The 96319-nt window shown below is 54.2% G+C and carries 83 protein-coding genes and 1 riboswitch (1 of these 84 only partly in view); of the genes, 44 read left to right on the forward strand and 39 right to left on the reverse strand.

Annotation, left to right across the window (positions count from 1 at the left end; all coding sequences use genetic code 11):
• Together L2731_RS11585 and L2731_RS11590 are read right to left on the reverse strand one after the other, a co-directional pair.
• On the reverse strand, positions 1-814 hold the 5' portion of the coding sequence (locus tag L2731_RS11585; protein WP_249253248.1) for an ABC transporter ATP-binding protein. 179 nt of this gene lie to the left of the window's left edge; the window shows 814 of its 993 coding nt (coding positions 1-814); the start codon lies at positions 812-814; its stop codon lies beyond the left edge, outside the window.
• Positions 814-1767 carry an HlyD family secretion protein gene (locus tag L2731_RS11590; protein ID WP_249253249.1) on the reverse strand — a complete coding sequence of 318 codons (954 nt, stop codon included), beginning with the start codon at positions 1765-1767 and terminating at the stop codon, positions 814-816. The genes L2731_RS11585 and L2731_RS11590 overlap by 1 nt, the downstream gene beginning before the upstream one ends.
• Positions 1768-2752: 985 nt before the next feature.
• On the opposite strand from L2731_RS11590, the gene L2731_RS11595 reads away from it, so the two are divergent.
• The 5 genes from L2731_RS11595 (at position 2753) to L2731_RS11615 (ending at position 8168) form a co-directional block, all read left to right on the forward strand.
• A complete protein-coding gene (locus L2731_RS11595; RefSeq protein WP_041510842.1) occupies positions 2753-3658 on the forward strand; it encodes a hypothetical protein in 906 nt (301 codons plus the stop codon).
• 62 nt (positions 3659-3720) lie between these two features.
• The gene (locus L2731_RS11600; protein WP_239852827.1) at positions 3721-4902 is read left to right on the forward strand and encodes a DUF5692 family protein; all 1182 of its coding nucleotides are present in this window, start codon (positions 3721-3723) and stop codon (positions 4900-4902) included.
• Positions 4903-4976: 74 nt separating this feature from the next.
• Positions 4977-5837, forward strand: a complete 861-nt coding sequence (locus L2731_RS11605; protein WP_041510843.1) for a hypothetical protein — start codon at positions 4977-4979, stop codon at positions 5835-5837.
• A gap of 129 nt (positions 5838-5966) precedes the next feature.
• On the forward strand, positions 5967-6530 hold the full coding sequence (locus L2731_RS11610; protein ID WP_239852825.1) for a chalcone isomerase family protein: 564 nt from the start codon (positions 5967-5969) through the stop codon (positions 6528-6530).
• 180 nt (positions 6531-6710) lie between these two features.
• Complete coding sequence (locus L2731_RS11615) at positions 6711-8168, forward strand: methyl-accepting chemotaxis protein (RefSeq protein ID WP_249253251.1); 1458 nt, start codon at positions 6711-6713, stop codon at positions 8166-8168.
• Positions 8169-8207: 39 nt separating this feature from the next.
• Here the strand turns inward: L2731_RS11615 and L2731_RS11620 are convergent, their stop codons facing one another.
• From L2731_RS11620 to L2731_RS11635, 4 genes are all read right to left on the reverse strand, one after another.
• Positions 8208-8381, reverse strand: coding sequence for a hypothetical protein (locus tag L2731_RS11620; protein WP_011864234.1), 174 nt, complete (start codon positions 8379-8381; stop codon positions 8208-8210).
• Between the two features lie 328 nt (positions 8382-8709).
• Positions 8710-9402: a TorF family putative porin gene (locus tag L2731_RS11625; protein ID WP_239852815.1), complete on the reverse strand. Its 693-nt coding sequence runs from the start codon at positions 9400-9402 to the stop codon at positions 8710-8712.
• 239 nt (positions 9403-9641) lie between these two features.
• Positions 9642-9914, reverse strand: a complete 273-nt coding sequence (locus L2731_RS11630; protein WP_011864236.1) for an HU family DNA-binding protein — start codon at positions 9912-9914, stop codon at positions 9642-9644.
• Between the two features lie 251 nt (positions 9915-10165).
• Positions 10166-10576, reverse strand: coding sequence for a hypothetical protein (locus L2731_RS11635; RefSeq protein WP_249253253.1), 411 nt, complete (start codon positions 10574-10576; stop codon positions 10166-10168).
• Positions 10577-10720: 144 nt separating this feature from the next.
• Between L2731_RS11635 and L2731_RS11640 the strand changes: the two genes are divergently transcribed.
• Positions 10721-11230: a DUF4240 domain-containing protein gene (locus L2731_RS11640; RefSeq protein ID WP_249253255.1), complete on the forward strand. Its 510-nt coding sequence runs from the start codon at positions 10721-10723 to the stop codon at positions 11228-11230.
• A gap of 21 nt (positions 11231-11251) precedes the next feature.
• On the opposite strand, the gene L2731_RS11645 is transcribed toward L2731_RS11640, so the two are convergent.
• On the reverse strand, positions 11252-11551 hold the full coding sequence (locus tag L2731_RS11645) for a hypothetical protein (protein ID WP_239852812.1): 300 nt from the start codon (positions 11549-11551) through the stop codon (positions 11252-11254).
• Positions 11552-11749: 198 nt separating this feature from the next.
• Positions 11750-12058 carry a hypothetical protein gene (locus L2731_RS11650; RefSeq protein WP_041510850.1) on the reverse strand — a complete coding sequence of 103 codons (309 nt, stop codon included), beginning with the start codon at positions 12056-12058 and terminating at the stop codon, positions 11750-11752.
• Between the two features lie 248 nt (positions 12059-12306).
• Here L2731_RS11650 and L2731_RS11655 point away from each other — a divergent pair, with 248 nt between their 5' ends.
• Positions 12307-12828 carry a DUF3016 domain-containing protein gene (locus L2731_RS11655; RefSeq protein WP_249253256.1) on the forward strand — a complete coding sequence of 174 codons (522 nt, stop codon included), beginning with the start codon at positions 12307-12309 and terminating at the stop codon, positions 12826-12828.
• A gap of 2 nt (positions 12829-12830) precedes the next feature.
• Here L2731_RS11655 and L2731_RS11660 read toward each other — a convergent pair whose 3' ends face one another.
• Both L2731_RS11660 and L2731_RS11665 read right to left on the reverse strand, forming a co-directional pair.
• On the reverse strand, positions 12831-14603 hold the full coding sequence (locus L2731_RS11660) for a bifunctional diguanylate cyclase/phosphodiesterase (protein WP_249253257.1): 1773 nt from the start codon (positions 14601-14603) through the stop codon (positions 12831-12833).
• Between the two features lie 101 nt (positions 14604-14704).
• Positions 14705-15016, reverse strand: coding sequence for a hypothetical protein (locus L2731_RS11665; protein ID WP_041510853.1), 312 nt, complete (start codon positions 15014-15016; stop codon positions 14705-14707).
• A gap of 48 nt (positions 15017-15064) precedes the next feature.
• Here L2731_RS11665 and L2731_RS11670 point away from each other — a divergent pair, with 48 nt between their 5' ends.
• Positions 15065-15949, forward strand: coding sequence for a TraB/GumN family protein (locus tag L2731_RS11670; protein ID WP_249253258.1), 885 nt, complete (start codon positions 15065-15067; stop codon positions 15947-15949).
• A 126-nt stretch (positions 15950-16075) separates the two neighbouring features.
• Entirely contained in the window at positions 16076-16708 is a 633-nt protein-coding gene (locus L2731_RS11675) for a chemoreceptor glutamine deamidase CheD (RefSeq protein ID WP_249253259.1), read from the forward strand.
• 8 nt (positions 16709-16716) lie between these two features.
• Here L2731_RS11675 and L2731_RS11680 read toward each other — a convergent pair whose 3' ends face one another.
• Positions 16717-17499, reverse strand: coding sequence for a methyltransferase (locus tag L2731_RS11680; RefSeq protein WP_249253260.1), 783 nt, complete (start codon positions 17497-17499; stop codon positions 16717-16719).
• 202 nt (positions 17500-17701) lie between these two features.
• Between L2731_RS11680 and L2731_RS11685 the strand changes: the two genes are divergently transcribed.
• Positions 17702-18541 (forward strand): MaoC/PaaZ C-terminal domain-containing protein, encoded by an 840-nt coding sequence (locus L2731_RS11685; RefSeq protein WP_152619170.1) that lies wholly within the window; start codon positions 17702-17704, stop codon positions 18539-18541.
• A 143-nt stretch (positions 18542-18684) separates the two neighbouring features.
• Here L2731_RS11685 and L2731_RS11690 read toward each other — a convergent pair whose 3' ends face one another.
• Positions 18685-19575, reverse strand: a complete 891-nt coding sequence (locus tag L2731_RS11690; protein WP_249253261.1) for an aldo/keto reductase — start codon at positions 19573-19575, stop codon at positions 18685-18687.
• Between the two features lie 173 nt (positions 19576-19748).
• Between L2731_RS11690 and L2731_RS11695 the strand changes: the two genes are divergently transcribed.
• Positions 19749-21443, forward strand: a complete 1695-nt coding sequence (locus tag L2731_RS11695; protein ID WP_249253262.1) for a formate--tetrahydrofolate ligase — start codon at positions 19749-19751, stop codon at positions 21441-21443.
• A 69-nt stretch (positions 21444-21512) separates the two neighbouring features.
• Here L2731_RS11695 and L2731_RS11700 read toward each other — a convergent pair whose 3' ends face one another.
• The gene (locus L2731_RS11700) at positions 21513-23135 is read right to left on the reverse strand and encodes a mechanosensitive ion channel family protein (protein ID WP_249253263.1); all 1623 of its coding nucleotides are present in this window, start codon (positions 23133-23135) and stop codon (positions 21513-21515) included.
• A 123-nt stretch (positions 23136-23258) separates the two neighbouring features.
• Between L2731_RS11700 and L2731_RS11705 the strand changes: the two genes are divergently transcribed.
• Positions 23259-23594 (forward strand): hypothetical protein, encoded by a 336-nt coding sequence (locus L2731_RS11705; RefSeq protein ID WP_249253264.1) that lies wholly within the window; start codon positions 23259-23261, stop codon positions 23592-23594.
• A 67-nt stretch (positions 23595-23661) separates the two neighbouring features.
• Here L2731_RS11705 and L2731_RS19560 read toward each other — a convergent pair whose 3' ends face one another.
• Positions 23662-23787, reverse strand: coding sequence for a hypothetical protein (locus tag L2731_RS19560; protein WP_268747965.1), 126 nt, complete (start codon positions 23785-23787; stop codon positions 23662-23664).
• A 261-nt stretch (positions 23788-24048) separates the two neighbouring features.
• Between L2731_RS19560 and L2731_RS11710 the strand changes: the two genes are divergently transcribed.
• From L2731_RS11710 to rraB, 6 genes are all read left to right on the forward strand, one after another.
• On the forward strand, positions 24049-24342 hold the full coding sequence (locus L2731_RS11710) for an ABC-type zinc uptake system zinc chaperone (RefSeq protein WP_283165066.1): 294 nt from the start codon (positions 24049-24051) through the stop codon (positions 24340-24342).
• A 78-nt stretch (positions 24343-24420) separates the two neighbouring features.
• The gene (locus tag L2731_RS11715) at positions 24421-25620 is read left to right on the forward strand and encodes a hypothetical protein (protein WP_249253268.1); all 1200 of its coding nucleotides are present in this window, start codon (positions 24421-24423) and stop codon (positions 25618-25620) included.
• Entirely contained in the window at positions 25604-26515 is a 912-nt protein-coding gene (locus L2731_RS11720) for a metal ABC transporter solute-binding protein, Zn/Mn family (protein ID WP_249253269.1), read from the forward strand. Before L2731_RS11715 ends, L2731_RS11720 begins: the two co-directional genes overlap by 17 nt.
• 57 nt (positions 26516-26572) lie before the next feature.
• On the forward strand, positions 26573-27364 hold the full coding sequence (locus L2731_RS11725) for a metal ABC transporter permease (protein WP_249253270.1): 792 nt from the start codon (positions 26573-26575) through the stop codon (positions 27362-27364).
• Between the two features lie 235 nt (positions 27365-27599).
• The gene (locus L2731_RS11730; RefSeq protein WP_041510864.1) at positions 27600-28334 is read left to right on the forward strand and encodes a 1-acylglycerol-3-phosphate O-acyltransferase; all 735 of its coding nucleotides are present in this window, start codon (positions 27600-27602) and stop codon (positions 28332-28334) included.
• Positions 28335-28358: 24 nt separating this feature from the next.
• Positions 28359-28766 carry a ribonuclease E inhibitor RraB gene (gene rraB / locus L2731_RS11735; protein WP_239852793.1) on the forward strand — a complete coding sequence of 136 codons (408 nt, stop codon included), beginning with the start codon at positions 28359-28361 and terminating at the stop codon, positions 28764-28766.
• A 132-nt stretch (positions 28767-28898) separates the two neighbouring features.
• Here rraB and L2731_RS11740 read toward each other — a convergent pair whose 3' ends face one another.
• Together L2731_RS11740 and L2731_RS11745 are read right to left on the reverse strand one after the other, a co-directional pair.
• Positions 28899-29870, reverse strand: a complete 972-nt coding sequence (locus L2731_RS11740) for a GGDEF domain-containing protein (protein WP_239852791.1) — start codon at positions 29868-29870, stop codon at positions 28899-28901.
• A 13-nt stretch (positions 29871-29883) separates the two neighbouring features.
• Positions 29884-30879, reverse strand: coding sequence for a response regulator (locus L2731_RS11745; protein WP_239852789.1), 996 nt, complete (start codon positions 30877-30879; stop codon positions 29884-29886).
• Positions 30880-31284: 405 nt separating this feature from the next.
• On the opposite strand from L2731_RS11745, the gene L2731_RS11750 reads away from it, so the two are divergent.
• Entirely contained in the window at positions 31285-32094 is an 810-nt protein-coding gene (locus L2731_RS11750; protein ID WP_249253271.1) for a crotonase/enoyl-CoA hydratase family protein, read from the forward strand.
• Positions 32095-32217: 123 nt separating this feature from the next.
• Positions 32218-32715, forward strand: coding sequence for a YqhA family protein (locus tag L2731_RS11755; protein WP_041510868.1), 498 nt, complete (start codon positions 32218-32220; stop codon positions 32713-32715).
• 11 nt (positions 32716-32726) lie between these two features.
• Here the strand turns inward: L2731_RS11755 and L2731_RS11760 are convergent, their stop codons facing one another.
• Complete coding sequence (locus tag L2731_RS11760) at positions 32727-33581, reverse strand: DUF3530 family protein (RefSeq protein ID WP_249253272.1); 855 nt, start codon at positions 33579-33581, stop codon at positions 32727-32729.
• A 140-nt stretch (positions 33582-33721) separates the two neighbouring features.
• On the reverse strand, positions 33722-36628 hold the full coding sequence (gene rapA, locus L2731_RS11765) for an RNA polymerase-associated protein RapA (protein ID WP_249253273.1): 2907 nt from the start codon (positions 36626-36628) through the stop codon (positions 33722-33724).
• A gap of 363 nt (positions 36629-36991) precedes the next feature.
• Between rapA and L2731_RS11770 the strand changes: the two genes are divergently transcribed.
• The 3 genes from L2731_RS11770 to L2731_RS11780 all read left to right on the forward strand — a co-directional run bounded on the left by L2731_RS11770 (position 36992) and on the right by L2731_RS11780 (position 44933).
• Entirely contained in the window at positions 36992-38386 is a 1395-nt protein-coding gene (locus L2731_RS11770; RefSeq protein WP_239852782.1) for a PhoH family protein, read from the forward strand.
• 232 nt (positions 38387-38618) lie between these two features.
• Positions 38619-42311 carry a response regulator gene (locus tag L2731_RS11775; protein ID WP_249253274.1) on the forward strand — a complete coding sequence of 1231 codons (3693 nt, stop codon included), beginning with the start codon at positions 38619-38621 and terminating at the stop codon, positions 42309-42311.
• A gap of 222 nt (positions 42312-42533) precedes the next feature.
• Positions 42534-44933 carry a zinc-dependent metalloprotease gene (locus L2731_RS11780; RefSeq protein ID WP_249253275.1) on the forward strand — a complete coding sequence of 800 codons (2400 nt, stop codon included), beginning with the start codon at positions 42534-42536 and terminating at the stop codon, positions 44931-44933.
• A 71-nt stretch (positions 44934-45004) separates the two neighbouring features.
• Here L2731_RS11780 and L2731_RS11785 read toward each other — a convergent pair whose 3' ends face one another.
• The gene (locus L2731_RS11785) at positions 45005-45544 is read right to left on the reverse strand and encodes a hypothetical protein (protein WP_249253276.1); all 540 of its coding nucleotides are present in this window, start codon (positions 45542-45544) and stop codon (positions 45005-45007) included.
• Between the two features lie 254 nt (positions 45545-45798).
• Here L2731_RS11785 and L2731_RS11790 point away from each other — a divergent pair, with 254 nt between their 5' ends.
• Positions 45799-46107 (forward strand): hypothetical protein, encoded by a 309-nt coding sequence (locus L2731_RS11790; RefSeq protein WP_346429479.1) that lies wholly within the window; start codon positions 45799-45801, stop codon positions 46105-46107.
• A gap of 81 nt (positions 46108-46188) precedes the next feature.
• Here the strand turns inward: L2731_RS11790 and L2731_RS11795 are convergent, their stop codons facing one another.
• From L2731_RS11795 to L2731_RS11815, 5 genes are all read right to left on the reverse strand, one after another.
• The gene (locus tag L2731_RS11795; RefSeq protein ID WP_249253278.1) at positions 46189-46554 is read right to left on the reverse strand and encodes a hypothetical protein; all 366 of its coding nucleotides are present in this window, start codon (positions 46552-46554) and stop codon (positions 46189-46191) included.
• Between the two features lie 78 nt (positions 46555-46632).
• On the reverse strand, positions 46633-46965 hold the full coding sequence (locus L2731_RS11800; protein WP_249253280.1) for a hypothetical protein: 333 nt from the start codon (positions 46963-46965) through the stop codon (positions 46633-46635).
• Between the two features lie 93 nt (positions 46966-47058).
• On the reverse strand, positions 47059-47469 hold the full coding sequence (locus L2731_RS11805; RefSeq protein ID WP_249253282.1) for a c-type cytochrome domain-containing protein: 411 nt from the start codon (positions 47467-47469) through the stop codon (positions 47059-47061).
• A 205-nt stretch (positions 47470-47674) separates the two neighbouring features.
• Complete coding sequence (locus L2731_RS11810; protein ID WP_249253284.1) at positions 47675-50749, reverse strand: efflux RND transporter permease subunit; 3075 nt, start codon at positions 50747-50749, stop codon at positions 47675-47677.
• 3 nt (positions 50750-50752) lie between these two features.
• Entirely contained in the window at positions 50753-51835 is a 1083-nt protein-coding gene (locus tag L2731_RS11815) for an efflux RND transporter periplasmic adaptor subunit (RefSeq protein ID WP_249253285.1), read from the reverse strand.
• A 189-nt stretch (positions 51836-52024) separates the two neighbouring features.
• Between L2731_RS11815 and L2731_RS11820 the strand changes: the two genes are divergently transcribed.
• Positions 52025-52969: a LysR family transcriptional regulator gene (locus tag L2731_RS11820; protein ID WP_041510880.1), complete on the forward strand. Its 945-nt coding sequence runs from the start codon at positions 52025-52027 to the stop codon at positions 52967-52969.
• Between the two features lie 161 nt (positions 52970-53130).
• Here the strand turns inward: L2731_RS11820 and L2731_RS11825 are convergent, their stop codons facing one another.
• Positions 53131-54498: an MATE family efflux transporter gene (locus L2731_RS11825; RefSeq protein WP_249253286.1), complete on the reverse strand. Its 1368-nt coding sequence runs from the start codon at positions 54496-54498 to the stop codon at positions 53131-53133.
• Positions 54499-54724: 226 nt separating this feature from the next.
• On the opposite strand from L2731_RS11825, the gene L2731_RS11830 reads away from it, so the two are divergent.
• The 4 genes from L2731_RS11830 (at position 54725) to L2731_RS11845 (ending at position 59536) form a co-directional block, all read left to right on the forward strand.
• The gene (locus L2731_RS11830; protein ID WP_033539005.1) at positions 54725-55015 is read left to right on the forward strand and encodes a co-chaperone GroES; all 291 of its coding nucleotides are present in this window, start codon (positions 54725-54727) and stop codon (positions 55013-55015) included.
• Between the two features lie 48 nt (positions 55016-55063).
• On the forward strand, positions 55064-56713 hold the full coding sequence (gene groL / locus L2731_RS11835) for a chaperonin GroEL (protein WP_239884689.1): 1650 nt from the start codon (positions 55064-55066) through the stop codon (positions 56711-56713).
• 1420 nt (positions 56714-58133) lie between these two features.
• Complete coding sequence (locus L2731_RS11840) at positions 58134-59321, forward strand: reverse transcriptase family protein (RefSeq protein WP_249253287.1); 1188 nt, start codon at positions 58134-58136, stop codon at positions 59319-59321.
• Entirely contained in the window at positions 59321-59536 is a 216-nt protein-coding gene (locus L2731_RS11845; RefSeq protein WP_249253288.1) for a cold shock domain-containing protein, read from the forward strand. The genes L2731_RS11840 and L2731_RS11845 overlap by 1 nt, the downstream gene beginning before the upstream one ends.
• Before the next feature lie 161 nt (positions 59537-59697).
• Here the strand turns inward: L2731_RS11845 and L2731_RS11850 are convergent, their stop codons facing one another.
• The gene (locus tag L2731_RS11850; RefSeq protein ID WP_249253289.1) at positions 59698-60495 is read right to left on the reverse strand and encodes an NYN domain-containing protein; all 798 of its coding nucleotides are present in this window, start codon (positions 60493-60495) and stop codon (positions 59698-59700) included.
• Between the two features lie 954 nt (positions 60496-61449).
• Between L2731_RS11850 and L2731_RS11855 the strand changes: the two genes are divergently transcribed.
• The 3 genes from L2731_RS11855 (at position 61450) to L2731_RS11865 (ending at position 63491) form a co-directional block, all read left to right on the forward strand.
• On the forward strand, positions 61450-61686 hold the full coding sequence (locus L2731_RS11855; protein WP_249253290.1) for a helix-turn-helix domain-containing protein: 237 nt from the start codon (positions 61450-61452) through the stop codon (positions 61684-61686).
• 2 nt (positions 61687-61688) lie between these two features.
• Positions 61689-62990, forward strand: a complete 1302-nt coding sequence (locus L2731_RS11860) for a HipA domain-containing protein (RefSeq protein WP_249253292.1) — start codon at positions 61689-61691, stop codon at positions 62988-62990.
• Between the two features lie 96 nt (positions 62991-63086).
• Positions 63087-63491, forward strand: a complete 405-nt coding sequence (locus L2731_RS11865) for a hypothetical protein (protein WP_249253294.1) — start codon at positions 63087-63089, stop codon at positions 63489-63491.
• Positions 63492-63500: 9 nt separating this feature from the next.
• On the opposite strand, the gene L2731_RS11870 is transcribed toward L2731_RS11865, so the two are convergent.
• Positions 63501-64157, reverse strand: coding sequence for a Qnr family pentapeptide repeat protein (locus L2731_RS11870; protein WP_249253295.1), 657 nt, complete (start codon positions 64155-64157; stop codon positions 63501-63503).
• A 416-nt stretch (positions 64158-64573) separates the two neighbouring features.
• Between L2731_RS11870 and L2731_RS11875 the strand changes: the two genes are divergently transcribed.
• Both L2731_RS11875 and L2731_RS11880 read left to right on the forward strand, forming a co-directional pair.
• Positions 64574-65740: a BamA/TamA family outer membrane protein gene (locus tag L2731_RS11875; RefSeq protein WP_249253296.1), complete on the forward strand. Its 1167-nt coding sequence runs from the start codon at positions 64574-64576 to the stop codon at positions 65738-65740.
• A 2-nt stretch (positions 65741-65742) separates the two neighbouring features.
• On the forward strand, positions 65743-66531 hold the full coding sequence (locus tag L2731_RS11880; protein WP_249253324.1) for a hypothetical protein: 789 nt from the start codon (positions 65743-65745) through the stop codon (positions 66529-66531).
• A gap of 48 nt (positions 66532-66579) precedes the next feature.
• On the opposite strand, the gene L2731_RS11885 is transcribed toward L2731_RS11880, so the two are convergent.
• The 5 genes from L2731_RS11885 to L2731_RS11905 form a co-directional block, all read right to left on the reverse strand.
• Positions 66580-67851, reverse strand: a complete 1272-nt coding sequence (locus L2731_RS11885; RefSeq protein ID WP_249253297.1) for a hypothetical protein — start codon at positions 67849-67851, stop codon at positions 66580-66582.
• Positions 67852-67885: 34 nt separating this feature from the next.
• Positions 67886-68503, reverse strand: a complete 618-nt coding sequence (locus tag L2731_RS11890; protein WP_249253298.1) for an excalibur calcium-binding domain-containing protein — start codon at positions 68501-68503, stop codon at positions 67886-67888.
• Positions 68504-68610: 107 nt separating this feature from the next.
• Positions 68611-69612, reverse strand: coding sequence for a permease (locus tag L2731_RS11895; RefSeq protein ID WP_249253299.1), 1002 nt, complete (start codon positions 69610-69612; stop codon positions 68611-68613).
• Between the two features lie 27 nt (positions 69613-69639).
• Positions 69640-69888: a thioredoxin family protein gene (locus L2731_RS11900; protein ID WP_249253300.1), complete on the reverse strand. Its 249-nt coding sequence runs from the start codon at positions 69886-69888 to the stop codon at positions 69640-69642.
• A 66-nt stretch (positions 69889-69954) separates the two neighbouring features.
• A complete protein-coding gene (locus tag L2731_RS11905) occupies positions 69955-70299 on the reverse strand; it encodes an ArsR/SmtB family transcription factor (protein ID WP_249253301.1) in 345 nt (114 codons plus the stop codon).
• Between the two features lie 279 nt (positions 70300-70578).
• Between L2731_RS11905 and L2731_RS11910 the strand changes: the two genes are divergently transcribed.
• Both L2731_RS11910 and L2731_RS11915 read left to right on the forward strand, forming a co-directional pair.
• The gene (locus L2731_RS11910) at positions 70579-70986 is read left to right on the forward strand and encodes a hypothetical protein (RefSeq protein ID WP_249253302.1); all 408 of its coding nucleotides are present in this window, start codon (positions 70579-70581) and stop codon (positions 70984-70986) included.
• A gap of 111 nt (positions 70987-71097) precedes the next feature.
• Complete coding sequence (locus L2731_RS11915) at positions 71098-73125, forward strand: S9 family peptidase (protein ID WP_249253303.1); 2028 nt, start codon at positions 71098-71100, stop codon at positions 73123-73125.
• Positions 73126-73272: 147 nt separating this feature from the next.
• Here the strand turns inward: L2731_RS11915 and L2731_RS11920 are convergent, their stop codons facing one another.
• Together L2731_RS11920 and L2731_RS11925 are read right to left on the reverse strand one after the other, a co-directional pair.
• Positions 73273-73527 (reverse strand): DUF2999 family protein, encoded by a 255-nt coding sequence (locus tag L2731_RS11920; protein ID WP_239852723.1) that lies wholly within the window; start codon positions 73525-73527, stop codon positions 73273-73275.
• Between the two features lie 145 nt (positions 73528-73672).
• On the reverse strand, positions 73673-74131 hold the full coding sequence (locus tag L2731_RS11925; RefSeq protein WP_249253305.1) for a hypothetical protein: 459 nt from the start codon (positions 74129-74131) through the stop codon (positions 73673-73675).
• Between the two features lie 396 nt (positions 74132-74527).
• Between L2731_RS11925 and L2731_RS11930 the strand changes: the two genes are divergently transcribed.
• Complete coding sequence (locus L2731_RS11930; protein WP_249253325.1) at positions 74528-75154, forward strand: arginine N-succinyltransferase; 627 nt, start codon at positions 74528-74530, stop codon at positions 75152-75154.
• A gap of 346 nt (positions 75155-75500) precedes the next feature.
• Here the strand turns inward: L2731_RS11930 and L2731_RS11935 are convergent, their stop codons facing one another.
• Positions 75501-76874, reverse strand: a complete 1374-nt coding sequence (locus tag L2731_RS11935; protein ID WP_249253306.1) for an alanine/glycine:cation symporter family protein — start codon at positions 76872-76874, stop codon at positions 75501-75503.
• Between the two features lie 156 nt (positions 76875-77030).
• A riboswitch (glycine riboswitch) is annotated at positions 77031-77151 on the reverse strand.
• A gap of 499 nt (positions 77152-77650) precedes the next feature.
• On the opposite strand from L2731_RS11935, the gene dauA reads away from it, so the two are divergent.
• The 4 genes from dauA to L2731_RS11955 all read left to right on the forward strand — a co-directional run bounded on the left by dauA (position 77651) and on the right by L2731_RS11955 (position 81537).
• Entirely contained in the window at positions 77651-79348 is a 1698-nt protein-coding gene (gene dauA / locus L2731_RS11940; RefSeq protein ID WP_249253307.1) for a C4-dicarboxylic acid transporter DauA, read from the forward strand.
• A gap of 107 nt (positions 79349-79455) precedes the next feature.
• On the forward strand, positions 79456-80472 hold the full coding sequence (locus L2731_RS11945; RefSeq protein WP_249253308.1) for a DUF2846 domain-containing protein: 1017 nt from the start codon (positions 79456-79458) through the stop codon (positions 80470-80472).
• A 244-nt stretch (positions 80473-80716) separates the two neighbouring features.
• Positions 80717-81013, forward strand: a complete 297-nt coding sequence (locus L2731_RS11950) for a DUF134 domain-containing protein (protein ID WP_041510917.1) — start codon at positions 80717-80719, stop codon at positions 81011-81013.
• Positions 81010-81537: a NifB/NifX family molybdenum-iron cluster-binding protein gene (locus tag L2731_RS11955; RefSeq protein WP_249253309.1), complete on the forward strand. Its 528-nt coding sequence runs from the start codon at positions 81010-81012 to the stop codon at positions 81535-81537. The genes L2731_RS11950 and L2731_RS11955 overlap by 4 nt, the downstream gene beginning before the upstream one ends.
• Before the next feature lie 5 nt (positions 81538-81542).
• Here L2731_RS11955 and L2731_RS11960 read toward each other — a convergent pair whose 3' ends face one another.
• Positions 81543-81875 carry a thioredoxin family protein gene (locus L2731_RS11960; RefSeq protein ID WP_249253310.1) on the reverse strand — a complete coding sequence of 111 codons (333 nt, stop codon included), beginning with the start codon at positions 81873-81875 and terminating at the stop codon, positions 81543-81545.
• Positions 81876-82084: 209 nt separating this feature from the next.
• Between L2731_RS11960 and L2731_RS11965 the strand changes: the two genes are divergently transcribed.
• Positions 82085-83296 (forward strand): NnrS family protein, encoded by a 1212-nt coding sequence (locus L2731_RS11965; protein ID WP_249253311.1) that lies wholly within the window; start codon positions 82085-82087, stop codon positions 83294-83296.
• 38 nt (positions 83297-83334) lie between these two features.
• Entirely contained in the window at positions 83335-84726 is a 1392-nt protein-coding gene (locus L2731_RS11970; protein ID WP_415837004.1) for an ammonia-forming cytochrome c nitrite reductase subunit c552, read from the forward strand.
• Positions 84727-84864: 138 nt separating this feature from the next.
• Here the strand turns inward: L2731_RS11970 and L2731_RS11975 are convergent, their stop codons facing one another.
• Positions 84865-85782: a LysR family transcriptional regulator gene (locus tag L2731_RS11975; RefSeq protein WP_249253312.1), complete on the reverse strand. Its 918-nt coding sequence runs from the start codon at positions 85780-85782 to the stop codon at positions 84865-84867.
• Between the two features lie 126 nt (positions 85783-85908).
• Here L2731_RS11975 and L2731_RS11980 point away from each other — a divergent pair, with 126 nt between their 5' ends.
• Positions 85909-87000 carry an alkene reductase gene (locus L2731_RS11980; RefSeq protein WP_239852708.1) on the forward strand — a complete coding sequence of 364 codons (1092 nt, stop codon included), beginning with the start codon at positions 85909-85911 and terminating at the stop codon, positions 86998-87000.
• A gap of 73 nt (positions 87001-87073) precedes the next feature.
• Here the strand turns inward: L2731_RS11980 and L2731_RS11985 are convergent, their stop codons facing one another.
• On the reverse strand, positions 87074-88231 hold the full coding sequence (locus tag L2731_RS11985; protein WP_249253314.1) for a putative sulfate/molybdate transporter: 1158 nt from the start codon (positions 88229-88231) through the stop codon (positions 87074-87076).
• Between the two features lie 551 nt (positions 88232-88782).
• The coding region (locus tag L2731_RS11990; RefSeq protein WP_283165067.1) for a VCBS domain-containing protein at positions 88783-96319 on the reverse strand (7537 nt) is incomplete at its 5' end.

Raw genomic sequence — 96319 nt, forward strand, 5'->3', positions numbered from 1 at the left:
TCTGCTTGTCTACCAAGACCCGCAGGCGGTCGCCGAGCTGGGCAGTGGAGGGGATCTCGCCGAACTGGCTCAGGTGTGACTTTAGCTGGCGTAGCCTGTGGCCGGCTATCTCTATGACATGCAGCGGCATCGCCTCGAGTAGCGCCTGAGGATTGCCCTTGGCGCGAATGTGGCCGCTTTCCATGATCGCCAGCTGGTGGCAGCGCTGCGCCTCATCCATGTAATGGGTGGTGACCAGTATGCTGGTGCCGCGCTCGGAGAGATCGAATAGCTGTTCCCAGAAGTCGCGTCGGTTCTGGGGATCCACCGCCGAGGTGGGTTCGTCGAGAAACAGCAGTTCTGGTTCGTTGATACAGGCGCAGGCCAGCCCCAGGCGCTGCTTCTGCCCGCCGCTGAGGGTGCCCGCTAGCTGTTGGCGCTGGGCGTCGAGATGATAGGTATCGATCAGCTCATCTATCTTGCGTTTGCTCTCCCTGGCACCCAGGCCATAGATGTCGGCGATAAATTGCAGGTTCTCCCTGACGCTCAGGTCTTCGTAGAGGGAGAATTTCTGGGTCATGTAACCGATGCGTCGCCTGAGTGCCTCGGCCTGCTGGGGGATGGCCATGCCGAGCACGGAGATCTCGCCTCGGGTAGGGGTCAGAAGGCCGGTGAGCATGCGTATTGTGGTGGACTTGCCGCAGCCATTGGGGCCGAGAAAGCCGTAGATGTGGCCCTTCTGCACCTGTAGATCCAGCTCGGCCACCGCAAAGAGATCGCCAAACTGCTTATCGACGCCGCGGGCATCTATGGCCAGATCCGCATTTGGCTGCATCAGGGTAGCTCCACCTGGGCGGGGATCCCCGTGGGCAGGCGCTGGGCCGAGTCGTCGAGATCGAACTCCGCCAGATAGACGAGGCGAGACCTGTCCTGCTGATTCAAGGCGTAATAGGGAGTGAAGGCCGGCTCCTTGCTTAGCCAGCGCAGTGTGCCGCTGAAGGGCTGCTCCTGACCGTCGACATGGACTTTTAGCTGCATTCCTATGGTGAGTTTGGCCATAGCTGGGGCGGGAATATAGACCCGGGCATAGGCGGCCTGGTCGGCCTGAATCGCCACCACCACGGCGTTGGCGGGCACTCGCTCCCCCAGGTTAAAGGGCAGGCTGTCGAGGCGGCCGCTGCGGGTCGCCGTGATGCTGAGGTCATCCAGCAGTTGCCGCGCCAGATCCAGCTCGGCCGCGGCGGCATCCAGGGCGGCCTGGGCCTGCTGAATATCTTCCTGGCGCACGCCGACAATCAGCTTGCTCAGGGCCTCATTGGCGGCGTTGTGTTCGGCGATGGTCTGATCCCGGCTGGCAACGGCCTGATCCAGCTCCTGCTGGCTCACCAGGTTCTGTCGCTTGAGCTTGTCGATGCGCCTGTAGGTCTTCTCCGCCTGTACCATGGCGGCGGTGGCACGCTCCAGATTGGCCTGGGCGCTGGCGATATCTTCGGGGCGCTCACCATTGGTGAGTCTGAGCAGATAGGCCTGGGCCTTCTGCCACTGAGCCTCGGCGCTGGCGACGCGGGCGGTTTGTTTGCGGGTGTCGAACTGTAGCAGCAACTCGCCTTCGTTGACCTGGCTGCCCTCGCGTTTGGGCAGTGCCGTGATGATCTCTGAGGTGGTGGCGCGCAGCAGTACCCGGTCGCGCTCTAAGGTGCCCAGGGCCTGGGGAGGTTCGGCGCCCTGACAGCCGCTAAGTAGCAGGAGCAGCGGGGCGAGAAGGCGTAAGGATTTACTCAGCGTCATGATGACCTCTTGCAGATAAACTGCCCGGAAGAATTATGACTATCAATAAGTTATGTACTGAATTTAATCTTACACCAACTTAACCAGTGGAGAAGGGGAATCTTAACAAGCCCTCGGCTCGACCTGATAAGTCACTTTAAGACGGAACAAGATTAAGCCTGAACCAGATTAAGGCCTGTGTTGCACAGCAAAGAGCGTCCTAATAGGGCGCGTTTTTTGTGTTTGAGATGGATGATTCTTGGATTGAGTTGCTAGGCTTGCTGGCGCTAAGTGGTGAGTGGCTTCGACCTATGGCGCTAGGCTGTTTTTCTTTGTTTCGAACAATTTTTGGAGGAGAGATGACAACAATTGAAGGGCGATAACATCGCTATCCAGGTTGCGATTAGGCTTGGTGGCGAGCCTTTTCTTACGCATTTAAGTGGTTTGGGTCCTTGGTTAGGCGTCGTTTGGTGCAAGGCTGTCACTTATCGGTTTGTTAACATCTCAGTGTCTTGGCGGGTGGTATTAAGGCGTTTCTTTTGGTTTCTCCTCTAGGTTGACCGCATTTCGCCTAGAGAGTGTAAAAGTAATGTGAGCGCCGCACTTTCTTGTGAGAGGTTGGCGCAATTAGCGTGTATCTTATTGTTTTTTAACTTGCCACCCCTGGTAACCAGCTGATTTTTGGTTGTTTTTGTTTTGTTTGCGTGTTGCCTCATTGCTATCTGTTTTGAGTTTTCCCCTTTCTCGCTTCTTAATGCGGGTGTTCGTTTGCGTTTGCCTGTTATCCATTAATTAAATCTTATCGACTTTGTTACCAGGATCACATCTCGTTGCAAAATGTTCACATTTACCCCCCTGAACTTGACCGCAATGTGAGGCCGCTCTCATTAAGTGCGAAAAAGAAAAATTAGAGTAAAGACTCTAATTTAGAGTAATTACTCTATAAGTTGTTCAGGTTAGCGTCGATGTAAACGTCAACCTGAATCAAGTTAACTCAGGAGGCGTTATGGACATACCTGTCTGGCAATATGTTGTTTCGATGAGCGGATACATAGTGTTCTTGCTCGTGTTGGTGGAGGGCATGCGCCGTACACCTCGATTAACGGCAGCCTTTTGGCTGTTGTCATTACTGACCGCGCCCTTATGGGCGGATAACCTCGACGGATGGTTCCGTTGGGCGAAAACCGTGAGTGTACTGATCCCTACCGCTATCGTGGTAGGCGGCGCTCGCATCGCTTATCTCTACTATGACAATCCAAATAGGGTGCTGGCGTTCTTCAGGGGCGACTGGGTGCTCAAGGTGTTGTACGCCGTGTTGTTCCTCAACATTGCCGAGGCAACGGCTAAAGACTTTGTGACCGCCAATTACTTCAATGCTATCTGTGGTGTGATTCTGTGTATCACCATTCCGTTCCCTCGTTACAAGAACGGCCAGCGCATGTATTGGGTGATAGGTCGAGACAAGCCCAATGATCTCTTGTTTTATTCGACTGCGGCGTGGAACTTCCTCTACACCACATGGAACCTGGCCTTCGTGTTTGGTGAGAACCCAGGCTACTTCGCCAGCTCCTTCTGTATCTTAATGGCGGCAGAGCTGTACCCCATCATCAAGGGACGACCCGAGCTCTACATCATCGCTCGTGTGTACACCTTAGCCTTCCACATTCTGGTTCGCGCCAATGCCGACATCTTCACGCCTGTGATGGATTCGACCAGCTGGGCCAACGACACAGTGCTCTGGGTGTGGGGCGCGATCAACCTGTGTCTGCACGTTCCATTTGCCATCTGGTACTTCAATAAGCAACGCACTAGCCCAACAGGCGAGCCGCCTACGGGGGACAACGAGCCGCCGATGCTTAATGAGTACTACAAAGATACGCCGGAAAAACAGCAACAACTAACCACGGCTTAAGACCTTAGGGCGCCGCTAGGTGGCGCCCCTCATCTAAGCATCACGATTGAGAGAGTGAAATTATGAAACTCAGGGTGAAACAGATATTTAGCACTATGTTTGCCATGTTACTGATGCTATGCAGCTCAGTTAGCTACGCAGACGACGCCTTAGATGCGACATCGCATCTGGACAATATTCAGGGGCAGGTTTGGCAGGGAACGCGAGACGGTAAGCCGGGGGAAGGCAGCCTGTTTTATCGCCTCGAATTTGGCAGCGATGATACGGTTCAGGTCATCAAGCAGTCGGGTGGCTTTAACCATAGCGAGATTCAGCACTGGGCATTGTCGGGTCATGACCTGACTATCGCCAGTCAGCCAGGCGCCTTGATCACCGACTTCGATGGCGCAAAGATCAGCTTCGTCGAAGCCGAGACCATGCGTTTTAGCCTGGATGGCGATGGCTTTAACATCCACAAGTGGTATCAAAACCGCGCCTTCGGACACGTGCTTTTGGTGCTGATTGGCTTGATGCTGCTCAACGAGCTATGTCGTCGCTTCAAGTACAGCAACTACCTGCTGTGGTTTATTCTGCCCATCGTATTGATTCCATTGTGGTCCAGCTATGGTGTGACCTATTGGTTCAAGTGGGTCAAGCTCTATTCTGTGGTGGGCGCCGCCGCGCTATTTACCTTGATCCGCTTTACCAAGATAGGGGATATGAAGTGGGCCAAGTTTGGCGCGGCCGCCTTCCTCGCCATCAACATTTCAGAAGCCGTTATGCAGGATTTTAGTATGGGTAACCTCGCTAATATCCTCAACGCCATTGGCGGCGTGTTGTCCATCATCACGCTGGCGGGCTGGGCGCAGATCTTTGCCGACAAGTCTAAGCAGCAAGACATGATTTGGCCCGCGATGACCACCTTCTGGATCATTGCCTATGACGTTTGGAACATCGTCTTCGTTTACCTCAACTTCCCGGGTTCTGCGACGGCGCAGATGATGGTGCTGATCGCCGCGACACTGCCCGCGCTGTTCATCAAGAAGGGTACCTGGTTGCAGGCGCGTGCGTTCACGCTGGCCGGCTCCTTCATGTATTACTTCAGCTGCCCATTCATGTACGAAAGCAACGTGGTGCCAATGCCACGTAACGATGAGCTCATGCTTGCCGCCGGGCTGGCAAGTTTCGTGATTAACAGTGCATATGCCTATGTCTTCTTTACTGGCAAGTGGAAGCGCCGTCAGGCACTGGCTGCGGCAAGTTAACCGCCGTAATGCGACAAGTGATTAAAACCGATTTTTTATAACAAATAGATCAAATGATGACGATGGAGTCAATTATGAAAAAGCATCTTTTAAGTGTTGCGGTTGTAGCGTCAATGACTTGTGGTTTCAGCGCGATGGCGGCAGATGATGCCGATATCGATATGTCTAACCCAACGGATGTGTATACCTCTTTGGGGGCTTCCTATGGTAGTGAAGGTGCAAATTTTAAGGCGCAGTTGATGCTGTCTGAAAAGACGGCCACCTCGGGACAAAAAACAGGGGTGATCTTCGAGGCGAAAAACATCTTCAATGAGGGAGACAAGACGCCGCAGTTCACAGGCATGGTGGCTCACCCTGATTACGGCATGATCCCAACCTTTAACGACGAGACCAGCAAGCGTTCATATCGTATGCGCTACGGCACCATTAACACAACCAATGGCACCGGCTGGTCGATCGATGCCATCCTGGCGGACCATCCCTTCTACGGCAACATGGCGGTGATTCAGGCGGGTCCCGTGATGACGATTCCAGTGACAGACAGCTTCTACATCTGGCCGATTCTCTATGCCGGCGCCGTGGTAGTTGAAGATAACATGTCGCAGATCTTGCCGCCTGATATGGCCGCTAGTACCGCGGTATCGAGCAGCGGCATCGATGTGCCGTCACTCATTCTGACCGGCATGGTTTACGCTCGCTATGCCTTTAACGATCACTGGTGGACCCTGGTGAGCGCCTCTTATACCGATGAGATTCAGGGTAAGGGCTGGAGCGATGACATCATGGATGGTGGGTTACAAATGGCCAGTTTCAATGGTGAAATTTCGGTGGCCTACCAGATGAATAAGCGTCAAAACATTCGTGTGAACTTTAAGACGGACAATAGTGACAGCACGGATGACAGCTACTGGATCGAGTACAACCACGCATTCTAGCTGGTGCCCTTTGCGCTAGCGTTTTGCTCCCCAGTTCGGCGTTAGTGCCTTTTTATTATGTCGTGTGCGGAAGGCTCGCTATGAGTGGCCTAGCCTCCCGCCACGGCCTGGAATTCGATGGAGTCACAAATGAAAAAACAGAGTTTATTATTGGCGAGTGTGCTGTTGTTGAGTACCTCTGCTGTGTCGGCAGTCGAGGTGGCGGGGGTTGATGTTGCCGACACCATGACCTCTCAGGAGCAGGTGCTGCAACTTAATGGTGCAGGTGTTCGCAGTAAGTTCTTCATGGATCTCTATGTGGGATCCCTCTATACGGTTGGTCCTACCGATCAGGCCGCCAATGTAGTCGATGGCGAACAAATTTCCGCGATTCGGCTCAACATCACCTCGGGCATGATCACCTCAGAGAAGATGACCGAGGCGATGCATGATGGCTTCGACCGCGCGACCGATGGAGACACCAGCGCCATTGCCGATAGCATCAACTCCTTTATTGCGACCTTTGCCGAGCCGATCAAGGAGGGCGATCAATTTACCTTAGTGAGCGTACCGGGTACTGGGATTGTCAGCTATAAAAATGGTCAGCAGCTGTCGGTCACCAGTGGCGAAGATTTCCGTAAGGCCGTGCTCGCGATTTGGTTGGGTGACAATCCAACGGATAAAGGGCTAAAGAAAGAGATGCTTAAAGGGTAAGTTTTAAGTCGGCCTGTTGCGGTCAGCATTTGATGTGCCATCAGACTTGCCTCTATCAAATGAGCCAGTGTCGATGAGCCACTCCTGTTCACCCGGTGGTTGCAATGCAACGTCATGCTGATTAGCGACAGGCTGGCTTAACTCGAGCCTGAGTTCTAACGTGGCAGGAGAGCAAAGCCTATGACCCCTCTCGCTATCTGGCGCAAGTTGTTTTTCCCAAAGCGCCATGGCTGGAATGATGATCAAGTTCGTTTGGTCGATACCCTGTTGTTCTTCACGCTGCTTTGCCTGTTTACAGGGCTATATAGCCTGATGAAATGGGCCCAGCAGCCCCATACCCTGTTGATGATCACCTCGATGATCTTAATCTCCGTCGAGGTGATCGCCGCCGCGACGATTCGCTTTCTGCGGCAGATAAACCTGGCGTTAAACCTGGGCTTCTTTGGCATGGTGTTGCATGCCCTCAACGTTATCTACCAGGGAGGTGGCATACTCACCTCCAGCCAGAGCCTCTGGGTTGCTGTGTTGATTATCGCCTTCTATCTCACCGCCAATTTAGTCATGGCGACCCTTTGGAGTCTGGTCGTTATCGCCCTGTCGGCCGTGATGGTGCAGCAGGGATTGCAGCAGCAGATAGTGGTGACCATAGCTTTGTCTGAAGCCGGGGAGGCCATAGAGGCCTGGAGTGGCATGATACTCCCGCTTGTGGTCATAGTCGTCGCGCAGGGTTATAGCTGCGCGGCCCGGTTTAAGGCCAATCAGGCGCAGGCCGAAGCACAGCAAAATATGCAGTCGAGCGCCGCCAAGGCGCAGGCGGGCGAGCAGCGCCTCGGACAGGTGCTGACTCAGGCGAGTGAGGATGCCTCGGCCCTGTCTGGCGTCGCCACCGCGCTGGACACCCAGGCGTTGACACTTCATCGGCAGGTGACTCAGCTTAATGTGAACTGCGAATCTCAGGCCAGTGCGGCCGAGCAGATGAGTCAGCAGGTGTCGCAGATGACCCAAGACATGCGCCAATCTGAACAGTTTATGGAGGAGCTAAAGGGGCGCTGCCAATCTATCGATCGCCGGGCGGCCAATAGCGCCCAATCCTTAGAGGCGTCCACCAACGCGATTGCGGCGATACTGAAAAGCAACCAGGAGATAGTCTCGGTCGCCGATCTCATTACCTCAGTGGCGGAGCAAACGAATCTACTGGCGCTAAACGCGGCAATTGAGGCGGCCAGGGCCGGCGAGTATGGACGAGGCTTTGCCGTGGTGGCGGAACAAGTCAGGGAGCTGTCGGCTAAGAGTAACCGCTCTGCGATAGAGATACGCCAGCTGCTCGGCAACAGCCGTGACGAGGTGATTCAAGGGCAAAGAGTGATAGAGCAGAGTGCGGAGGAGCTGACGCAGATCATCGACCAGATTGCCAGTGTGGTCCACGACGTTAATCAACTGGCGGGGTTAATGACCCAGCAAGGAGAGGCGCTCACCCAGCTAAACTGTGCCAGCAGCGAGGTGGCTAGCAGTGTGGTGGGCACTAACCAAGTATCCGAATCGGTTGCTATTGAGGGCGAGCAGTTGGCCAAGCGGGTTGAGCAGCTGCAGGCGTTAGCCAATAGCCTGACTAAGGTTGTTCACTGCCAGGCGGGTTAGCATCTAAGGGTAGGGATGGCCTACCCTAATCGCTAACTTTCAGTAGAAATCGCCCCCCATGGCGCGTTTGAGGGCCGCCTCTTCGAGTAACTCTTCCAGGCGACGTTTGACTTCGCGTCTGTGTTGCAGCTCACAGGCGGCCTTAGGGTTTTTGGGTGCTGTGATCGCTTCGATTTCAGCATCGTTCGGAATAACATCGAGTAACTGAGCCATAGTGAAATCCTCGTCAAATAAAGTGCTTGAGCACTCATTTGGTGCTGCTTAGCACTGAGCCGCTTTAACATAAAGTTAACTGAGTCAAAGCGTTAGCTAGTTTAGCGTCCTAAGGCCTGGGCACATTAGCGAGCGCTAATGAGAAAAATAGCAGGGGATTTTCAATTTTTGTTTGATCGAGTTAACACATTTGTATTTGTCGATTTTCTCGACAAAAGCGGAGGGTGTTGGTGAGTGCTTGGATATTAATTAATTGTTTTTAAATGGAATAATTACAGAATAATAGTGAGTTGCCAGCTAAATTAGTGGCAACTCATTTAAATTTAGATCACAAATCGAAACTATAGCTGTAGCCTACCACCACTTTCGGATCGTCACCGTCGAGGTCGGTATCGCTGACCAAGAAGGAGATGGTACCAAAGTCGGTCTCCTTATCCAGAGAGAGGGAGTAGTCGGCATAGTTGTCGGTATCGAACCAGGCGTTGACCACATCGCCGCTGGAGTAGCCATAGTGCGCCGAGAATGACAGGGTTTCCGATAGCGGGAAGCTGACACCTGCGTTGATGTAGCTGAGATCTTTCTCATCGAAAGGATCGGCTGCCACATCGCTATCGGCATTGACTACCTGTGAGTAGGCGAGGCTAAACCACTTCCAGCTCAGGGCCAGGGTGACTTCACCGAAGTCTATGCTCGAATCGCTGTCGGGATAGGCGTAGTAGAGATAGCTGATGTCATAGCCAAAATCTTCCCCCACGCTGCCCGCATAGCCGCCGTAGAAGTCGATCTCGTAGCTGGTGTCGTCACCGAAATCCACATTAGAAGCCCATGTGCCTAAGTAAAGGCCGCTTTCGTGTTCGAAGTCTATGCCGCCTTGAACCGCGGGTGCGTCTCCTGTCTGTGTGGCACCGCGCCACAAGTAGTTGGAGGTCGCACCAATGTTGCCCGTGACGCTAGCGCTGGTAGGTAAGGCCACTATCAAGGTGCCCGCGAGTAGGCTTAGGGTTCGCAATGCTTGTTTCATACTCATTCCTTCTTATTGGTCTATGGGAGCGGCCTTGCCTGTTGTTATGAGTATTGTCAGGCCGCGTACAAGCTATAGCGAAGAGTGTGCCAAATATTTATTGGTTATTTTTCAATTGGTTATTTTATTTGTGTCAGAGGTAGGCTAGCGATTGATTAAAAATGAGGCAGAGGGTGCACTAGGAAGGTGCATAAAAAAACCTCCATGGCGGAGGTTTTTTCGACGGATTAAATACCGATTTAGTTTACGCTGTCTTTTAGCGTCTTACCGGCTTTAAACTTAGGTACTACAGCCGCTGGGATCTGAATTTCTTTGCCCGTCTGTGGGTTGCGGCCTGTACGTGCTGCACGGCTAGTGGTCTCGAAAGAACCAAAACCTACAATAGAGATTTTTTCGCCGTTCTTCATCGCTTCCGCTACCGTTTCTTCGAAAGACTTTAAGGCGCGAGCAGCTTCAGCTTTAGTGAGTTCAGCGCTTTCCGCTATTTTTGCAACAAGTTCAGTTTTATTCATTTGGATAGTCTCTTCTTTCCGTAGATTTAGTAATACCAATTACATTAGATACTTGCAATTGCTGGACTTAACATGCCACAAGCATCCCTATAATGAAAGCGGTTTTATGCGCCCAAAGGGTGCTTTCAGTCAAATTCAGTAAAAATTTACCTTAGTGGCAGCAAAAAGTGGCCGATATTTCCCACTCTTGGCTTGAAAGGCTCACCAGACAAGGCTTGGGCCTTATTTGGCTCATTTACCAGGGGGATTATTTAAGCCTCGCGCTTATCGCTTGTTTGCGCCGCTTGTGGCAGATACTGTTTCATGCTCTTAGAGAAGGCCATATACCACTGAAAACTCAAGAGTATGGTGACCACCAGGGCGATAGCCCAGATAGGCAGCTCCTGACCACGCACCACCACCTTAACGTCTTCAGGGGTGATCTGATAGGCGATCACCGCCGTGGCTCCAAGCGCCGTGAACCCCAGGGTTTGTATGCCAATATAGATCTTCAGCACCAGGCTAGCCCAGTTGGTGCGTGCGATCAGCCCGAACAGCACAGGGATCACACCCAGGGTAAAGAGATCGAGTGTCTGGCTGTCTAACGCGCGCCAGCCGGCGAAAATGGCGATAACGATATAGAGGGCGATCAGTAGCAGTATGCTGGGAGTCGGTCGGTTCATCTTGGCTCTTGGGTGAATGATTTGCCCCGCAGTGTAGAAAAATGGTGCAAGTTAGTCCAATGCTTTGCCTAATTTGCCTGTCTATGCTGCTCAGCGTTGCCGGTTAAGGTAAGATGTGGCGGACTTAGATAGCGTGAGAACCCCATGACAGAGAGTGAATTTTGGCAGTTAGTGACCCGCAGCGAACCACAGCAGGATCAGGAAAGCCTGGCGGTCGAGCTTAAGGCCAAGCTGACCGAGTTGAGTAACGAGGAGCTGGCGGCCTTCGATAAGCTGTTTTCCCAGCAGATGCGGAGGGCCTATCTTTGGTCGCTCTGGGGGGCGGCTTATATCGTCACGGGCTGCGACAGCGAGTATGGTTTTGCCGAGTTTCGTGCTTTCTTAATCTCGCTGGGCCAGGAGTGGTTCGAGCGGATACTGCTGGAGCCAGATGCATTGGCGCAGCTGCCAGCCTGGCCTGAGAAGGACGGCTATGCCTATCCCTTCGTGGAAGATTACGATCTGCTTGCCGGGCAGATCTATGAGGATCGTACCGGCGAGGAGTTGCCCTTTGTGCCTTCTGGCCAGGCGACACCTCAGGGTAAGAAGTTTTCGCACAAGAAAAAACAGCTGAAGGCGACTTACCCCCAGCTGTTTCAGTTGTTTCCCTTTTAGCGGCGTCTCGGCGAGTCAGGTTTAGTAGCAGACCTGGCTGTCGTTGTCGAACTGCAGCTCATGTTCGGCGCAGGCGTCTTCCATAAAGGCTTCCTCGGCCTTGTCAAGCTGGTTGTCCAGGTCTGCCTGGAAGCTGTCGAGCCTCTGGTTGTCGCTCGCTTCTTGCTGCTTATCCAGAATCTGGAAGTGTTTTGCTACCGCGGCGCGTTCGCTGTCGGTCAGCTCATTGGCGTTAACGCCCGAGATAAAGGCGAAACCAAGAATTAGCGAGGCCAATAGGGCGAATTTCCCTGAGAATCTTGTGCGGGTGAGTTGGCTCATTGTCATAGCTCCTGTCAGTATCTTAAGTTCGATTCTTTGCCGCTAACCGGGCCATGCTATTGCGCTTTGTTGTGCGCCTGCAGACTGCCCCTGCGGTTTAATTGATACCTATGTTAATGACAATTGCTTGAACAGGAGCTGAATAAAAAACGAACAGGTGGAGTCGGTCAGTGGATCTCTGAAGAAAAGGGAGCCGACTTACTCCTGATTCTTCATGGTCTCGCACTGAAAGCCCTGACGGCTGTTGTCGAAGCGGCACCTTAGTCCACACTCCCACAAGACATCGCCAAGCGCCTTAGCCTGTTCGGTGGCGAAGGTCTTACAGCTTTCATAGTCCTCGAAGTCATCGGTTTTCTTGTAGCGGCCCGAGTTGTAACCGTGGGCATAGACGAAGGCCGACCAGGTCTCTGGCGTTTGCTGGGTCTCTTCTGCGGTGATCCAATAGAGGGCGCCTGCCAGTAGAGAGAAGATAATGACGACGAATAGCAGAGCGGATCGATTTTGCATGATTTACCTTAGTAGACTTGCCGAGTCTGAGAGTCTACCCCAGGGGTGCAGCAAATTGATACAAAGGCTGCCAAAAACTGTGGGCTCGGGAGAAAAGGGTTAATCGTGATTGTCCAATAGGTAAAAAGGCGGCGAAAAGGTTCGCCAGTGTTTTACATTAAGCCTATATTCAGGTTAGCTTTTGTACACTCAGTGTTGTAACAAGACTCAATAGGTGTCCCAAGCTTGGGCGATTAAGGAGGCTAAATATGAAGTTTCAATCTCTACTCCTGGTGGGGGCGCTGGTGTCGCTGAACCTTGCCGCCGAAGAAGCCAAAGAGAACCCGGTCACCGAGGCCGGAGTGGTGAAGATCTCTTGGCAGGATGTGGACAACTATCGTGACGTGAAGGTGGTAGGCGATATTCAATCTCGCTACGAGCTGCGTGTGTTCGAGACCCTGACGAAGAATCTCAACAAGGCGGCCGAGAAGACGCTTAAGCCCAACCAGAAACTGGAGCTGGTGGTGACAGATGTGGATCTGGCCGGCGACGTGCGCCCTACTTTCGGTGCGACGCCAAACGATATCCGAGTAGTCAAAGATATCTATCCGCCGCGCATGACCTTTAGTTATCAGGTGCTCGAAGGTGAACAGGTGGTGATTGCCGGCGACGAGAAACTCAGAGACATGAGTTTCATGCACACCACGGGTACCATGAATGACAAGCCGCTGAGATATGAGTCTAAGATGCTCAGCGATTGGTTGAAGAAGACGGTGGAGCCCAAGCTTTAAGGTTAAGCTAACTTAAGCGGCCGATACATAGCAATTGCCCCATCATTGGGCGCGGGCGTAAACAGGCTAAAGCCATTCAATGCGGCTTTAGCCTGTTTTTTTGCCGCCGCGCTATAGGCCGACAGCTCCTGCTCGTCGCAGTAACGCGTCACCTCTGGCGGTAGCAAGCCAACACATAGGCTGATCAGGGGATGAGTCACCCTCTGTCCCTGTCTGTCTTCGGCCATTACACTCTGGGCCAGCCAGTCGTCGGGACTGTAGAAGGCCTCCCTGGCTTGGTTGAAGCTGAGGAGCAGGCGACGACACTCATCGACGATCGCCTGGCTAGTGCCGATCACCACAAAATCATCGCCGCCCACATGACGGACAAAGTGGTCGGCGCCCAGTTGCTGCTGTAAACGCTGCGCCAGGGATTGGATCACCTCATCACCCCGGCAGAAGCCGTAGAGATCGTTATAAGGCTTGAAGTGGCACAGATCGAAGTAGGCCAGGTAGAAGGCCCGGCCTTGCTGGCGCAGGCGTTGCAGCTCCTCCTGGATGGGGATGTTACCGGGAAGACCGCTCAGTGGATTGGCGTGGCGGGCCATCTTGATCCGCTGCTCAGTGATCTGTTGCAGTAGATCTTTGGTGTGGCCTATCCCCAGCAGTTGCTGGCCGCGCATCACCAAGAAATGTTGCGCCACTGTGCCATGTTCGGCGGTCAGGCATTGACTCACCTTGGAGATCGGCATGCAGGCGGGTACTTTCAGCACCTTGTCGTTCATTACCTCAGCCACAGGGCTGTTCTCGTGTAGGGCGCGGCCATAGGGCGTGCTAAACAGCTCCATCAACTGCGCCCTGTCGACCACGCCCAGTGGCAGCTGCTTGGCATCGACGATGGCGACTACCTGCAGATGAGGCGAGCGGGCGAAGCGGGCGCTAAGCGCCTTTAGCTTGGTCTGTGGGGAGACACATATGGTACGGGTGGACAGGCTTTCGGCCGATTCGGCGTAGCGGGTCTGCCGCTGCCGGGTTTCCTGGGGCGCCATCGCCGCCAGGGTCTGCGTCGGTTGTGTCTGGGGTCGCCCCAAAAGGTAGCCCTGGCAATAGACGATCCCCAATTGGGTCAGCAGGGCCAACTCGGCCTGTGTCTCTATGCCTTCGGCAATCACCTTACAACTCAGGCTCTGACAGAGATCTATGATGGAGCGGACAAATTCCTGCTTCACCGGCGATTGGTCAATCTGGTGGATGAAGTGGCGGTCGATTTTGACATAGTCTGGCGCCAGTTCTGACCAGAGCCTCAATCCCGAATAGCCTGTACCCAGATCGTCGATGGCGGTCAGGAAGCCCTGGCTGCGGTAGTGGTTGAGGCACTCCTTGAGCAGATCGATATCATCGGCGGGGTATTGCTCCGACAGCTCTATCACTATCTGATCCGGCGACAGCCCAAGCTCCTGCACCAAACTTAAGGTGAGTCCCTTGGCGTGGCTGGGTTCCAACAGGGCCTTTGGCGAGATGTTGATAAACAGCTTGCCCGGCAGTTCGCGGGCGTCAAACTGCCTGATGGAGTGACGACGGCAGATCTCTTCCAGTTGCGACAGGCGCCCCTCATGGGCAGCGGTCTGAAACAGGGGCACAGGAGAGAAGAGGGCGCTATGCTCTGGGCCTCGACTCAGGGCCTCGAAGCCGTGCAGCTTATTGCTTGCGATGTTGAAGATGGGCTGAAACAGCACATGGATCTTCTCATGCTCGATGATCTTATCCAGTTCACTGCTCAGGTCGATTGCTGTCATCTAGGTCCGCCTCCTACGAAAAGTAGGGCGATTCTAGGACCAGGCCATGACAGCAATATGACACTAAAGTATGAGGTTACCCGCTCATTCAGTTGCTTTAGTTACTTGGCCTGGCTTTTAAACGCCTGCAGGGTCTGCAGCAGCACCCCGAGTTTACGCACGAAAGTTTCAAGCGCCGGCGCCAGGCCATCGCCTTGGCTAGGCAGCTTAGTCATGTCGTCGGCCAGCTCCTGTACATAGGGGCCGAAGCGGTTGCTGCGTGCGCTAAAGCCTTCTTCTTGGGTGAAGATGGTGGTGAACTTGCCGTGGCCGGCCTTCTTTAACTCATCCAGTTTGGCATCGGCATCGATTGCCTGGCGATAGGCCAACTGCAAGTTCTCTTTAAGTTGCTCAATGAGGTGACTATGTGGCATAACTGCCTCGTGTTGAAAAATTTAGCCGAATTATAAGGGGCAAGCCTGATGGCAACAAGTCGACCGCGTTTATTCACCATAGGGATTTTATTACTGACAGGGATCATGTCACTCGGCGCGATGGCCGCGAGCGACGACAAACCGCCCTTCTATAAGCTCAGTTATCAAGGCAAACAGACCTATCTGTTGGGATCCATTCACATCGGTCAGGCCGATTTTTATCCCATGGCGGAGCAGATAGAAACGGCCTTTGCCAAGTCGGGAGCACTTGCGGTCGAGGCCGATACCAGCAAGGCAGATATCATGGGATTGATCCGCAAATATGGCCTGACTCAGATGGCGGCAGATGCCAAGACCCAGGCCCGCCTGGCTGATTATTGCCGTAGCCGCAGCGAGATCTGCACCCCAATGCAAGCCTATGCGCCCTGGATGCAGGCGATGCAGTTTAGCGTGATGCGTTTTGCATCCCTGGGCTACCGGGCGCAGTGGGGCGTAGACCAGGTGCTGCAGAGCAAGAATGGTGAGCGTCCCGTGATCGAGCTGGAGAGTACCGAGTTTCAGTTTGAGCTGATGGCCTCGTTCAGTCCTAAGCTTCAGTGGGAGATGGTGCTCGAGGCGATCGATGCCCCTGACGAGGAGATGGAGCTGCTGGTAAGGGCCTGGCGCAGCGGCGATGAGGCCGCCCTAGATGACTTGATGCAGGGGCAGATGCTGCATGATGGTGATAAGGAGCTTATCGACAAGATGCTCTGGCAGCGCAACGAGCAGATGACTGCCAAGATCCGCGCCTTGATGATGCAGCAAGACGGTCCGTCGCCGCTGTTTGTGGTGGTGGGGGCCGGCCATGTGGTGGGCGACAAGGGGATACCCGCCAAGTTTGCCGCCATTGAAGGGGCCAAGGTTCAAAATTGCTGGCAGACGGCCTGCAACTGATTCCTTTTTAGAACTCGGCGCCAAGCTGAAGGGCATCAATGTCTGTCGTTTAGCTATACTGTTAGGCAGGATAAATATTGGCCAAAATATCGATGGGCGTAAAGTCCATCGATGCAGGGAGGCAAGATGCAGGCTGAGGCGCCCCTTTTCCCCGTTCGACCCGAGTTTGAGGCTATCCCCCGTCAGTGGGATACCCGCCACGACGCCGTGGTGGCCCGTGTCGACCCAGGTAACTTCTATGTCACCGCCCATGATGAGCTGATCTTCACCCGCCTGGGATCTTGTGTCGCGGCCTGCATCTGGGATCCTCTGTTGGGGATAGGCGGTCTCAATCATTTCCTGCTGCCCGAGCGGCAACTCCATGAAGATTGGCACCAGCTAACCAGTTATACCTGCCGCTATGGTAACTGGGCCATGGAGCAGCTGATCAACAGCATATTGAACCTGGGTGGCATGCGCAGTCGTCTCAAGGCCAAGGTGTTTGGCGGTGCTCAGATGACCACATCCAGCGTGCTGAACGTGGGCGAGTCCAACATCAGCTTCGTGAACAACTACCTCAAGACCGAGGGGATTGAGATAGTGAGTGAAGATCTCGGTGGCCCCTGGCCGCGAAAGGTGTTGTTTCATCCCAATAGCGGCAAGGTCAAGCTGATGCGTCTGTCGCCGGAGCGGATCACTAAGATGATGAGCGAAGAGCAGCGCTACCTGAAACAGATAGTCACCGCTCAGGGCGAGAGCCAGGTGGAGCTGTTCGACTAGTGAGCTAGCTATCTTTGCCAACGGATGATGAAGTGGACGTATCGCCCCAGGCCTATGTAGGCGGGGTGAGTCGAGTATTGCAGCTCCATCTCAAGCAGTTGGCTGAAATCGGCATTGGGGGGCTGGTGGGTCTTGAGATAATCGTGGATCACTCTAACGCCCGACTCCGATACCAGCTCCATCTGCCAATCTGTCACCCAGGCGCGCACATCCTCTATATACAGGGGATAACTAGGGGTTAGCCCCACCTTCTTCTTCACCTTAAAATCCGCCGCCACATAGTCGAAGTTGCCGGAGATCAGGCTGTGAAAGCGCATCGCCTCCTTGTTGTAAAACATGAGGGAGAACAGGCCCTGTGGTTTTAACAGCTGGGTGAGATCGGCCAGCGTCTGCCTGGCATCGCTGAGCCACTCGGCGACCGCGTGGCAGAGGATGAGGTCGAACTGGCAAAGTTCGTCCCGGGTCAGAGATTGGATCGGTGCGTGCAGCAGTGTGATATCCAGTTTCTCGCCGCTGCTCTCCTCATAGGCTGCAATCTGCGCCTTGCCTAGGGCCAACATCTCGCTGGAGATATCGCACAGGGTGACGCTGTGGCCCATCTTCGCCAGCTTCTGGCTGAAGAAGCCGAAGCCGCCGCCGGCATCCAAAATACGCAGAGGCCCCTCGGGCAGCTGAGTCAGGGCCTGGGAGAGATCTCGCCATAGTACGGCGGCGCGAACCTCGCCCTTAGGGGTACCGTAGATGTTTTTGGCAAATTTACCGGCTAATGCATCGAAGTTTTTGTCTTGCACTGAGTGACGCCCATGGGAAAAGCTGACTGAAATTAGGAGGGCTATTTTGCCATAGGCACGGGCGGCGCGCATTAAACAGACTTAAGGTTTAGGTAAAAAGCGTGAATTTGGGGTATACTCGCGGGCTTGCAATTTTTAGGCTGAGTAAAGTGTGAAGGGTTTGGATAGCGTGAATAAAGAAATTTGTGTTGAACTTAAGGCGATGCCGTCGCTGTTATCGCTTTATCGCAAGATCTTTTTTGGCCGAAAGCCAGGCTGGGATGAGCAGCCGTTGCCCCATGTTAAGGTGACCTGTCCACAGGTGACCGTGCGCGCAGATAAGGTCGCCCAATATGCCAAGGTGTGTGGCTTCGAGTTCGATGGCCAGCAGCTGCCCCTGACCTATCTCTATGTCATGGTGTTTCGTCTGCATGCCAGCATCTTTACCTTAGATGCAATTACCTTCCCCTTGCTGGGGATGATCCACCTCAAGAACAGCATTACCCGTTATCGCACCACGGGTGTCGATGAACGTTACGATCTCGAGTGTGAGTTGACCAGCAGCCAGATGACGGACTCTGGGCTGGAATTTGAGCTGGTGTCCCGCGCCTTCGTCGGCGGCGAGCTGGTGTGGGAGTCGCTATCGACCTATCTCTATCGTATCGAGGGCAGCGGTAAGCGCGCCCGTCCACCTAAGGCGACCCCAATGAGCTGGTCTAATCCGGTAAGCTGGGAGCTGAGTGAAGATCTCGGCCGTCGCTATGCCAAGGCGTCGGGCGACTATAATCTGATCCACCTACATCCTGTGCTGTCCAAGCGTTTCGGTTTCGACCGCGTGTTGGCCCACGGCATGTGGTCTAAGGCGAGAAGTGTCGCCCAGCTGATGCCAGAGATCGGCGACAAGCCTTGTACCATAGAGGTGGCCTTTAAGTTACCCCTCTTGATGCCGGCTCAGGTGAGCTTCGATTTCGACACCGAGAGCGCCGAAGGCCTGATGTTTGAACTGCGTGACGTCAAGGGACGCAGACCTCATCTGACGGGACAGGTGAAGTTTCACGACTAAGTGTCAGGACCAAGTTTTACGACTAAGGTTTTGCTTAAGTCTCAAACCTGAGCCGTGAGCCTTGAGATAGAAATGACAAAGCCAGCGGATTGCTGGCTTTTTTGTTGCTGTCTTATTCCTGTGTTAAGGAGTAGAGCTTTCTGCTAGGGCACGCTGTGGCCGGTGGCGGCCTGCCAGATGCTAAACCACTCCTGTCTGTCCAGTGTGATCTCGCTGGAAGCCACGGCGGCGCTGATGCGCGCCGGATTGCCGCTGCCTATGATAGGTTTTGGCTGGCTGGGGAGGGCCAGCACCCAGGCATAGATGATCTGGCTGATATCGTCCGTGCCATGGTTGGCGGCTATCTTGGTTAACGTCTGGCGAAGTCGCTTGGCCGGCTCACTCTGGCTGTGGAAGATCTCACCGCCCCCGAGACAAGACCAGGCCATGGGAGGACAGCGATACTGCTGCGCCTGATCTAGGCTGCCATCGCTTAGGGTATGCATGGCCAAGGGCGAGATCTCCAGCTGGTTGGTCACCAGCGGGCGATCCAGCCGGGACTGCAACAGGTCGAACTGAGCCGGGGTGAAGTTAGAGACGCCAAAGTGGCGCACCTTGCCGGTCTGATAGAGCTGTTCGAAGGCCTGGGCGACCTCGTCGGCATTCATCAGGGGGTCGGGCCTGTGGATGAGCAGCAGATCTATCTCATCCACCTGCAGCGCCTTAAGCGAGTTGTCGACGCTGGTGAGGATATGTTGGTAGCCGGTGTCATAGTGGTTGACGTAGCGCTCAGGCGTGGAGCCAAAGGCGGGCTTGATGCCGCACTTGGTGACTATCTGCATCTGTTGTCGAAGCGAGGGCTCGAGGGCCAGGGCGCGGCCAAATAAAGTCTCGCAGCTGTACTCGCCGTAGATGTCGGCATGATCCATACAGGTCACGCCTAGGCTGAGATAGTGCTGGATTAACGCCAGGGTCTGCTGTGGTGTCTGTTGCCAACTATCGAGGCGCCAGAAGCCGGCAATAAAGGGGGAGAATGTAAAGCTTTGCTGACTCATGGGCCGCTCCGTTTGGATTAATTTTTTCCATTAATAATCATTTTATTGATTTAGATTCATAAATCCTTAATTAATGCCTTCACCGACAATGAATAGGTTTGTTGTGACCATTTTTTGCTCTATATTCGCACCAGCTCGCTTTTTTTCATGCTTATTTATTGTAGGAGCGCTATATGCTGACTGACATCGAAATTTCACGCCAAGCCAGCTTACAACCCATAGAAAGCATAGCTACTGCTTTCGGGATCTTGCCCCACGAATTAAGCCCTTACGGCAGAACCAAGGCCAAGGTCGATCTGGCTATCACCAACCGAATTAAAGATAACAAACATGGTAAGTTAGTGATAGTCACGGCAGTCACGCCGACCCCCTTTGGCGAAGGCAAGACAGTGACCAGTATCGGCCTGACCCAGGGCTTACAGGCGATCGGCAAGAAGAGCTGCGCCTGTATCCGCCAGCCCAGCATGGGGCCTGTGTTTGGCATCAAGGGCGGCGCCGCAGGTGGTGGTCTGGCCCAGGTGGTGCCCATGGAAGATCTTAACCTGCATCTGACCGGCGACATACACGCGGTGACCAGTGCCCATAACCTGGCGGCAGCGGCCATCGATGCCCGTCTCTATCACGAACAACGCCTGGGCAGTGATGCCTTTCGCGAACAATCCGGGCTAGCGCCCCTAGATATCGATCCCGACAAGATTCTGTGGCGCCGGGTAGTGGATCAGAATGAGCGCAGCCTGCGCACCATAACGGTCGGCCTTGGCGAGGTTAACGGCCCAGTGCATCAGGGCGGTTTCGACATCAGCGCCGCCTCCGAGTTGATGGCGATTCTGGCGCTGAGCCGGGATCTTAAGGACCTGCGTGCCCGCATCGGTCGTATCGTGCTGGCGCAGAACAAACAGGGCGACTACATCAGCGCCGAAGATCTTGGTGTGGCCGGCGCCATGACGGCCATCATGAGTCAGGCCATCTCGCCGACCCTGATGCAGACCTTAAGTGGTGCCCCTTGTCTGATCCATGCCGGCCCCTTCGCCAATATCGCCCATGGTAACTCGTCGATCATCGCCGACGATATCGCCCTCAGACTGGCAGATATCGTGGTGACCGAGGGGGGCTTCGGCTCCGACATGGGCTTCGAGAAATTCTGTAATATCAAGACCCGTCAGTCAGGCAATGCGCCCGATGCGGCGGTATTGGTGGTGACGGTCAAGGCGCTCAAGTCCCATGATCCCCAGGCGGGAAGCGAGATGGACAAGCTCGCCGCCGGCTATGCCAACTTAAGCTGGCACATCAACAATGTGGCCAAGTATGGCCTGCCGCTGGTGGTGTCGATTAACCGTTTCGCCGAGGATACCCAGGAGGAGCTGGACTGGCTCAAGGCCCGCGTGCTGCAAGAGGGTGTGTTTGCCTGTGAGGTCTGCGAAGCCTTCTCTCAGGGCGCCGAGGGCGCCGCGGCACTCGCCGAGGCCGTGGTGCGCGCCACAGAGCAGCCGAGCCAGTTCCGTTATCTCTATGAGACCAAGCAGTCCATCGAGGCCAAGTTGCTGACAATCGCCGAGGCGGGTTATGGCGCCAGCGGTATCAGCCTATCCGACAAGGCCAAGACCCAGCTGGCCCAGCTGCAACGTCATGGATTCGATAAGCTGGCGCTCTGTATCGCCAAGACGCCCATGTCGGTCAGCCATGATCCTAAGCTCAAGGGGGCACCGCAGGGATTTGAGTTACCCATCGCCGAGCTGAAACTCAATGCCGGAGCCGGCTTTATCACGGCGCTGGTGGGTAAGGTGATGACAATGCCGGGGCTGGGAATACGCCCAGGCTACCTTAATATCGATATCGATGAGCAGGGGGAGATCACCGGACTGGCCTAAGGCAAGTGGGTTATCGGCCCTAGTGAGATAAAAAAACGCCTGCAGTTGCAGGCGTTTTTATGTGAGCGACTATTTTTCTGTCTGATAGATATGCACGTCGCGCTGTGGGAAAGGAATGGAGATCTGTTCCTGATCGAAGCGCATCTTCACCGCACGGGTGATGTCCCAGTACACATCCCAGTAATCTTCCGGCTTCACCCAAGGGCGCACCACGAAATCCACCGAAGACTCGCCCAGCAGATGCAGCTTCACCGTCGGCTCGGGTTGCTTGAGCACCTTTGGATGCTCTTCGACTATGCCGCGTAGCACCTGTTCGGCGTGTTCTATGTTGTCGCCATAGCCAATGCCGAAGGTCATGTCGACGCGGCGTTGATGTTCTACCGTGATGTTGTTGATGGTATCACCCCAGATCTTGTTGTTGGGGATGATCAGGCGCTGGTTATCCAGAGTCTTGATGGTGGTGGAGACCAGGCTCATCTGGCTCACCTTGCCGGTGACGCCCGCGGCGTTGATCAGGTCGCCCACATCATAGGGGCGATAGATAAGGATCATCATGCCCGAGGCGAAGTTGGACAGGGTATCTTGCAGGGCGAAGCCTATGATGACACCCGCGACCCCAAAGCCTGCCAGTAGTGGTCCAAGCTCGAAGCCCAGCTGTGACAGGGCGATCATCAGACCCAATGCAAATACCGTCTTACCCGACAGGGAGATGAAGAAGTCTTGCAGCAGCTTGCTGAATTTCAGCTTAGAGTTACTGACCATCTTCTTGACGATGCGCTGCACCGCCTTGCCGGCCAGGTGGGCTAAAAAGAGGATCAGCAGGAAGACAAACAGCTTGAACAACAGCCCTGGACCGTTATCCAGCAACTGATTCTTAGCCTTGTTCCACCACTCATCCAGCAGGTTGCTGGCCACGTCGACGTTGAGTACATCCTGGGTGATATCCCCTGAGATGCTAAACAGGGTCTGTTTTAGCACTGTGGTGTCCTGGCTCAGGGCGTCTAGTAGCTCGATCGCCACCGACAGGCTGGCGCTGGTGAGGCTGAGTCGCTCGTTGAGATTGGTGACCAGAGCGGTCTGCTCAGCAGTGACATCCTTACCCGCCTTAGCCGCCTCGTCGACGGCTAACTTGAGCTTGTCCTGGGTAAAGTGTACCAGGCTATTGAGCATGTCTGAGCGCTTGAGTAGCTGAGTCGTGAGTTGGGTCTTGATGGCCTGAGTGTCTTCGCCTAGCTCATTTAGCCAGGTGAGGGTCTCGTATTTAGCGCCGAGGATCTCGTCGCGCTGACGATCCCGCATAGCCAGCTTATACATGACACCCGTGTCATTATCGCTGCCAAGTTGTTGTTTGAATTGGTCGATATCGGCGGCGTAGTAGTCGGCCACCTTGTCGATGAAGGCCAGATGCTTCTGCAGTAGCGGCAGAAGTGCAGCCTTATCCAGCGGTTGCTGCTTCATCAGCACCTTGAACTTGTCATGGACCTGATTGGCGTGTTCCTTGATGCGATACTCGATGAACTGCTTCATTTCACCATTGGCATTGCCAAGTTTAGCGATGTCTAAATCTATGGTCTGTTGCAGTTGAGTCAGTTCGGTCAGGGGCAGAGGTGTCTGGAGGGCTTCATCGGCGGTGGCGGGAAGATGGGCTAGCGCCATCATAGTCACCAGCGCCAGGGCTAAGGTGCGTAACATATTATCCGTCCTGTGTTAGCTAATCGCTGGATCATAATCTGTTCCATCTGCGCTGTAAATTCACAACGCGCGGCGGTTCAATCTGGTAGACTAGCACTCTTTGTCGTTATTTGAGAGTTTGTTGTGCTTTGTCCTCACTGTAGTCATTCCTTTCGCGCCGCTCAGGTCGATGCCCAACGGGGCAAGGGGCTGGATGCGCAGATCCAATGCCCCCATTGCGAGGCCTGGCTAGGGCGAAGTGCCATCTTGATGCGATTGAAAATACTCGGCTTCTATCTAGGCCTGGTGATGCTGGTCCTGGGCTATTTCTTGCCTGACTGGCGTAACCTGACTACGCCTGTGGCGATATTTGCCGTGATGATATTGCTGGTGAGTCATATGATGGATCACCTCAAGGTGATTCAAGCGCCGCCGAGGCAAGAGGTGGATGACAGCGAGCAGCGACAGAAGTATCGCTGAGATGAGCTGGCTGGTGAAAGCCAGCTAAGAAGATGCCGGGTTTTATCTTGGCTTAGCGCTCGCCATCTTAATCTATGACTTGAACCTGGGCCTCGAGCGCCGCTTCGACGTAATAGATCCCGCCCAGGATGGCGACGATAAAGATCGTGGTCCAGAACAGCATTTTGAAATTTTCGCGAAAAAATTCCTTCATAGAGAGCATTTCCTTTAACCTTGAATGGGAAGAGTCGGTAGCCGATAGCCACTATGGCTGTAATCTTAGTGTCACTAACTTAAGTCAGACTTAATTTTAGCCAATCTGGCCGTGATGTGGGCCACGCTTTGGCGTGGCGCCTAAGTAAAATTTTCCAATAACTTTTGTTACATTCCTGCTCGAGCGGGCGTCAATTGTGGCTTGACTTCATCACTCTTATCCCTAAACTTGGTCGGAATTTGAATGGTTCCAGTTGATCTCATGGCAATATCGGTAAGAGCAAAAGTAAGAGGAGTGGCGATATGGCTTAGTGCCGTATTGTTCTGCTTGTCTGTGCTCGCCCCGGCACATAGCCTCGAACATCTGGACGACGGGGCGACGACTCACTGTACCCTGTGTATTCAAAAACTGCAGCTTAACAGCGTCTTGCCGGTCGACGAGTTCAGCTTTAGCCTGCCCACGCTCTCGGTGGAAGTGCCGCTGCGAGAGTCTACTGCGCTTGCAGCCGTTCATGTCGACTATTTCCAAAGTCGCGCCCCGCCCGCCTTATCGTAATACCTCAAAAACTTAAGATGATTAATACTCTGCGCCTCCTTGGCAGCAGAGTCGTTTAGCTATTTTTTTGGAGACATTATGATGAATTTCAATGCGCGCTTGTCGGCGGTAGCACTTGCCTGTGCCTTTTTGCCAAACTTAAGTTTTGCAGCGGATCCAACCCTGACGAATCCTGCTATTAGCGCCGTACTCGATGGTTATTATCAGAACGCCGAGCGTCCAATGGCCGAGCGGGTCGAAGGCTTTGGCCTGGGTCATACCGAGCTGGCACTGAGCGCCAACATAGATGACATGTTCTACGGCAAGCTGACCTCGGTGATCGAGGTCCATGACGGCGAGACCGAGGTGGGGCTGGAGGAGGCCTTCATTCAGACCCTGGGTATGCCCTATGGTTTCTCTATGCGCGGCGGTCGTTTCCTGTCGGATGTTGGCTATCTCAACAATCAGCATGTGCACACAGATGCCTTCTCGGATCGCCCGGCGGCCTATCGCGCCTTCCTGGGCAGTCATTATTTTGATGACGGTGTGCGTCTGGACTATGTCGCGCCGACCGACCTCTACTGGACCATGGGTATCGAGGCCTTCAAGGGCGACAGCATGCGCGCCGAAGATGAGCATGGTGAGCGCGAGTTTAAGAACGTCGGCGTCTACACCGCCTACACTAAGCTGGGTGGCGACATAGGCGTCAGCAGCTCCTGGATGTTGGGCCTGAGTTACCTGCGTAACGAGAACGGTCGTCTCACTGCCCATGAGGAGCATGAAGAAGCCGTGGTGGCCGAAGAAGAGCACGATCATGACCACAGCCATGGGGCAAGGTATACGGGTGAGAACACCTACATCGCAGACTTCGTCTATAAGTGGGCACCACAGGGTAACTACAAGTATCAGCATTTAACCCTGAGCGGCGAGTATTTCCGCGTCAGCGACTATGCGCCGCTCGAGGAGCACGATCATGACCTGGTTGACGATCACGATACCTCAAAGCCGGATGCTCACACCGGCTGGTACCTCAGCTCTGTGTATCAGTTCTCGCCAAATTGGTCGGCGGGCGTGAGATACGGTCAGGTCGATACACATCTTTTGCACGATGAGCATTTCGATGCACAGAAACTGAAAGAGACAGAGGTGAGCCTGGCCTGGCACCACAGCCATTTCTCGACCGTGCGTCTACAATATACCAATCAGCAGGGCACTAACTTTGACGGCATCACCGACGATAACGTCATTACACTTCAATATGTTATGACTTTGGGGGCTCACGGTGCGCATCAATTCTAATTACTTAAAGGCCGGCGTTGCGGCGCTGGCACTCAGCTTTGCCTGTGGAGCACAGGCGAAACTCAATATCTTCGCCTGCGAGCCTGAATATGCCGCGCTATCCAAGGAGCTGGCGCCGGATACTAAGGTGTACGCCGCGACGACCGCGATGCAGGACCCGCATCAGGTTCAGGCCAGGCCTAGCCTGATTGCCAAGATGCGCCAGGCGGATCTGGCCGTATGTGCCGGTGCCGATCTCGAGGTGGGCTGGTTGCCCATGTTGCAGATGAAGTCGGCCAACGCCCAGGTGCGCTCCACCGATAAGGGGCTGTTCTATGCCGCCGAGCATATCCAGACGCTGGATCAGTTGGCCCAGGTGGATCGCAGCATGGGTGATGTGCATGCCCTGGGTAATCCACACCTGCATTTCGATCCGGAGCGCCTGCTCCAGGTGGCTAAGGCCTTGTCGGCCAAGATGGTGGCGCTCGATCCGGATAATGCCGCGGGTTATGAGTCGGCCCTGGCCGATTTCAGTCAGCGCTGGCAGGCGGCGATAGGCCGTTGGCAGTCACAGGTGGCGCCGCTTCAGGGCAAGAAGGTGATCGCCTATCACACCAGCTTCCGCTACCTGTTCAACTGGTTAGGCATGGAGCAGGTGGGGGATCTCGAGCCCAAGCCGGGGCTGCCGCCGAGCACGGGTCACCTGGCAAGCCTGCAGGGGCGTGCCGGTCAGGGGGATGTGATGGCCATCATAGTCGCCTCCTATCAGGATGAGCGCGGGGCCAAGTGGCTCGGTGAGCGCACCGGCCTGCCAGTGGTGAATCTGCCCATGTCGGTCGGCGGTAACGATGACGCACAGGACCTCTTCGGCCTGTACGACAGCGTTATCCAGTTATTGCTGGGTGTGAATCGCTAGCCTGGCTTATATCCGGCGCCCCATGGGGCGCCGTTGTTCGTTTTTTGGTACTCAATCATGTTTGATCTCGATCTCTTATCTATCCTGCTACCCGCCTTCGCCGCGGGTATCTTGGTGCTCTCAACCCATGTGCTGCTGGGCAGTCAGGTGCTCAAGCGCGGCATCATCTTCATCGACCTAGCGATCGCCCAGGTGGCGGCGCTGGGGGCCATCATTGCCCACACCAACCACGAGCTGGAGCATCTAGCCTATGTCACGGTCTGGATGCCGGCGCTGTTTGCCCTCTTAGGGGCAGGGTTTATCGCCTGGCTGGCCAAGCGGATGGCCAACGAGCTGGAGGCGATCATAGGTTGCTTCTATGTGTTGTCGGCGGTGGCGGCCATGTTACTGCTGTCAAATGATCCCCACGGCGCAGAGATGCTTAAGCAGTTGATGTCCGGCCAGATCCTCTGGGTGAACTGGTCACAGCTGATTCTGCCTGCCGTGGTGTCTGCACTGGTGCTGGCGATCATCGCCCTGCGCCCGGCAATACTCAATGGTGCCGGTTTCTATCTGTTGTTTGCCTTAGTGATCACCCTGTCGGTAGAGCTGGTGGGCGTCTATCTGGTGTTCAGTTCCCTTATCCTGCCGGCGCTGGCGGTTAACAAGCTGCGCGGCAGGGGCAAATGGCCGCTGGCCTATCTGGTGGGTTTGCTGGGCTATGGCATTGGCCTGTTGCTGTCGGCCAGTTTCGACCTGCCGAGCGGCGCTGCGATTGTGGCGACCCTGGCGGTCAGCACAGTGGCGTTTCGTCTGTTACAGCCTCGCCTGACGAGGGAAAGTTCGATTACGAAGGTTAGTGCTAACTAGAAAAGTCGATAAAGATGAGGTGCTTGAGAGATGAGCGGGTAGGGTGCAACAGGCACTCTCCCGCTTTTTTCTTGCCAGCATTCCGTTGAGGCGATGTTTTTTCACTGTTAATTCCATGACTTATATCGTTAACACTCGCCAGGTATGCTGTAAGCCCTTTGGGGCCCTAAGACGACAGGTGTAAGTCAAAAGGCCTGCTGCTATAATGTCGCCACTGAAATCACAGGAGTAAGTTGTGCTGTTAATCTTCAGATCTCTGATCTTAGCCATCATGTTGTTGTTGGCCTTTGTCTTCGGTGGCCTCTATTGTCTGCTGCGTCCCCGCCATAGAGACAATGTTCATCTGTTTGCTAAGATATTTTCCTGGGCCGCGCCTGTCTTAGGGGTCAAGGTCGTGGTACGTAAGCCCAAGGTTGAGCGCAGCGAGCCCTGTATCTTCCTGGCTAACCATCAGAACAATTTTGATATGTTTACCCATACGGCCGCCGTGCCTAAGGGCACTGTCAGCCTGGGCAAGAAGAGCCTGGCGTGGATCCCTTTCTTCGGCCAGATATACTGGTTATCGGGGAACATATTGATCGACCGTAAAAACCGTAACCGCGCCTTCGAGACCATGGCGCAGACCGCGAAGAAGATTAAAGATAAGTGCCTCTCTATCTGGATCTTCCCCGAGGGCACGCGTTCGCGGGGCAAGGGGTTGCTGCCCTTCAAGGCGGGCGCCTTCCATACCGCCATCGAGGCCGGTGTCGCCATGGTGCCTGTGTTGGCTTCGAATCAGGAACATATTAAGCTTAACCGCTGGAATAACGGCGTGGTGATCATCGAGATGATGGATCCCATAGAGACCAAAGGCCTGGCTAAGTCGCAGGTAAAAGAGCTATCGACTCGGATTCATGCCATGATGGCGGAGAAGTTGGCTCAGCTGAATCAGGAAGCCAGCGCCCTGATGGCCAAGAAAGCAATTAATTAAGAACACTTTTATTCGGAGAGATCCATGTCTACAGAACGTCAACTGCAGGAACAGAAACAGGAAAACCAGGAGATCGTCGACGCGATTCTTGCCGATGGTTCTGAGCCCGATGCCGAATACACCATAGAACACCACTTCTCGGCCTCTAACTTCGACCGTCTGGAGAAGGCGGCGGTGGAAGCCTTTAAGATGGGCTTCGAGGTGAACGATGCCGAAGAGATGGAGCTGGAAGATGGCTCAGTGCTCTTCTGTTTCGACGCCATCGCCTACCATAAACTCGACGTGGCTTTGCTGGACAAGGCCTGTGAAGATCTGATCCAGCTGGCGGCTAAGCTGAAGGTGGATTACGACGGCTGGGGCACCTACTTCATCGGCGACGATATGGAAGGTGGCGACGAGGAGTATGAAGAGGAAGACTCTCGCTTCCATTAAGCTGTTTTTATTAAGCTGTTTCCATTTAGCAGCTGCCATTAAAAAAGCCCATCTATGATGGGCTTTTTTGTGTCTGTGACCACTTGCCATTTAACACCTACCGCTTGCCACTTGCCATTTAGCCGTGGCGGACTAGTCTGCCTCGCCTGGCTCGAAGATGACGCAGCAGTTACGCCCTTGCTGCTTGGCCTGATAGAGGGCGCTGTCGGCCTGACCCAGCCACTGGGCGCTGTTGCTCAGATGCTCGTCTATGCCGCAGATGCCGATACTCACCGTCACCTTAAGGATGGCGCTCTCGAATCTCAGCTCCGAGGCTTCAATCTTCTCCCGCAGACGATCGGCAAAATGCAGTGCGGCCTCGGCGTTGGTGTTCGACAGCACCACGGAAAACTCCTCGCCGCCGTAGCGGCCGGCGCAGTCTGTGTCCCGCAGGGACTGGCGCAGGATATGGGACACATGCTGGATCACCTTGTCACCGGCGATATGGCCGTAGGTGTCGTTGATGCGTTTGAAATGGTCGATGTCGAACATCACCAGCGTGGTGGGTTCGCCATAGCGGGCGTGGCGGTCGAACTCCTTCTGCATACACAGCTGCCAGTGGCGGCGGTTATGCAGCTGGGTCAATCCATCTGTCTGGCTCAGGTGTTCCAGGCGCTCGTTGGCGGCCTTGAGCTGTAGCTTGTTGATCGCCACATCGGTGACATCATAGATGATCATGCTGATATGGGTGATCTGGCCGGTGAGCGAGGAGAGCGGCAGCAGGGTCACATTCTGGTACATGAAGTCGGCGCGGCCCGTGATGGGACGATAGTTGCCGAACTTGAACACATAGGGGCGCTGCTCCCAGCTGATAAAGGCGCGATTCTTCAGCAGGAAGACAGACTCCATCTTCTGTTTCAGCCAGGTCGCCGGCAGGTAGTCGAACTGATCGAACAGGTACTTGCCCTTGATGGAGTTGGGTGAGATGCCACTATGGTTCTCCATGAAACCATTCCAGAGCTGGATGTTGTAATCGCGATCCAACACGACCAGGCCGACCTCTATGGTCTGCACCATATCGATTAGCCAGTGGAGTTCGTTCATCGCGCTTTGGTCATATGGCATATCTTGATCCAACTTAATCCAGCAAATAGCCCAGCTTATAGTTAAGCGTCGGCAAAGATTCTTCGGTAAATAACAAGAGAAGATCGCATTGAATATCATGCCCTTCGATGCGGTAGTTGATCTCCATCGCCAGGGTGCGAGACCACTTCTCCGAGTTGTCGTGGATCAGGTCGTTCACCGTGCAGTGGCGCCCCAGCACCACGGGATGGCTCTGGCTGAATTTCATGTGTAGCTGCTCTGAGATGCCGCTGAGGAAGGCGCCGATCAACACGTTGCCCGTGTCTATCATCACCTCTATCTCAGTATTGGCATCCTCAGGGTTTGCCAGTCCCATCAGCTTGGCCATGTCCTGAAAGGAGGAGTCGTGAAATAGCAGTAGTGCCTCGCCAGCTACCCCTGCGCCGATAAAACCCTGACACAGGGCCGATACCGTGCTGTACTGCTCGGTGGCCTTGAGGGTCATGGTGAGTTCGCTGACTTCCAGCACGTTGACGTTAGGGATGGGCAAGAGCACGAAGACATCCAGCAGCTTGGCCAGCAGATCGGCGGCGCGGCCCATGGCCACGTTGGCGACCTCCTGACAGGCGTCGCGTAGATCCACCTCGATCATGGGGTTGTCGTTTTCTTGCTCGCCCAGGGCTATGGTGAGTATGCCGTATTCCTGGAGTATGTTACTGATGGCATCGGCGCTGACGGGCTTCTGAATAAAGTCCAGGGCACCCAGGGCCTTCACCTTCTCGTGGGCCTTGATCTGAATGTCGCCCGACACCACGATCACCAGGGCGGGTAGATCCTCTTTCTGAATGGTTTCCAGTACCTCGTAGCCATCCATCACCGGCATGTTGAGGTCGAGAAAGACCACTTCGCCCTTACCGGCCCTGATCGCCTCGATACCTTCGGCGCCATTGTTGGCAAAGGTGATCTCGACATCCCACTCCTTGGGCAGGGTCCTGGCCATCTGCTTGCGAGCGAGTGCGGAGTCATCGCATATGAGTACGGGGATCGACATCTAGTTATAACATCCTAATCTGCCTTCATTATTAGAAGATAACACCAAATCACTTGCTTGGTGGCTAAAAGCTTCATCCTGAGGCAGTTTTATCGGTTTTGTCTTTGGTAACGACAGGGATTAACGGGGCTTGTTGCTGATGCATTTACCGGGACATTTACCCGATCTCCAGGCATCCGAGCCAGCTTGGCGCGGGTAGCGGGAGCAGGTAAATGACAAACTCTGTCCAAAGGTTATTATCTATCAGCTTGATTAACAACCGTAAACTCTTGGGTGGCAATATTTTGACGCCAGTCAAAAAACGGACTCATGTTATATCTTTTAGGGATATTTGCCAAATGTGTTACATTTCCTTCTGGACTGACCAGTAGCAGAGTTTAAGCGCAGCGATTGAGGAGTAAAGGAATGCAACACCCCAACGTCACCCTGACCATAGCCGAAGGCATCGCCTGGGTAGAGCTGTCACGGCCGGAAAAGTACAACGCCCTTAACTATGAACTGTTCGAATCTATCGTTAAGGTGCAGAAGCATATCGCCAGGCGCAGAGACGTGCGGGCGGTGATCCTCAGTGGCAGTGGCGGTAACTTCTGTTCCGGCCTGGATGTGGCCAGCGTGATGAAGTCACCCATGCAGGCGTTTAAGTTGCTGTTTAAGTGGTTGCCGGGTAATGCCAATCTGGCGCAGCGGGTCTCGATCGGCTGGCGTCGACTGCCTGTGCCTGTGATCTGCGTGCTCGAGGGGATCTGCTATGGCGGCGGTACCCAGATAGCCTTAGGGGCGGATATGCGTATCGCCGCGCCAGACTGTCGTCTCTCTATCATGGAGGCCAAGTGGGGACTGGTGCCTGACATGGCGGGCTTAGTCGGTCTGCGAGAATTAGTGGGTAAGGATATCGCCATGCAGCTCACCATGACGGCCGAGGTGATCGACGCCCAGCAGGCCAAGGCCTATGGCCTGGTGACCCAGGTGAGCGAGGCGCCGCGGGAGGTGGCAGAGGCCCTGGCACATCGACTGGCCAACACCTCGCCCGATGCCAATGCGGCGATCAAGTTCAGCATCAACAAGAGTTGGCGCGCCGGTGAGCGTAGCCTGCTGGCCCGTGAGTCCCTGAGTCAGGTGCGTCTGCTTGTGGGCAAGAATCGGCTGATTGCCGCCCTGCGTCAGACCAAAGATCCTGAGCGTCGTTATCAGCCACGTCAGCCCTGGTGGCGTTAACTGAATGAGTCACAACAGATTTTCAATGTGATCGGCTTCACACTACCTCTCGCCCGGCGAGACGAACATCCCGAGGCTCGCTAGTATCCTGCTGCCAAAATTTTGATAAAGGAAAGCAGGATAATGCGACAAGGGTTTGAACGATTTCTCTGGAGTAGCCGCCTCTCAGTGATGATAGGGGTGTTTGCCTGTGTGCTGGCGGCCCTTGTGGTGTTTGTCATGGGCATCAAGGATGTGATCCACATGGTCGACCTGCTGTGGGACTATGTGATCAGCGGCAGCTACGAGGTACGTAACGATCTTGTGATGGTGGTGGTGGAGATCTTAGATACCTTCCTGCTGGGGTCTGTGCTGCTTATCTTTGCCTTTGGCCTGTATGAGCTGTTTATCAGCAACCTGCAGGCGGCGGAAGACAGCGTCGCCGGTGGCAAGATCTTAGTGATCAGCAGCATAGACTCGCTCAAGAGCAAGCTGGGTAAAGTGATCCTCATGATGTTGATCATTAAGGTGTTCTCCTACTTTACCGAGATGAAGCCGACCTCCATGCTGGAGCTGCTCTACATGGGCATCATAGTCGTGCTGATCGCCCTGGCGCTGATGCTGAGTAAAGATAAGAAGTAAACCTCTAAGCCTTAGGGATAGGCCCGCAGAATACGCTGGGCGAAGCCCTGAACCAGGATCAGTACCTCCTGCCAGGCTGTGGGCTGATCCAGGTTTAACGCCAGTCGCTGCTGCTCATAACGCAGTGGCTGCCCCATGGGGGAGAGGGCCTTGCGGGCCTTTTGGGTCGCCAGGGAGGCCGGTAGCCCGTCGGGGGATTGAATATCCAATACCGGCAGCGCCAGCTTAGCCAGCTTGCCCGGCAGATCCCGATTCTCCGCCTCAAGTTCCAGATAGGGATTGATCACCACCAGCAGATCCGGGCTCGGTAGCGCGGCGGCGGTCAGTATCTCGATAACCAGGCCTGCACTCTGGCCGCTGACGATAAGTATTCGCTTACCGGGATACGTCTTCCCCAAACCGTCGAGCTGCCCCAGGGTTTGACTGAGGGCGGTTTTCTGTTTCTCCCTTAGCGCCGTCCAATCTTCCTGGCTGTATTTGGGCAGGTTCTGATCACGCTTCTGGCTGAGCTGCGCCTCGCCGGGCTTGGGGATCTCACCGGCATCAGTGATATGGTTGGGCTGTGATGCCCCCTGGGGGGCACCTATGCTCAGGGTCGCCCAGCCCTTGGGCGTGAGATCGCGTCTGAGAAAGGCGAGCAGGCCTTCTGGGTCGGCATCTTCGCCCAAGTCCCCTAACAATACCGCCGCGCCATATTGATTTCGTCCCTGCCAGGGGCGCACCAATACCGGCTGCTCTGTGCCCTCGACCGTGATTTTAGCCACCTCGGTTGGCGGCAGGTAATCATAGTCTTGCATGGTATTGCGCTGGGCGAGAGCCATAAGGGGAAACAGGGTAAGGATGAGCAGTGTGGTGCGTAGATTCATCGGCTTATTGGGTCATCTGGCGTTAACTTTGACTATGGCGTCAGTATAAGCCTAAGTGCTTGCCAATGGCGATAAAATGCGAAAGAAGCTGGCACCGACCAGGGTCGGTGCCATAGGGAGAGAGTTATGCGTAACTGGAATTAGGCATGGCTGACTAGGACCAGACGCACGGCGTCCAGTTGCAGCTGGCAGCCATCTAGGTAGTTGCCCAGCTCGACCATCTGATTTCTCAGGTGCTCCAGCTCCTCGTCACGGATGTTGGGGTTGACTGCCTTGAGGGCCTCCAAACGTTCCAGCTCGGCGGTGAGCTGCTGAGTCATCTTGGCGCTGGCCTCTTCGGTCAGCTGTTTCATCGCCGCCTCGGCAAAGGCTTCACCCTTGGCAAACAGCGGGTGCAGCAGGGTCTGCGACGCGTTGACCAGCTTGCTGGCGATGTGACGGTTGACCGCGCTCAGCTGCTTGTCGAAGCTCTCGTAGCTGACGTTCTCCGACAGGTTGTTGCCATTCTTGTCCAGCAACACACGAACCGGGGTAGGTGGCATGTAGCGGTAGAGCTGGCTCGAACGCGGCGCCGAGGCATCGGCCATGTAGATCAGCTCAAGGAAGACTGTGCCTGCCGGCAGGGCCTTGTTCTTGAGCACGGCCACGCTGGTGGTGCCTGTCTCGGAGGAGGTGATCAGATCCAGACCCGTCTGTACCAGCGGGTGCTCCTGGGTGATCAGGGCGATATCGTCGCGGGACAGCGCCATCTCTCGGTCGAAGGTCACGGTAATACCGTCTTCCGGAAGGCCTGGGTAGGTGGGGAACATCATATGCTCGCTCGGGTGCAGCACGATGGCGTTCTCGCCGCTATCTTCCTGCTCGACACCTATGATGTCCCACAGGCGGATCACTGAGCCAATCAGCTGGGTGTCCTGGTCGCGGGCCGCCAGGCTCTCCACCAACTTCTGCGCCTTGGCGCCGCCGTGGGAGTTGATCTCCAGCAGCTTGTCGCGGCCCTGTTCCATCGCCTTCTTCAGCGCCTTGTAACGGGTCTGGGTGTGGTTGAGCAGCTGGGTGAACTGATCTTCGTCGCGATACACCAGCTGGGTCAGCAGCTCGTCGGAAAACTCGTTAAACAGTATATGGCCCGTAGGACAGGTCTGCTCAAAGGCGTTCAGTCCCTTGTGGTACCAGTTCATCAGGTTTTCCTGGGCCGTGCCCGCTAGGTAGGGCAGGTGGATCTCGACATCGTTGGCCTGGCCGATACGGTCCAGACGACCGATACGCTGCTCCAGCAGATCTGGGTTCAGCGGTAGGTCGAACAGCACCAGATGGCTGGCAAACTGGAAGTTACGGCCCTCTGAGCCGATCTCGCTACAGATAAGTGCCTGGGCGCCGCCGGTTTCCTGGGCGAAGTAGGCGCCGGCCTTGTCGCGTTCTATGATAGACATGCCTTCATGGAATACTGTGGCCTGAATGCCCTCGCGGGTACGCAGCGCCTCTTCCAGGCTCAGGGCGGTCTCCGCCTGGCTGGCGATGATCAGCACCTTCTTGCTGCGATGATTCTTGAGGAAGTCGATCAACCAGTCGACCCTTGGGTCGAACTTCCACCAACTGGCACTGTCGCTCTCAAACGCCTGATACAGCTTCTCCGGGCTCAGCGCCTGTTTCACCTTGGCGGTGAGATCTGTCTGGCCACCCATCATCTCTGACACGCGGGCGGCGGTCTCGTACTGGGTCGGCATGGTCTGCGGATGGGCGTTGAAGATACGGGTCGGGAAACCCTTCACCGAGGCGCGGCTGTTACGGTAGAGCACGCGGCCGGTGCCGTGTCTGTCTAATAGCTCCTGTAGCAGCTCGCTGCGGGCCTGTTCGCGTTGATCATCATCGACACTCTCGTCCTCGATCAGACGCAGCGCCGGGGTGATATCTTTCTCGTTGAGTAGCTCGGTCAGGCTGGCAACGGCCTCGTCGGGCAGACGCTTGCCACTGGCCAGGGCATCGGCGGCACTGGCCACCTCTTTGTAGCTCTCCTCCTCTTTGAGGAAGGCCTGATAGTCGTAGAAGCGATCCGGGTCCAGCAGACGCAGACGGGCGAAGTGGCTCTGGTGGCCCAGCTGATCCGGGGTCGCGGTCAGCAGTAGCACACCGGGGACCACTTCACTCAGGGCCTCGACCACGCGATAGGCGCGGCTCGGTTCCTCTTCGGTCCACTCCAGGTGGTGGGCTTCGTCGACTACCATGAGATCCCAGTCGGCATCCAATGCCTGGTCCAGGCGTTTCTTCTTACGCAGCAGCTCCAGCGAGCAGATCACCAGCTGTTCGGTGTAGAAAGGGTTGTCGTGGTCGGCATAGGCCTCGACGCATCTGTCTTCGTCAAACACTGAGAAGCGCAGGTTGAAACGGCGCAGCATCTCCACTAACCACTGATGGCGCAGCGTGTCTGGCACTATGATCAGGATACGCTCGGCGCGGCCGGTCAGCAGCTGCTGGTGAATGATCAGGCCGGCTTCGATGGTCTTACCCAGGCCTACCTCGTCCGCCAATAGGACGCGCGGTGCAAAGCGCTGGCCCACTTCATGGGCGATCCACTGCTGATGGGGGATCAGGCCGACACGGGGCCCCTGTAGGCCCAGCAGATCTGAGGTGGCCAGCTTGTGACGCAGTAGCTGGCTCTGGTAGCGCACGCCAAATCTGTCGAGACGGTCGATCTGGCCGGCAAACAGTCTGTCCTGGGGCTTGTTGAAGCGAATATTGTGGTTGAGCAGGGTCTCGCGCAGGCTGACCTCCTCGCCGGTTTCCGTGTGGATACCGTGGTAGATCACCAGCTGGTTCTTCTCTTCGACTTCGCTGACCTTGAGGCTCCAGCCTTCGTGACTCTCGATGATATCGCCGGGGTTATAGATCACTCGGGTTAGCGGGGCATCGTCGCGGGCAAACATGCGGTTTTCGTCAGTGGCGGGGAACATCAGGGTGACCATACGGCCTTCGAGTCCAATGACAGTACCTAAACCGAGTTCCGATTCGGTATCACTAATCCAACGTTGACCTAAGGAAAAGGGCATTTACAAATTCTCATCTACAGGGTGAATCACGAAAGGGCGCGTATGTTATCCAATCGGGGCTTTGATGTCGAACACATCTGACCCGTAATTGCCTCGTTAAAAAGCCTAAAGATTACAAATTATCCAATCGGATCGGCTGGCACCCGCCTTGTCATCTTAATGTCATTTTAGGCCACCAGTCTCAAATTGGGTCGGGCGATTTTCTGGGCAAGTTTCCGTTGAAGCCGTGAGATTTTGGTGTCAGTATGGATTTAACCGCTAAGTGCTTTGTTGCGCGTCACTATACTGATAGAGAAGGAGGCTAATTACCCACTCAGTTCGCTCGACTACAAATATAACACCCTACGCACAAGTGGAGGCGCCATGGAACAAGACGACAAGAAGTTGTTTGTACTGGATACCAATGTGTTACTGCATGAACCCTTAGCCATCTATTCGTTTAAGGAGCATGATGTCGTAGTCCCCATGACTGTCCTTGAAGAGTTGGATCAGATCAAAGACAGGAAACGAGATATTAGCCGAGATGCCCGAGTCGCCATTCGCGCACTGGAAGATATACTCGGTGGGCAAACCACCCCAGAAGAGATTGTCAGCGGGGTGCCCTTACCCAAACGTGAAGGACACGGTGACGCAGTAGGTTCCCTCTCTATCTTCCCCGACCATCAACTCGAATTTACCCAGGCATCCCTGCCTGGCGACAATAACGACAACCGCATCATCAACACAGCACTGCATCTGCAGAAGCAGTTTGCCCCACGCCATGTGGTGCTGGTGACTAAAGATATCAACATGCGCCTCAAGGCCAAGGGCGCCGGCATTAACCTGGTCGAAGACTACCGCACCGACCAGCTGATCGACGACATTCGCTTCCTCACCAAAGGTTTTCACCAGTTTGAGGGGGATTTCTGGGCGCGCAAGGAGCATGTGAATACCGAAACCCAGGGGCGCCATACGGTGCATAGGGTGCCGGTTAGGGAAGTGGGTGAGGAAAACTTTTATACCAACCAATACCTTATCGACGAAGACTCTAACTTCTGTGGCCGGGTATTGAGCAATAACGACGAGGATCTGGAGATATTGGACCTCGGCCGTGATCGCCTGCTCAACCTGGATGCCTGGGGCATCAAGCCCAAAAATATCTACCAGGGGATGGCGATGCAGGCGCTGCTGGATCCAGATATCGATCTGGTGATCCTCACCGGCCCCGCCGGTTGTGGTAAGACGCTGCTGGCCATGGCGGCGGCGCTGGAGATGGTGGTGGAGCGGGGCCTCTACGACAAGGTGATCGTCACCCGTAACACGCCGGAGATCGCCGAATCTATCGGCTTCCTGCCCGGCACCGAAGAGGAGAAGATGGCGCCCTGGCTCGCGGCCATTACCGATACCCTGGAGGTGTTACACAAGCATGACGTCAACCCCAGCGGCAGCATGAACTACATCATGGACAAGGCCAACATACAGTTTAAGTCGATTAACTTCATGCGTGGACGCTCGATACAGAACTCTGTGGTCTTGCTGGACGAGTGTCAAAACCTGACCGCCTCGCAGATCAAGACGATGATCACCCGTATGGGCGAGGGGACTAAGCTGATCTGTAGCGGTAACCTGGCGCAGATCGATTCTAACTACTTGACGGCGGTGACCTCGGGGCTCACCTATATCGTCGAGCGCTTTAAAAATTTCGATGGCAGTGCCAACGTCTACCTCAACGGCGTGGTGCGCTCTCGCCTAGCCGAGTTTGCCGAGGAAAACCTATAGCCGCTTAGACGGTCAATGACGATAAAAGGCTCCCAGGGTGGAGTCTTTTGTCTAAAGAAAGCGCAGCGCTAGGCAGCTGCATCAATTTGTCGGCCCAGGCCAACTGAGATCATTCTGGCAAAAGCGACTCCCCTTTGTATTCCATTGGGCTGGCTTCCTGATACTATATGCAGAATATGATGCGCCGCTCAGGTTAACCCCAAGGGCAGATGCTTGTTTTCAAAGGTAATCAATGAAGTCGACAGAGCCGGACTTACAGCTTAAGTCTCCGATTCAAAAAAACTACAATCGCGCGGTTTTCTATACCTATATCGGCGTGATCATCATGGCGTTGCTGACGGCCTGGATCTTCTTCGAGCGACAAAAGACCCAGATGATGGAGCAGCGCGAAGAGCTGGTCGAGCGTCACGTGTTGCAGATCGACCTTTTGTTGGAATCCAGCATTCGCGCGGTGAAGAGCCTGCGCAACGTGGCGGTGGATCACCTGCGTCTGGGCGAGCTGGTGCGTACCGACCGTCTGCCCCAGTATGAGAAGTTTAACGAGAGCGGCCAGTTCTTTACCTTAGAGCCCAGCTATGCCCAGAGCGGCAAGCCCTTCACCAACATGGGGCGGATCACCGGGGCGGGCTCCCTCAATGGCCGCAGCGACAAGTTTTATCAGGAGCTGGAGATGCTGTTCGAGCTCTCCCTCTCCTTCCCGGTCGCCCGACAGGCGGCGCCCAAGGCCTCCTCCATCTACTACATCTCCAAACACAGGATGATGTCTTACTATCCCTGGCCCTCGGACGAACAACGCTTTCGCGACGAGCTGCTGAAGAAGCAGCAGTTCCAGCTGGTCACCCCCGCCATGAACCCACAGCGCAGCGTGGCCTGGAGCCCCGCCTATGTGGAGCCTAATGGCAAGGGGCTGCTAACCACTGTAGGTGTGCCCATCTATCTGGAAGATGAGTTTATCGGCTCCATCAACCTGGATATGACCCTCTCCTCCCTGGACAAGCAGATCCGCCTCTACTTCAAGATGCCGGGCACGGTTATTCTGCTGGATCAGCAAAACAATATTCTCTCCCACAGCGATATCGACGCCGCCGACATTAACCGCGTCTTCCATATCAGCCAGAAGATCCCTTCGGCGCTGCACTCGGTGCCCGAGTCAGAGCTGTTCGATGCCCACGAGGGGATCATGCGCAACGGCTACTATATCCACTCGGTGGCGCTGCAAAATGCCCCCTGGCGCCTGCTCTACCTGCAGGACGAGAACGAGCTGTTTAAGGATTCCTGGGAGAAGCTGGAGCTGACCTTCCTGCTGGTGGTGATCGCCCTGTCTGTGCTGGTGACCATAGTGCACTGGCAGACCCGCCGCTCCTTCGTTAACCCGGCGTCGCGTCTGCTGTCGCATCTGGAGGGCTGCTCTCAGGAGCCACGCAAGCCACCGGCCAAGATCACCCAGGGCTGGGAGCCATGGTTCCAGCTGGTGAGTCGTATCTTCGAAGAAAACCAGCAATATACCCGTCACCTAGCGGAGCAGAACCGTCGCCTGGATAACCTGGTGGCGCGGCGCACCGAGCGCCTGAAGGAGACCACAGAGCGGCGCGAACGGGAATACGCCCTGCTGCGATCCCTGCTGGACTCCATCCCAGAGGCGATCATCTTCAAGGATAAAGAGGGTAAATACCTGGGCTGTAACAAGTCCGCCGAACGCATGCTGGGATATACCGAGAGCGAGATGATAGGTCAGGATTCCCAGACCATGACCAGCAACGAGCAGTCGATGCGGATCCGCGCCGAGGATGAGCGGGTGCTGTCCGAGCGCACGCCGCTGCGTTATCAGGAGAAGGTGGAGCTGGCGGGCAAGCCTGTGCTGCTGGATACCCTCAAGCTGCCTTTCTATAACCGCCGTGGCGAACTGCTGGGTCTGATCGCCGTGTGGCGTGACGTAACCCGGGAATATGAATCCGCCGAGCAGCTCAGGCTGTCGGAGGAGCGTTATCACCTGGCGATGGACGCGGTAGAAGATGGTCTGTGGGACTGGTATCTGGATTCTGAGCAGATCATCTGTAACCCGGCCTACTACTCTATGCTCGGCTATAAGAGCAATGAATTCCCGGCCCTGGTGTCGACCATTGACGAGCTGGTGCATCCGGATGATCGCATTCGGGTGCAGGAGTACCGCGAGCAGTATCTGGCGGATCCTATCGGCGCCTACGACATCGAATTCCGTATGCGCGGCAAGAGCGGCATGTATCACTGGGTACTCAGCCGTGGCCGTGTGGTGGAGTTCACCTCTGACAACCAGCCTAAGCGTATGGTGGGTACCCACAAGGATATTACCCGCCATAAGAGCAACGAGGTGGCGCTGCTGGAGGCCAAGCAGGACGCGGAATCGGCCAACCTGTATAAGAGTGAGTTCCTGGCCAACATGAGTCACGAGATCCGCACGCCGATGAACGCCATTATCGGTATGTTGCAGCTGGCCAGCCGCACTCAGCTGACGCCGCAGCAGGCGGACTACCTGGATAAGGCGGGCTTCTCGGCGCAATCCCTGCTGCGCATCATCAACGACATCCTCGACTTCTCCAAGATTGAGGCCGGTAAGCTGGAGCTGGAACGGGTTGCCTTCCCGCTGGACAAGGTGCTGGACCATGCCTTGGACCTCAACGCCCTCAAGGCCCAGGAGAAGGGCGTCGAGCTGCTGCTTTACGCCCCTGTTACCGCCGGGCTTATCCTCGAAGGGGATCCCCTACGTCTGGGGCAGGTGCTGATCAACATGCTCAGCAACGCGGTCAAGTTTACCCAGAGCGGCGAAATCGAGCTGGGCTGTGAAGATGTGGGCGAGCGGGATCATCGCATCACCCTCAAGTTCTGGGTGCGCGACACCGGCATAGGGATCAGCAAGGAGCAGCAGGCGAGCCTGTTCGACGCCTTCGCCCAGGCCGATGGCTCGACTACCCGCAAGTACGGTGGCACAGGCTTGGGTCTCTCCATCAGTAAGCATCTAGTCTCCATGATGGGCGGCACCATGCAGGTGCAGAGTGAGCTGGGGGTGGGCAGTACCTTTAGCTTTACCATCAGCTTCGAGATCGCCGAAGAGGCCGAGGTGAAGCCCCTTATCGTGCCCGAGGTGATAGGTAACCTGAAGACACTGGTGGTGGACGACAACCCGACGGCGCTGCAGATCTACTCGACCGCCATGCGCGACTTCCACTTCGACGTGGATACCGCCTCTAACGGCGCCGAGGCCCTGTACAAGCTGGAGCACAGGCCGGTGGATCTCCTGCTGCTCGACTGGATGATGCCTGAGATGGATGGGGTCGAGGTGATCAAGGCCCTGGACGCCATGGTGGCCGATGGTCGCCTGGAGAAGCGCCCGGTGATCATCATGATGACCGCCTACGCCTCGGAGCCGCTCAAGGAAGATCTGGACGATCTCGACATCTACGCCATGTTGCAGAAGCCGTTCAAGGCCTCGGCCCTGTTTGACGAGATCATTTCAGCCTTCATCGACAAGCCTAAGATCAATCCTGCGGCGGCCCTACCCGTGGAAGGTAAGGCCACGGGATCTGGGCAGATCCTGCTGGTGGAAGATAACTTCATCAACCAACAGGTGGCCACCGAGCTGCTTAAGAGCGCGGGTTACGAGGTAGATGTGGCCGAAAACGGCCAGGTTGCCCTGGACATGGTGGACGCCAAGCAATATGACGCCGTGCTGATGGATATTCAGATGCCTGTGATGGATGGTCTGACGGCCACCAAGGAGCTGCGTAAGCGCTACACCAAGGAGGAGCTGCCGGTGATCGCCATGACGGCCCATGCCATGTCGGGTGATCGCGAGAAGAGCCTGGCGGCGGGCATGAACGCCCACATCACTAAGCCTATCGTGCTCAACGAGCTGTTCGACACCCTGGCCCAGTGGATAGTGCGTCACTAATCGGACAGTGCAATGCGTATGTGAGAGAACAGAAGGGGCCTTGGCCCCTTTTTTGTGGCTGTCGATTTGCTGGCCAACAAGGCGTAGAGGCTTATGATGCGGCGTGAATTATTTGCACTTGAGCCTGAATCGAGACCTGTTAAGCTAAGTGACTGATATTCACGAGACGCATAATATTTGAACAACTCAGTCTCCCATTATAAGTCTCAGCAAGGAGATAACATGAGACCCTCTACACTCGCGCTGGCCCTTGCCCTCATTCTGGTCCCGACTGGCCCCCTGCTCGCCGTCGAAAATAGCGCTAAGGTGATCAAGAGCAGTCAGGCCGCCAAAGGCTTTATCAACCTCTTCTATCAGCAAGGCTCGGGCGATCTCTACCTGGAGGCGACCCGCCTCAATCAGCCTTTCTTGCTGGTCACCAGCCTGCCCCATGGCGTGGGCTCTAACGATATCGGCCTGGATCGTGGCCAGCTGGGAATGACCCGCCTGGTGCAGTTTGAACGCCATGGACCCTATCTCATCCTGAAACAGCTTAACACCCGTTACCGCGCCACCACGGACAACGGCGCCGAGCAGCGGGCGGTCAAAGAGGCCTTCGCCGAGTCTGTGCTCTGGCGCGGCAAGGTACTTGAGGGCAAGCGGGCGCTGGTGGCGATCAAGGATCTTGTACTGCGCGACCTGCATGGCATAGTCGATACCCTGGAACAGACCAAGCAGGGCAATTATCAGCTGGACAAGGAGACCTCGCTCATCCTGCCTCAGGGGGTTAAGTCCTTCGAGCGTAACAGCGATGTCGATGTGCTGCTCACCTTCAAGGGCGCCAAGGCCGGGCCTCAGGTGGCTCTGGTGACCCCCGATGGTAAGCAGATGTCGCTGCGGATGCGTTACTCCTTCGTCGCGTTGCCGGACGATAATTATCAGCCCAGGGCCTACCACCCCAATAGCGGTTACCTGTCCGATGAGTATCTGGATTACGGCGCGCCAATCGACAGCGACATAGTGCAGCGCCATCTGTTGCGTCATCGCCTGGAAAAGATTACCCCGGGTGACTCGCCCAGCGAGGTGGTCAAACCCATCATCTATTATCTGGATCCCGGCGTGCCAGAGCCTATTCGTAGTGCCCTGTTAGAGGGGGCTCGCTGGTGGGAGACCGCCTTTAACGAGGCCGGCTTCATCAACGGCTTCAAGGTGGAACTGCTGCCGGAAGAAGCCGATCCCCAGGACATTCGCTACAACGTGATCCAGTGGGTACACAGGGCGACTCGCGGCTGGTCTTATGGCAGCGCCATCGCCGACCCGCGCACAGGTGAGATCATCAAGGGCCATGTGACCCTGGGTAGTCAGCGTGTCAGGCAAGATCACCTCATCGCCCGCGGTCTCACCGCAGGCTGGGAAGACAGAGAGGCGGCCGCCCAGGCGGTGACAGACCTTTCGCTGGCGCGTATTCGCCAGCTGTCGGCTCATGAGGTGGGTCATACTCTGGGTCTGGACCATAACTTCGCCGCGTCGAGCAACGACAACGCCTCAGTGATGGATTACCCGCACCCTAAGGTGACACTCAAGGGCGGCAAGATAGACATCTCTGCCCCTTACGATGAAGGCGTTGGTGCCTGGGATAAGTTTACCGTGGCCTATGGCTATGGTCAGTTTAGCGCCGAGGCTCAACAGGCCAAGCTGACCGGGTTGATGCAGGCGGTGGAGCGCCAGGGGCTGAGATATATAGGTGAGGCAGATTCGCGCCGCGCCGGTTCCAGCCAGGCCTATGCCAGCCTCTGGGACAATGGCAAGGATCCTGTGGCCGAGCTGAGCCGTCTGGCCAAGGTGCGCGAGGTGGCCATCGACAACTTTAGCGACGCCGCGCTGCTCCAGGGCCAGCCCTATGGTGAGCTGCGCGACGCCTTCGTGCCCATCTATCTGCTGACCCGTTATCAGATCGAAGCCGCGGCCAAGTTTATTGGTGGCAGTGACTACAACTATTCCACTCAGGATGGGGGGCGCAGCTGGCACTATATGGCCCCCGAGCTGCAAAAGAACGCGCTGGATACCCTGCTGCAAGGCCTGAGTGCAGATGCCCTGGCCTTGCCGACTAAGGTGACCGACGCCCTGGTGCCTAAGTCGGGCAACTATGGCGCCACCCGCGAGAGCTTCGATGGCGCCACCGGCGTGGTGATCGATCCCCTCGGAATGGCCGAGGTGCTTAGCCGTCACACCTGTCAGCAGCTGCTGCAGCCTCAGCGTCTCAATCGCGTCAATCAGGGCTACTTTGCCGACAGGGAGCAGCTGTCTGTGGTGACTCTGGTCAATAAGCTGCTGGCTAAGACCCTGTTTAGCGATGCGCCTAATGGGGCGACGCAGGGGGTATGGATGCGGGTCAATGCCGTGGTGATCGATGCCCTGCTGGCCAGCTACCATGATGGGGCGAGTTCGCCCGAGGTGAAGGCGCAGCTGGCGGGTCGTCTGGCCTATGCCCAGAAGCAGCTTAGCCGTCTGGTGAAGCGCAGTAGCGACTATGAATCGGCGCACTATCAGTGGCTATTAGAGGGGATAGAGCAGGGGCTGAAAGAGAGCAAGCATAAGCTGATCCACAAGCCGCTTGCCATGCCGCCGGGCTCGCCGATTTAAGCTCTGTAACATTAGCTAAAAGCCCCGCATCGCGGGGCTTTTTTATGGTCTAAATTTGCCCGAGCCGGCGGCTAGAGGCGCTGCACCGAGTCGAGGAAATTACGGGCGGTCTGCTCTTCGCGGCTGGACTGATAGCTGGCCATCAAGAGCAGTAGGTGGTCGTCGATGATATAGATGTGTTGCAGCATGCGCAGATCGTCCTTGGGCATCCGCATTTCAACCTCGTAGCCGCGCATGCCATTGGTGTTGATATAGCCCTTGCTTAAGATCATCTCCTCGAGAATGCTGGCCACTTCAGGCCCCGCCATGCTGGTGTATTTATCCAAATCATAAGGCAAGAACTCCAAGTCCTCTGGTTCTAAATGCTCCATCGACGACTTGAAACTCATCACGAACATGGTGAGCTTGTCGTCGCTGCTTTTCTGGGTATTGAGGGACTCGAATTCCACCTGGCTGTTTTGCTTGTGCAGCACTTTAGGGTCAGGCAGCAGCTCGAGGCTAACGGGCACAGAGGTGAGGCGGTAGGTTTGTAGCGGGTAGGGGGCAAACCAATGCTGGTAGCCGAAATAGAGCGCAGCCACCAGGGCCGCCAGTTTGATCAGGTGCGACATGCTCATTTCCTTGTCTGCTTAGTGCTGGGCTAAGGGCTATCCGTAACGCGTTAATTTGTCGTGCCAGCCATATTTGTCCCGCTGGCACCCAGTCAGTTTACCCAGCGAATCGTCAAAATAGCAAATTTGCTGCATGGGGCCGAGGCCGGCAAAAAGTGTAACAAATTGCAAGCCTTAGTGTGATCTTGTTCAAAAAATGTGTGGTTTAGGTTAGTATCTTTGTTAGCTAATTGTGGTCAATAAGATTGGAGTACATGATGAAGTTGTTAGCCAGCACGACCTTAGCTTTAGCCTCTCTACTACTTACTACTCAGGCGTTTGCCGAGAGACCGGATTTCTCTAAGACCGCCGCGGCAAGAGCCGATTATCGCTTTGCCGACAACCCAGGCGCCAAGCAGAATCTGGTGCCGCAATCGAGCAGTCGTCACGATTTTTCCAAGACGACCGCCGCCAACAGTGAGTATCGCTTCGCCGACAATCCCCCCGCCGATGAAACTGAGCCTGCGTCGAGATCGACTCAACACGATTTCTCGCGAACCCAGGCGGCAAGCAAACAGAGCTAAAGACGATTTGAGATCACCGAGGAGCCGATTAGGCTCCTTTTTTTATGGCCAGGTTTTATGGCCAGCTTTTATGGCGATAGTTTATGTTTCTTGATTCAGGGCTTCTTCACGCATCTGCTTCTTGCCCTGGCGATAGGCATCCAGAATGCCGATGAGCCAGCCGAGGATGAAGGCCCAGGTAGCCACCTCGATCCACAAGGCCTCGTTTCCCTGAGGTGCCTGGCTGATGGCGGCGTAGATAGCGCCATAATCCAGGGGGAGCTCACCCGATAGGATCTTATCCGACACACTCGTGGCGCGATTGACCGCCTGATACAAGAGGTAGGCGAGGCCGCTGAGGCTAAGGCAGGAGATGAGCGTGCCTGCGTTATAGCGCTTGAGGTAGAAGTGGCCCGAACCTGGGCAGACGAAGGCCGAAAGCAGGGTGGCGATGATGGCTTTATTCATAAGGCTCTATTCATAAGGTTTGCTGCTGAGTCGTGTGGTTACAGGACTGTCGTTATTGGCATTTTTATTATGGGTAAGCTATTCCAGATCGATGCGTCTGATGGCGGCCCTGAGATGCTCGGCCTTGGTGCGCATCGCCTCGGGAGCCGCATCGCCACTGGCCGCCAGCTGGCTCTCGACGCCGCTTAGTGTTTGCACCAGCCAGCCACGCACCATCACATAGTAGCGCGAATCCGTGCCGTAGCGGGCGATAACCTCTAGCTGCTCGGGCGAGGGGACGGCGATAGCCTGTTGCAGCGCCTGTACCATAACCCCCAGCCGCTGTTGCTCCACCTCTGTTTGGCTGGGCTTGGCTGCGCACCCCGTCACCAGGCTGACGGCGAACAAGAAGAGGAAAATCTGACGACCCATAGGTTTCAACTCGGTGGCTTAAGGGGGAGTTTGATGATAACAGAATTTAGTAAAAAGCCACCGCCCGGAGGCGGTGGTTAGCAGAGTAGAAGGCTAGTTCTGTTTGGCGCCTTCATCTATCCAACGTTTGATCGTGGCGATCTGCTCACTGCTGAGGGGCTTTCCTTCGCCTTGCGCAAATTTATCACTGTGGTGAGGGGGCATCTGGATCTTGCTGTCGACCTTGTGATCGATCGCCAAGTAGAGGGTGCTTGAGGCGGCGCTGCCGGGGACCACGACGGGGCCAAGCTGGGTGCCGCGCATCACGCCCTCATAGCTATCCAGTGCCAGATGGTTTTTTGCCATGCCTTCGCCTGCACCCGAATGACAGCTGATGCAGGAGGCGTTAAGTATGGGCTGTACCTGAGATGAGAAGCTCACCGGCCGCTCACAGCCCAGTAGCGCCGTGGTGGCTAGTGCCGCTACCAGTAACAGGCGCCTGTCGATGGAGTGATGAGCATACATAGTATCCTCCCGATAACCTTACATTGTTTACGGTTTAAGTATAGTCCCGTCGTGCCTGATCCTCCTGTGTGACGAGTGAGACGAGGCGCCTGTGGTGAGCGGGTGTAAATCCAGCTTGCCGCTAATCCGAGATGAACCAAAGAAAAAGCCCGACTCTTTCGAGCCGGGCACGCCGGGAAGCGAATTGGAAAGGGGTGAAGCCCGCCTAGGCGCGCTTAGGCACCTTGATGCCGAACACTAGCGTGTAGGTCACCGGCAGCACCACCAGGGTGAGCACAGAGGCGAACCCCAGGCCGAAGATGATGGTGATCGCCATGGAGCCGAAGAAGGCATCCGGCAGCAGGGGGATCATCCCCAGCATGGTGGTGATCGCCGCCATCAACACGGGGCGCACGCGGCTCACCGAGGAGTCGAACACCGCCTGATAGGCCTGCTTACCCTGGCTCAGCTCCAGGTTGATCTGATCTACCAGGACGATACCGTTCTTGATGATCATCCCGGTAAGACTCAGCAGGCCCAGCAGCGCCATGAAGCTGAAGGGGGCGTCGAACAGCAGCAGGCCTGAGACCACGCCGATAAGCGCCAGGGGCACGGTAAACCAGATCACCAGGGGCTGCCTGACCGAGTTAAACAGCAGCACGGTTATCAGGAACATCGCCAGATAGCCCATTGGAATCGAGCTAAATACCGACTGCTGAGCCTCGCTTGAGGTCTCGTATTCGCCGCCCCATTCCAGTTCATAACCGGCAGGCAGGCTGATGGCCTCGACCTTGTCACGTAACTTTCTAAACACAGAATCTGCGGTCTCGTTGCTGCCGTTGACCGGATCGGCCAACACGGAGATCACCCGTTTACGGTCGCGGCGCATGATCAGTGGGTTCTCCCACTCGGTGGCAAAATCGCTGACCACCTGAGAGATGGGCACGAAGACGTTGTTTTCTGTGCTCCACACCTGCAGCGCCGAGATGCTGTCGGCATTGAGACGCTCATCGGACGGTGCCCGGGCGATAATCGGCAATAGGTGGCTGTTCTCGCGGTACAGGCCCACCTGCTTGCCGCTGAAGTTGGTCAGCAGGGCATTATCCAGGTCTTGCTTGCTGATGCCGGTTTCGCGGGCCTGAGCCAGCGCCAGCTGCGGCCGTACCAGGGTCACCTGATTACGCCAGTTGTGGCGCACGCTGGTGGCGCTCGGCTCGGCGAGGAAGATCTCGCTGGCCTGCTGGGCCAACTGCCTCAGCACCTCAGGGTCTTCGCCGTAGAAGCGCGCCTCTATCTTGGCCGCCGGGCTTGGGCCATTCTCCATATACTTGAAGCGATATTCCGCCTCGGGATAATGCTGTACCAGATCCTGCTCGAGCCTGCGCATATAGGCGTTGAGGGTCTCCAGGTTGCTCATCTCGATCAGCAGCTGACCATAGGCGGCATAGCCCTTCTCCGGCACATAGGGCAGCACGAAGCGCTGGGCACCCTGGCCCACCACGCTGGTGATGTTCACCAGGCCGGCATCTTGCTTCTGCTGCTCCGCCATCAGATCCTGCTCGATACGGCCCAGCAGGGCCTCGGTGGCCTTGATGTCGCTGCCCTCTGGCATCCATACATCCACGAAGAAGATAGGGGTGTTAGAGGCAGGGAAGAAGACATTCTTCACCTGACCGAAGCCCATGACAGAGCCCACCAGAGCCAGCAGCACGACCAGTAGGGTTAGGCCGCGAAAACGCATCGCCAGGCTCAGGCTGGCACGATAGAGCTGGAACAGCCAACCCTTGTAGGGGTCGCTATCGGCCTCATCTGGGATCTCGCCATCCTTAAACAGCAGATCGCAGAAGAAGGGGGTCAGTGTCATGGCGTTGATCCAGCTGATAAACAGTGAGATCAGCAGCACCAGAAACAGGGAGATACAAAACTCCCCCGTGGCGTTGTCCGACAGACCGATAGGCGCGAAGGCGATGATGGCAATCACGGTCGCTCCCAGCAGTGGCCACTGGGTCTGGGTGATCACCTGCTTGGCGGTCTCCAGACGCGACTGGCCGCGCTTGAGGCCGATGAGGATCCCCTCGGTCACCACGATGGCGTTATCCACCAACATCCCCAGGGCGATGATCAATGCCCCCAGCGAGATGATCTGCAGCTCGATATTGAGCACCTTCATCATGATAAAGGTACCGAGAATGGTGAGCAGCAATACCAGCCCCATCAGCAGGCCAGATCTCAGCCCCATGAAGATCAGCAGCACGCCGATCACGATGGCGATCGATTCCGCCAGGTTCACCAGGAAGCCGTTGATGGTCTGATCCACCATCTTGCTCTGGTCATAGACTGTGGTGAGCGTCATGCCCACCGGCAACTCGTCGCCGAGCTCCAGCATCTTGAGGTTGACGGCCTCGCCCACCTTGACCACGTTGACGCCGCTGGAGAAGGCGATGCCCACAGACAGCGCCATGTCGCCGCCGCTGTGATACAGGTTGCTCGGGGTCTCATCCATCGCCTTGTAGATGTTGGCGATATCTCCCAGGTAGATAAGCTTGGCACTGCCGGGGGCACTCACCACCAGGCGCGATAGTGCCTCGACGCTGTCGAACTCGCCCGTGGGGTGGATGCGAATACGGTTGTCGCCCACGCGAATGCTACCCGCATTTGAGACCACGTTCTGGCTGTTGATCAGGCCATAGATATAGTCCTGGTTAAGCCCTAAGGCGTTGATCTTCTGGGTGGAGATCTCCACCACTACCTGTTGGTCGACGATACCGGCTATGTTGACCCGCTTGATGCCGTCGACCAGCACCAGCTCGCGGCGCAGAAAGTCGGCGTAGTTTTCCAGCTCGCGCTCGCTATAGCCGTCGCCGCTGAGGTTGAGCAGAATGCCGTAGACATCGCCAAAGTCGTCGATCACCTGAGGCGTCATGGCGCCACTGGGCAGACTCCCCTGGGTATCGCTTACCTTACGGCGCACCAGATCCCAGATCTGTGGCAGCTTCTCGGCGTCATACTTGTCTTCCATCTCAATCTGGATCTGCGACAGGCCGGCGCTGTTGATCGAGGTGATATGTTTCACCCCATCGAGCTGCTGTAGCGCGTCTTCCAGGGGCAGGGTAACTTCTTCCTCCACCTGCTCCGGGGAGGCACCTGGATAGGCGGTGACGACCAGCGCCTCCTTGATGGTAAATTCGGGAAATTCCAGTTGCCCCAGGCTCATGAACGACAGGCTGCCGCCAATCAGGAGTAGCAGGGCAAACATCCAACTGATCACCTTGTGGGTGATCGAATACTCGGCAAAATTCATCGGTTAAACACCTCGTTGCCAGCGCAGAGGCTTGACCTGTTGATGCTCGCTGAGCTGGGCCACACCGGCGACCACCACACGGTCGCCCACTGTCAGGCCCTGGGTGATCTCTATGCCCTCACTGGTGACCTTACCCAGGCTTACCTCGCGAGAACTCACCTGGCCAGTGCCCAGATCATAGGTCCAAACGATAGGCGTGCCGTCTTGATCCCGCTTGAGTACGGCGCTCGGCGGTACTACGGCGCTCTTCTTGTCGGCATCGGGGCCGGCAATATCCAGCACCAGCTGGGCGCTCATGCCCGGCAGTACGCTAAATTCGGTCGGGGTCGGTAGGGTAAACACCACCTCATAGCTCTGGGTACCCGGAGTGACTTGGGTGGCGAACTCCTTGAGACGCGCGGCATACTGCTGCTCCGGGTGGTTGCTAAAGGTCACCATAGGCAGCGAAGGCGAATGGGGATTAAAGGAGGTCACACGGCTGGCCAGCGACTCTGGCACCTGGATCACCACGTCGATGAAACGATCTTTTTGTAACACCAGAATCGGCTGGTTGGCCTGCACTATCTGGAAATTTTCTATCTTGGTCTTGGCGACCGTGCCGCTAAAGGGCGCCTTGATCACCGTATAGCTCAGCTGATCCTGGGCGCTGGCCAGGTTGGCGGCGCTGGATTTCAGCTGCGCCTTGGCTAAGTCATATTCCGCCTGGGAGATCAGCGCCTGGCGCAGCAGCTCACCCTTGCGGTTAAAGTCGGCCTGGGCCAGCTCATGATCTGCCTCGCGGTTGAGTAGGTTGTTGCGGGCGTCTCTGTCGTCCAGACGCGCCAGCACTTCGCCCTTGGTGACACGCTGACCATCCACCAGGGTGAATTCGACCAGCTGACCCGACAGGCGGAAGGAGAGCTCGGCCTGCTTGGTGGCGGCCACCTTGGCGGGGAAGCTTCTCAGGGTGCCGCTACCTAGCTCGGTGATCTCCAGCAACTTTACGGGGCGCACACTGGGCGGGGTTATCTCGGCAGATTCTGTGCTGCAACCAGCAAGTACTAGAGTCATTACGAGTAGTGAAAGTGAGGTTGTCAGGGGTTTCATATCGTAAACTCCATTAATTGTGACAAGGTGTATCTCATGGCTGGCTAAGATAGCAGCGCGATACATCTATTAAAATGGAATTATGTGGAACTGTGGGTTCCATAAAATGAAACTATATTGACTTGATTTACCCTGATGTGTGTGTGCAAAGTAATAGGCAATCAGGTTTAGCGTGTTAGTGAGTCAGTGATGAAAACCGAAGATATTGCCCTGTTCCACCGTATCGTCGAGACGGGTAGCCTGGTCGAGGCGGCCGATATACTCAATGTGCCTAAATCGACCCTGAGTCGTCGTCTGCAGGCGCTGGAAGATGAGCTCAATGTGAAGCTGTTTCATCGCCAGAGCCGGGCCATGACCCTCACCGCATCCGGCAGTCATTTCTACAACAAGACCACTCCCTTACTGGCGACCCTGGAGCAGACCTTCTCAGAGCTGTCGGGGGGCGAGGCCGCAGTGTCTGGACACCTGCGCATCCTGATCTTCCCCATTCCCGAGATCCTCTATATCACCCATGCCATCTTTGCGTTTATGGATCTGAATCCGGCGCTGACGGTGGAGATCATCGTCAGCTCAGAGCCCAAGGATATGATCCGCAACAATATCGATCTGGCCTTCATGCTCGAGGATGCCTTTAACGAAAATGAGATGGTGGCGCGCCACCTGATCACTGAAACCGTACACTTCTTTGCCAGTCCAGAGTATCTGGCGCGTGCAGGCCACCCCACTAAACCAGAGGAGTTGTCGGAGCACAACGCGATTTTGTTTCGCTACCCCAACGGGCGGATCTTCAACGAAGTCCCCTTCGGTAAAGACAGGATACTGTCGGTGTCGGGCAATCTCTGCGTCAACAGTCTCGATACCTGTCTAGAAGCGACCCTCATGGGGCGGGGGATCTCTATGATGCCGCTGCCGATAGCCCAGGAGTATGTGGAGCAGGGCAAGTTGGTGATGCTATTTGAAGATATCGAACCCTATGAGGGTAAGTGCTTCCTGGTCTATCCGTCGCGGCGTTTCATCAGCCTCGCCAGTCAGCGCTTCATCGACCACATGATGCGGGCGTTAGAGGAGTGTATTCAAAACGGCGCCTGTGACCGCGAAGCCAGAACCAAGGGCGTGATCAAGCCGCTCTCCTAAGCTGGCATTGATGACAACTCGGCTCGAGAAGGCCGATAACCGGGAGCCATCATCAGGCTCTCCGGTATCACTGCCAGTGCTACCGACCATATCAGCGTAAACATCATCAGCCGCGACTCAATTCCTCTCAAATAAAAGCTTTGCCAAACATGGCGAAGGCGCTAACGCTTGTAGATCTCCACATGCTCAGGCGTGGTGTCAGGTTCAGTGATGCGGCTGGCCAGGATATAACAGGCGATACCCATCACGGCATTGGTAATAGGCAGCGCCAGCAGCAGACCCTTAACCCCGCCTAGGTAGGAGCCAAGCGCCGCCAGCGGCAACAGCAGCAGAAACAGGCGGCAGAGGTTAAGCACCAATGAGCTCATGGGCCTGTGGTAGGCGTTGAGCGAGGTGGCGGTGAGGATCACCATGCCCAGCGGGCCATAGGCGGCGGGCAGGGCGATGACATAGAAGGCGAGCCACTCGATCACCTGGGGATCTTTACTGAACAGCTGGGCGATAGGGTTTGCCAGCAGCGCCAGCGGCAGGTAGATCAGGGTCTGGAACACCAGCACGAAACGCAGTGACAGCATGAGGGCGTCGCGGGCGCGCTCCGTCTGTCCCGCCCCCAGGTTTTGGGCGATGAAGGGCACCAGGCTGGAGGAGAGCGCCATCACGGCGATCAGCAGTACCGACTCAAGGCGGGTACCGGCGCCGAAGGCCGCCACCGCGCTGTGGTCGATGCGGGCCAGCATGGCCATGATGATGGCGTTAGCCACAGGGTTGAGCAGGTTCATCAGCGCCGCCGGTTGGGCGATATGGGCCAGCTGGCGCCAGTTGCAGTGAATCCGCTGCAGATTAAATTCGGCAAAGTCCACCAGGTTACGCTTGATGATCAACAGGTATCCCGACAAGGACAGCGCCACTATCCAGGAGGCCAGGGTGGCGATGGCTGCGCCCTGAATTTCCAGGCGTGGGAAGGGCCCAATGCCGAAGATCAGCAAGGGGTCGAGCACCAGGTTGATCAGCGCCGCCAGCGCCATGATCTTGGCCGGTGACTTGGTATCGCCCGTGGCGCGCAGCCCTTGGTTACCCACCATCAAGAGCACCAGCAGCGGCGCCCCCAGATACCAGAGAAACATATAGTCGCGGATCAGCGGCAGGCTGAGTTCGTTGGCCCCCAGCAGGCTAAACAGCGGGCCGATAAACAGGCTGCCCAGCAGCGAGATGGCGGCGATCAGCCAGAAGGTGATCAGCAGGGCGTCATGCAGAAACACCCTTGCCTTGGGGCTGTTGCCGCTGCCGATGAGGCGGCCAAGATTAGTCGATACCCCGGCGCCTATGCCGATGGCGATGCTGGAAACAATCAGGGTGACCGGAAAGGTAAAGCTGATGGCGGCCAGGGCTTCTGTGCCTAACTGGCTGATAAAAAAGGTGTCTACAAGGCTGAACCCAAGAATGGTGAGAATACCAATCAGGTTCGGGAGGCTCATATTTAGCAGTACACGACCGATTGGCTGACTGAGCAGCCCGTGTCTGTCTCTCATGTAAGTGAAATGCCTAGGTAACAGAAGGAGGGCAATTCTATCAGGAATGGCTGATCTTTTATAAAACCCAGTTAAAAAAAATCAGATTTTTTTTGTAAAGCCCTTGGATCTCAGCAACCCCATCCCCATATATCGAACATCCCGCGGCGAAAGCGAAGTCGCCGCACTTTTTTTTGATAAACCGCCAACGTTTGTTGGGCAAAAAAATCATTAGGAGAGTCCGTAGATGAATATTCGTCCATTACATGACCGCGTCATTGTTAAGCGTTCTGAAGTTGAATCAAAATCAGCCGGTGGCATCGTACTGACAGGTAGTGCAGCCGAGCAGTCAACTCGCGGTGAAGTTCTCGCTGTAGGCAATGGCCGAATTCTTGAAAATGGCACTGTGCAGCCACTCGACGTGAAAGTGGGTGACATAGTGATCTTCAACGAAGGTTATGGCGTGAAGAAAGAGAAGATCGACGGTGAAGAGGTCTTGATCCTTTCTGAATCAGATTTAATGGCTGTAGTGGAATAATCCACTCAATATCCCGTTTAACCAGAATTTTATTAAAGGATACAGAACATGGCAGCTAAAGAAGTTTTATTTGGCAATGATGCTCGCGTAAAAATGCTTGCGGGCGTAAACGTACTGGCTAACGCAGTTAAAGTTACCCTGGGCCCTAAAGGCCGTAACGTGGTGCTCGACAAGAGCTTCGGCGCGCCGCTGATCACCAAAGACGGTGTATCGGTTGCTAAAGAGATCGAGCTGGAAGACAAGTTCGAAAACATGGGCGCGCAGATGGTGAAAGAAGTTGCTTCTAAAGCCAACGACGCCGCCGGTGACGGTACCACTACCGCTACCGTACTGGCACAAGCTATCGTGACCGAAGGCCTGAAAGCCGTTGCCGCTGGCATGAACCCAATGGATCTTAAGCGCGGTATCGACAAGGCGGTTGTGGCTGCCGTTGCCGAGCTGAAGACACTGTCTCAAGAGTGTAGCGACACTAAGGCTATCGCTCAGGTAGGTACCATCTCTGCTAACTCTGACGAGTCTATCGGTGAAATCATCGCTACTGCGATGGAGCGCGTGGGTAAAGAAGGCGTGATCACAGTTGAAGAAGGTCAGGCACTAGAGAACGAACTAGACGTGGTTGAAGGTATGCAGTTTGACCGCGGTTACCTGTCTCCATACTTCATCAACAAGCCAGAAACTGGCAGCGTTGAACTTGAAAACCCATACATCCTATTGGTTGACAAGAAGATCTCTAACATCCGTGAGCTGCTGCCAATCCTTGAAGGTCTGGCGAAAACTGGTAAGCCACTGATGATCATCGCCGAAGACGTTGAAGGCGAAGCCTTAGCGACGCTGGTGGTGAACAACATGCGCGGTATCGTTAAGGTTGCTGCGGTTAAGGCACCTGGTTTCGGTGACCGTCGTAAGGCGATGCTACAAGATATCGCCATCCTGACTGGCGGTACGGTGATTGCCGAAGAGATCGGTCTAGAGCTTGAAAAAGCCACTCTGGAAGACCTAGGTACCGCTAAGCGCGTGGTGATCACCAAAGATGACACTACCATCATCGACGGTACCGGCGAGCAAGAGCAGATCTCTGCCCGCGTTGCACAAATCAAGATCCAGGCAGAAGAGTCTACTTCTGACTACGACAGAGAGAAGCTACAAGAGCGTATGGCTAAGCTGGCCGGCGGTGTTGCAGTGATCAAAGTCGGTGCCGCTACCGAAGTTGAAATGAAAGAGAAGAAGGCTCGCGTAGAAGATGCACTACACGCGACTCGCGCCGCCGTTGAAGAAGGTGTGGTTGCCGGTGGTGGTGTTGCCCTGGTTCGCGTTGCCTCTAAGATCGGTGAAGTTGAAGTGGCTAACGAAGACCAGAAGCACGGTGTGACTATCGCACTGCGCGCCATGGAAGCGCCACTACGTCAGATCGCCACTAACGCAGGTGAAGAAGCCTCAGTGGTTGCCAACAACGTTAAGAACGGCTCAGGTAACTATGGTTACAACGCCGGTAGCGACGTATACGGCGACATGCTAGAGATGGGTATCCTTGACCCAACTAAGGTGACTCGTAGCGCGCTACAGTTCGCTTCATCTATCGCGGGTCTGATGATCACTACCGAAGCTATGGTTGGTGAGATTCCACAAGAAGCTGGTGCCGGCGATATGGGCGGCATGGGCGGCGGTATGGGCGGTATGGGCGGCATGGGCATGATGTAAATTTTACGGGCCTAAATCTGTGATAGCTGCGTTGCTTCACCACTCGTTTAGACTGCTAAACGTCGCGGTAAAGCGCCTTGCTCTAACAAGATTTATCCCACGTAAAATACTCTGCTGGTCTTAAGCCTAACAGCCTAAAACCAAATGAATGAGAAGCCCCGGTATCGTAAGATATCGGGGCTTCTTCTTTTTGTGGTGAGAGAGTGAGTAGCGTTGTGTTGCCACATGCTTGTAAGGTATTAGCAGACAGCTAAACGTCGCGGCAAGATGCCTTGCTCTAAAACGATTTTTCCTGCGCTAGAACATCTGTTCCATAGGCCTGAGTGCTTAGCTAAATCACTAAGCACAACACCTAAAAAGAAAATCCCTGATACTTCACAGTGTCAGGGATTTTGTATTAGGGGGAGAGTACGCTGCATTGCTTCACCACATGCATGTAAGGTATTAGCAGTGTACTAAACGTCGCGGTAAAGCGCCTTGCTCTAACAACATTTTCCCATGTAAAACATTTTGGTGACTCTAAAGGTAACTATTTGAGAAAAAGAACATGTGAGTGTGGGCTGTTCTTTCATTACTTGATTTTGTGAAAATTATTTGAGTTAGACCTGTTTAACCGGTGTATAAGATTGAAAAGGAGTAAAATAAAAGTATTTTATTTCGCCTGGTTGTGTCTTTCTAGTTGTTTTGTATGGTGGTTCTACAGAGTAGAGTGCTTTTTATAGAACTAGCGACTATAAAAAACATTATAAATTGGTGTTTGCAGGATAGTTAACCTATGACAATTGTCGTGAAACACTGTTATTAAGTTACATTTAGTAAATATTACCTTATAAAAATACAAAAAATGCTTGAACTTGGGAATAGTTGTGTTAGATTTTTCCTGTGGGTGTTATTCGCCCATTTGCATTGTTTAATTAAGTGTAAGCGTATAAGTGTAAGCGTAACTAAACAGAAAATCGATGCTCTGTCAGAGCGAACCTATTTTAGGTTCATGACCCGCCTCCGTGCACTATAAATCGCAGCCCCCGCGGCACGCGCTCTCCGCGCAGAAAAATGCGTTTTTTTAGGCGACGGTTGTCTGGCGCTGAAGAGAGAAGTCGGCTCAACGGTTATTACAAATATTTCTGTTCCTGATATTGGTCTGGCGAATTTCCATAACAATAGAAGGAGACATAAAATGTCATTTAGCTTTAAATTGCTTTACGCAAAATCACGTGAAAACACAGACCTTTCAGTTGAGATAAATTGTGAGGATTCTGAATTGCAAAATAACCAGAGCCCAAAGGTGTGGCTAGAACTTGTTAAAGACTGGCTCCCTTTGGCTATTAGTGTTGCAGGAATAGTGTTACCCTTCTTTGGTGTACCTTTTCCGACATTCTAGTAGCTGACTTCTCTTCTTTCATCTAACTGAGTGAAAGGAATGGATAAACCTTATTACCCATGTGATTCAATAGGTTCGGTTGAGGTTTTGGCTAAAACCCTTGGCCTGCACCCTAAGCATCTTATAAGTATTGCTGATAAAGCGGAAGAATCTTATACAACCTTTCTCTTACCACCTAATAAGAAAACTGGTAAAGAAAGGGAGGTGCGTGAAGCTAAATTTGAGCTTAAGCGTATTCAGAAACGCATCAACTCACGAATTTTTGAGCATGTAATATTTCCTGAATATTTGCAAGGTGGTTTAAAGGCTACCCTTGTTCAGGGGCGTGACTATGTTGAAAATGCCAGTATACATAGCCGATGTCATACACTGATTAATTTGGACGTGCGGAACTTCTATCCGAATATAAAGTCAAGTAGCGTACGAGATGTCTTCAAACAGTTTTTTAGGTTTAGTGATGAAGTTGTGGATTTACTCGTTAAATTAACGACTTATAGAGGTTCCATTCCACAAGGTGGATGTACCTCTAGTTATTTAGCTAATTTAGTCTTTTTTAATAACGAGTATCATTTAGTTAGTAAGTTGAGAGGGCAGGGGCTTACATACTCTAGACTTTTAGATGATATAACAATTTCTTCTGTAAAAAGATTAACAAAAGATACCAGTACGGAAGTTATAAAACTTGTTGCTGCAATGCTTAAAAAGCAAAATTTGAGATTGAATGGAAAGAAAACATCAGTTTCATTCAGGAATGATCTTAGTGCTAAATTTGAAGTGACAGGGCTTTGGATTAAACATAAGCAACCCAAAATTCGTAAGCAAGAGAGGCGTTATGTTCGACAGCTCGTCTACAATTGCGAATTAAAATCTAACCAAGACAAAACTTCTGACGAATACCACAAGCTGTGGAATAAAACATCGGGACTTGTTACTAAGCTTGAAAGGTTGGAGCATTCTCAAGCAAGAAGTTATAGGCAGCGATTGTCTGTTATATTACCTGAGTATTCGCCAATGCAATCAAATCGGTTGTTAAGGAAAGTATCCGTTGCATTGAGAGTTCCTGTTTCTCAACATCAAAAACTAGGGGTTGTAAAGAGATACAATCAGATCCAGTATCAGTTAGGTATTCTTTCTAGAACTCAGCGAAATGTTGCACGTAAAGCTCGTAAAGCGTTAGTTGCTCATTATTCTACCATTCCAACAAAATTTGAAGTTTGGGAGAGATAATGTCTTTTTATAAAGGTTATATTAATGCGTATTGGAACCATAAAGGTATAGGTTTTATACGTAGAGAAGCTGGTAAAGATGTCTTTTTTTCTATTGATGATATTGAAGACGTGAATAGTCTTAGTAGTCTCAGTAATAAGTGTATTGTTGAGTTTGAAATTATGAAGACTCGAAAGGGACCTAGAGCCATTAATTTACGAATATGTGAAGATTAGTCTTTGGAGTCTAAAGTTCTGTAAGAGATGATTTAGATTTCGCCAAATAATCCTTTAAGAAAAGTTGGTGGTAGAAAGTGTCCACTTGGTGTTATGAAGGATTACAGATAATACCAATCTTCCTTGTAGAAGGGAGGGAGATACTATGAGTTAAACTATTTCTATTTCCCACTCTTCTTGGCTCGTTTGCTTTCTCTGATCCACATGACTGAACCGTTGGTTTTTCGCATTTCGAATAGGTCTATGGCGGCGAAGAGATCGCTGAGCTTCTTGAAGCCATAGTTCCTTTGGTCGAATGAGCTGTGGTTCGAAATGTGAGAGCCTATGGGGCCAAGTTGTGCCCAGCCATCGTCCTCTTCGGTTGCCTCAATTGCCTGTCGCAGCAGGTGAATTAACTTGGTGTCACCTTTAAGGTTTTGTTTGCGGGGGGGACTGGCTTTTGTGGTTGGCGTGACGGTTTTAGCTTCTTTCTCTGTTGTCGGCTCTATTGCTTTCTCGACTTGCTGTTCTACTTCAATTTCAACTTCGGGTTCTGCGTCTAGGTAGAGGAAGCGAGAGCAGCTGTGTACGAAAGCGGTGGGGGCTTTGCGCTCGCCAAAGCCGAATACCTTTTTGCCGTCTGAGAGCACTCTGGTGACTAAGGGGGTGAAGTCGCAGTCTGAGGAGATGAGGCACATGATATCTATATCTTTGGTGTACAAGATGTCCATGGCATCGATCACCAGTGCGATATCGGTGGCGTTCTTTCCTTTGGTCAGGTCGAACTGCTGAATCGGTTGTATGGCATATTCGTGCAGAATATCTTCCCAATGCTTCAGGCCTGGGCTTTTCCAGTTGCCGTAGGCCTTGCGAATACTCACCACGCCATGTTTGGCCAGCTCAGCCAGCACCACGTCAAATTTTCTTGCTGGTGCATTATCTGCGTCGATAAACACCGCTATTTTTGCTACGTCTTGCATTTAAACCATTCCTTTGAAAATGCATCTCTGAGACTTGTTGATTAGATGCAGGTAGCCTTACATGGAGGGTACGGGATTAAGATTGCCCCAACCCCCGCCCGAAGGAGATTTCCGCTTTGTCGCGGGTCGCAAGGGATTGATAAGGGCGATTGCTCGTAGAGCGTTTATGAGCGCGAACCATGGATGGTGAGCTGGCTCTTTTGCATGGACGCAATTTCCTGTCGAAACGGCCCCTTTCCCCCGGTGTGGTGTGGAACACCACGACTTTCGCCAAGCGTAGCTTGGCATCTTAAATCCAAAGCGTTGGCACTGGCACAAGCGATAGCTACCGCAGAGAATTCTAGCTATCCCAGAGCGCGAATAATCAGATTAATCTAATAAAAACATAAAGCTATCAAGCCGTCACAGATAAAACCTTATCCAAGGTCACAAAGTGTGCAGTTTGCTTATCTGCTTTGCTATTGCGTTAAAGTCGGCTAAGTCAGATTCAGAGCAATGAGCCAGAGCCAGCGCCAACGAGCCAGAGAGGGGAGTTTGAGGTGAGGTGTGAAAAAGCTGTCCTTGCCTTATGCAGCTCTTTTAAGAGCTGCGCCATCCCTGACATTCATTCGCGTACTTTAGTGAACGCTTAAATCTTGTTTTATCAACAAAAACTTAACTTATCCTACAATATCGCCGCCGCGTAAGGCAATAGTGGGTAAAGCACCGTTTCGGAAGAGTTGGGAGCCGTTAGAGTTGTGTCGATGGTGATTTGCGGTGTAAGAGACTCAAAAAGTGTAACAAGTGACACTTTTGGCCCATTTGCTAACTTGAATAGATAGAAGGTGTATGATGTCACACTTTCTGTTTCGTTGGTCTTGTTAATACTTAAAAAGTGTATGTTGCTACACTTTTATGTTGAATCATCCCTTTATCGTGGCTAAAGTGTAGCAAAGTACACTTTATGGTGATCTTATGAGCTCCTCGTTAAACCAAGATTCGTTGGGATTACTGATTAAAACCCGCAGGAAGGAAGCGGCGCTGACTCAAGAGGTGGCGGCAATGTTGTGCGGTGTCACTAAGAAAACCTTGATTCGTGTCGAGAAGGGGGAAGATGTCTACATCTCTACCGTATTCAAGATACTCGATGGTCTGGGGATTCGGCTCTCTGTTGAATCAAAGTCGGATGCCGGCTCAAGTGAGTGGTACTAGCTATGGCCGAATCACCAATCCTTGTGTTAGATATGCTACTTGGTGACCAGCTTATCGGTGAGTTGTCATTTAATCCAAGCGATGAGCGTTTTGCGGTCAGCTACACTCAAGCCTGGCAGCAAAGCGGTTTTCCGTTATCACCTACGATCCCTTTGGATGGCTCGGGTAGCAGTACGCAAATTGCCATGTTTCTGGTTAATTTACTGCCTGAGAATAAGGGGCTCGATTATCTTGTTGAATCGCTTGGTGTTGCAAAGGGCAATACCTTTGCGCTTATTCGGGCCATTGGCCTAGACACTGCGGGTGCCATCGCCTTTTCTTCTAAAGGTTCTGCATTTCCACCGACAACATTCCGGACTATCAGTGACGATGAGATCGTTCAGCGACTGGAAGATCCTGAGTTCTGGCCGATGGAGATTTGGGATGGTAGACCCAGGCTGTCGGTGGCTGGGGTACAGTCAAAGTTAAATCTCTTCTTTAATGGTGAGGAGTTTGGCTTCGGTGAAGGAGCACTGTCATCGACACATATCCTGAAGTTTGAACAGCATCCGCATCTGGTCATCAACGAGTTCCTTACTATGCGCTTGGCTAAGGCGCTGGCCTTGAATGTCGCGAATGTCGAGATTCGTTGTTTTGGTCAGTATAAATCCTTGTGTGTCGAACGTTTCGATCGTCGCTACCTTGCCGATGAAAACAGGGTGCAGAGGCGACACATTATCGATAGTTGCCAAGCCCTTGGTTTTAGCGTCAACAAGAAATATGAACGTAACTTCGGTAGTGGACGGGATGTCAGGGATATTCGTGAAGGTGTCAGCCTGCCAAGGTTGTTTGGCCTAGCTAATCAATGTATTAATCCTGCAGCAGCCAAGCAGGATATGTTGCGGTGGACGCTGTTCAATTTATTGAGTGGCAATGCCGATGCCCATGGGAAAAACTACTCGTTTTTTATGACGCCTAAGGGGATGTCACCTACACCTTGGTATGACTTAGTTTGCGTGGCCTTGTATGAGGATTTTGAACAAGAGTTGGCAATGGCGATAGATGATGAATTCGATCCCAATAAGATTTATGCCTATCAGCTTGCCGCTTTTAGCGAAGAGGTGGGATTACCAAGAGCTTTAATCGTAAATAGCCTGGATAAGATGGTAGTTAAGATAAGGCTCGAAATTGATGGTGTCATCGCCATGCTCAAAGACTTGGACGAAGATGAGCAGGCTTTTGTGGAGGCATATAAGGCACAACTACTGGCCAGATGCGAACGTTATTCGGCGATCGCTCCTGACATCAAGGCTATTGCGCTTTAACCTGAACAATTATCCATTTTTAAGATTTGCCTCAGCTTGCCTAGGTAGCATGGTGACTGTTTTGTATCTGGAATGGTTATCAAGGGAGCGAGCATCATGGGAGAGCGGCATTTAAACGGGACTAAGCGTGGGCCTTGGATGGCGATTGGGGTGAGCTTGGCCGTGGTGGGGCTGATCGCGCTGCTAATCATGATGATGCCCAAGGGCTTTAAGGCGACCCATGAGGAGATAGGCAAGGGCACGCCTGCGCTGGTGTTTGTCTACGACCCTAACCTGGCGGTGAGCAACACCCAGACAGAGCAGATGAACGAGGCGCGTGGTCATCTTGGCGATAACCTGGTGTTCTTACTGGCCAGAGTTGGCACCCCAGAGGGGGATAAGCTGATCGCCAAATACCGGGCGGGCACCGCCGAACTCCTGCTGTTCGACGGCTCGGGCAAGCTGATTAAGCGCCAGCTCGGCGGGCTAGACGCCAATCAGCTAATGCGCTGGGTACGCTAATTCTAGCGATTAGCCAGGCATCACGACTATCCCTATTGGTTCTAGTAATTGCTCCGTCTGCCAGGCACAGATCTTCACGCCTTCCAAGTCGACACTTCTGATGTCGAGCCCCTCAAGCTCGGCATGGGTGAGGTCACACCCGCGTATGTTCAAGTTCTGCCAGCAATCTTGAGAGAAGCTGCCGCGACTAAGATCCGAGCCCATCAACGAGGCCCCGTTAAGATTGGCGCTGCGCCAGTTGTTTTCAAATAGTTCGCACTTTTCCAGGCATTGGTCGTTCAAGTTGGCGTAGGCGAGGTTGCAGCCCGTGATGTAGGCGGAGCAGAAGTACACAGTATGACTGATCTGGTTGTAAAATCGGCTGCGGGAAAAGTTGGCGCCCTTAAGATCGCACTCTCTGAATTCGATGCCAAAACAGTTGGCACCGGCAAAATTGGCCAGAGAGAGTCGGCAAGCCTTAAAGCTCGCATCACGCAGGTCGGCGAAGTTAAAGTGACAGCCTTCTATGGCGCCGGGTTCGATGAAATGACACTCTTCGAAGTTGGTATCTCGCAGGTTGGCGTGGCGAAAATCGCACTGGTAGAAGTGGCAACGTCGAAAACGGCAGTTGCTCAAGTCTTGGTGCGAAAAGTCCTGCTGTGTAAAAACTTTGTCGATAAGATCCATACTTACTCCTCAAATAAACCGCCTGCACCTTAGCACTCAGATGCTCAATTTTCACCAAAGTTAAACCCTTTAAAATCAGCGTTTTAAAATGTGCTTAAATCGCGATTTTAAGGGGGAAAAATGGCACTGTAAGCCACGTTCGACATCGAATCGGTATGAACGGGTGGTGAAAAAAGTTTTTAGCCGTAGCGCGTTTGATTAAATTCGACTCAATTCAGACGGTGAACCGTATCTTCGCGGCACTTTAGTTGAGCCATTGGCGACATTTTTGAACATTTGTTAATCGAAAAAGTCGTTGTTGAACGGCGCTGGGGTGGTAAAATGCCGCTCGGCTTCGGTGCGGCCGTGGCCTAACTTGGGGTCACCTCGCGAGTGCCGAGCTTATTTCTCTTTTTCCATTACTGATTCGAGTGTCTATGAAACGGATTTTATGTTTGTCCCTGCTGGCCTGTTCTAACCTAGCGTTTGCCGTCGATCCCCTGATTGAAACCCCGAAAGATATGCCGCCGACCTGGGTGGATGAGATCCTGGACGTCTTCGGCGCCGATGGTGAGTTTGACGACAGCAAGACCATAGACATGAGCTATCTGCCGACCGCCTATTACACGCCGGAGAAGAAATTCGGCGTGGGCCTGCTGATGGTGGGCCTGTATAAGACAGACGGCGCGGCGCCCGAGGAGCAGCCTTCTTCACTGGTGCTCAACTCCTTCGTGTCGATGAACAACTCCTATGGCGTCGAAGTGGAGAACATGACCTTCTTCAACGGCGGCAAGCAGCGTCTGCTGCTGGGCCTGGAGCTGCACAACGAGGCGTCTGTCTATTACGGACGCGGCATAGCAGATGGCAATATCGACAGTAATCATCATGAGTTCGACGAGCAGCTCTACAGCTTTACGCCGCGCTGGATGACCCAGTTGGCCGACAACTATTTTGTCGGCGTGGGCGCCGATTTTACCTACGTCAGTGCCGACAAATTCACTCGGGTGGAGGGCGACCTGCCCCTGCCATCCGATGGCATCCTGCCCGATAACCTGAGTTCGGGTCTGGTGGTGACCAGCATATATGACTCGCGAGACTATCGCCTCAACGCCACCCAGGGTTGGTTGTTGCAGCTGGACGCGGGTCTGTATCAAAACAGCGAGTACGACAGCTTCGCCAAGTACGATCTCCAGTTGGCTAACTATATCGATCTCAGCACCACCTCTTTACTGAGCGGCATGCCAGGGCTTATCGCCTGGCAGGTGCAGGGCCACTTCACCAGCGGTGACGTGCCCTGGAACATGCTGCCGGATCTCGGCGGTTCCAGCGCCATGCGCGGCTACATCAAGGGACGTTACCGTGACAAGCAGATGATGATGGGCCAGGTAGAATATCGTCTGCCTATCTTCCAGCGCTATGGCATGGTGTTCTGGGGCGGTGTGGGCAGCGTGGCCGACAAGGTGAGCGAGCTCAATGACGAGCTGTTGACCACCTACGGCACAGGCTTCCGCTTCAAGCTCAAAGATAAGATCAACCTGCGTCTGGATATTGGTGTCGGCGAGAACGAGACCAACTTCTACCTCAACGTCAACGAAGTCTTCTAGTGATGCTGTTGCCGCTCGCTCTGCCTGTTCGCTTGTGTGTTAACGCCAAGTTTGTGCTGGTCGCCTCGGTTGTTATCTCCGCCCTGGTGACGAGCCAGCCTGTGCAGGCGGGCGAGACTCAGCTCCATGATGCACAAGATAAAAAGGCCCAGTGCACGCGCCGTGCCGAGTACGATATCTATCTTAGCGGCATACACACGGGCACCATGAGCCGCACCGAGCAGTGGCAGGGCAAAAGCGCCGTGGTGACCTCAGACAGTGAGGCCAGCATCTTAGGCATAGGCACCCGCTACAGGCAGAGAGCCGAGTTAACCTGGTCAGAGGCCACAGAGGAGTGGATCACCCAGGCGTTTCATCAGCAGGTGAGCGGCTTTCGTGCCCGCGACATGCGGGTAGAGTTTAGCGATAATGGCCGCGCCTCACGGGTAGACTTGGATGGTGAGGTGACCGACTATCGCTCACCGGAGAAGGCGCTGCGGGATGTGGATACCCTGGCGATCGAGATGCGCCGCTTGCTGTTAAAGGGGCGACACCAGTTTGCCCTGGTTCGCCAGGCCTCAGATGCCATGGAGTCTTATCAATTCTACGTAAAATCCCCTCAGCCTTTACAGCAGACCCCCTGGGGTAAGCTGACCTTAGTGCCGGTGGAGCAGACAGGCGCCGAAGAGGTGACCTACTACTTCGCCCCCGAGCTGGATTATCAGCTCATTAAGGCGCGCTATCACGGCATCCTGCTACAGGGGCTTATCGAGCTTAATCACTACAGCTCGAATTGCGACTCAGCCTCATAGGGCCGAGCCGCAACTATCATTTGGGTAAGGCTTTAAGCGTGGCCTTATTTAGCCCTGGTTATAGTGGCTAATGGGCAGCTGGCTGACGCTATCGAGTCGCCAGGCGCCTTTTTCGTAGACGAAGCTGACGCTGTGCAGGTCATCCTTAAACTCATAGCGTTTATTCGAGGCCTGCAGGGCATGGTTAAACTCTATCTGAATGTGTTGATAGCCATCGTTTAGTGACATCTTACCCAGATGTTGTGGCAGGTCGATAAGGCGGCTCAGCGCCTTGTCTAATTCGCGATCTTTTATCGGCAGTTGCTGCTTAAACTGCTCGCTGAACAGCGCCGAGAAGGCTTGCTTGTCCTTGCTGTGGGTATAGGCGGCAACAGTCCAGTCGGCCAACAAGAGGTCGAACGTCTTATCGGCCTGGGTCAATGAAGCGACGGGCGTCTTGTTGTCGTTGCTAAGGTAGTTGTTAAGTGTCTCCTCGGCTGTTTTTATCGCGTCTTCTAGCAACTGGGCTACCTTTATCGCCGCCGGATCTTGGCTGGCCTTGAGCTCGCCGCTGACCCTGTCGACCGCCTCTACACGTTCTTGCCAGCTGTTGAAGCCCTTCATAAGCCCTTGTAGCGAGGCCATATGTTGCTTCATCACCTCGGCGACTGCCTTATCCTGTTTGCGCGCCTCCCTGGCCTCGGTGCCCACAGTGTCACTAAAGGTGCTGTTGAGTATGGTGTTGGGCGAGTCGAAGTAGAGCCCGGCACCGCTGTAGGGATCGACCCAGAGATCGCTGGTATCGACTGGTGCCATAGGTTTGGGCTTTATGTCACCATAGTAGAGCTGGGCTATCTCGGCCTTATGCTGGCTAACGAAGGAACCAATCGCCTTGCGATCGCTGGCCGCCAGTTGTTGATACTGGCTTGCCAGTTGCTGCAATTTGTCTGAGTGCAGCACCCTTTGGTTGGCATAGTAGCCGCAGCGCAGGTTACAGGCTTGCTTGGTCAGGCTGGAGGCGGGGCCTAAGGTGATCGCCTTGCTCTGCACAAATACCTCGGCGGTATATATGCCTCTGGGGATGGCGCCACTCTTGTCCATCAGGTAGATGGTATTGTTGGGGCTATGGCGGCCGACGACCTCAAGATCTTGCTTGCTGGCACACAGGGAATAGTCCCGGCTGGTGACCGGCAGCTCCTTGTTGTAGGTGGAGACGACCAGCTTATCCAGGCTAATCCCTTCGGGTACAGTGCCTGTGATGGTGAGATCGCACTGCTGAGCGTTGACGTTGAGGGCCAGGCCACCCAGGGCCAGACCGAGAAATATCAATCCTTGTTTCATGAAGCTTCCTTGTAGTTGTTGATTTAAATGTGTTTTATGTTTTATCCCAGCCGCACCACTGTTTTTCACAGGGGACACCGTCATGGTTGCCGTCCATCTTAGTATCTGGGCAATTATTGATATAGAAGATGGCCTCCTCGCAGGAGCGCATATGACTGCAATGTGTCTTACCTGCCTCACAGCGAAACTTAGGCGTTGCCGGTTGCCACTCTTGGGTCTCGACTGTAGGGAGTTCATCGTAGGTGATCACCGGAGTGGCATTGAGTGCCTGATACTGTTTAATGGCGAAGCTGCCGATACTCACGAGTATGATAATGAAGATCATCCGCTGCAGGCGAGAGCCGGAGCGACGACGGGAATAGTGGGACGTGGGCGTATGGTCTTTATATTGGGAGCGAGTCGGTTTATTCGCGAGGCCAGAAGTTACGCCTGAAACCACGGCGACCCCCTCGATGCTGGCTTTAATCGCCTTTATCTTGCCATCGCTCTGTTGCTGGCTTTGATAGACAATTTCGTCGCCTACCACAGGCTTTCTGGCCATCTGTTTCAGGGCGGAGATATGGATAAACACATCTTGGGCATTGGGCGTATTTGGCTTGATAAAGCCAAAGCCTCTATCGTCATTCCAGCGAACCAGTGTGCCTCTTTCCATGGCGAAGGTTGTCCTTTTTTGAATTGTTTTGCTATCGATGCAGTCGCTAAGCAATGATTTTCACTCAGCTTTTTATCTATGCTATCGCGAATGCTCCCGCTTTGTCATCAGCTAATGGTGACCAGATTCAGTATCCAGCCCATCAGGGTGAAGGCGACTAGCAGCAGGCCAAACAGCATGGCGAGTAAGCGCCAGCGCATCACCTGTTTGAGCATGACGAACTCGGGAAAGCTGGCGGCGACTGTGCTCATGCAAAAGGCCAGGGTAGTGCCCAGGGGGACGCCCTGCATCAACAGGCTTTCCAGTACGGGGATAACGCCGGTAGCGTTGGCGTACAGGGGGATGCCCATCAACACGGCGACGGGGACAGACCACCACTGGCCGTCGCCCAGATTAGCCTCCAGGAAGCCGGCGGGCACAAAGCCGTGCAGGGCCGCGCCCAGGCCAACCCCTATGATGACCCATTTCCACACTCGGCCGAAGATGGTGAGTGTCTCCTCTTTGGCAAACTGGTGACGCTGGCGCCAGCTCATGCTTGGCGGACTCATGGGCGAGGAGTGAGCCGCGGCGGTTTGCGCCTGAGAGATGCCTCGTTGGTAGGCGTTGGCGGCCAGTGGTTGTAGCCAACGCTCGGCATGTAGCAGATCCAGCAGGGCGCCACCGAGCATGCCTATGGTGATGCCGGTGAGGGCGTAGAGCAGGGTGATCTTGGCCCCCAGCAGGCTAAACAGCAGCAGGATGGCGACCTCGTTGATCAGCGGCGAGGTCAGCAGGAACGCCATGGTGATCCCCACGGGAATCCCCGCCGTGGTAAAGCCGAGAAACACTGGGATGCTGGAGCAGGAGCAGAAGGGGGTAATGGCACCAAAGCCCGCGCCCAGGCTATAACCCAGCAGCTTAGGCTTACCCGCCAGATAGTCACGCACCCGCTCGACGTTGAGCGCCGCCCGCAGCCAGCCGATCAGGTAGATCATTATCAGGAGCAGGGCGAAGATCTTGCTGGTGTCTTCGATAAAGAAGTGCAGCGCCTGACCCCAGGCGCTCTGCTCGGAGAGGCCGATGAGATCAACGACCAGCAGGTCGGCGAGTTGGGTAAACCAGGCTAGCATGGGCCCTCCCTAGGGATGCCTGAGGCGTTATTGCACCTTGTGGATCTTGGTTAGCAGTTGGGTGAGTTCTTCGTCGCTGGGCAGGCGCCCGGCCGCCAGCACCTCGCCGTCGATCACTATGGCCGGGGTCGACATGACGCCATAGGCGGCGATCTGGGCGATATCGGTAACCTTACTCAGTTCTATCTCCAGGTTCAGCTCGTCTGCGATCCTGGCGATATCATTGGCGAGATTGGTGCAGCGTTTACAGCCACTGCCGAGTACTTCTATCTTCATCTGTCGTTCCTTATCTAACGGATTGAATTTATTTTGCTACGGGCCTTGCTCATTGCTGGTGGGTGATTATCTGCCGCAGCAGCTTTTGCTTGTTTGCGCCTCGAGTGCGGTCTCAATACAGGTCAGCATGCCCAGCAGGCAAGGCGTTTCCAGGCGATAGTAGATCTGCTTGCCCTCGCGGCGGCTGGCGACTATACCGGCTTGCCTAAGCAGTGACAGGTGTTTGGAGACGGTAGAGATGTCGGCATCCACGCCGTCGGTGAGCTCGCAGACACAGCGCTCTTGCTGTTCCAGTTGCTCAACCAGCCAGAGGCGGGTCGGGTGGGCCAGTGCCTTGAGCAGGGCGGCGCGGCTGTTGAGTCGCTCCTGGCTCTGGGTATGAGTCTGGGCCTGGGTCATGACAGGTTTCATGGTGCGCCTTAAAAAAGTGTTGGCTTCATTTGGCATAATAGCCAAATGTTTTGCCGACGAGTAACCTTTTATCAAGGGTTTAGCTCGGCTTTGTGATGCAAGTGTCATCTAGCGGATGCTTTGTGAGACTGGGCTGATTTGCAATGAATGGGATTCGCCTATGCAGTTTATGCAACTCTGGCGAGTCCACATGGCAAGCTGTATTTAGAGGGGGGTGAAAATTTGTACTTAGGTGGCTTGGTGCTAGAGTGAGTAAATCGCTCATCGAAAGGATCCAAGATGAATACACCGAAAATATCCCCTAGATTACCGCTGGCCCTGCTACTGGGATTGGGGCTGTTTAGCGCCCAGGTTTCCGCCAGCAATGGCTTTAACAGTGAGGCGAGCCATGCCGCCGGCGGCGCCGTGATGGCCGGGGCACTGGTGTGGGCATCCGATGCCTGGACGCCTCAGTATGACAGAGCCTGGGTGGGATTCTCCGTGAGCGCCGCCCTCGGCATCCTGGTGCAATATCATGAGTATGACAAGGGCACCAATACCGCCAGCGAAGCCTTGCTCGACGCGGCGTCTCATACCCTGGGCGCCGCCATCGGCGCCTATGTCACCGACGGTTATCTGCTTAGCCCTGTGGTCAAGCCCGAGCACGGTGGCAGTTATGTGGGCGTGGATTTCTCGTTTCGTTTCTAGCGCCAGCCGCTACTGAATTCTGGCTGAGTTTAAAGGATTAAGTTTGGTTTAAGTCTTAGGGCCGATCATGTTGGCCAAATCACAATAACAACAAGTTGAAGGAGAGGACGCGTGAAGAAGATAGCAATACTCTTGCTGTGCATCTTGATGCCGGTAACGACGGTTTTTGCCCAGACGGGCAAGCCTCTGTCGGTGGAGGTGCTGTGGCAGCTCAGCCGAATAGGTAATCCCAGCATTTCCCCCAATGGCGATTACATTATCGCCCCAGTGACCGAATACGATGTGCCCGAAGACAAGGGCAACACCCAGCTGTGGCTGTTCGGCAAGGATGGCAAGCAGCAGCGGGCGCTGACCGCCAAGGGGTTGCGGGTGAGCGAGCCGGTATTCTCGCCAGACAGCAAGACCCTGGCTTTTATCAGCAAGCGCGATAAGGATGAGGCGGGTCAGATCTATCTGCTGCCTATGGATGGCCCGGGCGAGGCGCAGCGTTTGACCGAGGTGCCTAGTGGCGTCTATGGCCTCAAGTGGGTGGGCGAGCACCTCTATTTCATCAGTTCTGTCTATCCCGGCAAAAACTGGAAAGAGATAGGCGAGCAGCTCAAGGCCGACAAGGACAACAAGGTATCGGCCCACCAGTGGAACGCCCTGCCTTATTCGAGCTTCGATCACTGGATCGATGAAGGCCGTCAGGCCCATGTATTCCGTATTGCCGCTAAGGGCGGCGAGGTAGAAGCGATCACTCAGCCGCTGAACATAGAACTGCCGCGCTCGTCCCAAGGTGCGGGTAGCTATGATATCAGCCCGGATGAAGCCTGGATCGCCTTTAACGCCAACGGCAGCGACAACCTGGTGAATCCTAAGCTAGATCTCTTCCTCGCGGCCATCGGTAGCGGCAAGGCCGAGAACATCACCCCAGACAATCTGGCGCCAGACAGCAACCCAGCGTTCAGCCCCAACGGCAAGACGCTGGCCTTCACCCGCCAGCATATTCAGGGCTTTTACGCCGATACCGCCAAGCTGATGCTGTTCGATCTGAAAAAGCGCAGCACTAAGATGCTCGCCAAGAACTGGGACCGCTCTGTGGCCCGCTTCGTGTGGACCCCGGACAGCAAGGGCTTCTATGCCGCCATCGACGATGCGGCCACCCGACGCCTGTACCATATCGATGGCAAAAGCGGCAAGGTAAGGGCGATCACTAAGGCGACCAACTTCGGTCAGCCCGCTACTGCTCAAGATGGCACCCTGGTGGCGGCCAACGACAGCTTCCTCTATCCGGCGCGCCTGGTGAAGGTTAATGGTAAAAATGGCAAGACCACTCGCCTGGATAGCTTTAACGATGAGATCCTTGCCGATGTGGATCTCGGCACCTATGAGTCGGTGACCTACAAGGGTTATAAGGACCAAGAGATTCAGATGTGGGTGCATTACCCACCAGGGTTTGATCGCAGCAAGAAATACCCGCTGATGATGCTGGTGCATGGCGGGCCGCATAACGCCATCTCGGACGGTTTCCATTATCGCTGGAACGCCCAGACCTTTGCCTCTTGGGGCTATGTGACTGCCTGGCCTAACTTCCACGGCTCCAACAGCTTCGGTCAGGCGTTTGCCGACAGCATCAACCCTGACTGGAAGAACAAGTCGCTGGAAGATGTCCTCAAGGCGGCGGACTGGTTTAAGCAGCAATCCTGGATCGATGACAAGCGCATGGTGGCCGGTGGTGCCAGCTATGGTGGTTACCTGACCTCTATCATCCTGGGGCAGAAGCACCCCTTCAATGCCCTGCTGATCCACGCCGCCGTGTACAACATGTACTCGCAGATGGCGGCGGACTTCTCGGTGCACAGCCCCCGCTTTGGCAACTACTGGGATAACCCAGAGATCTACCAGTCTATTTCGCCTCACTATGGCGCGGCAAACTTCAACACGCCGACCCTGGTGATCCACGGTCAGCTGGATTATCGCGTGCCGGTCGGTCAGGGCTTCGAGCTATTCAGAACCCTGCAGACCCGTGGCGTAGAGTCGCGCATGATCTACTTCCCAGACGAGAATCACTGGATCATGAAGCCCAACAACTCCATTTACTGGTATCACCAGGTGAAAGACTGGATGACCCGCTTCGCCGAGCCAGGTGGCAAGTAAGCGACTGATTGGTTAGGTGAATAGTTGAATTAAGTGAATAGTTGAATTAGGCGAATAGATGAATCCTATCGCCTAGCACTAAAGAAAAAGGCTGCCTCGCATAACGGGGCAGCCTTTCTTATATCGCAGCATATCGCAACAGATATGTTAGGGCTTTTGCAGTTGCGCCTTGGCCGCTTCGACCTTGGCGAAATCCAGCCCGAGCTCGGTGACTGCCTCTTTGATCAGTGCCGGGTTTTGCATCACCAGCGCCATCAGTTGCTGCAGCTTTTCAGGGGCGATCCCCAGCTGGCCTATGGTGCCCATGGCCATCAATGGGTTTTCGGTCAGGGCTTGAAACAGCTCCTGGATCTGAGCGTCGCTGACGTTATGTTCTTTTAAGATCGCAATAATCGGGTTCATTGCACTACCTTGTCTCGGTTAAAAGTAAAACAGGTCGCTAGTCTAGCATCCTCTACGACTAGCTCAAGCCATAGTCTTGCATCAGGTCGCATAGGCCCTGTCTTGGAGAGCATGTCGGCTGAGCCAGTTGCTGTTGAAGCCTTGCTTACAGGAGCGGGTCGCCTGACTTGCTTTCTACTTTGCCGATCACCTCGATATCGCTCAGGGTCGAGAGTATGCCCCACTGCTGTATGGTCATCATATCCTTCACCTCCTGGGCCTTGAAGCTCAGGCGCAGGCCGTCCTTGCGATACTCCTCGGACAAGTTTTGCGGCAGTATGTGGCGGCCATCGTCGGCAACTATGCCCCAGAAACCGCCTTCGAGATTGAAATACCTAACCGTGCCCTGTGTCATGGTGATCGCCTTATCCAGTGATTCGCTCTTCTCGTTTGATAAGCCATTGGGGACAGCTTTTAGCACTTCCTTGCTAGGCTGCTTGGCCTTAGGCGCTGCTTGCTCTGCCGACTGCTCGGTTGGTTGAGCGGGAGCCTCTTGCTCCTGATTGCAGGCGCTAAGGGCGAATACGGCAAGCAGGGGAAGTGACATCTTGGTTACTAGATTCACGGAATAATTCCTCTCTTTCGAAATGGACAATAAGTAATGTAACAGAAACCTCTAAGGCCAGTTTAGCTTTCGGATTTAAATTATGTTTAATCTAAACGCGTTTGGCGCTGGCAGGCAAATTCAGCATAGGCTAATAAATTGAATTAAAAGCAACAAATGGCAATCGGCCCTAGCTTGCAAGGTGACGGTTTTAGTCTTGCCAGGGTATCGATTTGTGGTGAATAAACCCTAGTCTGTGCCTCAGGTTTCTTTCTGCCCTTGGTCGAAGTACCATAGCCTGCAAGAAATGACTCTATGCGCCCAGCCTTTGTTGATGGGTGGGCAAAGGAAGGTGTGATCTTGGCTAATACGTTTAATGCTGGATTGGCGATTCATCGTCAGCGAGGTTTTAGTGGCATGCAGATCTTCATGATCGTGCTCCTGACCATGGTGCTGACCGCGATGGCCAGCTTCTTTATCATCAAGACCTATATTTTTCCCTCGCCCTTTACCCCTGTGACCCTCAATGCGAAGGAGGAGCAGCGGCTGGACAGCAAGCTGTCGCAGCTGGGCTGGCAGGTGGAGCGTAAAGACGATCACCACGGCGGGGCGGGTAAGCTTGAGCCTGAGCCCTACCGCGAGCGCGACACCGACAGGCAGGTGACCTTTAGTGAGAAGGAGGTCAACGCCATGATAGGTCGTAATCCGGACTTTGCCGAGCGCGTGGCGATCGATTTCTCCGATAACCTGGCCAGTGCCAAGATCTTAATTCCCATCCCACAGGATTTTCCCGTCATGGCCGGTGAGATCCTGCGGGTGAACGCCGGGCTGGATATCCACCTGGATTCGGCCCGTCGCCCGGTGGTGGCGCTTGTCGGCGTCAGCCTGATGGGCGTGCCGATTCCCAACGCCTGGCTGGGCAACATGAAGAACGTCAATCTGGTGGGGGAGTTTGGCGATCGCGGCTTCTGGACCACCTTCGCCGACGGTGTCGAGGATCTGCAGATCCGCGATGGTGAGCTCTACCTTAAGCTAAGGCGTTAGCGAACAGGCCCTTGTGGCTAGGCTCAGTAGATAGATGCTAGCAAAATAAAAGCCGGTGATGAGAGCCGGCTTTTTGATGCAGTGGTGTAGGGAGGGTGAGATGGTGCCTAATCCTTAGCCTGATCCGTCTTGGCCTCCTGCTGGCTAGCCTTCTCTTGATTCGTCTCTTCCTGTTTCGGTTTTTCGGCCTGTCCGCCGCATCCGCCACAACAACTCATAAATACTCCTGTTATCTCGATTAAGTGGCCACAGAGTACTTGATTAAATTACTCAGGTATTTGATCTCGATCAGCTTTTGTCGACTTGTTGTGATCGCCGCCCTCGGCGCACGATCACGGATGAGAGATCAGACGGTCAGCTCCTGTTGTTCACCTTGGCGCTCTCTGGCGGCGAAATAGCTGAGCGTATCGCTGATAATCACCTTACGCAGGCCGATGAGGGCGATGAGGTTGGGAATAGCCATCAGGCCGTTGACGGTATCGGCCAGCAGCCAGATAAGATCCAGCTGAATAAAGGCGCCCAGGGCGATGAGACTCAGAAAGATAAACTGATAGATCTTTATGCCGTGTTCGCCCAGTTTCTGCCCCGTGAGATAGTACCAGCAGCGCTCGCCATAGTAGTGCCAGCCCAGTATGGTGGTGAAGGCGAAGCAGACCAGGGCGATGGTCACCAGGTATTGGCCTATGAGGGCAGAGCCACCGGTGGCGAAGGCGGCACTGGTCATGGCCGCGCCGGCTGCATCGCCGCTCCAGACCCCTGTGATGATCAGCACCAGCCCGGTCATGGTGCAGATGAGCAGGGTATCGAAGAAGGTTCCCGTCATGCTCACCAGTCCCTGTTCGACCGGCTCCTTGGTCTTGGCGGCGGCCGCCGCTATGGGGGCGCTGCCCAGCCCCGACTCGTTAGAGAAGACGCCGCGGGCGATACCTATCTGAATCGCCTGGGCGACCGTGGCACCGAGGAAGCCGCCGGCGGCGGAGATGGGGCTGAAGGCCGAGTGGATCACCAGCTGCAGCGCCGGGATGATCTGCTCGCTAAAGGTCACCAAAATCCATAAGCAGGCCAGCAGATAGCCCAGGGCCATGCTGGGCACCAGTTTTTGTGCCACCTTGGCGATCCGCTTGACGCCGCCCAGGGTGACAGCCGCCACCAATAGGGTGAGCACCAGCGCCGTTACCCAGGCGGGCACATGAAAGGCGATGGTCATGGCATCGCTGATGGCGTTGACCTGGGCAAAGGTGCCAATGCCGAAGAAGGCCACGCCTACGCCGAATAGGGCAAACAGCTTGGCCAGCCAGCCTAGACCTAGTCCGCGTTCTATGTAATACATGGGGCCGCCGGCGATATTGCCGCGTGCATCTGTGGTGCGATACTTGAGCGCCAGCATACACTCGCCATATTTGGTCGCCATGCCGAAGAAGGCCGCCAGCCACATCCAGAAGAGGGCGCCTGGGCCGCCGATCTTGATGGCGGTGGCCACGCCGACGATATTGCCGGTGCCTATGGTGGCCGACAGGGCGGTGCACAGGGCGGCGAAGGAGGAGAGATCGCCCTTGCCGCTGGCGGGTTTAAACAGCAGTTTGAGCGCCAGTGGCAGCTTGAAGATCTGGATGAGCCGCAAACGCAGCGTGAGATAGAGGCCCGTGCCGACTAACAAGCAGAGGGTGATAGGGCCCCAGACGATGGCGTTGATCTCGCTTAGTAACGCGTGAAAATTCATGATGTTCCTCGAATATTAAACAACAAAATTAATATGGAGGAGGAAAAGAAATGTCTGTGTGGAGACCGACGTCTGCGAGCCATTGGCGAGCACCAACAAGCTAAAAGCGACAAACGACAGTGACTGAATATAGCCATGGCTATAACCGCGACAGTCATCCTCTCCTCTGTCCTTTTGCCTGAGCGTTTCGCGCAGCCATGTGGGGCTGCACTTTCGCCTTCGGCGCCGTAATACCCAGGGATCATCCTGGGCTCACAGTCTCTCCAGAGGCTCGTCCAGTAACAGTCCACGCCATACTATGGCACCTGAAAGAGTGGTTTCTCGCCGATAACGCCTGGCGACAAACTTGCCTCGTCGGTGTGGGGTTGACTCCCCACTCTCCTGCTACCTTCATCCGAACGGAATCCGGGGGCGGCAGCCCCCGGGCCGGATAGCATGCGCCAAATGCCGCGTCGGCTCAAGGGGGCGAGTCACAATTTGTGGCCTTAAGTCGAATATCGTTAGGGATCTTCGACCAAAGGCGAAGCAAATTTTTTATTTTGCCCCTTACCTTGGTGCCCTCGCAGGGTTTAGAATAAATGCTCGTATCCACCTTGTGGTCATACTGGCATACCTTGCTTAGCTGTCCAGCCTTAGGGCTCACAGACATTCAGGTGTATCGTCACCTCACGACTTGCCATTTTTTGCCAAGCGCAGACAAGCCTTGATCTCGACTCGTTACACTCAGATGTCCGCTATTGTGTTGCGGCCGCTAGCATTATTTCATCGGGATCAAAATGTTATCAGCACTCAAGAAAAGCATCAGCGCTAAACCTTCTACTCAGGAGATACAGACCAATATATTGGCGGGATTGACCGTGGGGGTGATTGCCCTGCCACTCTCAATGGCCCTGGCGATCGCCAGTGGCGTACCGCCTCAGCACGGCCTCTACACGGCGATGATCGCCGGCATAGTGATCGCCCTGTGTGGCGGCTCTAAGGTCAACATCTCGGGGCCGACGGCGGCCTTCGTGGTGATTCTGCTGCCCATAGTGCAGCAGTTTGGCCTGGGGGGACTGCTGCTCAGCGGCCTGATGGCCGGGGTGATACTGCTGCTGATGGGGCTGGGCAAGCTGGGTAAGTTGATAGAGATAGTGCCCTATCCGGTTACCGTCGGCTTTACCGCAGGCATAGGTGTGGTGATCGCCACCTTTCAGATCAAGGACTTCTTCGGCCTCGATGTGGCCGGCGGTGGTGAACACTATCTGGAGAAACTCTCTTACATCGCCCAGGCGCTGACCAGCATCAATTGGCAGGAGACGTTGGTGGGCGGCTTAACCCTAGCCGTGTTGTTGGCCTGGCCCAGGCTCAAGTCAAAGGTGCCGGCGCATCTGGCGGCGCTGTTAGTCGGCGCCTTGTTCGCCTGGATCATGACCCAGATGCTTGGTGATTTTTCGGTGGCGACCATAGGCAGTCGCTTTCACTATGAACTGGACGGCGTGTTGGGCAGTGGTATTCCTCCTATCATGCCGAGCTTCGAGTGGCCCTGGAACCTGCCGGGCGCCGATGGCCAGCCTATCGGCATGAGCTTCGAGCTGGTACGTGAACTGCTGCCCTCGGCCATCACCATCGCCATACTCGGGGCGCTGGAATCCCTGCTGTGCGCCGTGGTGGCCGACGGCATGTCGGGCAAGAAACATAATCCTAATGATGAGCTGATCGGCCAGGGGATAGGTAACATGCTGGTGCCTCTGTTTGGCGGTATTCCGGCGACAGCGGCTATCGCTCGCACCGCAGCCAACGTCAAGGCGGGCGGAACCATGCCGCTGGCCTCTGTGGTGCATGGCCTGTTTATTCTGGCGGGGATCCTCCTGCTGGCGCCACTGCTGTCTTATATTCCCATGGCCTCGATGGCGGCTTTGCTGCTGGTGGTAGCCTGGAACATGAGCGAGGCCAAACACTTTGCCCGTACCCTCAAGGTGGCGCCTAGGGACGATGTGCTGATTCTGCTGCTCTGTTTCGCCCTGACCGTGCTGTTCGACATGACCATTGCGGTGGCGGTGGGCATGGGCTTGGCGGCCATGTTGTTTATTCGCCGCAGCATCAGCCTGACCGATGCCAGAGCCGTGGAGACCAATCATCAGGCCTACCAGGTGCCTGATAGCGTGGTGGTGTATGACATCAATGGGCCGCTGTTTTTCGGATCGGCCCACAAGGCGCTCAAGACCATAGCCCTGGTGCGCCCCGATGTGCGGGTAGTGATTCTGGATATGTCGGAGGTGACGCTGCTGGATATGAGCGCCATCGTCGCCATGGAGTCGATCGCCCAAGATCTCTCGACCAAGCGGGTGGGGCTCATCATCAACAACCTGCAACCACGTATGCTGCTCAAGCTCCGGCGGGCGGGGATCCGCAAGCGTCGCGGTCAGGTGGAATATGCCCGCACCATGGATGACAGCTTTACCCTGGCACGGCGCATGGCCGCACAGGAGTAAATTTATCTGGATATTTGGAGTCACCTAATACATTTGTTGTATTTTTGTTGACAGTCTTTAGTTGTAGCAGTAGCTTCTAGTTTCTTTTTTTTGAGGGAACAAAAATCGTGACTAACTACAAGATACAAAAACATTTTTCACTAATTTTAGGAGTCCTCCTATTAGGGCTGACAACAGGTTGTGCCACCTCTTATAAGGTTGACCCCGAGTTGGTGAGTCAGTTTAAGCCTGAGGCGACACCGACTCAGGAGGAAACCTTCGTCTATGTGATCCGCGGCGCTAACTTTCAGGGCGGTGCCCGCGGTGCCTGGGTGGCGGCCAACAAAGATGTGGTTGCCGATCTCTCCAACGGCAGCCATACCTTGCTGAAGCTGGCAACCGGGCTGAACTCTGTGCACTTGGTGCAGGGCTTGGTGGGGTTCGGTTATAGCCGTGTGGATAATCGTCCCGGTGAGACTGTGTACCTGACCATAGATTACACCACGGGTAAGATGAAGGAGGTCGAACGGGATCTTGGTGTCTCCATGATCATGCAGACCAAGAAGGCCAAAAATATCGGCGCGCCGCGAAACAACGATGCTTACGATAACCTAATGGCTAACCCCGCCTTGCTGGGTTTCCCCGTGATGAAGCCGGGTGTTGAACCTATTAAGCCCGATGCCGAGACGGCGGTGATCAACTTCTACCGTATGGAGACCCTGATCGGTGAAGTGCCTTTCGATATCTGGTCGGAAAACGGCTATGTGGGTAGCACCAAGGCGGGCACCTATTTTCAGGTGAGAGTCACGCCGGGCAAGCATACCTTCGTCTCACTCTCCGAGCGTTACTCTGTGCTGGAAGCCGAGGTTGAGGCGGGCAAGGAGTATGTGGTCGAATATGATGTGGACATGGGATGGAATCAGGCCCACGTACAGATCTTGCCTATCGATCCCGTCAAGTCGGCCAAGACCATTAAGAAGTGGCAGGCCAAGGCTAAGCTGATGGTGGTGGATGAGGCCGTTGTGAATCAGAGTGAGTTTGCACAGCGTGTCGAGATGGCACGCGAATACCTGACGCCAAAGTTTAAAAGTATCGATGCCGGCGAGATGAGCAAGCGAGTATTGAATAAGCAGCACGCGCTGTAATCTACAGGCGGTTATGGCTTGAGGCGAATCACTGTTAAAGGTGGTTCGCCTTTTTGTTCTTAAGGGTTTACGAATGCAACCCAGTGTGACTCGACCCTCAGTTTTCATCGATGAGATGACTCAAAATCAGGTTATTGGCCTAGGCCAATAACTCGTGTTCAGCTTGTCCTCGCCACGCCCTTAATATTGCGCCGTGGAGGATGCGACTGAACGTCTTGCTATGTAATCGATGAAGGTAATGGTCATGCCAAGACCCAAGAAATGTCGTCATCTGCAGTGTCGCCCGCCCTGTAGCCTGTTTAAACCCAACGGGATCCCCAGTGTGGAGCTAGAGCAAGTCCAGCTTGAGGCCGATGAATTTGAGGCCTTGGCGCTCGGCGATGTGCAGCGGCTCAGTCAACTGGAGGCGGCTGCGTCTATGGGGATCTCGCGCCAGACCTTCGGCAATCTGCTGGCGAGTGCCCGTCACAAGGTGGCAAAGGCTATTACGCAGGGACAGGCCATCAAATTACCGACATCGAATCCTAAGGAATCATCATGATAATAGCTATGCCCATGAGCAGGGGCCGTCTGGCGGCGCATTTTACCAAGGCGCAGCGTATCGGCTTCTTTAATGAATATCACCAACTGATCACTAGCTTCGACAACCCGGCCATAGGTGGCGGTGGCTGTCGTGCCAAGAGCGAGCTGCTGAGTCTAATCAAGGCGCAGAAGACAGACATAGTGATAGTGCAGCATATCGGCGAGCGCATGCTGGGTAAGTTGCTGGCGGCAGGGATCGGCGTCAGCCAGGGCGATAACGCCGAGAGTATCGAAGTGCTGCTGGGTCAGACGCAGCTGCTGGAGCGTCGTCTGGTGGATGCCTCACAGGGAAGGGCGTCGCTCAATCACGCCAAGAAGGGCAGTTGTTGCGCCAGCGGGGGAAACTGTGGTTCGGCCGAGGGCGGATGTGGCTGCGGCGGTCATAAGCCTAAGCCTGAGGTATCTAGCTTGCTACAAAAGCCTGAGTCAGCCCAGGGTAAACAGGTATCTGCCTCCTATAGCGGCTTTCGCCCCCTGAGTTAGGCCCATCAGTCTAGCAGTTGATAGGGGCGAGCGATCGCCTCTCTCACCTCGGCCATGGAAAACACCTTGATAAAACGCTCGAAGGGCTGGCCGTGAAAATAGAGTTCAACAACGGGTAGGGTAAAGACTCGGTGGGCGGCGGCGATCTCGCCCTGCTCTGCACAGTCGATATAACAAAGCTGCATCTTGGGATACTCGGTCTCGAGTAGCTGTTTCAGCCTAGGTTTAATGCTATGACAGACGCCGCAGTCGGGAGCGCCAAATAACAAGAGTACCGCCTGCTGCGTTTTCAGGTCGGCGTGTAATGCGGCCAAAGAGTCTGTGTGTAAAGATCTCACCTGTCTTATCCTTCTCTGTGCCAGATGTCAGCATGCCTCTAAAGAGGTATTTAAAAACAACATCATAGCCTATTTTACCTATCTGGTTCACACTTCTTTTGTTCGGTTCGAATATCCATTGTCCGTCATATGTCCTCTGAGTAGACTGGCAGCAATAAAGCAATATTCAAGATGTTTGTTTAACTACTCATTCAGGCCGAGGCGCTGCGATGCTTAATATTGATGATCCTAAAGTGGTCGACAAGACGCCGGCGATTTGGCGCCTGGGGTTCAGACCCTTCTTCCTGGGCGGTGCTCTGTTGGCGGCCCTCTATGTGCCGCTGTGGCTGGTGACCTGGTATTGGCCTGAGATGAGCCTGCTGAGATCCCAGTTTTGGGTGAAGGTGGTGCCGCTTTGGTGGCATCCCCACGAGTTGCTGTTTGGCTTTGCCATGGCGATCGTCTGTGGCTTCCTGCTAACCTCGGTACAGACCTGGACCAATCAACCCAGCCTCAAGGGCTGGCCGCTCGCGATAGTGTTTGCCTGTTGGTTGCTGGCGCGCGTCCTGCTGCTGGCGCCGCTGGAGCTACCCGTCTGGTTACCTGCGCTGTTTGACAGCCTGTTTCTGCTGCTCAGCGCCGCCAAGCTCTGGACCTGTATCTACCGGGTCAAACAGTGGCGCAACATAGGCTTCCCCATCATGTTGCTGGTGGCGACCGGCATTAACCTGCTGAGCTATTACGCCCTGAGTCAGCGCGACTTCGTGCTGAGCCATCATATTTGGCAGGGCATGCTCTGGTGGCTGGGGCTGCTGATCACTATCGTCGGTGGGCGGGTGATCCCCTTCTTTACCGCGGTGCGGATTAAACAGCCCAAGCCAGAGCCCATTAAGGCGCTGGATCTGAGTCTGATAGGCCTGATGATCCTATTGATTATTCAGGGCATCACTCAATATCTACCACTCGGCGCCGAGCAGGCCTTGCTGGCGGTGACGGCGCTTGCGCATCTGCTGCGCTGGAGTCGCTGGTTGCCTCACAAGACGCTGAGGGAGCCTATGCTCTGGTCGTTGCAGCTGGCTTATCTGTGTCTGCCGTTAACCCTAGCGGCCATCGCCTGGAACATAGATGATGAAAACGCCTATCGTCATCTTTTGCACCTGTTTGCCATAGGCACCATGGCGGGGCTCTGTCTGTCGATGATCTCCCGTGTCTCCCTTGGGCATACCAGTCGTAACATCTATCAGGGATCCAAGATGGCGCCAGCCTTTCTGGCGATCACCCTGGCGGCCCTGTGCCGGGCCGTGATGCCCTTGTGGTTTCCCGCCCACAGCGAGTTATGGCTCTGGATAGCCGGTAGCTGCTGGAGCCTGGCCTTTGGCTGGTTTGTCTGGTGTTATGCCCCCATTTTAACCCGGCCCAGAGTCGACGGACGTCCGGGATAACCGTGACGGTGAAACCTATTAAGGAGTTGCAAACGCGTATGAAGAAATTAACCGCTATCGCACTGAATCTACTGAGCTGGTGCGGCCTGAGTTCCCTCGCATTGAGCCCCGCCTTAGCAGCGGATGTGAGCACTGAGGCCATGGAGAGCATGCGGGCGATGCAGGCCAAGTATCCCAATCAATATGCCAGCTGGCAGGCGACCTCTACCCAGGCGGCGCGCAGCGACATGTTGGCCAGCTATCCTGCCGCCATCATACTCTGGGCGGGATCTGCCTACGCCAAGGAGTATCACAGCCCCAGAGGACATCAGTTTGCGGTGGCCGACGTGACCCATACACTGCGTACCGGCGTACCGCCTGCGGATGGCACGAAAGGACTGTCGGCGAGCTGCTGGACCTGTAAGTCGCCGGATGTGCCGAGGCTTATCGATGAGCTGGGCGTCGAAGGCTTCTCGGCGAAAAACTTCACCGATCTTGGTAGCGAGATGAACAGTGTCGTCTACTGTAGCGACTGTCACGTCAAGGGCAAGGCGGCCTTGACCTTGCCCCGTCCCCACGCCCGCGACGCCATGGCTAAGGTGCATCTGCCGTTCGACAAGCAAGATGAGGCGATGAAGGGGGCGCAGGTGTGCGGCCAGTGCCATGTGACCTATTATTTCCAGCCGGAGCGCAGCAACAAGGTCAACATCCCCTGGATCTTCGGCAGCAGCGCGGATCTGATTGAAAAGTATTATGATACCCGCCGTTTCTACGAGTGGATCCATCCCATCTCCAAGACGCCTATTCTCAAGGCGCGCCATCCAGAGTTTGAGCACTGGAGCCGCAGCGAACACGCCAAGGCGGGCGTGACCTGTGTCACCTGCCATATGCCGGCGGCCACAGATAGCGAGGGCAAAGCCTACACTAATCATCAGGTGGGCAAGGCGCTACCAAACTATGACGCTGTGTGTCAGGGCTGCCACGAGAGTAAACAGACGCTGATGAAGCAGCTGAACTCGGCCAAGTCGCAGATTGCCGAGAAGGCGAGACATGTAGAGCAGTTGCTGGTCAAGGCCCACTACGAGGCCGGGGCCGCCTGGGATGCTGGTGCAAGCTGGGCTATCATGAACGATGCCATCATGGCGATTCGCCATGCCCAGTGGCGCTGGGACTTTGCCATGTCGTCCCACGGCAGCTATGCCCATAACCCTCAGGAGGCCAACGCCCTACTGGATACGGCGATTAAGCAGGCCGAATATGCGCGTAGCGCCCTTGCGGAGATCCTGAGCATGTTGTCTGTCAGCGAGGTGAGCTATCCCGATATCTCCAGCAAGGAGGAGGCGCAGCAGGCGGTGGGCATTGAACTGGAAAAACTGACCAAAGCCAAGCAGACCTTCATCAAGCAAGAGGTTGATAAGCATTGGCCCGCGGTGAGCCGCACGGGTTACTAACTGCTCTTAACTCACTCGTTTTGAACAACGCCGACCCTAAGGTTTGTATCTGGGTCGGCGTTTTCGTATCTGGGGTCCGGGGCTTATATAGCTGCTTGTCCTAGGAGGCTATTTAAAAAACTGTTAAATAACCCAGCTCTAGGACTTTGGCTGCGGATAGCGGCTGTCGAACGCCTGGCATTTCATCTTCAGAAACTCGATACAGGTGCGAACCTTATGGCTGGGATAATCTGTCTGCAGGTAGGTGAGCTGTAGCGGGATCGGCTCGGCCAGATAATCTGCCAGCAGGAGTTCGAGCCTGCCCTCTGCTACCTCTTGAGCCACATCGAACCAACTCTTATAGGCGATCCCTTCACCGGCGAGTGCCCATTCCTTGATGACGGCGCCATCGTTGCAACTCTTAATCCCCGTAAGCTCTACCTCCAGCGGTGCTTGTTTGTCGGCAAAGTGCCACCTGTGCCATGGGGTGTTGCCCCGGTTGAGCAGCAAGATCTTATGTTGGCTTAGTTGCTGGGGATGGCTGGGTCGGCCATGTCGTGCTAAGTAGTCCGGGGCGGCGACTGCCACCCTGTGCATACGTGCAAGTTGCCGACGCATCAGGGAGGAGTCTGGCAGTTCACCGTACCTCAACGCCAGATGGACATTCTGGGCGATGAGGTCTTCCATCTGATCGCCAAAATAGAGGCGCAGGGTCAAGTCGGGCGCCTGGGCCGCTAGCTCGTCCAGCCAGCCTCTGACGCGGTTGCGACCGAGATCTGAGGGCAGGGCGATACGCAGCTCACCCCTGAGCTCGCCGCGGTTATCGGCCAGTGCATCGCTGGCGTTTTGCAATAGATTGAGCGCCTGACGCCCGGTTTCGATGAAGGCCTGTCCTTCCTCGGTGAGCTGCATGTTGCGGGTCGAGCGAGCAAATAGCTGGCAGTTGAGTTTATGTTCCAGGCGCTGCAGGGCGGCGCTAGCCGATGCCGGAGTCATACCCAGTTCGCGGGCGGCGGCCGATACGCTGTGCAGGTCGGCGATGCGGATCGCTAGTTGCAGATCTTTGAGATGATACATATCAAAAATTTTTTGAAAATGATTTCAATACTAGCCTAATTATCAAATTATGTAACGGGTAATAAACTCGGTTTCATCGAACAACTTGAATGTAATTGCCGCCAGCTATCGGCATAAGGAAACCCGATGAAACTCTTTAACTCCTACCAGATGGGCCAGCATACCTTGGCCAACCGTATCGTGATGGCGCCCATGACCCGCTCACGCACCAGCCAGCCGGGCAATCTGCCCAACCAGATGATGGCCACCTACTACGCCCAGCGCGCCTCGGCGGGGCTAATAGTAACCGAGGCGACCCAGATCTCAGGCGATAGCCAGGGATATTCCTTCACCCCAGGTATCTATACCCAGGCACAGATCGACGGCTGGCGTCAGGTGACAGATGCGGTGCACAGTGCGGGCGGCAAGATCTTCAATCAGCTCTGGCATGTGGGCCGGGTGTCTCATCCTGTCTTTCAGGGTGGCGAGGCGCCCATGGCACCCTCGGCCATCAAGCCGCAAGGGACTCAGGTCTGGGTGGTCGATGCTGCGCACCCCGAGGGGCAGATGGTAGATTGCCCTATGCCCAGAGAGATGACCCAGGAGGATATCGACCGTGTGGTGAAGGACTTTACCGATGCGGCGAGCAATGCGGTGACCGCCGGCTTCGATGGTGTGGAGATCCACGGCGGTAATGGTTACCTCATCGATCAGTTCCTGCGCACCAACTCTAACAAGCGCCGCGATGCCTACGGCGGCAGCGGTGAGAAACGTATTCGCTTCCTGCTTGAGATAGTCGCTGCCGTGAGCGAAAGAATAGGCGCCGAGCGGGTCGGCGTGCGTCTTGCCCCCTTCGTGACCTTTAAGGACATGAGTTGCCCGGAGATTGTCGATACCATCTTGCTGGCAGCCGGCGCGCTGTCGAAGATAGGGATCGCCTATATTCATCTGTCAGAGGCGGATTGGGATGATGCGCCGCAGATCCCCGAGTCTTTCAGGGTGCAGCTACGCAACCTGTTCGACGCCACTATTATCGTTGCAGGACGCTACGATCTTGCCAGAGCCAGCGAGGTGCTAAGTAAGGGGTATGCGGATCTGGTGGCCTTCGGTCGTCCCTTTATCGCCAACCCGGACCTGCCCCACAGATTGCAGCACAAGTTGCCGCTGGCAAGCTTCGACAAGGGCCCATTGTTTGGCGGTGGCGCGGCGGGATATACGGATTATCCCGCTGCGAGTTAGGCATAATAAAATTCTGATGGGAGGTATTCCCTTAGCCCCAAGGATTAGTACAAAGACTAGGGGATTAATCGACTCAGTGCCTGAGATCAGAGATCAGGTGCCACTGCCGGCGGCCCATTTCCAATATCACCCCTACGGCGAGTCCGGCGGCGGTATTGATGGTCAGGCAGACGGCGGCGGTGGATAAGATCACAAAGATGCAGAAGGGTTTGCCATCGAGGAAGCGTTTCGACCAGGCCAGTTGTAGGCCGGCGATTGCCAATAGGCTCCCTAGAATCGCCAGGGGGATCAGGGACAGCACCTGGGCTATGGTGTCGCCCCAGCACAGGGCGACTAGCAGGCAGCAGATACCGAACAGGGCTGGGGCACGCCAGCTTCTGGCACCAAAATGGTATTGCACCGCCAGGCCGCCCGCGCCATGGCACATGGGCGTGGCGCCTAGTGGGGCCAGCAGCAGGTTTGCCCAGCCCGAGCTGGTGGCCAGACGCTGCGGCGAGAAACGTTTGTCATCGATCAGCCTATCTTGGGGAAACTTCTCACCGGCCATGGCCGATGTGGCGATCACCGCATTGGTGAGTGTGAGTGCCAGCTGCGGTAGCACCAACAGCAGAGCGGCAGATTGCCACTCGTCGATATTGGGCCAGCCCAGTTGCCAGTCTGTAGTGGCGGGCAAGTTAAAGCTGGGAGCCGAGCCCTGATTTGCCTGCCACAGCACGCCTAACCCTAACACCAGGGGCATGGCCAGATAGGGAAGCGGCATGAAACGGCTCATAAACAGGGCGCTGAAGGCCAGTATGCCGATGAGCCAAGTGCCGCTCATCATCTGCCCGCCCATCCAGATGAGTTGCAGGCCGATGGCTAGTTGTATGCCTATGCTTACCGCGGGTGACAGCTGTTTGGCCATCCAGCCGATGGCGCCGCTATAGGCCAGCAGCAAGAGTATGAGTCCCATCAGGATACCGCTGACCTGCAGCATACCGGGCGTCAGTCCCTGGGCGATCACCAGCGCCGCGATCACCTTCATCGGCTGCACTGGAATGGGCCGACGATAGAAGTAGGCGGTAAAGAGGGCGAACAGGCCGAAGCCGAGAAAGATCCCCTGTGGGGAGAAATGGTTGATGGCGATCAGGCCGAGCACCAGTGGCAGAAAGGTGCCTAGATCGGCGAAGGCGCCGCTGAATTCTCCTATGTGTTTGTGTAGCGGGTTGTTGTCTTGGGTGTTACATCTCATATTGCTTGCCGTGGGAAATCATCACTTATTTCACGGCAAATTTAATGCCATGTTTTTTGTAGGCTTTTATCGGTAAAACCGAGCCATAATGGGCCATTTGGCTAACAAGGGTGAGACAAGTTGTCACATAGGTCGGTGATATTGGGTCAAGAGATCTCAAATTAATCATTGCTAATCTTCCTAGGCTTCTTCATGCAAGTAACTTTGTGATCGGGCCCATGTCTGCTGCTTGTGTTAACAAATCAGAAGAAACGAGTGATGTTCGCCTGCTTTTATCGTTCATGACGCTGGTTAGGGTTAGATGAAGGTGGGGCTTTGATAGAAACACTATTTCGGCGTTATTCAACTTCAGCAGGGCTAGGCATGCTGAAGTTGCATGCTTTGAACTGTCGCTGCTATCAAAGCCAGAGCTGCGCGACGACTTGTTCGCACCTTTCTTAGGGGAAGGATATGGCTACATTACTTCTGAGATGCGCGTTAAGGCACTAATGATTCTAGTGGCTAAGGGCATCTATCGACAAAAAGGCCCGCAAGCGGGCCTTTATTTTATCTTAGAACTGGTTATGCATATCGTTTAAGGCGTTGTGCAGCAGCTCGTCGTCATTAGCGTTGGCATGGTGCTCCTCTACTGGGTCGTCGATATCTATGCCCCTATGCTTTAGCTCCTCTTTTTCATGGTGATCCAGCAGCGGATTGTCGAAGTGATCTACCTGAGTCAGGGTGAGAGCGTCGGCGTCGAACTGCTCTGCCGGCATCGGCGGCGTATCCAGATCAGCTTGAGACCTGGTGTGGTTATCAAGCAGCGCCAGATCTTGCTGGCTAAGTCCTATCATCTGCAGATAGTGATCCACAGGGGCGAGCGTAGCGGCCGCCAATGGCTGGGGGTCTGCCTCTGCATGAGAGGGGTCGGCACCACTTGTCATCTGCTCATGGGGCTGATTAACAGGCTCCTCATCTTGAGCTGCTGCGCGTTGTGCATGCTTATCCTCTGCCTCGTTTTCGTTTGCCTGGATGATGACAGGGGCATCATCGCTAACGTCCTGATTACCATCCCATTGGGGGGGATCATTCAGCTCAGGCGGCGGTGGTGGTGGGGCCGGACTCATGGTGACAGGAGTGACCGTCATGTCCACCAACTGGGTCGACTGTTGGTTGTGGCCACTATGGCCATGGATATAGGTGATATCCAGATTCACCTCCACATCCACATTGGAGGAGTGGCTGTCATGGTAGAGGATGTGGAAGATATCGTGGTGGGTTTCTGAGATGGTCTCGCCCGCCCAGTGGGTGCCGCCCGCAGCCTTGTCGCCCGGTGTTGGTTCTTGGTTATAGAGATAGTCTACGTGGCCTGTATCTGGGTCTATGGTAAGGGTGCCGTATTGCCCCTTAAGACTGTGTGTGGGGTGTCCATGACCGTCATCTATTGCCCATGCGCCCTTGGTGGATAGGTTAGGGGTGAGTTGCTGAAGCAATGGCGGAGCAATGAGATCGCCTGAGATATGTGAGCCAATGCTACCACTACCTGTTGGTGTAGGGGGGGTCTTAAAGCTCAAAGTGGGTACAGGGTTAGCGCTATCGCTAATAAACAGAGGGCTGTGTATTGATGCTAAATTCCCCGCTAAATCTTGAACCGATGCGGTGATATCAACCGTTCCCCCAGGCAGCGCCTGAACCTCCGCTGCGGTTAATGAAGTGTGCCAAGCGCCTTGAGTTACCACGGCTTGATGCTGCTGACCCGCAATCGTTACTGTAACCGTTTGCCCATCTTCAACGCCAGATACTGTACCCGTTATATCAATCGCTTGCTGGTGTTCGCTGGCGTCAATGATGTTGTCGCTGGTGATTGGGTTAACCCTAATGGCCGTAGTATCGGTGCTGTAGTGATGATTATCCGCCGCACTGGTTGCCGTAGTGCCATCAGGCCCTGTGGTGGTGACTTCTACATGTAAGGGGACATCTCCAGTTGGTGCAGTTTTAGGGAGTACAACCTCAATGCTTGAACGATGCCAATCTTGCACTTCGACTGCTTGGCCATTCTGAACTGTAGCAGTGTGTCCATGGCCGTCATCAAGAGTTGTACCATCCGGAAGGCCAGTTAGCTTAACGCTTGTAACATGATCATCCGGATCATTGGGCTGCACATCCAGGTTCAGATCGTGATGGAATGGATTCCCCCCTATTTGTGGTGTATTCAAAGTGTGATGTGCCAATGCATCGGTTTGGTGTCCTGTATGATCGACTAGTTGCCCGCCTTGGATGCCTAATTCCAGTAAAACCCTGCCAGAACCAATTCCTGGTGTTGATTCACTTAATGGTCCAGAGGCTACCTGTTGGGCTGTTACTTCTCCTTGCATAATGACAGCACTGGTAAATACAGCTTGCACACTTAAATCACTCGCAGGCGCTTTCATCTGCCCATCGCTGTACATTACCTGCCCATTTTCATTCATCAGTGGGTGTAACCCATCACCTAAATTAACCCCAGTATGTCCTACTGCTTTTGCAATAAAGATTGGTATATGGTCTCCCCCACGACCTTGGTGGTTAAACCAAAAGGTAGGATTTCCAAAAATCTGTGCATCATCTCCAGCAGTGTTGTAACTATTCATGCCTAAATCACTATCATGCCATATCTGAGCACTGTTGGTGTGAAAGACAGGTTGACCATCTTGATAAACAGTGGCGCTATGCGATGCAGTATTTACTGAGAAGGTGAGTCGATGTGGATCATGGTTTTGAGTAATATCAATACCTGTTTGAATTGGTTTATGTCCCGGTAGCCAAATAGTAAGGTTTTGTGGGTTGGTGACCGTAAATGTATTTAACGTGTTGGTATGACTGTCGTCTGAATAAATTTTACATACTGCTGCAGCTCCTTGTTGTTCACCTTTGGCGACAGCATTACCAAATTGTATTAAAACGGATTCTTTATTAAGGTGTGAGCCTGAAGGAATTTTAACCACGACTTCAGCGGTTAATTCTGGTGAAGTCTGATGGGTAAGGTGAGAACCATCCAAGCGGGTAACAGCAAGCCCATTCCCTTGTCCTGATTGCATGGTTGCTTCAGTCGCGCTCAGATGCATCGAAATCGACGCTGCATCGGTGACGCTGTCTACCGTAATATGACCTGAAGCCGCTGCCGACTGCATGCCATTTTCACTCACGGTAAATCCAAAGCTGGCATCACCGTGGTAGTTTTGCGCTGGTGTAAAAACAAGCTGGTCAATGTGGGCTGTGTCGATATGTTGTCCAGCTGCCACAGGCTGCCCATTGAACGTCAAAGTGCCGTGTGTTACATCAGGTAAAGAACTGATGGTGAGCTGATCAAAATTGTCCGCACTGAACTCTGCAGCAGTAAAGGTATGTGGGGAATCTTCATGCATCTGAATGATCCCGGAGCTTGCCGTTGGCGCACTGCCCATACTGGCATGAACAGACACTGAAGCTCCTTCAGGGTCGGTGACCTGATAACTGATGTCTACCGGCCCTTTGTATCCATTTTCAGGATGGTAAAGATAACCTCCATGGCCATCAGGAGTAATGGTGCCGTGGTCCGCTTGTAGGTGGCTGACACTTAAATGCTGATTGTCATACGTATCTGAGTCGTGAACATTAGCCAGCAAATCACGTAAAGCGATAGGTGTATTACCATTTTGCGGCGTGATAAAGGTTTGCCCATTAACAACTGGCGCATCGTTGGTTCCCAGAATTGTGACTACAATGTCATGTTTGGTTCCATCACTGGCGGTCACCGTGATCTTATCTTGTACATTCTCTTGGGCGCCAACATGTTGCACTTTACTTTGATCAAGCGTGTATTCCCAACGTCCGTTGACCATCGTAAAAGAACCGTAACCGTTGTCACCTGATGTGGCCGGCATATCTGGCAGTGTTGGCGTTTGATTCGTATCTGGGTCGGTGATGGAAATACTGCCGTGCACCGTAGCAACATCTCCCACATTTCCTTCCGTTAAGTTTCCTGAAAAATCCCCTTTAAATTCAGAAGGGGTGTCCGTGCCCGTTAGATTAACTGTCACTTGATGGGTCACGCCATCGTGGGTTCTAAACGTAAAGGTTTCTTGGGCTTTTGCGCCATCTGGCAAGGATGTGGCTTTATCACCAGCCACAAAGGACCAGTGACCATCTTTCATAGTGAAAGTACCGTAACCATGATCTCCTATTTGGTTTTGTACATTAACAAAGGTGTCTGGGGTCGCATCTGGATCAGTAATATGCAAGTCACCATGGGCATCATCGGTCACACCATTAAAATGCGCCGTGGCACTGTTTGTCCCGCGCGTAAACATTGCATAGCCATTTACACCATAATTTGGGTCTCCCATGTTCATTACCCAAAACCCATGCTGCAGATCCAAGCCCTGAGCAGCACCACCTGCCGGACCCTCATCACCGCCTACAGAATACCAACGACCAGCGTTTGGATCGTTTTTGGTCACCGGTGGAAAGTCAAAACCAGCAGAAATGGTGGCCAGCCAAGCCCCTTGGGGAACCGTCAAATCTGGCATAGCACCTTGTGAACCGCCCTCAGTGACAGAGGCACTGTTATCACCTGAAATCTTTGCAACATCGTTCACTGCCACCAAGTTAATAGAGGCGGTTTGTGGTATAGACGCCCCATGCTCATCTTGCACTTGGTAACTAAACTGGACTGGACCGTTATAGTCCTTGTCAGGTGTAAAACGAAAAGTACCATCGTGGTTGTCTACAATTTGTCCGTGATCGGCAGACAAATTATGTATGCTCAGTTGTGCGTTATGGTCAATATCACTGGCATGGGCTAGCAAATCAGAAGCTTGCAAGGTCACAGTCGTGTCTTCTTTTCCTGTAGCCAATATGACTGACGATGACACAGTCGGAGCATCATTAGTGCCCGTAACGGTAATAGTAATGCGGTGAGACGTGCCATCCGAAGAATGAACCTCATAGATGACATCTTTAGTTTCACCTTGCTTTAGGGCTTGTACCGCTGGATTGCCATTTGCTAGGACGTAATCCCAATTGCCATGACGGTCGATGTGCATTTCTCCCTGGAAGGGGTCACTGATAGCTTTTTCGTGTCCAAATGCCCCTGACGCCCTAAAGTGATCTTCACCAGCATCTGGATCGGATATAGAAAGGCTTCCGGTCACTTGAATATGATGCATCGAATCGGGGAAAACGTGCCGATCTTCAGTAATTGAACCAGTATCGACACCTGCGATGATCGCAGAGTCGTTGCTACCTTGTACATTTATTTGAATATGTTTTGTTGCTGTAGAGCCATCACTTGAAATGGCAACAATATCAAATCCTTCTGTTTGATTTTGTCCCGCCGTTAAGTGCTGTGCTTTGGCCGGATCTAATTGGTAATGCCAAGTACCATCTGTCGCGACACTGAAACTGCCAAAATTACCGGTTAAATTCTGCGTTTGAAAATGCACGCTATCATCTTTATCAACATCGTGTGTTTGTAATGTGCCTGATAGCGTGGTTTTTTGATCTTCAATGGCAGTGCCAATCGATGCTGTTAACGAATCAGGTGTATCGATAATAACGCTATCTTCTGTGCCTTTAATCGTCGCTGTAATAGGAATTCGTGTGCCATCTGCGGTGATCAACGTCATGTGATCGGTGAGACTTTGACCATCTTTTAATTGTTGAATTTCAGGGTGATTATTATCTGCGATATAAAGCCATTTATTATGTCCATCAAATCCATGAGTGGTAACAAATGAACCGTGATCCCCCTGTAAAGTCATTGCAAAATTTGCGGGGACGCTATGCTCAACACCATTAACTTCAATTTTGACAATTTGTGCATCGGCTTGACCATCGGTATCAGTAATATCAAGGTTTTTCCAATAAGAAGTTAACGTATGAGAAGAGGAACCGCTAAGATGATCTTCAATCACTTCGTTGCTAGATAACGCACTCGCAAGTACTGAAGCATCATTGACAGCAACTAAATTGATCGTTGCGTCTGTGTGTGTAGTCCCCCCGTGGCGATCAATGACATCATAATTAAAGTGTACAACTCCGTTGTAGTCTTTTTCTGGCGTGAAGGTGAAACTGCCATCGGCATTGGTGCTGACTGAACCATGGTCGGCTGTTAAGTGGGTGGCTTTTAGCCAGCCTTGATCGTTGCGGTCACTATCACTGGCGTGAGCTAATAAATCCTGTTGGGTTAATATCACCTGTTTATCTTCACTGCCTTGGCTCAACACAAGTCCACCGGTCACAGTTGGTGCATCGTTACTACCGTGCACGACGACAGTGACCGTTTTACTCACTTTGCTTCCATCGGTTGATATAGCCTCAACGGTGAAATGCTCGTTCCATTCATCACCTTGCCCTAATGCTCCTGCTTTTGACTCATCGACAATGTAGTGCCACTGACCATTGGCATCTATTGAGAACGCACCATATTTCCCAGTTGTTTGAGTAATGGCCCAGCTCACTGAATCATGAGTATCACTATCATGAGCCTGTAGTTGACCGCTGACTTGTGCGCCTGTTGATTGATGCTCAATCACATCACCAATATGATTGGGTGAATCGATGATAACGTGATCTTCGGTCCCTTTAATTTCAACCGATAGAGACTGGCGGGTGCCATCTGGTGCAACTAAGGTGATACTTTCATGTAAAGACTCGCCCTCTTTTAAACCTTGAATTGATGGGTTGCGATTATCACCGTTATACAACCAAACTAGCTCCCCCTTGTGCGGACCATGAGAATATGTTGTTAGTTCGAATTTGCCATATTTGGTTTGAATATCAAGAGGCGAACCGACTTGCCAAGTAACCGTTTTACCGCCAAATTCAATGTCAACCTGATCGACCTTACTGTCAATGTCGGTAATCGTCAGTTGATGCCATTGTGAGTCGGCGAAGCGACTGCCGCCAAAGTTGCCATAAGAGCTGACTCCAGGATCGATGTCTTCTTTAACTGAGTCAGTTGAGACACCGCCAAACACAGTCTTGTCGTCAACGGCCGCTAGGTTGGTGGAAGCACCTGTATGTGTAATACCACCATGGGCATCTTTCACATCGTAAGTAAAATGCACCTCGCCGTTGTAGTCTTTTTCTGGCGAGAAGGTAAAGGTGCCATCTTGGTTGTCTCGAATGGAGCCATGGTTGGCAATCAAGTTAGCGACGGTAAGCTGACCTTGGTCGTTACCATCAATATCGGTTGCATGCGCCAGCAAATCAGCCGCAGTAATGGTTTGAACAGAGTCTTCCTTGCCTGAGTTTAACTGCACTTCACTTGATACTGTCGGGGCGTCATTAGTGCCGTGGATGGTAATGACGATATCGTGGGTGGTGCCATCTTTAGAGTGTACCGTCACCGTATCCGTTAAGGTTTCACCTTTCCCTAAGTGCTGGATTTCAGGTTTGCGGTTATCTATGTAGTAATTCCAGTTTCCTTTTGGGTCAATTGCCAATTGGCCACCCAGCGATGATGAATATGGCCGCCACTCTGGGTGCGTTGCTGCTGAGATAAGGGTTTTAAAATCAAAGCCTGATTCATCCTTGTCGGGGTCGATAGCAGATAATGAGCCTTGAGTCTCCAATTTATAGGCGTAGTTTCCTTGCACGCTGGCATGAGGGTTTAGGTCTTCAGTAACACTACCTGTATCAATGCCTGCAATAACCGCATTATCTTGTACCGCCGCTAAAGTGGTACTGGCGCCAGTATGAGTCATACCGCCGTGTGCATCTTTGACGTCATAGCTAAAGTGCACCGCGCCGTTATAGTCTTTTTCTGGGGTAAAAGTGAAGGTACCATCGCCATTAATTAATATCGAACCATGGTCGGCGTGTAGGTTTTCAATAGTTAGTTTACCCGCGTCATTGGCATCCACATCGACAGTGTTTGCCAACAGTTGAGCGGTCGTCAGCGTTTGGCGTGTATCTTCAGTGCCACTTTGTAGTACGACCTCGGATGAACAATAGGGGCGGTCATTACTGCCATGGATGGTGATAACAATGTCATGAGATGTCCCATCTTTTGAATAAACGGTAATGGTATCGGTCAGGCTTTGCCCTTCACCGAGCTGGTCAATTGTCGATCCTCTGTTGGACGCG

The organism is Shewanella aquimarina (genome assembly GCF_023349185.1).
Lineage (GTDB): Bacteria > Pseudomonadota > Gammaproteobacteria > Enterobacterales > Shewanellaceae > Shewanella > Shewanella aquimarina.

What these genes read in the sequence shown, in the direction of transcription:
- L2731_RS11590 (WP_249253249.1), bottom strand. Translation starts at nt 1,767, where the DNA reads ATGACGCTGAGTAAATCCTTACGCCTTCTCGCCCCGCTGCTCCTGCTA.
- L2731_RS11595 (WP_041510842.1), top strand. Translation starts at nt 2,753, where the DNA reads ATGGACATACCTGTCTGGCAATATGTTGTTTCGATGAGCGGATACATA.
- L2731_RS11600 (WP_239852827.1), top strand. Translation starts at nt 3,721, where the DNA reads ATGAAACTCAGGGTGAAACAGATATTTAGCACTATGTTTGCCATGTTA.
- L2731_RS11605 (WP_041510843.1), top strand. Translation starts at nt 4,977, where the DNA reads ATGAAAAAGCATCTTTTAAGTGTTGCGGTTGTAGCGTCAATGACTTGT.
- L2731_RS11610 (WP_239852825.1), top strand. Translation starts at nt 5,967, where the DNA reads ATGAAAAAACAGAGTTTATTATTGGCGAGTGTGCTGTTGTTGAGTACC.
- L2731_RS11615 (WP_249253251.1), top strand. Translation starts at nt 6,711, where the DNA reads ATGACCCCTCTCGCTATCTGGCGCAAGTTGTTTTTCCCAAAGCGCCAT.
- L2731_RS11620 (WP_011864234.1), bottom strand. Translation starts at nt 8,381, where the DNA reads ATGGCTCAGTTACTCGATGTTATTCCGAACGATGCTGAAATCGAAGCG.
- L2731_RS11625 (WP_239852815.1), bottom strand. Translation starts at nt 9,402, where the DNA reads ATGAAACAAGCATTGCGAACCCTAAGCCTACTCGCGGGCACCTTGATA.
- L2731_RS11630 (WP_011864236.1), bottom strand. Translation starts at nt 9,914, where the DNA reads ATGAATAAAACTGAACTTGTTGCAAAAATAGCGGAAAGCGCTGAACTC.
- L2731_RS11635 (WP_249253253.1), bottom strand. Translation starts at nt 10,576, where the DNA reads ATGAACCGACCGACTCCCAGCATACTGCTACTGATCGCCCTCTATATC.
- L2731_RS11640 (WP_249253255.1), top strand. Translation starts at nt 10,721, where the DNA reads ATGACAGAGAGTGAATTTTGGCAGTTAGTGACCCGCAGCGAACCACAG.
- L2731_RS11645 (WP_239852812.1), bottom strand. Translation starts at nt 11,551, where the DNA reads ATGAGCCAACTCACCCGCACAAGATTCTCAGGGAAATTCGCCCTATTG.
- L2731_RS11650 (WP_041510850.1), bottom strand. Translation starts at nt 12,058, where the DNA reads ATGCAAAATCGATCCGCTCTGCTATTCGTCGTCATTATCTTCTCTCTA.
- L2731_RS11655 (WP_249253256.1), top strand. Translation starts at nt 12,307, where the DNA reads ATGAAGTTTCAATCTCTACTCCTGGTGGGGGCGCTGGTGTCGCTGAAC.
- L2731_RS11660 (WP_249253257.1), bottom strand. Translation starts at nt 14,603, where the DNA reads ATGACAGCAATCGACCTGAGCAGTGAACTGGATAAGATCATCGAGCAT.
- L2731_RS11665 (WP_041510853.1), bottom strand. Translation starts at nt 15,016, where the DNA reads ATGCCACATAGTCACCTCATTGAGCAACTTAAAGAGAACTTGCAGTTG.
- L2731_RS11670 (WP_249253258.1), top strand. Translation starts at nt 15,065, where the DNA reads ATGGCAACAAGTCGACCGCGTTTATTCACCATAGGGATTTTATTACTG.
- L2731_RS11675 (WP_249253259.1), top strand. Translation starts at nt 16,076, where the DNA reads ATGCAGGCTGAGGCGCCCCTTTTCCCCGTTCGACCCGAGTTTGAGGCT.
- L2731_RS11685 (WP_152619170.1), top strand. Translation starts at nt 17,702, where the DNA reads ATGCCGTCGCTGTTATCGCTTTATCGCAAGATCTTTTTTGGCCGAAAG.
- L2731_RS11690 (WP_249253261.1), bottom strand. Translation starts at nt 19,575, where the DNA reads ATGAGTCAGCAAAGCTTTACATTCTCCCCCTTTATTGCCGGCTTCTGG.
- L2731_RS11695 (WP_249253262.1), top strand. Translation starts at nt 19,749, where the DNA reads ATGCTGACTGACATCGAAATTTCACGCCAAGCCAGCTTACAACCCATA.
- L2731_RS11700 (WP_249253263.1), bottom strand. Translation starts at nt 23,135, where the DNA reads ATGTTACGCACCTTAGCCCTGGCGCTGGTGACTATGATGGCGCTAGCC.
- L2731_RS19560 (WP_268747965.1), bottom strand. Translation starts at nt 23,787, where the DNA reads ATGAAGGAATTTTTTCGCGAAAATTTCAAAATGCTGTTCTGGACCACG.
- L2731_RS11710 (WP_283165066.1), top strand. Translation starts at nt 24,049, where the DNA reads ATGGCAATATCGGTAAGAGCAAAAGTAAGAGGAGTGGCGATATGGCTT.
- L2731_RS11715 (WP_249253268.1), top strand. Translation starts at nt 24,421, where the DNA reads ATGATGAATTTCAATGCGCGCTTGTCGGCGGTAGCACTTGCCTGTGCC.
- L2731_RS11725 (WP_249253270.1), top strand. Translation starts at nt 26,573, where the DNA reads ATGTTTGATCTCGATCTCTTATCTATCCTGCTACCCGCCTTCGCCGCG.
- rraB (WP_239852793.1), top strand. Translation starts at nt 28,359, where the DNA reads ATGTCTACAGAACGTCAACTGCAGGAACAGAAACAGGAAAACCAGGAG.
- L2731_RS11740 (WP_239852791.1), bottom strand. Translation starts at nt 29,870, where the DNA reads ATGCCATATGACCAAAGCGCGATGAACGAACTCCACTGGCTAATCGAT.
- L2731_RS11745 (WP_239852789.1), bottom strand. Translation starts at nt 30,879, where the DNA reads ATGTCGATCCCCGTACTCATATGCGATGACTCCGCACTCGCTCGCAAG.
- L2731_RS11750 (WP_249253271.1), top strand. Translation starts at nt 31,285, where the DNA reads ATGCAACACCCCAACGTCACCCTGACCATAGCCGAAGGCATCGCCTGG.
- L2731_RS11755 (WP_041510868.1), top strand. Translation starts at nt 32,218, where the DNA reads ATGCGACAAGGGTTTGAACGATTTCTCTGGAGTAGCCGCCTCTCAGTG.
- L2731_RS11760 (WP_249253272.1), bottom strand. Translation starts at nt 33,581, where the DNA reads ATGAATCTACGCACCACACTGCTCATCCTTACCCTGTTTCCCCTTATG.
- rapA (WP_249253273.1), bottom strand. Translation starts at nt 36,628, where the DNA reads ATGCCCTTTTCCTTAGGTCAACGTTGGATTAGTGATACCGAATCGGAA.
- L2731_RS11770 (WP_239852782.1), top strand. Translation starts at nt 36,992, where the DNA reads ATGGAACAAGACGACAAGAAGTTGTTTGTACTGGATACCAATGTGTTA.
- L2731_RS11775 (WP_249253274.1), top strand. Translation starts at nt 38,619, where the DNA reads ATGAAGTCGACAGAGCCGGACTTACAGCTTAAGTCTCCGATTCAAAAA.
- L2731_RS11780 (WP_249253275.1), top strand. Translation starts at nt 42,534, where the DNA reads ATGAGACCCTCTACACTCGCGCTGGCCCTTGCCCTCATTCTGGTCCCG.
- L2731_RS11785 (WP_249253276.1), bottom strand. Translation starts at nt 45,544, where the DNA reads ATGTCGCACCTGATCAAACTGGCGGCCCTGGTGGCTGCGCTCTATTTC.
- L2731_RS11790 (WP_346429479.1), top strand. Translation starts at nt 45,799, where the DNA reads ATGATGAAGTTGTTAGCCAGCACGACCTTAGCTTTAGCCTCTCTACTA.
- L2731_RS11795 (WP_249253278.1), bottom strand. Translation starts at nt 46,554, where the DNA reads ATGAATAAAGCCATCATCGCCACCCTGCTTTCGGCCTTCGTCTGCCCA.
- L2731_RS11800 (WP_249253280.1), bottom strand. Translation starts at nt 46,965, where the DNA reads ATGGGTCGTCAGATTTTCCTCTTCTTGTTCGCCGTCAGCCTGGTGACG.
- L2731_RS11805 (WP_249253282.1), bottom strand. Translation starts at nt 47,469, where the DNA reads ATGTATGCTCATCACTCCATCGACAGGCGCCTGTTACTGGTAGCGGCA.
- L2731_RS11810 (WP_249253284.1), bottom strand. Translation starts at nt 50,749, where the DNA reads ATGAATTTTGCCGAGTATTCGATCACCCACAAGGTGATCAGTTGGATG.
- L2731_RS11815 (WP_249253285.1), bottom strand. Translation starts at nt 51,835, where the DNA reads ATGAAACCCCTGACAACCTCACTTTCACTACTCGTAATGACTCTAGTA.
- L2731_RS11820 (WP_041510880.1), top strand. Translation starts at nt 52,025, where the DNA reads ATGAAAACCGAAGATATTGCCCTGTTCCACCGTATCGTCGAGACGGGT.
- L2731_RS11825 (WP_249253286.1), bottom strand. Translation starts at nt 54,498, where the DNA reads ATGAGAGACAGACACGGGCTGCTCAGTCAGCCAATCGGTCGTGTACTG.
- L2731_RS11830 (WP_033539005.1), top strand. Translation starts at nt 54,725, where the DNA reads ATGAATATTCGTCCATTACATGACCGCGTCATTGTTAAGCGTTCTGAA.
- groL (WP_239884689.1), top strand. Translation starts at nt 55,064, where the DNA reads ATGGCAGCTAAAGAAGTTTTATTTGGCAATGATGCTCGCGTAAAAATG.
- L2731_RS11840 (WP_249253287.1), top strand. Translation starts at nt 58,134, where the DNA reads ATGGATAAACCTTATTACCCATGTGATTCAATAGGTTCGGTTGAGGTT.
- L2731_RS11845 (WP_249253288.1), top strand. Translation starts at nt 59,321, where the DNA reads ATGTCTTTTTATAAAGGTTATATTAATGCGTATTGGAACCATAAAGGT.
- L2731_RS11850 (WP_249253289.1), bottom strand. Translation starts at nt 60,495, where the DNA reads ATGCAAGACGTAGCAAAAATAGCGGTGTTTATCGACGCAGATAATGCA.
- L2731_RS11855 (WP_249253290.1), top strand. Translation starts at nt 61,450, where the DNA reads ATGAGCTCCTCGTTAAACCAAGATTCGTTGGGATTACTGATTAAAACC.
- L2731_RS11860 (WP_249253292.1), top strand. Translation starts at nt 61,689, where the DNA reads ATGGCCGAATCACCAATCCTTGTGTTAGATATGCTACTTGGTGACCAG.
- L2731_RS11865 (WP_249253294.1), top strand. Translation starts at nt 63,087, where the DNA reads ATGGGAGAGCGGCATTTAAACGGGACTAAGCGTGGGCCTTGGATGGCG.
- L2731_RS11870 (WP_249253295.1), bottom strand. Translation starts at nt 64,157, where the DNA reads ATGGATCTTATCGACAAAGTTTTTACACAGCAGGACTTTTCGCACCAA.
- L2731_RS11875 (WP_249253296.1), top strand. Translation starts at nt 64,574, where the DNA reads ATGAAACGGATTTTATGTTTGTCCCTGCTGGCCTGTTCTAACCTAGCG.
- L2731_RS11880 (WP_249253324.1), top strand. Translation starts at nt 65,743, where the DNA reads ATGCTGTTGCCGCTCGCTCTGCCTGTTCGCTTGTGTGTTAACGCCAAG.
- L2731_RS11885 (WP_249253297.1), bottom strand. Translation starts at nt 67,851, where the DNA reads ATGAAACAAGGATTGATATTTCTCGGTCTGGCCCTGGGTGGCCTGGCC.
- L2731_RS11890 (WP_249253298.1), bottom strand. Translation starts at nt 68,503, where the DNA reads ATGGAAAGAGGCACACTGGTTCGCTGGAATGACGATAGAGGCTTTGGC.
- L2731_RS11895 (WP_249253299.1), bottom strand. Translation starts at nt 69,612, where the DNA reads ATGCTAGCCTGGTTTACCCAACTCGCCGACCTGCTGGTCGTTGATCTC.
- L2731_RS11900 (WP_249253300.1), bottom strand. Translation starts at nt 69,888, where the DNA reads ATGAAGATAGAAGTACTCGGCAGTGGCTGTAAACGCTGCACCAATCTC.
- L2731_RS11905 (WP_249253301.1), bottom strand. Translation starts at nt 70,299, where the DNA reads ATGAAACCTGTCATGACCCAGGCCCAGACTCATACCCAGAGCCAGGAG.
- L2731_RS11910 (WP_249253302.1), top strand. Translation starts at nt 70,579, where the DNA reads ATGAATACACCGAAAATATCCCCTAGATTACCGCTGGCCCTGCTACTG.
- L2731_RS11920 (WP_239852723.1), bottom strand. Translation starts at nt 73,527, where the DNA reads ATGAACCCGATTATTGCGATCTTAAAAGAACATAACGTCAGCGACGCT.
- L2731_RS11930 (WP_249253325.1), top strand. Translation starts at nt 74,528, where the DNA reads ATGCAGATCTTCATGATCGTGCTCCTGACCATGGTGCTGACCGCGATG.
- L2731_RS11935 (WP_249253306.1), bottom strand. Translation starts at nt 76,874, where the DNA reads ATGAATTTTCACGCGTTACTAAGCGAGATCAACGCCATCGTCTGGGGC.
- dauA (WP_249253307.1), top strand. Translation starts at nt 77,651, where the DNA reads ATGTTATCAGCACTCAAGAAAAGCATCAGCGCTAAACCTTCTACTCAG.
- L2731_RS11950 (WP_041510917.1), top strand. Translation starts at nt 80,717, where the DNA reads ATGCCAAGACCCAAGAAATGTCGTCATCTGCAGTGTCGCCCGCCCTGT.
- L2731_RS11955 (WP_249253309.1), top strand. Translation starts at nt 81,010, where the DNA reads ATGATAATAGCTATGCCCATGAGCAGGGGCCGTCTGGCGGCGCATTTT.
- L2731_RS11965 (WP_249253311.1), top strand. Translation starts at nt 82,085, where the DNA reads ATGCTTAATATTGATGATCCTAAAGTGGTCGACAAGACGCCGGCGATT.
- L2731_RS11970 (WP_415837004.1), top strand. Translation starts at nt 83,335, where the DNA reads ATGAAGAAATTAACCGCTATCGCACTGAATCTACTGAGCTGGTGCGGC.
- L2731_RS11975 (WP_249253312.1), bottom strand. Translation starts at nt 85,782, where the DNA reads ATGTATCATCTCAAAGATCTGCAACTAGCGATCCGCATCGCCGACCTG.
- L2731_RS11980 (WP_239852708.1), top strand. Translation starts at nt 85,909, where the DNA reads ATGAAACTCTTTAACTCCTACCAGATGGGCCAGCATACCTTGGCCAAC.
- L2731_RS11985 (WP_249253314.1), bottom strand. Translation starts at nt 88,231, where the DNA reads ATGAGATGTAACACCCAAGACAACAACCCGCTACACAAACACATAGGA.